This window comes from Janthinobacterium sp. SUN118 (assembly GCF_030397695.1).
Classification (GTDB): Bacteria; Pseudomonadota; Gammaproteobacteria; order Burkholderiales; family Burkholderiaceae_D; genus Janthinobacterium.
In genome coordinates, this window is sequence record NZ_JAPUBV010000003.1 from 286992 (window position 1) to 397847 (window position 110856).

At 64.0% G+C, this 110856-nt stretch carries 113 protein-coding genes and 1 other RNA gene (2 of these 114 running past the window's edge); 67 read left to right on the top strand and 47 right to left on the bottom strand.

Annotation, left to right across the window (positions count from 1 at the left end):
* A protein-coding gene (locus tag O0880_RS20355; protein ID WP_289888433.1) for a glutamine--tRNA ligase/YqeY domain fusion protein crosses the window boundary here: on the bottom strand, nt 1-604 show its start. The gene continues 1169 nt to the left of window position 1, outside the view; only the first 604 of its 1773 coding nucleotides appear in the window; the start codon lies at nt 602-604; its stop codon lies off the left edge, out of view.
* A 183-nt stretch (nt 605-787) separates the two neighbouring features.
* On the opposite strand from O0880_RS20355, the gene O0880_RS20360 reads away from it, so the two are divergent.
* The 4 genes from O0880_RS20360 (at nt 788) to O0880_RS20375 (ending at nt 3371) form a co-directional block, all read left to right on the top strand.
* Complete coding sequence (locus tag O0880_RS20360; RefSeq protein WP_071325010.1) at nt 788-1081, top strand: DnaJ domain-containing protein; 294 nt, start codon at nt 788-790, stop codon at nt 1079-1081.
* A 95-nt stretch (nt 1082-1176) separates the two neighbouring features.
* The gene (locus O0880_RS20365; protein WP_071326651.1) at nt 1177-1689 is read left to right on the top strand and encodes a hypothetical protein; all 513 of its coding nucleotides are present in this window, start codon (nt 1177-1179) and stop codon (nt 1687-1689) included.
* Complete coding sequence (locus O0880_RS20370) at nt 1679-2479, top strand: hypothetical protein (RefSeq protein ID WP_034781755.1); 801 nt, start codon at nt 1679-1681, stop codon at nt 2477-2479. The genes O0880_RS20365 and O0880_RS20370 overlap by 11 nt, the downstream gene beginning before the upstream one ends.
* A gap of 19 nt (nt 2480-2498) precedes the next feature.
* On the top strand, nt 2499-3371 hold the full coding sequence (locus O0880_RS20375; RefSeq protein WP_289888439.1) for a hypothetical protein: 873 nt from the start codon (nt 2499-2501) through the stop codon (nt 3369-3371).
* Nucleotides 3372-3401: 30 nt separating this feature from the next.
* Here O0880_RS20375 and O0880_RS20380 read toward each other — a convergent pair whose 3' ends face one another.
* Entirely contained in the window at nt 3402-4304 is a 903-nt protein-coding gene (locus O0880_RS20380; protein ID WP_289888440.1) for a LysR family transcriptional regulator, read from the bottom strand.
* Between the two features lie 116 nt (nt 4305-4420).
* Between O0880_RS20380 and O0880_RS20385 the strand changes: the two genes are divergently transcribed.
* Entirely contained in the window at nt 4421-5701 is a 1281-nt protein-coding gene (locus O0880_RS20385; protein WP_071325007.1) for an MFS transporter, read from the top strand.
* Between the two features lie 5 nt (nt 5702-5706).
* Here O0880_RS20385 and O0880_RS20390 read toward each other — a convergent pair whose 3' ends face one another.
* Nucleotides 5707-6360, bottom strand: coding sequence for a hypothetical protein (locus O0880_RS20390; RefSeq protein WP_289888441.1), 654 nt, complete (start codon nt 6358-6360; stop codon nt 5707-5709).
* A gap of 170 nt (nt 6361-6530) precedes the next feature.
* On the opposite strand from O0880_RS20390, the gene O0880_RS20395 reads away from it, so the two are divergent.
* Nucleotides 6531-6857 carry a hypothetical protein gene (locus O0880_RS20395; protein WP_071325005.1) on the top strand — a complete coding sequence of 109 codons (327 nt, stop codon included), beginning with the start codon at nt 6531-6533 and terminating at the stop codon, nt 6855-6857.
* Nucleotides 6858-7025: 168 nt separating this feature from the next.
* Here O0880_RS20395 and O0880_RS20400 read toward each other — a convergent pair whose 3' ends face one another.
* Together O0880_RS20400 and O0880_RS20405 are read right to left on the bottom strand one after the other, a co-directional pair.
* Nucleotides 7026-7937 carry a LytTR family DNA-binding domain-containing protein gene (locus O0880_RS20400; protein WP_289888442.1) on the bottom strand — a complete coding sequence of 304 codons (912 nt, stop codon included), beginning with the start codon at nt 7935-7937 and terminating at the stop codon, nt 7026-7028.
* Entirely contained in the window at nt 7934-9070 is a 1137-nt protein-coding gene (locus tag O0880_RS20405) for a histidine kinase (protein ID WP_289888443.1), read from the bottom strand. Before O0880_RS20405 ends, O0880_RS20400 begins: the two co-directional genes overlap by 4 nt.
* A gap of 213 nt (nt 9071-9283) precedes the next feature.
* On the opposite strand from O0880_RS20405, the gene ugpQ reads away from it, so the two are divergent.
* A complete protein-coding gene (gene ugpQ, locus O0880_RS20410; protein WP_289888444.1) occupies nt 9284-10027 on the top strand; it encodes a glycerophosphodiester phosphodiesterase in 744 nt (247 codons plus the stop codon).
* A gap of 122 nt (nt 10028-10149) precedes the next feature.
* On the opposite strand, the gene O0880_RS20415 is transcribed toward ugpQ, so the two are convergent.
* Nucleotides 10150-12219, bottom strand: coding sequence for a TonB-dependent receptor (locus O0880_RS20415; RefSeq protein ID WP_289888445.1), 2070 nt, complete (start codon nt 12217-12219; stop codon nt 10150-10152).
* A 160-nt stretch (nt 12220-12379) separates the two neighbouring features.
* On the opposite strand from O0880_RS20415, the gene O0880_RS20420 reads away from it, so the two are divergent.
* From O0880_RS20420 to O0880_RS20445, 6 genes are all read left to right on the top strand, one after another.
* Complete coding sequence (locus tag O0880_RS20420; RefSeq protein WP_289888446.1) at nt 12380-12841, top strand: transcriptional repressor; 462 nt, start codon at nt 12380-12382, stop codon at nt 12839-12841.
* A 120-nt stretch (nt 12842-12961) separates the two neighbouring features.
* Nucleotides 12962-15574, top strand: coding sequence for an alanine--tRNA ligase (gene alaS, locus O0880_RS20425; RefSeq protein WP_289888447.1), 2613 nt, complete (start codon nt 12962-12964; stop codon nt 15572-15574).
* 235 nt (nt 15575-15809) lie between these two features.
* Entirely contained in the window at nt 15810-16037 is a 228-nt protein-coding gene (locus O0880_RS20430; protein WP_010395510.1) for a sulfurtransferase TusA family protein, read from the top strand.
* A gap of 263 nt (nt 16038-16300) precedes the next feature.
* Nucleotides 16301-17050: an electron transfer flavoprotein subunit beta/FixA family protein gene (locus O0880_RS20435; protein WP_034759884.1), complete on the top strand. Its 750-nt coding sequence runs from the start codon at nt 16301-16303 to the stop codon at nt 17048-17050.
* Nucleotides 17051-17092: 42 nt separating this feature from the next.
* A complete protein-coding gene (locus O0880_RS20440; RefSeq protein WP_071324998.1) occupies nt 17093-18025 on the top strand; it encodes an FAD-binding protein in 933 nt (310 codons plus the stop codon).
* A 92-nt stretch (nt 18026-18117) separates the two neighbouring features.
* Complete coding sequence (locus O0880_RS20445) at nt 18118-19908, top strand: acyl-CoA dehydrogenase (RefSeq protein WP_289888454.1); 1791 nt, start codon at nt 18118-18120, stop codon at nt 19906-19908.
* A gap of 183 nt (nt 19909-20091) precedes the next feature.
* Here the strand turns inward: O0880_RS20445 and O0880_RS20450 are convergent, their stop codons facing one another.
* Both O0880_RS20450 and O0880_RS20455 read right to left on the bottom strand, forming a co-directional pair.
* Nucleotides 20092-20718, bottom strand: coding sequence for a glycine zipper 2TM domain-containing protein (locus O0880_RS20450; RefSeq protein ID WP_071324996.1), 627 nt, complete (start codon nt 20716-20718; stop codon nt 20092-20094).
* A 136-nt stretch (nt 20719-20854) separates the two neighbouring features.
* Nucleotides 20855-21289: a TM2 domain-containing protein gene (locus tag O0880_RS20455; RefSeq protein WP_289888455.1), complete on the bottom strand. Its 435-nt coding sequence runs from the start codon at nt 21287-21289 to the stop codon at nt 20855-20857.
* A 287-nt stretch (nt 21290-21576) separates the two neighbouring features.
* Here O0880_RS20455 and rpsP point away from each other — a divergent pair, with 287 nt between their 5' ends.
* The 10 genes from rpsP (at nt 21577) to O0880_RS20505 (ending at nt 29147) form a co-directional block, all read left to right on the top strand.
* Complete coding sequence (gene rpsP / locus O0880_RS20460) at nt 21577-21828, top strand: 30S ribosomal protein S16 (RefSeq protein WP_010395524.1); 252 nt, start codon at nt 21577-21579, stop codon at nt 21826-21828.
* 13 nt (nt 21829-21841) lie between these two features.
* Nucleotides 21842-22399 (top strand): ribosome maturation factor RimM, encoded by a 558-nt coding sequence (gene rimM / locus O0880_RS20465; protein WP_071324994.1) that lies wholly within the window; start codon nt 21842-21844, stop codon nt 22397-22399.
* Between the two features lie 50 nt (nt 22400-22449).
* Nucleotides 22450-23196, top strand: a complete 747-nt coding sequence (gene trmD / locus O0880_RS20470) for a tRNA (guanosine(37)-N1)-methyltransferase TrmD (RefSeq protein WP_289888456.1) — start codon at nt 22450-22452, stop codon at nt 23194-23196.
* Nucleotides 23197-23325: 129 nt separating this feature from the next.
* Nucleotides 23326-23709: a 50S ribosomal protein L19 gene (gene rplS / locus O0880_RS20475; RefSeq protein ID WP_010395528.1), complete on the top strand. Its 384-nt coding sequence runs from the start codon at nt 23326-23328 to the stop codon at nt 23707-23709.
* A 195-nt stretch (nt 23710-23904) separates the two neighbouring features.
* Nucleotides 23905-24564 (top strand): CoA pyrophosphatase, encoded by a 660-nt coding sequence (locus O0880_RS20480; protein ID WP_289888459.1) that lies wholly within the window; start codon nt 23905-23907, stop codon nt 24562-24564.
* Between the two features lie 97 nt (nt 24565-24661).
* The gene (locus tag O0880_RS20485; protein ID WP_071324991.1) at nt 24662-25621 is read left to right on the top strand and encodes a CobD/CbiB family protein; all 960 of its coding nucleotides are present in this window, start codon (nt 24662-24664) and stop codon (nt 25619-25621) included.
* Nucleotides 25622-25872: 251 nt separating this feature from the next.
* Entirely contained in the window at nt 25873-26202 is a 330-nt protein-coding gene (locus O0880_RS20490; protein WP_071324990.1) for a DUF3579 domain-containing protein, read from the top strand.
* Nucleotides 26203-26283: 81 nt separating this feature from the next.
* Nucleotides 26284-26733 carry a CBS domain-containing protein gene (locus O0880_RS20495; RefSeq protein WP_289888460.1) on the top strand — a complete coding sequence of 150 codons (450 nt, stop codon included), beginning with the start codon at nt 26284-26286 and terminating at the stop codon, nt 26731-26733.
* 90 nt (nt 26734-26823) lie between these two features.
* Complete coding sequence (locus tag O0880_RS20500) at nt 26824-27642, top strand: AraC family transcriptional regulator (protein WP_289888461.1); 819 nt, start codon at nt 26824-26826, stop codon at nt 27640-27642.
* Between the two features lie 2 nt (nt 27643-27644).
* Nucleotides 27645-29147 (top strand): nitrilase-related carbon-nitrogen hydrolase, encoded by a 1503-nt coding sequence (locus tag O0880_RS20505; RefSeq protein ID WP_289888462.1) that lies wholly within the window; start codon nt 27645-27647, stop codon nt 29145-29147.
* 174 nt (nt 29148-29321) lie between these two features.
* On the opposite strand, the gene O0880_RS20510 is transcribed toward O0880_RS20505, so the two are convergent.
* Nucleotides 29322-30062, bottom strand: coding sequence for a GntR family transcriptional regulator (locus O0880_RS20510; protein WP_289888464.1), 741 nt, complete (start codon nt 30060-30062; stop codon nt 29322-29324).
* Between the two features lie 389 nt (nt 30063-30451).
* Between O0880_RS20510 and O0880_RS20515 the strand changes: the two genes are divergently transcribed.
* The 3 genes from O0880_RS20515 to O0880_RS20525 all read left to right on the top strand — a co-directional run bounded on the left by O0880_RS20515 (nt 30452) and on the right by O0880_RS20525 (nt 37284).
* A complete protein-coding gene (locus O0880_RS20515) occupies nt 30452-33133 on the top strand; it encodes a TonB-dependent receptor (protein ID WP_289888465.1) in 2682 nt (893 codons plus the stop codon).
* Nucleotides 33134-33340: 207 nt separating this feature from the next.
* Nucleotides 33341-36052, top strand: a complete 2712-nt coding sequence (locus O0880_RS20520) for a TonB-dependent receptor (RefSeq protein ID WP_289888467.1) — start codon at nt 33341-33343, stop codon at nt 36050-36052.
* Between the two features lie 110 nt (nt 36053-36162).
* Nucleotides 36163-37284 carry a heparan-alpha-glucosaminide N-acetyltransferase domain-containing protein gene (locus O0880_RS20525; protein WP_289888468.1) on the top strand — a complete coding sequence of 374 codons (1122 nt, stop codon included), beginning with the start codon at nt 36163-36165 and terminating at the stop codon, nt 37282-37284.
* 2 nt (nt 37285-37286) lie between these two features.
* On the opposite strand, the gene O0880_RS20530 is transcribed toward O0880_RS20525, so the two are convergent.
* From O0880_RS20530 to O0880_RS20585, 12 genes are all read right to left on the bottom strand, one after another.
* Nucleotides 37287-38483: a DUF5009 domain-containing protein gene (locus O0880_RS20530; RefSeq protein WP_289888469.1), complete on the bottom strand. Its 1197-nt coding sequence runs from the start codon at nt 38481-38483 to the stop codon at nt 37287-37289.
* A gap of 81 nt (nt 38484-38564) precedes the next feature.
* The gene (locus tag O0880_RS20535; RefSeq protein ID WP_071324982.1) at nt 38565-39869 is read right to left on the bottom strand and encodes a hypothetical protein; all 1305 of its coding nucleotides are present in this window, start codon (nt 39867-39869) and stop codon (nt 38565-38567) included.
* Between the two features lie 159 nt (nt 39870-40028).
* Complete coding sequence (ugpC, locus tag O0880_RS20540) at nt 40029-41162, bottom strand: sn-glycerol-3-phosphate ABC transporter ATP-binding protein UgpC (RefSeq protein WP_289888470.1); 1134 nt, start codon at nt 41160-41162, stop codon at nt 40029-40031.
* A gap of 14 nt (nt 41163-41176) precedes the next feature.
* Complete coding sequence (locus O0880_RS20545) at nt 41177-42520, bottom strand: MFS transporter (protein WP_071324980.1); 1344 nt, start codon at nt 42518-42520, stop codon at nt 41177-41179.
* Nucleotides 42521-42553: 33 nt separating this feature from the next.
* Nucleotides 42554-43594 carry a glycoside hydrolase family 3 N-terminal domain-containing protein gene (locus O0880_RS20550; protein WP_289888474.1) on the bottom strand — a complete coding sequence of 347 codons (1041 nt, stop codon included), beginning with the start codon at nt 43592-43594 and terminating at the stop codon, nt 42554-42556.
* The gene (locus O0880_RS20555; RefSeq protein WP_289888476.1) at nt 43591-44427 is read right to left on the bottom strand and encodes a carbohydrate ABC transporter permease; all 837 of its coding nucleotides are present in this window, start codon (nt 44425-44427) and stop codon (nt 43591-43593) included. The genes O0880_RS20550 and O0880_RS20555 overlap by 4 nt, the downstream gene beginning before the upstream one ends.
* Before the next feature lie 13 nt (nt 44428-44440).
* Nucleotides 44441-45310, bottom strand: coding sequence for a sugar ABC transporter permease (locus tag O0880_RS20560; protein WP_071324977.1), 870 nt, complete (start codon nt 45308-45310; stop codon nt 44441-44443).
* A gap of 7 nt (nt 45311-45317) precedes the next feature.
* Nucleotides 45318-46577 (bottom strand): extracellular solute-binding protein, encoded by a 1260-nt coding sequence (locus O0880_RS20565; protein WP_289888477.1) that lies wholly within the window; start codon nt 46575-46577, stop codon nt 45318-45320.
* A gap of 129 nt (nt 46578-46706) precedes the next feature.
* Nucleotides 46707-47720 (bottom strand): SIS domain-containing protein, encoded by a 1014-nt coding sequence (locus O0880_RS20570; protein ID WP_035825448.1) that lies wholly within the window; start codon nt 47718-47720, stop codon nt 46707-46709.
* Nucleotides 47710-48822, bottom strand: coding sequence for an N-acetylglucosamine-6-phosphate deacetylase (gene nagA / locus O0880_RS20575; RefSeq protein ID WP_289888479.1), 1113 nt, complete (start codon nt 48820-48822; stop codon nt 47710-47712). The genes O0880_RS20570 and nagA overlap by 11 nt, the downstream gene beginning before the upstream one ends.
* Entirely contained in the window at nt 48819-49553 is a 735-nt protein-coding gene (locus O0880_RS20580; RefSeq protein ID WP_070282815.1) for a GntR family transcriptional regulator, read from the bottom strand. Before O0880_RS20580 ends, nagA begins: the two co-directional genes overlap by 4 nt.
* A 1-nt stretch (nt 49554) precedes the next feature.
* On the bottom strand, nt 49555-50427 hold the full coding sequence (locus O0880_RS20585; RefSeq protein ID WP_289888481.1) for a BadF/BadG/BcrA/BcrD ATPase family protein: 873 nt from the start codon (nt 50425-50427) through the stop codon (nt 49555-49557).
* Between the two features lie 348 nt (nt 50428-50775).
* Here O0880_RS20585 and O0880_RS20590 point away from each other — a divergent pair, with 348 nt between their 5' ends.
* Nucleotides 50776-51063 (top strand): hypothetical protein, encoded by a 288-nt coding sequence (locus O0880_RS20590; protein WP_071324973.1) that lies wholly within the window; start codon nt 50776-50778, stop codon nt 51061-51063.
* Nucleotides 51064-51115: 52 nt separating this feature from the next.
* Here the strand turns inward: O0880_RS20590 and O0880_RS20595 are convergent, their stop codons facing one another.
* Nucleotides 51116-51394, bottom strand: a complete 279-nt coding sequence (locus tag O0880_RS20595) for a hypothetical protein (RefSeq protein WP_289888484.1) — start codon at nt 51392-51394, stop codon at nt 51116-51118.
* A 415-nt stretch (nt 51395-51809) separates the two neighbouring features.
* Between O0880_RS20595 and O0880_RS20600 the strand changes: the two genes are divergently transcribed.
* From O0880_RS20600 to O0880_RS20635, 8 genes are all read left to right on the top strand, one after another.
* Nucleotides 51810-52334: a hypothetical protein gene (locus O0880_RS20600; RefSeq protein ID WP_071324971.1), complete on the top strand. Its 525-nt coding sequence runs from the start codon at nt 51810-51812 to the stop codon at nt 52332-52334.
* Nucleotides 52335-52397: 63 nt separating this feature from the next.
* The gene (locus O0880_RS20605; protein ID WP_289888486.1) at nt 52398-54047 is read left to right on the top strand and encodes an ExeA family protein; all 1650 of its coding nucleotides are present in this window, start codon (nt 52398-52400) and stop codon (nt 54045-54047) included.
* 1 nt (nt 54048) lies between these two features.
* Complete coding sequence (locus O0880_RS20610; RefSeq protein ID WP_289888487.1) at nt 54049-54777, top strand: general secretion pathway protein GspB; 729 nt, start codon at nt 54049-54051, stop codon at nt 54775-54777.
* 122 nt (nt 54778-54899) lie between these two features.
* A complete protein-coding gene (locus tag O0880_RS20615) occupies nt 54900-56396 on the top strand; it encodes an alkaline phosphatase family protein (protein WP_289888488.1) in 1497 nt (498 codons plus the stop codon).
* Nucleotides 56397-56598: 202 nt separating this feature from the next.
* Nucleotides 56599-57123, top strand: coding sequence for a molybdopterin-guanine dinucleotide biosynthesis protein B (gene mobB, locus O0880_RS20620; protein ID WP_289888489.1), 525 nt, complete (start codon nt 56599-56601; stop codon nt 57121-57123).
* Between the two features lie 69 nt (nt 57124-57192).
* The gene (locus O0880_RS20625; RefSeq protein ID WP_071324966.1) at nt 57193-57393 is read left to right on the top strand and encodes a YjfB family protein; all 201 of its coding nucleotides are present in this window, start codon (nt 57193-57195) and stop codon (nt 57391-57393) included.
* Between the two features lie 274 nt (nt 57394-57667).
* Nucleotides 57668-57973, top strand: a complete 306-nt coding sequence (locus O0880_RS20630) for a DUF2282 domain-containing protein (RefSeq protein ID WP_071324965.1) — start codon at nt 57668-57670, stop codon at nt 57971-57973.
* A gap of 20 nt (nt 57974-57993) precedes the next feature.
* Nucleotides 57994-59649 (top strand): DUF692 family multinuclear iron-containing protein, encoded by a 1656-nt coding sequence (locus O0880_RS20635; protein WP_289888491.1) that lies wholly within the window; start codon nt 57994-57996, stop codon nt 59647-59649.
* On the opposite strand, the gene O0880_RS20640 is transcribed toward O0880_RS20635, so the two are convergent.
* The 3 genes from O0880_RS20640 to fumC form a co-directional block, all read right to left on the bottom strand.
* On the bottom strand, nt 59650-59934 hold the full coding sequence (locus O0880_RS20640; RefSeq protein WP_071324963.1) for a hypothetical protein: 285 nt from the start codon (nt 59932-59934) through the stop codon (nt 59650-59652).
* Between the two features lie 117 nt (nt 59935-60051).
* Nucleotides 60052-60273, bottom strand: a complete 222-nt coding sequence (locus tag O0880_RS20645; protein ID WP_071324962.1) for an RNA-binding S4 domain-containing protein — start codon at nt 60271-60273, stop codon at nt 60052-60054.
* A gap of 96 nt (nt 60274-60369) precedes the next feature.
* Complete coding sequence (gene fumC / locus O0880_RS20650) at nt 60370-61764, bottom strand: class II fumarate hydratase (RefSeq protein ID WP_289888492.1); 1395 nt, start codon at nt 61762-61764, stop codon at nt 60370-60372.
* Nucleotides 61765-61944: 180 nt separating this feature from the next.
* Between fumC and O0880_RS20655 the strand changes: the two genes are divergently transcribed.
* Complete coding sequence (locus O0880_RS20655; RefSeq protein ID WP_289888493.1) at nt 61945-63072, top strand: hypothetical protein; 1128 nt, start codon at nt 61945-61947, stop codon at nt 63070-63072.
* 458 nt (nt 63073-63530) lie between these two features.
* On the opposite strand, the gene O0880_RS20660 is transcribed toward O0880_RS20655, so the two are convergent.
* Nucleotides 63531-63827 carry a flagellar protein FliT gene (locus O0880_RS20660; RefSeq protein ID WP_289888494.1) on the bottom strand — a complete coding sequence of 99 codons (297 nt, stop codon included), beginning with the start codon at nt 63825-63827 and terminating at the stop codon, nt 63531-63533.
* Between the two features lie 244 nt (nt 63828-64071).
* Here O0880_RS20660 and O0880_RS20665 point away from each other — a divergent pair, with 244 nt between their 5' ends.
* The 3 genes from O0880_RS20665 (at nt 64072) to O0880_RS20675 (ending at nt 67238) form a co-directional block, all read left to right on the top strand.
* Nucleotides 64072-66156: a M13 family metallopeptidase gene (locus tag O0880_RS20665; protein WP_289888498.1), complete on the top strand. Its 2085-nt coding sequence runs from the start codon at nt 64072-64074 to the stop codon at nt 66154-66156.
* A gap of 69 nt (nt 66157-66225) precedes the next feature.
* A complete protein-coding gene (locus O0880_RS20670) occupies nt 66226-66867 on the top strand; it encodes a class I SAM-dependent methyltransferase (RefSeq protein WP_289888500.1) in 642 nt (213 codons plus the stop codon).
* 185 nt (nt 66868-67052) lie between these two features.
* Entirely contained in the window at nt 67053-67238 is a 186-nt protein-coding gene (locus O0880_RS20675; RefSeq protein WP_071324957.1) for a CsbD family protein, read from the top strand.
* A gap of 72 nt (nt 67239-67310) precedes the next feature.
* Here the strand turns inward: O0880_RS20675 and O0880_RS20680 are convergent, their stop codons facing one another.
* The 3 genes from O0880_RS20680 to O0880_RS20690 form a co-directional block, all read right to left on the bottom strand.
* Entirely contained in the window at nt 67311-69521 is a 2211-nt protein-coding gene (locus O0880_RS20680; RefSeq protein WP_289888502.1) for a S9 family peptidase, read from the bottom strand.
* A 193-nt stretch (nt 69522-69714) separates the two neighbouring features.
* Nucleotides 69715-70554: a PhzF family phenazine biosynthesis protein gene (locus O0880_RS20685; protein WP_289888503.1), complete on the bottom strand. Its 840-nt coding sequence runs from the start codon at nt 70552-70554 to the stop codon at nt 69715-69717.
* A gap of 21 nt (nt 70555-70575) precedes the next feature.
* Nucleotides 70576-71967: an MATE family efflux transporter gene (locus O0880_RS20690; protein ID WP_289888505.1), complete on the bottom strand. Its 1392-nt coding sequence runs from the start codon at nt 71965-71967 to the stop codon at nt 70576-70578.
* A 201-nt stretch (nt 71968-72168) separates the two neighbouring features.
* Here O0880_RS20690 and O0880_RS20695 point away from each other — a divergent pair, with 201 nt between their 5' ends.
* The 6 genes from O0880_RS20695 to O0880_RS20720 all read left to right on the top strand — a co-directional run bounded on the left by O0880_RS20695 (nt 72169) and on the right by O0880_RS20720 (nt 76591).
* Nucleotides 72169-72840, top strand: coding sequence for a beta/gamma crystallin family protein (locus O0880_RS20695; protein WP_289888506.1), 672 nt, complete (start codon nt 72169-72171; stop codon nt 72838-72840).
* 181 nt (nt 72841-73021) lie between these two features.
* The gene (locus tag O0880_RS20700; RefSeq protein ID WP_289888507.1) at nt 73022-73333 is read left to right on the top strand and encodes a beta/gamma crystallin-related protein; all 312 of its coding nucleotides are present in this window, start codon (nt 73022-73024) and stop codon (nt 73331-73333) included.
* Between the two features lie 47 nt (nt 73334-73380).
* Nucleotides 73381-74373, top strand: a complete 993-nt coding sequence (locus tag O0880_RS20705) for a beta/gamma crystallin-related protein (protein ID WP_289888508.1) — start codon at nt 73381-73383, stop codon at nt 74371-74373.
* A 160-nt stretch (nt 74374-74533) separates the two neighbouring features.
* Complete coding sequence (locus tag O0880_RS20710; protein WP_289888509.1) at nt 74534-75217, top strand: beta/gamma crystallin-related protein; 684 nt, start codon at nt 74534-74536, stop codon at nt 75215-75217.
* A 132-nt stretch (nt 75218-75349) separates the two neighbouring features.
* On the top strand, nt 75350-76270 hold the full coding sequence (locus O0880_RS20715) for a DnaJ C-terminal domain-containing protein (protein WP_071324949.1): 921 nt from the start codon (nt 75350-75352) through the stop codon (nt 76268-76270).
* Nucleotides 76271-76273: 3 nt separating this feature from the next.
* A complete protein-coding gene (locus tag O0880_RS20720) occupies nt 76274-76591 on the top strand; it encodes a MerR family transcriptional regulator (RefSeq protein WP_071324948.1) in 318 nt (105 codons plus the stop codon).
* Nucleotides 76592-76610: 19 nt separating this feature from the next.
* Here the strand turns inward: O0880_RS20720 and O0880_RS20725 are convergent, their stop codons facing one another.
* Together O0880_RS20725 and O0880_RS20730 are read right to left on the bottom strand one after the other, a co-directional pair.
* A complete protein-coding gene (locus tag O0880_RS20725) occupies nt 76611-76838 on the bottom strand; it encodes a hypothetical protein (protein WP_289888510.1) in 228 nt (75 codons plus the stop codon).
* Nucleotides 76839-76888: 50 nt separating this feature from the next.
* The gene (locus O0880_RS20730) at nt 76889-77803 is read right to left on the bottom strand and encodes a LysR family transcriptional regulator (RefSeq protein ID WP_071324946.1); all 915 of its coding nucleotides are present in this window, start codon (nt 77801-77803) and stop codon (nt 76889-76891) included.
* 131 nt (nt 77804-77934) lie between these two features.
* On the opposite strand from O0880_RS20730, the gene O0880_RS20735 reads away from it, so the two are divergent.
* Together O0880_RS20735 and O0880_RS20740 are read left to right on the top strand one after the other, a co-directional pair.
* A complete protein-coding gene (locus O0880_RS20735; protein ID WP_071324945.1) occupies nt 77935-78540 on the top strand; it encodes an FMN-dependent NADH-azoreductase in 606 nt (201 codons plus the stop codon).
* A gap of 130 nt (nt 78541-78670) precedes the next feature.
* Nucleotides 78671-79219 (top strand): nuclear transport factor 2 family protein, encoded by a 549-nt coding sequence (locus tag O0880_RS20740; RefSeq protein ID WP_071324944.1) that lies wholly within the window; start codon nt 78671-78673, stop codon nt 79217-79219.
* Between the two features lie 16 nt (nt 79220-79235).
* Here O0880_RS20740 and O0880_RS20745 read toward each other — a convergent pair whose 3' ends face one another.
* Nucleotides 79236-79535 carry a hypothetical protein gene (locus O0880_RS20745; RefSeq protein WP_071324943.1) on the bottom strand — a complete coding sequence of 100 codons (300 nt, stop codon included), beginning with the start codon at nt 79533-79535 and terminating at the stop codon, nt 79236-79238.
* A gap of 142 nt (nt 79536-79677) precedes the next feature.
* Here O0880_RS20745 and O0880_RS20750 point away from each other — a divergent pair, with 142 nt between their 5' ends.
* From O0880_RS20750 to pncB, 3 genes are all read left to right on the top strand, one after another.
* Nucleotides 79678-79932 carry a hypothetical protein gene (locus O0880_RS20750; RefSeq protein ID WP_071324942.1) on the top strand — a complete coding sequence of 85 codons (255 nt, stop codon included), beginning with the start codon at nt 79678-79680 and terminating at the stop codon, nt 79930-79932.
* A gap of 126 nt (nt 79933-80058) precedes the next feature.
* Nucleotides 80059-80922, top strand: coding sequence for a cysteine hydrolase (locus O0880_RS20755; RefSeq protein ID WP_289888514.1), 864 nt, complete (start codon nt 80059-80061; stop codon nt 80920-80922).
* A 91-nt stretch (nt 80923-81013) separates the two neighbouring features.
* Nucleotides 81014-82204, top strand: a complete 1191-nt coding sequence (pncB, locus tag O0880_RS20760; RefSeq protein ID WP_071324940.1) for a nicotinate phosphoribosyltransferase — start codon at nt 81014-81016, stop codon at nt 82202-82204.
* Nucleotides 82205-82361: 157 nt separating this feature from the next.
* On the opposite strand, the gene O0880_RS20765 is transcribed toward pncB, so the two are convergent.
* Both O0880_RS20765 and O0880_RS20770 read right to left on the bottom strand, forming a co-directional pair.
* Complete coding sequence (locus O0880_RS20765; protein ID WP_071324939.1) at nt 82362-82661, bottom strand: antibiotic biosynthesis monooxygenase family protein; 300 nt, start codon at nt 82659-82661, stop codon at nt 82362-82364.
* Nucleotides 82662-82813: 152 nt separating this feature from the next.
* The gene (locus O0880_RS20770) at nt 82814-83149 is read right to left on the bottom strand and encodes a hypothetical protein (protein ID WP_071324938.1); all 336 of its coding nucleotides are present in this window, start codon (nt 83147-83149) and stop codon (nt 82814-82816) included.
* Between the two features lie 223 nt (nt 83150-83372).
* On the opposite strand from O0880_RS20770, the gene O0880_RS20775 reads away from it, so the two are divergent.
* The 4 genes from O0880_RS20775 to O0880_RS20790 all read left to right on the top strand — a co-directional run bounded on the left by O0880_RS20775 (nt 83373) and on the right by O0880_RS20790 (nt 86913).
* On the top strand, nt 83373-83954 hold the full coding sequence (locus tag O0880_RS20775) for a DJ-1/PfpI family protein (RefSeq protein WP_071324937.1): 582 nt from the start codon (nt 83373-83375) through the stop codon (nt 83952-83954).
* 65 nt (nt 83955-84019) lie between these two features.
* Nucleotides 84020-85252 (top strand): GAF domain-containing protein, encoded by a 1233-nt coding sequence (locus tag O0880_RS20780; protein ID WP_071324936.1) that lies wholly within the window; start codon nt 84020-84022, stop codon nt 85250-85252.
* Between the two features lie 38 nt (nt 85253-85290).
* On the top strand, nt 85291-85938 hold the full coding sequence (locus O0880_RS20785) for a response regulator (RefSeq protein WP_289888516.1): 648 nt from the start codon (nt 85291-85293) through the stop codon (nt 85936-85938).
* 279 nt (nt 85939-86217) lie between these two features.
* The gene (locus O0880_RS20790) at nt 86218-86913 is read left to right on the top strand and encodes a Crp/Fnr family transcriptional regulator (RefSeq protein ID WP_071324934.1); all 696 of its coding nucleotides are present in this window, start codon (nt 86218-86220) and stop codon (nt 86911-86913) included.
* Here the strand turns inward: O0880_RS20790 and O0880_RS20795 are convergent.
* Nucleotides 86910-88100, bottom strand: a complete 1191-nt coding sequence (locus tag O0880_RS20795) for an MFS transporter (RefSeq protein WP_289888521.1) — start codon at nt 88098-88100, stop codon at nt 86910-86912. The genes O0880_RS20790 and O0880_RS20795 overlap by 4 nt on opposite strands.
* Nucleotides 88101-88192: 92 nt before the next feature.
* Between O0880_RS20795 and O0880_RS20800 the strand changes: the two genes are divergently transcribed.
* The 4 genes from O0880_RS20800 to O0880_RS20815 all read left to right on the top strand — a co-directional run bounded on the left by O0880_RS20800 (nt 88193) and on the right by O0880_RS20815 (nt 91672).
* Nucleotides 88193-88660 carry a helix-turn-helix domain-containing protein gene (locus O0880_RS20800; protein WP_289888522.1) on the top strand — a complete coding sequence of 156 codons (468 nt, stop codon included), beginning with the start codon at nt 88193-88195 and terminating at the stop codon, nt 88658-88660.
* Entirely contained in the window at nt 88657-89865 is a 1209-nt protein-coding gene (locus O0880_RS20805) for a D-amino acid dehydrogenase (protein WP_289888525.1), read from the top strand. Before O0880_RS20800 ends, O0880_RS20805 begins: the two co-directional genes overlap by 4 nt.
* A 3-nt stretch (nt 89866-89868) precedes the next feature.
* Nucleotides 89869-90837, top strand: coding sequence for a DJ-1/PfpI family protein (locus O0880_RS20810; RefSeq protein WP_289888527.1), 969 nt, complete (start codon nt 89869-89871; stop codon nt 90835-90837).
* A 133-nt stretch (nt 90838-90970) separates the two neighbouring features.
* Nucleotides 90971-91672 (top strand): M24 family metallopeptidase, encoded by a 702-nt coding sequence (locus tag O0880_RS20815; protein ID WP_156894925.1) that lies wholly within the window; start codon nt 90971-90973, stop codon nt 91670-91672.
* An 8-nt stretch (nt 91673-91680) separates the two neighbouring features.
* On the opposite strand, the gene O0880_RS20820 is transcribed toward O0880_RS20815, so the two are convergent.
* The 3 genes from O0880_RS20820 to O0880_RS20830 form a co-directional block, all read right to left on the bottom strand.
* On the bottom strand, nt 91681-92760 hold the full coding sequence (locus tag O0880_RS20820; protein WP_289888529.1) for a hypothetical protein: 1080 nt from the start codon (nt 92758-92760) through the stop codon (nt 91681-91683).
* 69 nt (nt 92761-92829) lie between these two features.
* Nucleotides 92830-93861, bottom strand: a complete 1032-nt coding sequence (locus tag O0880_RS20825; protein ID WP_289888530.1) for a MerR family transcriptional regulator — start codon at nt 93859-93861, stop codon at nt 92830-92832.
* Nucleotides 93862-93930: 69 nt separating this feature from the next.
* Nucleotides 93931-94842, bottom strand: coding sequence for a LysR family transcriptional regulator (locus O0880_RS20830; protein ID WP_289888531.1), 912 nt, complete (start codon nt 94840-94842; stop codon nt 93931-93933).
* Nucleotides 94843-94939: 97 nt separating this feature from the next.
* On the opposite strand from O0880_RS20830, the gene O0880_RS20835 reads away from it, so the two are divergent.
* Nucleotides 94940-96007 carry an SDR family oxidoreductase gene (locus tag O0880_RS20835; protein WP_289888532.1) on the top strand — a complete coding sequence of 356 codons (1068 nt, stop codon included), beginning with the start codon at nt 94940-94942 and terminating at the stop codon, nt 96005-96007.
* Here the strand turns inward: O0880_RS20835 and O0880_RS20840 are convergent.
* The 3 genes from O0880_RS20840 to O0880_RS20850 all read right to left on the bottom strand — a co-directional run bounded on the left by O0880_RS20840 (nt 95994) and on the right by O0880_RS20850 (nt 98096).
* Nucleotides 95994-96992, bottom strand: a complete 999-nt coding sequence (locus O0880_RS20840) for an SMP-30/gluconolactonase/LRE family protein (RefSeq protein ID WP_289888725.1) — start codon at nt 96990-96992, stop codon at nt 95994-95996. The genes O0880_RS20835 and O0880_RS20840 overlap by 14 nt on opposite strands.
* A gap of 76 nt (nt 96993-97068) precedes the next feature.
* Complete coding sequence (locus tag O0880_RS20845) at nt 97069-97311, bottom strand: hypothetical protein (protein ID WP_289888533.1); 243 nt, start codon at nt 97309-97311, stop codon at nt 97069-97071.
* The gene (locus tag O0880_RS20850; RefSeq protein ID WP_289888534.1) at nt 97308-98096 is read right to left on the bottom strand and encodes a hypothetical protein; all 789 of its coding nucleotides are present in this window, start codon (nt 98094-98096) and stop codon (nt 97308-97310) included. Before O0880_RS20850 ends, O0880_RS20845 begins: the two co-directional genes overlap by 4 nt.
* 180 nt (nt 98097-98276) lie before the next feature.
* Here O0880_RS20850 and O0880_RS20855 point away from each other — a divergent pair, with 180 nt between their 5' ends.
* Nucleotides 98277-98519 (top strand): hypothetical protein, encoded by a 243-nt coding sequence (locus O0880_RS20855; protein ID WP_071324923.1) that lies wholly within the window; start codon nt 98277-98279, stop codon nt 98517-98519.
* 90 nt (nt 98520-98609) lie between these two features.
* Nucleotides 98610-98918, top strand: a complete 309-nt coding sequence (locus O0880_RS20860; protein ID WP_289888535.1) for a hypothetical protein — start codon at nt 98610-98612, stop codon at nt 98916-98918.
* 111 nt (nt 98919-99029) lie between these two features.
* Here O0880_RS20860 and O0880_RS20865 read toward each other — a convergent pair whose 3' ends face one another.
* Nucleotides 99030-99380: a hypothetical protein gene (locus O0880_RS20865; RefSeq protein ID WP_289888536.1), complete on the bottom strand. Its 351-nt coding sequence runs from the start codon at nt 99378-99380 to the stop codon at nt 99030-99032.
* 553 nt (nt 99381-99933) lie between these two features.
* On the opposite strand from O0880_RS20865, the gene O0880_RS20870 reads away from it, so the two are divergent.
* Nucleotides 99934-100296, top strand: coding sequence for a hypothetical protein (locus tag O0880_RS20870; RefSeq protein ID WP_289888537.1), 363 nt, complete (start codon nt 99934-99936; stop codon nt 100294-100296).
* Between the two features lie 470 nt (nt 100297-100766).
* The gene (locus O0880_RS20875; protein ID WP_289888538.1) at nt 100767-101186 is read left to right on the top strand and encodes a hypothetical protein; all 420 of its coding nucleotides are present in this window, start codon (nt 100767-100769) and stop codon (nt 101184-101186) included.
* A gap of 11 nt (nt 101187-101197) precedes the next feature.
* On the opposite strand, the gene O0880_RS20880 is transcribed toward O0880_RS20875, so the two are convergent.
* The 5 genes from O0880_RS20880 to ompA all read right to left on the bottom strand — a co-directional run bounded on the left by O0880_RS20880 (nt 101198) and on the right by ompA (nt 104635).
* Nucleotides 101198-101500 (bottom strand): HNH endonuclease, encoded by a 303-nt coding sequence (locus tag O0880_RS20880; RefSeq protein WP_289888539.1) that lies wholly within the window; start codon nt 101498-101500, stop codon nt 101198-101200.
* A 374-nt stretch (nt 101501-101874) separates the two neighbouring features.
* Nucleotides 101875-102235: a transfer-messenger RNA gene (gene ssrA / locus O0880_RS20885) on the bottom strand.
* Nucleotides 102236-102318: 83 nt separating this feature from the next.
* Entirely contained in the window at nt 102319-103023 is a 705-nt protein-coding gene (locus tag O0880_RS20890; protein ID WP_071324922.1) for an HAD-IA family hydrolase, read from the bottom strand.
* A gap of 71 nt (nt 103024-103094) precedes the next feature.
* A complete protein-coding gene (gene ubiG, locus O0880_RS20895; protein ID WP_289888541.1) occupies nt 103095-103790 on the bottom strand; it encodes a bifunctional 2-polyprenyl-6-hydroxyphenol methylase/3-demethylubiquinol 3-O-methyltransferase UbiG in 696 nt (231 codons plus the stop codon).
* A gap of 134 nt (nt 103791-103924) precedes the next feature.
* On the bottom strand, nt 103925-104635 hold the full coding sequence (gene ompA, locus O0880_RS20900) for an outer membrane protein OmpA (RefSeq protein ID WP_034782001.1): 711 nt from the start codon (nt 104633-104635) through the stop codon (nt 103925-103927).
* Between the two features lie 649 nt (nt 104636-105284).
* Here ompA and gyrA point away from each other — a divergent pair.
* From gyrA to pheA, 4 genes are all read left to right on the top strand, one after another.
* The gene (gene gyrA, locus O0880_RS20905) at nt 105285-107957 is read left to right on the top strand and encodes a DNA gyrase subunit A (RefSeq protein WP_071324920.1); all 2673 of its coding nucleotides are present in this window, start codon (nt 105285-105287) and stop codon (nt 107955-107957) included.
* A gap of 105 nt (nt 107958-108062) precedes the next feature.
* The gene (locus O0880_RS20910) at nt 108063-108647 is read left to right on the top strand and encodes a DUF2059 domain-containing protein (protein ID WP_071324919.1); all 585 of its coding nucleotides are present in this window, start codon (nt 108063-108065) and stop codon (nt 108645-108647) included.
* 23 nt (nt 108648-108670) lie between these two features.
* Nucleotides 108671-109762 carry a 3-phosphoserine/phosphohydroxythreonine transaminase gene (serC, locus tag O0880_RS20915; protein WP_289888548.1) on the top strand — a complete coding sequence of 364 codons (1092 nt, stop codon included), beginning with the start codon at nt 108671-108673 and terminating at the stop codon, nt 109760-109762.
* 83 nt (nt 109763-109845) lie between these two features.
* Nucleotides 109846-110856, top strand: the 5' portion of a protein-coding gene (gene pheA, locus O0880_RS20920) for a prephenate dehydratase (RefSeq protein ID WP_071324917.1). 60 nt of this gene lie beyond the right edge of the window; 1011 of the gene's 1071 nt are visible here — the first part of the coding sequence; the start codon lies at nt 109846-109848; its stop codon lies beyond the right edge, outside the window.

Below are 110856 nucleotides of genomic sequence, written 5' to 3' on the forward strand. Positions count from 1 at the left end.
TGGCATCTTCGCTCATCTTCGCGCGCAGGATGTGCTCGCCATCCTTGAACTGGCCCGCCTTCATGGCGCGGAACAGGGCCAGCGATTCGTCGCGCGGACGGTCGCGGAACGGCGAATTCTTGCCGGCCTGGCCGAAATTGCCGCGGTTGGCGGCCATGTCTTCGGCGCTCTGGCTGTCGACATAGGCGAAGCCGGCCGTGATCAGGTATTCGGCCATCGCGTACAGCTGGTCGAAATAGTCGCTCGCGTAGTGCAGGTGGCTCTGGCCGTCGCCATTCTTCGGTTCCCAGTCAAAGCCCAGCCATTTCACGCTGTCCATGATGGTGTCGACGTATTCCTGCTCTTCCTTGGCCGGATTGGTGTCGTCGAAGCGCAGGTTGCACTGGCCGGCGTAGTCGCGCGCCAGGCCGAAGTTGACGCAGATCGACTTGGCGTGGCCCACGTGCAGGTAGCCGTTCGGCTCCGGCGGGAAACGCGTGATCACCTGGGGCAGGCCGGGACGCACATGGGTGCCGGCAGCCAGGTCGGCTTCGATGATGTTACGCAAGAAATTGGGCGCCAGCGCCGGAGCGGCGGCAGCGGTACTATGTTTATCGTTGCTCATTGATCAATGCGGAAGAGTGACAGTAAAGAGCATTTTACCGTACCGCAAGCGCTTGGATACGACCAATTCGCTGCCAATTCACCGGTATTTGCCCGCATATTCAGCCATGCAAGCGACGCCGGCGCCGTTCTATAGGATAATTCGCCTTTAATTAGCAAAGAAAACGTGACCCCGGAGCCTCATATGGAAAATTTATATAACGTCCTCGGTGTCGCGCCCAATGCCAGCGACGATGAAATCAAGAAGGTTTACCGCTCGCTGGCCATGCGCTTTCACCCCGACCGCAACCAGGCCCCCGGCGCCGAGGCGCGCTTCAAGAGCGTCACCAAGGCTTACGAGATCCTGGCCGACCCGGCCAAGCGGGCCGAATACGACCAGAGCGTGAACCACCGCATCATCATCGACCCGGAAGCGGAAGCGTACGCCTTGTGGTGCGGCGTGTTCCGCCTGCATGGCACCGCGCTTCCGGCTGATTGAAGGCGCTGGCGGCCGCCTGGCCAGCCTGAATAATTTGAAAAATAACAATGGCGCTTATCTATGACAGCGCCGCGTATTACATTGGAAAGCACAGCATGAGAAGAGTACACCCTGAATTCGCGTACCAGTCGCGCGAGCTGGAAGGCCAGATCGAAGGCATCCTCGGCGACCCGCCGAACCGCAAGAACTATAAAAGCATGGTCGACGCGCTGGTCGGCGAGTACGCGAGCGGCGGCGGTATCGAAGACGTGAACATGCTGGCCTTCGCGCTGGTCGACCACATCACGTTCAGCGACCCGAAAGGCTTGCTGGCCGAAAGCGAAGACTACGAGTTCGGCGACCCGGCCCGCGTGTTCTCCATGGCGAGCTGCGCCGCGCCCGAGGCGGCGAAGATGTACGCCGCCATCGAAGAGAGCTTCCCGGACCTGGCGCGCCAGGCCATCATCACCGCCTTCCTGCACAAGAATCCGCGCCTGTGGGACGACGACGACCAGTCGCTCGACCAGCTGGCCGCCAATGACGACGGCGACGACGAGCACGACGAAGACGAAGCGACCGACGATTTCGCCCAGATGTTTGACCAGGATGGAGATGACCATGGCAGATAATGACAAGCAAAATGCGGATCAAAAGAGCAATCTTCCCGCGCTGACGAAACAGGTCACGGAATTGGTATTGTCCGGTTCGCTGGGCCACGCCGAGCAGGCGTTTGCCGACGCGGCCGACCAGTATGGCGACCTGGCCGTGGTGGAAGTGCTGAACGCCATCCCGCCGCAGGTGACGGCCCTGCACCTGGCCGGTTTCGACGGCGGCAAGATGTCGCTGGCAACCTTGCTGGTGCCGCCGAAGGCCTGGGCCGACAGCCTGGCCTTCATCGCCGCCACCTGGAGCGACGACCAGATCGAGGACGATCCGGAACGCATCGCCGAAGCGCTGTTCGCGCACATCCACGGCGTGGTGTTTTCCACCGACGACGCCGAGCGTCGCCGCGAGCTGCTGCTGGAAGCGTCGGCCACCGACTGGGGCGCGACGGCCTTCGCCATCCTGTTCTCGATGGCGCCGAAGGAAATCCTCGAAGTGGCGGGCGAAATCGTCATCAAGGGGCCGTACGTGACGGGCGTGACCTCGTCCGACAACGACGTCGTGCCGCTGGCCATCGAACTGGCGCAGGCGAATGAAGACGGCTGGGACCGTTCGCTGTTCGAGCTGTTCCCCGACTTCCGCCACAGCGCCGACCTGGCCGACGCCGAATATTCGGACGACCCGGACGAAGAACCGACCATGTTGCAGCGCAGTACCAAGGAATTGCTGTACCGCCTGCGCAAGCAAGTGCCGAGCACGCGCAGCGCGCCGCGCAGCAGTACGCGCCGCAGCCTGGGCACCGGCATTTTCTCGTGATGAAAGCAGGGAACGACTGATGCTGCCAGCAATTGTTGTAGAGAATCTTCCGCGCCTGGTGCGCGCCATCAAGCTGCTGCCGAACGACCCGCGCGAGGACGCGGCGCTGAACCTGGCCGACGAATTGACGGGCATCACGGCCATGGTGGCCGAGAAGTTCACCAATGAACGCACGGCCGACGGCATCCAGAAGGCGCTGTACCTGACCGTGGGCGGCGTGTCGCTGGGCCTGGAGCAGGCCGTCACGCATGAAGGCGACCAGGCCGCGCTCGACTTTCTCGTCGAGCACGGCGCCGAGCACGCGTTCCAGGTGGGCTTTCGCCTGATCAAGGAATTGTCGCAGCTGCCCGAAGACGCCCTCGTCGGCGAATACGACCAGGACCCCGTCTACCTGCAGCGCCGGCTGCGCGAGCTGTTCATCGATATTTGCCAGGCCGACCCGAACCAGAACTGGGCCGGCTATGAAAAATATGCGCTGCAGTTGCAACAGCGCAAGGAAGTGCAAGCCGTCGTGCGCCTGGCCAGCTGGCTGCGCCGCCACCATGACAACGGTCCCGTCAGCGACAGCGACTTGAATGCCGAGGGCGTCATCGCCCTGGCCATCATCTTCGCCATCGAGGGCGGCGGGCGCATCATCGCGCGCACGGGGCAGAAGGAGTTCGAGCGTTTCGTGCGTTCCGTGCGCAAGAACAAGCCGGACTTCGAGGAAGGCTGGGCCGCCCTGGTGGCCAAGGTGCCCGTCCAGCATCACCCGGTGCTGCTCGACCGCATCGCCTCCTACCGCCGCAGCTGCACCGTCGTGCATAAAATCCTCACGCGGGCCAGCATGAAGAGCCTGTTCGAGGACCTGGAGAATTACGCCGGTTCCGAACTGGACGCCGACTACTCGTAGCGCCGCTCACGCAGGCCGGCGCCTGCCGGCCTACGCTCCCACTTCCATGGCAGCCTCTGCCGCCAGCTTGACGAACGCCGCCACCAGCGGCGACGTCTCTTCTTCCCGTTGCGCCAGTAGCAGGCTGGTGGTCGCCTGCGGGTCGGCGATCGGGCGGTAGCACACGCCGTCCATGCGGATGCGGTCGAACGAGGCGGGCAGCACGGAAATGCCGCAGCCGGCCGCCACCAGGCCGATGATGGTCGACGCTTCGCCCGCTTCCTGCGCCACGTGGGGCACGAAGCCGGCCGCCTTGCACAGGCGGAAGATCTGCGGATAAATCCCCGTGCCCGCATCCTTGGGATACATGACAAACGCCTCGCCCGCCATGTCGGCGATGGCGATGCTGCGCTTGGCCGCCAGCGCATGGGCGACGGGCAGCACGAGGAACAGCGGGTCCTGGCGCAGTTCCGTCAGCTTGATATCGTCGGGGTAGGCCGTTTCCGGCGGGCGCACGAAGCCCAGGTCCATGGTACGGCCACTGATCGCTACCAGCTGATGCAGGGTCGCCATCTCGTGCAAGGTCAATGTGACGTGCGGGAATTGCTGGCGGTAGCGGTTGATGACGGTGGCGAAGTACGGCGTAAATGGCGTGGAAAAGGTAAAGCCGATGCGCAGCTCTCCCGCTTCGCCCCGCTGGGCCCGGCGCGCCGTGACGGCCGCCTGTTCCGACAGGGCCAGGATGCGCCGCGCATCGTCGAGGAAGAGGCGGCCGGCCTGCGTCAGCCGCACGGAGCGCTTGTTGCGTTCGAACAACTGCGCACCGAGTTCCGCTTCCAGCGCCTGGATTTGCTGGCTCAGCGGCGGCTGGCCGATGTGCAGGCGCTCGGCGGCGCGCGTGAAGTGCAGCTCCTCGGCGACGGCGACGAAGTAACGCAGGTGGCGCAATTCCATAGGATAGGTCGATCCAGTAATCGTTTTAAAGTATGAGTTGGGCCTTAAATATATATTGGACGATATGAGTTGGCAATCCTAACATGGAGACTCGCTTCCTCTTCCGAAACACGGCCATGTCTGATTCATCGCTTGCCTTTGCTCCCGCCGCCCCATCCGCCATTCCGGTTTCCGCTCCCGCTCCGGCGCCCCGCACGGCCATCGCCAAGGGATCCATCGAATTCAAGCGCAGCAACCGCGCGCTGTTCTTCGGCGGCTTTTCGACCTTCAGCCTGCTGTATTGCATCCAGCCCCTGTTCCCGCTGCTGTCGCAGCAGTTTCATCTGACGCCGGCGCAAAGCAGCTGGTCGCTGTCCGTGTCGAGCGGCTTGCTGGCCATTTCGCTGGTGCTGCTCAGCGCCGTGTCGGACCGGGTCGGGCGCAAGCCGCTGATGGTGGCGTCGATGTTTGCTGCCGCCATCCTGACGGTGCTGTCCGCGTTCGCGCAGGATTACGCGCAGCTGCTGGCCATCCGCGCCGCGCTGGGCGTGGCACTGGGCGGCATGCCGGCCGTGGCCATGGCCTATCTGGGCGAGGAAATCGAGGGGCCGTCGCTGGGCCTGTCGATGGGCCTGTACATCGCCGGCAGCGCGTTTGGCGGCATGTCGGGGCGGCTGGTGGCGTCCATGCTCAGCGATTTCCTCTCGTGGCGCTGGGCCCTGGGCGTGCTGGGCGTGGCCGGCGTGCTGGCGGCAGCCGAGTTCTGGCGCAGCCTGCCGGCGTCGAAAAACTTCGTGCCCAGCACCAAGGGCTGGAATGCCTTGCCGCACGCCATCGGGCAGCATTTTTCCGACCGTGGCTTGCCGTGGCTGTTCTGCCTGGCCTTCGTGCTGATGGGCTGTTTCGTCAGCCTGTACAACTACATCGGCTACCGCCTGCTGGCCGCGCCGTTCAGTCTGCGCCAGAGCACGGTCGGCTTGCTGGCCTTCTTGTATCTGATCGGCATCTTCAGCTCCGTCTGGGCGGGCCGCCTGGTGGACCGCCTGGGGCGCCGGGGCGTGCTGTGGATCATGCTGTCGGTGATGCTTTCCGGTATTTTGCTGACCCTGTTCGACTCGCTGCCGCTGATCGTCGGCGGCATGGCGCTGGCCACGTTCGGCTTCTTTGCCTCGCACTCGATCGCCAGCAGCTGGGTCAGCCGCCGCGCCCGCGCGCCGCAGGCGCTGGCCTCGGCCTTCTACCTGCTGTTCTATTACCTGGGCTCGAGCCTGATCGGTTCCGCCTCGGGCATGATGTGGGGCTTCGACGGCTGGACGGGCGTGGTCGCCATGCTGGGTGTATGCCTGGGCGGCGGCGTGCTGATCGCCCTGCGCCTGCGCCACCTGCAGCCGCTGGGCGCGCGCGAAGCGGTGGGCTGAGGCGGCTATTTCGGGCACATGCCGATCATCGTTTCCCCATTCTTGCCCGCGCGCGTGGTCACGCACAAGGTGCCCAGCGCGCTGGTGATCTTGTAGGTGCGGCTGCCCTTGGCCGCATTCGCGCCCACCTCCTCGATTTTCGACGCCTCGTACCATTTCGGCGGCACGGCCGCGTAGGCCTCGGCAAAGCCTTGCTGCATGCGCTTGAAGCCCGTGTCCTCGAATTTCTCCCCGCCCCGCTGCGGGAATTCCTTGCGCAGCTCCCTGTCGATCTTGCCCACGTCGCGTTTGGCTTGCGCGAGGATATCGGCCGCGCTCGGTGGCGTGGCGAGCGTGACCGCTTCCGGCGTTGCAGGCGCCGGCGGCGGGGCCTGCTCGACGGTTGGGGCGGGCAGGGGGCGGCTGATGGGTGCCGGCACCGGCCTGCGCGGCAGGTTCGCGGCCACTGGTTTTGCGCTGGGCGACGGTACCGGCTTCGGGGGCGCAGCGGGCGTGTGGCGCAGCCAGGCGATGGCCGGACCCCGCGGCAGATCCCCGTCAGTGGCAACGCGGGGCCGCGACTGCAGGAAGATATAGGTCAGGCCCACGTGCAGCAGGACGATCAGCAGCAGGCCGGGAGCGCGGCGGGGCAGGGATGGCAACGAGGTCATGGAGGACATGGTGGTTCAGGTACGCCAATGTATCTGAGGTATTTGATAATTATCTAAAATGTCACAAGCGCTTACAAAAAAGTTCCTCTTGGCAATTTCAACGCCAGGGCGGCCGCCAGGGAACCCTGCGCCAGCCGGATGATCCAATCAGGAAGACATCACGCGAAGAGGAGATCACCATGTTGCAGGCAAAGGAAGTGGCGCGGCGCTTTGGTTCCATCGAGCAAGCGATCGGCGAGGCGGCGCAGCTGTGCGGCAAGCAGCAGGGCATGCCGATGGACTTGAAGGATTGCCTCAATCAGATGGACCAGCAAAAGAGCGCCGTGCGGCAAGCCATCGAGACGCATGACGATGCGCGCATCCGCCAGGCCGTCGACCAGATGGAATCGCTGGGCGACCGCGCCAAGCGGGCGTGCGGCACGGCGGCCGGCCTGACGCCGGAAATGCAGCGCGCCGTGCTGAAGGTCCACAACGAATTATCGGACTTGAAGCACCAGCTGCATTGAACGCCTGTCAAAACCTGCTGCGCGTCGTGGGGCGCGGCCTGCGATGCTCACCGGCCCGGCGTCCCCGTGCATTCGCGCAGCCGTGTTTCTCTGGCCAACGGGGCGCCGAGCTTCACACCCGCTCGCCAGGGTTTTGTCAGCACGGTTTTGTCAGGCGTCGTAACGGTTTTACATCTGGCGGAACAGATGGGCATACAAGGGGCTGACGCGCAGTTGCGCCGGGTGCTGGCGCAGGGTCAGCGACAGCTTGCCTGCTTCATCGCGCACGGCGCTGGCGATGGCGCTGGCATTGACGATGGTACCCCGGTGGATTTGCCAGAATTGTTGTGGATCAAGCTGGGGCAGCAGTTCCTTCAGGCTCGTGCGTATCAGCGCTTCGCTGTCGCGGCACACGACATTGATGTATTTGTCGAGCGCTTCGAAATACAAGATGTCGGCCAGCGCGATCATGCGCACGCTGTTGCCGACGGCCGCCCGTATCATTTGCAGGCGCGGGGCGGGCGGCACCATCGCCTGCAGCTGGGCCAACAGATGGGCCAGCCTGGCGTCGCTGGCGGCCTCGCTGTTGACGTTGGCATTGGCATTGGCATTGGCGCTGGCCTCGCCGGTGACCGTGGGTGCCGGCGAGGCTGGCGCGATTGAATCTGTTGAACCTGTTGCTGCCCTTGCCGCGGCCTGGCTGTCCTGCCAGCGCTGCTGCAGGCGTTCCACCGTCTTGCCCAGGCGCGTGTCGTTGACGGGCTTTAACACGTAGTCGGCGGCCGCATGCTCGAAGGCGGCCAGCGCGTACTCGTCATAGGCGGTGACAAAGACGATGTGCGGGAATGGCGCGCCGTCCGGCCATTGCTCGGCCAGCTCCTCGGCCGCTTCCAGGCCTGTCTTGCCCGGCATCTTGATGTCGAGAAAGAGTATGTCGGGTTGCAGCGCCAGGCCTTGCCGCACGGCGTCGACGCCATTCGGGCAGGTGGCCACGATGTCGAGTTCGGGCCATAGCCGTTGCAAGGCATGCGCGAGGGCGGCGGCGAGTATCGGTTCATCTTCGGCGATCAGGGCGCGCGCGGCGGTCGTGTGGTCGGTCATGGAAGGGCGCTCGTAGTGGTGGTAGTGGTGGTGGTGGAGGAAAGGGGCAGGGCCAGGCGCGCGACGACGCCGGCCGGCGTGCTGGCGTCCAGCGACAGGCTGGCGGCGGCGCCGTACATGACGTGCAGGCGTGCGCGGATGTTCGATACGCCCAGCTGCGTGCCCTTGGTCTGGCCCGGATGATCGAGTCCCAGGCCGTCGTCGGCGACGGTCAGGGTCAGCAGGCCGCCGGCCATGGCCGCCTGTACGTGGATGTGGCCGCCTTCGATCTTCGGTTCCAGTCCGTGCTGGATGGCATTTTCCACCAGCGGCTGCAGCAGCATGGGCGGCACCTTGATGTCGCGCAAGGCGTTAGGCAAGTCCAGCGTAAAGCGCAGGCGCGCGCCCATGCGGACGGTCATCAGGCCCAGGTAGGCTTGCATCAGCGTAAATTCCTGGCCCAGCGTGGTGGATGCGGCGCGCGAGGAAGTCAGGGTGGCGCGCAGATACTGGATCAGCTGGTCGAGCAGGAGCTGGGCGCGGTCGGGGTCGAAGCCGATCAAGCCTTGCAGGTTGGCCAGGGTGTTGAACAGCATGTGCGGTTCGATCTGCGCCTGCAGCAGTTGCAGCTGGGCCTGCATGGCCTGGCGCGCCACGGATTCGGCGCGGGCCTTTTCCTCGGCTGCCGCCATTTGCAGGCGTGCAATCTTTTCGCGGCTGGAGAAAAACAGCACGGCGCCGCCCGTGACCAGCAGGGTGAAGACCAGCGTGCCCATCATCCTGGTGGGAATCAGGTTTTCCATGCCGCCCACCTCCACGCCCGTCAGCCAGCCGAACAGGAGCAGGCCCAGCACTTGTGCCACGGGCACGGAGAACGCGATGATCAGCAGGAAAGGCAGGAACTTCGGCCGCTGGCCATCGCCCCACAGGGTCAGGCGGATGCCGTCGATCAGCAGGAAGGCGATCGTGCCGATGCACATCGAGGCGACCATGTTCTGTCCAAGATGGCTGCCGGGATTGAGGATGTAGGTGATGACGAGTGCGCAGATCGCGTTCAGCGCCAGCGCATAGCGCGCATCGGGCAGCATGCGGTAGTAGGGTGAGCGGGCCTTGGAGGGGGCTGGAGCGTCAGCGGTGCGGGCGTCGGATTTCATGCGCGTGTCTGGTGGTGGCAAGGAGCGTTGAGCGATGGGGCATTGTCTGCCAGCGTTGCCGGCGGCGCAACAGGGCTGCGACGAAACGGTACCGGCACGGCGCCAGAAGCGCCATGGCGGCGCCAAGCGGCCCCGCTTTACTTTTTGCTCCCTGCGCGCAATAGTACGGCAAGACAGTCTTGAACCAGCAGTTTCGCGAAAAAGGAAATCCCCATGTGGCCCTATCCACGCATCCTGGCGCACCGCGGCGGCGGCACCCTGGCGCCTGAAAACACCTTGGCCGCCCTGCGCTGCGGCCTCGCCTACGGCTACCGCGCCGTGGAATTTGACGTCATGCTGGCAGCCGACGGCGTGCCCGTCGTCGTGCACGACCCCGAGCTGGGGCGCACGGTGGCCGGCAGCGGCGCCGTCAGCGATTACACGGCGGCGCAGCTGGGGGCGATGGAGGCGGGCGCCTGGTTCGGCCCCGCATTCGCGGGCGAGGGCGTGCCCACGTTTGAGGCCGTGGCGGCGTATTGCAAGGCGCAGCGCATCTGGATGAATATCGAGATCAAGCCGGCGCCCGGCCATGACGCGCAGACGGGCGAAGCGGTGGCGCGTGCCGCGCGCGATTACTTTGCGCAAGAGATCGCCGTCGGGGAATTATTACCCTTGCTGTCGTCGTTCAGCACCGCAGCCTTGCAGGCGGCGCGCCAGGCGGCGCCGGAACTGGCGCGCGGCTGGCTGGTCGAACAGATACCGCCCGATTGGGCACGGCAGGCAAGGGAACTGGACGTGGTGGCGCTCCATTGCGACCACCAGCAGCTGACGCATGCGCTGGCGCTGGCAATCAAGGAAGCAGGGTTGGGATTGTTCTGCTATACCGTCAACACGCCCGAACGGGCCAGCGAATTGCTGGCTTGGGGCGTGGACGGTTTTTGCACGGACCGGATCGATCTGATTCCATCCATGGAGTAGGGCGGATTAGCGGGGCAAGGCCCCGCGTAATCCGACGACAGCGTTGGCACAGCCGGTGGCGATGTCCGGTTACGCGCCTTGCGCTAACCCGACCTACAGCCTAACCCGACCGACAGCCGTCCTTAGAACGTCACGCGCATGCCGACCGTGATATTGCGCCCCGTCAAAGGCGCCGCGTTCTTGATGAACGAGGTGTGGCTGTACGCCAGTTCGTTCGTCAGGTTGTTGGCCTTGATGTAGAACTGGGCCGGCGTGGTGCCGATGCGCGTGTCGTAGTTGGCCGAGAGGTTCAGCATGTTGTAGCCCGGCGTTTCCGTTTCGAACGCCGCCACTTTATCCTGCTTGCCCACGCGGTAGAACTCGGCCACACCGCTCCACGCCTGCCAGTTGGCGTCGAATTTCACGCCAAAACGCTGGGCCGGGATGCGCGGCAGGTTGCCGCCGTCGTTGGCCAGCTTGGCCCGCACATAGTCGCCGAACACGCTGGCGCCGAACATGGGGTTGAGCTGCTGGCGGATCTGTCCTTCGACGCCCGTAAACGTGGCGTCGCGCTGGGCGTACTGGATCAGCTGGAAGCCTTCGTGGCTGTCCAGCGTGGAGCCGAAGATGTAGTTGTCGACCTTGTTGCGGTAGGCGCTGGCCGAGAACGTCGTGGCGCCCGCATATTTGCGCAAGGTCAAGTCGATATTGTTCGACGTTTCCTTGCCCAGGTTTTCCTTGCCCAGCTCATACGTGGCCGTGGCCATGTGCACGCCATGTGCATACAGCTCTTCGGCGCTGGGCAGGCGGTGCGTGCGCGAAATGGTCGAACCGAGCGAATACTGGGGCGCGAATTTCCACACGGCGCCCAGCGACACGGACGTGCCCTTGGCGCTGCGGTCTTGCAGGGTGGGGCTGTCGACCGTGATGTCTTGCCATTCGTGGCGCAGGCCCGCCTCGAAGCGCCATTGGTCGAGCTTGTATTCCTCGACCAGGAAGGCCGCGTGTTTCTTGGTCACCGTCGGCGCCACGTACGCTTCCTCGCCCAGGGCCGAGAAGTCGCGCTTCGACGTTTGCAGGCCGACCACGCCGCGCCAGCCGAAGAGGGGATGGTGTTCCATTTCCAGGCGCGCGTCGTGGCCCTTGTTTTTAAAGGTGGTGGCGATTTCCGTGCCTTCGATTTCGTCGTGCTTGTAATCGGTGAACGCGGCGCGCAGGCGCAGCTTGGCGAAGCCGGGCACGGGGTCGCGCAATTCGCCGCGCACATCCCAGCGCTCGCTCTTCAGCTTCACGTACGGCACGCTGCCGTGTTCGTGGTCATGGTCGTGCTCCTCTTCATCGCCGTGGTCGTGGCCTTCATGGCCGCCGCAGTGCAGATGCGTGCCGTGCGGGTGGCAGCTCTCGAATTCATGGTTGTGGCCAGGCAAGCCGTATTCCGCGTGCTGGCTGGTGAAGGCCAGGCCCAGGAAGCCGCGCGCTCCCACCCACGACACGCCCACGCTGCCCGTGTCCGTCTCGTTGTAGCTGCCGGCCACTTTCGAGCCGCCTTGCCAGCCGCTGCCGACCTTGTATTCCTTGGCGTCGCGCTTGACGCCTTCCGCGTGGAAGGCGATGTTGCCGGAGCCGCCAGTCACTTCAAAGGCGCCGGCCTTTTCGCGCGCGGCCGAGTTGGCGCGCACTTCCGCGCTGCCTTCGAAACCCTTGGCCGGCACGCGCGTGGGGATTTTCTTGTCGATCACGTTGACGACGCCGCCCACGGCGCCGCCGCCATACGCGAGTGCGGACGGGCCGCGCAGCACTTCGATCTGTTCCGACAGCATCGGCTCGGCCGCGACAGCATGGTCGGGACTGATGGTCGAGGCATCCTGCACTTCGGCGCCGTCGGACAGCACCTTGACGCGCGGGCCATCCATGCCGCGGATGATGGGGCGGCTGGCGCCGGCGCCGAAATGGCTGGACGTGATGCCGGGCTGGCCGGCCAGGGTTTCGCCCAGGGTCGCTTCGCGGGCGCGCACCAGTTCCTCGCCTTCGAGCACGGTGACGGGCGTGCTCATGTCGTCGCTGCCCAGCGCCAGGGCGCTGGCCGAGACGGTGACGGCGGGCAAGGTGGCTGCCTGCTGCGCCCATGCGCTGGCGGGCGCGGCAAAGGCCAGCATGAGGGCGATGGCGAGCGGGGTCGGTCGGGCGTGGGAAGCGTGCAGTGGTGCGGACATGGGCGAGAATTCCTTTATCGGCTATCGGTGTTGGCAGGGTTTGGGCAGGTCATTGCCGGATGGGGTGACTGCCTGAAGATGATAATGATAACCCATTATCATTATTGTGTGACAGTTTTTCCGGGCGGTGGAAAAAGGCGGATGGTGTATTCTGTCGGCTATGGAACGCACAACACGCCAAAAAACCGCCATTCAAGCCGCCATCGAGTCGGCCCAGCGCCCGCTGTCGGCGCAGGAAATCCTCGAACAGGCCAGCCTGCAGGTGACGCAGCTGGGCATCGCCACCGTTTACCGTAATTTGAAATCGCTGGTGCTGGAAGAAAAAGTGCATGTGGTGACCTTGCCGGGCGAAAACCCGCGCTACGAATCGAACACGGCCGCCAATCACCACCACCACCATTTTCAGTGCACCACATGCCAGCGCGTGTTCGACGTGCATGATTGCCCGGGCGACTTGAAGCGCATGGCGCCGCAAGGCTTTGTCGTCGAGCGCCACGAACTGACCCTGTACGGCCGCTGCGCCGATTGCAATGCGGCCGCCGGCGTCGCGGGCTCCGCCGCGGCCGGGGCCGGGGCTGCCGGCACCGCGCACGCCTGCGCAAGCCAGCACGACCCGGCCTGAGCGGGCAGGCTGCCGATGTTGGCACGGGCGCAACAATGCCCTTGCCAGCCGTCATTGCCGCCCCCCCATATCACGTATAATCTCCCCTTTAAAGCTGCCGCCACTCTTTGCCAAAAAAACATGAAATCATCTGAAATCCGCGACAAGTTCCTCAAATTTTTCGAGTCCAAGGGCCATTCCATCGTCCGTTCCAGCTCCCTGGTGCCAGGCAACGATCCGACCTTGCTGTTGACGAACAGCGGCATGGTGCAATTCAAGGATGTGTTTACGGGCACGGACAGCCGCCCGTACACGCGCGCCACGTCCGTGCAGCGCTGCGTGCGCGCCGGCGGCAAGCACAACGACCTGGAAAACGTCGGCTACACGGCGCGCCATCACACTTTCTTTGAAATGCTGGGCAACTTCAGCTTCGGCGACTATTTCAAGCGCGACGCGATTCAGTACGCGTGGGAACTGCTGACCAAGGTGTATGGCTTGCCGGCTGAAAAGCTGACGGTCACCGTGTACATCGAAGATGACGAAGCGTACGACATCTGGGCGAAAGAAATCGGCGTGCCTACCGAGCGCATCATCCGCATCGGCGACAACAAGGGTTCGCGCTACGCGTCGGACAATTTCTGGCAGATGGCGGACACGGGGCCGTGCGGTCCGTGCACTGAAATCTTTTACGACCACGGCGCCGACATTCCTGGCGGCCCGCCGGGCTCGCCTGACGAAGACGGCGACCGTTTCATTGAAATCTGGAACCTGGTGTTCATGCAGTTCAACCGCGACGAAGCGGGCGTCATGCACAAGCTGCCGAAGCCGTGCGTCGACACGGGCATGGGCATGGAGCGCCTGGCCGCCGTGCTGCAGCACGTGCATTCGAACTACGAGATCGACCTGTTCCAGCACCTGATCAAGGCTGCCGCGCGCGAAACGGGCGCCACCGACCTGGAAAACAAGTCGCTGCGCGTGATCGCCGACCACATCCGCGCCGCCGCCTTCATGATCGTCGACGGCATCATTCCGGGCAGCGAAGGCCGCGCCTATGTCCTGCGCCGCATCATCCGCCGCGCCTTGCGCCATGGCCACAAGCTGGGCCAGACGAAACCGTTCTTCTACAAGCTGGTGGCCGACCTGGCCATCGAGATGGGCGGCGCCTATCCGGAGCTGGAAGAAGCGAAGGACAACGTCGCCAACATGCTGAAGGCCGAGGAAGAGCGTTTCGGCGAAACCCTGGAAACGGGCATGAAAGTGCTGGAAGCGCAGCTGGCCAAGGATGCCACGGGCATCGACGGCGCCACCGCCTTCACGCTGTACGAAACCTACGGCTTCCCGCCAGACTTGACGGCCGACATCTGCCGCGAACGCGGCATCACGTTCGACCAGGCCGGCTACGACGCGGCCCTGAAGGAAAGCCAGGAGCTGTCGCGCAAGGGCGGCAAGACGCACAAGGACAGCAAGGTCGAGTACACGGGCGAGAAAAATACCTTCGTCGGCTACGATCAATTGACGTTCAGCAGCAAGGTCGTGGCGCTGTACGCGGCCGGCACGCAGGTAGCTGAACTGAAGGCCGGTGAAGCGGGCATCGTCGTGCTCGACACCACGCCGTTCTACGCGGAATCGGGCGGCCAGGTGGGCGACCAGGGCGTGATCGCCTCGGGCGCCGGCCGCTTTGCCGTCAGCGACACCTTGAAAATCCAGGCCGACGTGTTTGGCCATCACGGCGTGCTCGAGTCGGGCGTGCTGAAGGTGGGCGACGCCGTCTCGGCCGAAGTCGACACGGCCAAGCGCGCGCGCACCATCCGCAACCACTCGGCCACGCACTTGATGCACAAGGCCTTGCGCGAAGTGCTGGGCAGCCACGTGGCGCAAAAGGGCTCGCTCGTCGATCCGGACAAGACCCGTTTCGACTTCAGCCACAATGCGCCGATGACGGCGGAACAGATCGCCGCCGTGGAAACCATCGTCAACAAGGAGATCCTGGAAAACCGCGCCACGCAGGCGCACCTGATGTCGTTTGACGATGCCGTCAAGCATGGCGCGATGGCCCTGTTCGGCGAGAAATACGGCGACGAAGTGCGCGTGCTCGACATCGGCAGCTCGAAAGAGCTGTGCGGCGGCGTCCACGTGCAGCGCACGGGCGACATCGGCCTGTTCAAGATCATCGGCGAAAGCGGCGTGGCCGCGGGCATCCGCCGCGTCGAGGCAGTGACTGGCGAGGGCGCGCTGGCGCTGGTGCAAACCATCAACCGCCGCCTGGCCGAAGCGGCCAATGCGCTGAAGGCGCAGCCGGAAGAGCTGACGGCCCGCATCGTCCAGGTGCAGGACCACGTGAAGGCGCTGGAGAAGGAGCTGGCCGCGCTGAAATCGAAGCTGGCGTCGGGCCAGGGCGATGAGCTGGTCACGCAAGCCGTCGACGTCAACGGCATCAAGGTGCTCGCGGCCGTGCTGGACGGCGCCGACGTGGCCCGTTTGCGCGAGACCATGGACAAGCTGAAGGACAAGCTGAAGACGGCCGCCATCGTGCTGGCCAGCGTCGCGGATGGCAAGGTCAGCCTGATCGCCGGCGTGACGGCGGACGCGACTTCTAGGGTCAAGGCGGGCGAGCTGGTGAACTTCGTTGCACAGCAAGTGGGCGGAAAAGGCGGCGGACGCCCCGATATGGCGCAGGCCGGCGGCACGGATCCGAGCGGCCTGACGCAGGCCCTGGCCGGCGTGCCGGCCTGGGTCGGCGAACGCGCGAAATAAAGCGTAAGCTAGCAGGCATGCGGGGTTTTCGCCCCACAGCCTCTTGAAAACGGCCCGCAGACGGTGTGTGCGGGCCGTTATTTATTTTTGAATCCCGTTGTGACCCCACAACAGCCGATGAACTATTTTGGTGCAGCGCGTCAATGCCCCTGATTTAGAGTAGTATGTCGAAAATCAGTACAACAAAAATGGTGGGATATTGATGATGAGCGACACACTACTTGATACCGAGATTATGGAATTTCACAAAGAACTCGATGCGCGGGGCTTGAACTGCCCCTTGCCGATTCTGAAGGCGAAGAAGGCTTTGTCAGAGCTGCAAAGTGGCGAAGTGCTGCGCATCATGGCAACCGATCCCGGTTCCGTGCGCGACTTCCAGGCCTTTGCCAAGCAAACGGGCAATGCCCTGCTGTCGCATGTGCAGACGGGCACCGAGTTCGTCTTCCTGATGCAACGCAAATAATTCTGTCAGCCGGGGCCGCCGTGGCGCGGCCTGGCTTTCTCCTTGCCGTGCCGTTTTTGCGTCACTTTCTGGCCCTTTTGCTGCCCTGCAGCGTAGCGGCCGAGCCCCCTGAAATCATCAAAGCTGGACAGTTTAGATGGATTGCTCTAACAAAAAATCGCACGATCGTGCTTAAATTCGGTTCAAGATTCAAATTTCTCTTATAATCGAACGCACAATCAGCACTTGATCCGTCATTTTTATAATTTCCCAAAGGCATAGCTATGAAAGTCTTGGTACCCGTCAAACGCGTGGTCGACTACAACGTCAAAGTCCGCGTCAAGAGTGACGGCACTGGCGTCGATACCGCCAACGTCAAAATGTCGATGAACCCTTTCGATGAGATCGCACTGGAAGAAGCGATGCGCCTGAAGGAAGCCGGCAAGGTCACTGAAGTGGTCGCCATCTCCTGCGGCGTGACGCAATGCCAGGAAACCCTGCGCACGGCCATGGCCATCGGCGCCGACCGCGGCATCCTGGTGGAAACGACGACCGAACTGGAACCGCTGGCCGTGGCCAAGCTGGTGAAATCCCTGGCCGAGAAAGAGCAGCCGCAACTGATCATCCTGGGCAAGCAAGCGATCGATGACGACAGCAACCAGACCGGCCAGATGCTGGCAGCCCTGCTGGGTTGGCCACAAGCCACGTTCGCCTCGAAAGTCGTGCTGGAAGACGGCAAGGTCACCGTCACGCGCGAAGTCGACGGCGGCCTGGAAACCCTGGCATTGACCTTGCCAGCGATCATCACCACCGATTTGCGTTTGAACGAGCCACGCTATGTGACCTTGCCGAACATCATGAAGGCGAAGAAAAAGCCGCTCGAGACCGTCAAGCCGGAAGACCTGGGCGTCGATGTCGCGCCACGCCTGAAAACCTTGAAAGTCGTCGAGCCAGCCAAGCGCTCGGCCGGCATCAAGGTACCGGACGTGGCCACCCTGGTCGCCAAGCTGCGTACCGAAGCCAAAGTCATCTAAGCGCGGCCCCGCCGTTTATCCAGAACAATTACAGGACACATCATGGTCGCATTAGTTATTGCTGAACACGACAACGCTACCTTAAAGGGTAGCACCCACCACACCGTGACCGCGGCTGCCCAGTGCGGCGGCGACGTGCACGTGCTGGTCGCAGGCTCGAACGCGGCTGCCGCCGCCGCTGCCGCCGCGCAAATCGCCGGCGTGACGAAAGTCATCGTGGCCGACGCGCCATACTTCGCCGACGGCCTGGCCGAAAACGTGGCCGAGCAAGTGCTGGCCATCGCCGGCAACTACAGCCACATCCTGGCCCCGGCCACCGCCTACGGCAAGAACATCCTGCCGCGCGTTGCCGCCAAGCTGGACGTGGCGCAAATCTCGGAAATCACCAAGGTCGACTCGCCCGACACCTTCGAGCGCCCGATCTACGCCGGTAACGCCATTGCCACCGTGCAATCTGGCGACAAGGTCAAGGTCATCACCGTGCGCACCACCGGTTTCGATGCGGCTGCCGCCACCGGCGGTTCGGCTGCCACCGAAACCATCGCCGCCGTCGCCGACAACGGCAAGTCGGCCTTCGTGGGCCGCGAACTGGCCAAGTCCGACCGCCCTGAGCTGACCGCCGCGAAAATCATCGTGTCCGGCGGCCGTGGCATGGGTTCGGCGGAAAACTTCCACATCCTGGAACCGCTGGCCGACAAGCTGGGCGCCGCCATGGGCGCCTCGCGCGCCGCCGTCGACGCCGGCTTCGTGCCGAACGACTGGCAAGTGGGCCAGACGGGCAAGATCGTCGCGCCATCGCTGTACATCGCCGTCGGTATCTCGGGCGCGATCCAGCATCTGGCCGGCATGAAGGATTCGAAGACCATCGTTGCCATCAACAAGGATCCGGAAGCGCCGATCTTTGCCGTGGCCGACTACGGCATCGTCGGCGATCTGTTCGAGATCGTGCCGCAACTGGTGAAAGAACTGGGTTAATTTAAACCCGATCCGGTTTTGTATATTACGAAGCCACGCCGGCCCGCCCCACACGGCGAGCCGCGCGTGGCTTTTTTCTTGGAGAGAAGAAGATGAGCTATCAAGCCCCGCTGAAAGACATGTTGTTCGTCATGAACGAACTGGCCGGCCTGGCCGAAATCCACACCTTGCCCGGCTGCGAGGACGCCACGCCCGACACGGCCGAAGCCGTGCTGGAAGAGAACGCCAAGTTCTGCGGCGGCGTGGTGGCCCCCTTGAACGGTCCCAGCGACAAGGAACCGAGCTTCTGGCACGATGGCCAGGTGACGACGTCGAAAGGCTTCAAGGAGGCGTTCAAGGCGTATGGCGAAGCGGGCTGGCAGGGCGTGCAGCATCCGACCGAGTTCGGCGGCCAGGGCTTGCCCAAGCTGCTGGCGACGCCCTGCATCGAAATGCTCAACTCGGCCAGCATCTCGTTTGCCCTGGTGGCCCTGCTGTCGGATGGCGCCATCGAAGCGCTGTTGACGGCCGGCAGCGATGAACAGAAGGCCACGTACCTGGAAAACCTGGTGTCGGGCAAGTGGACGGGCACCATGAACCTGACGGAGCCGCAAGCGGGGTCCGACCTGGCCGCCGTGCGCACGCGCGCCGTGCCGCAGGGCGACGGCACGTATAAAGTCTTCGGCACGAAGATTTTCATCACCTATGGCGAGCATGACATGGCGGAAAACATCGTCCACCTGGTGCTGGCCCGCACGCCGGACGCGCCGCCGGGCGTGAAAGGCATTTCCCTGTTCATCGTGCCGAAATTCCTCGTCAACGCGGACGGCAGCCTGGGCGCGCGCAACGACGCCCACTGCGTCTCCATCGAACACAAGCTGGGCATCAAGGCCAGCCCGACGGCGGTATTGCAGTTCGGCGACCATGGCGGCGCCATCGGCACCCTGGTGGGCGAGGAAAACCGCGGTCTCGAATACATGTTCATCATGATGAACGCGGCCCGCTTCGGCGTCGGCCTGCAAGGCATCGGCCTGGCCGAGCGCGCCTACCAGCAGGCGGTGGCGTTCGCCAAGGACCGCGTGCAGTCGCGCGACCTGGCCGGGTCTCCCGGTCCGGTGTCCATCATCCACCACCCGGACGTGCGCCGCATGCTGATGTCGATGCGTTCGCAGACGGAGGCGGCGCGCGCGCTGGCCTACGTGGGCGCGGCCATCAGCGACGTGGCGCACCACCATCCGGACGCGGAAGTGCGCGCGGAAAGCCTGGCCACGTATGAGTACCTGGTGCCCGTGATCAAGGGCTGGTCGACGGAAATGTCGCAGGATGTCACGCGCGACGGCGTGCAGGTGCATGGCGGCATGGGTTTCATTGAGGAAACAGGCGCCGCCCAGCATTACCGCGACGCCAAGATTTTGACCATCTACGAAGGCACGACGGCCATCCAGGCCAACGACCTCGTGGGCCGCAAGACGGTGCGTGACGGCGGCGCCGTGGCGAAAGCCATCATCGCCCAGGTGCGCGCCACGGAAGCCCAGCTGGGCGAACTCTCCGGCGCCGACTTCCAGGCCATGCAGCGCCACCTGGCCGAAGGCAGCGCCGCGCTGGAAGCCGTGGTCGAGTATGTGGTGGCGAACATGAAGACGGACATCAAGGCCGTGTTTGCTGGCAGCGTGCCCTACCTGAAGCTGGCCGGCATCGTGCTGGGCGGCTGGCAAATGGCGCGCGCGGCCGTGGCGGCGCAGCAAAAGCTGGGCGAGGGCAGCGGTGATGCCTCGTTCTACAACGCAAAAATCGCCACGGCGCGCTTCTTCGCCGACCACATCCTGTCGCAAGCGCCAGGCTTGCGCGCCACCATCATCGACGGCAGCGCCGGCGTGATGGCGTTGTCGGAAGAGCAGTTTTAAGTTGAAGCAAGGCCGGCGCAAGCTGGCTGCATGTTAAAAAAGCGCTGGAGAGTGATCTCCAGCGCTTTTTTTATTTCTATCAAGAATGCCTGGGCTAGCGTTCAGGGCAAGGCGCCTTGTCGCCGGCAGCACGCTAGTGCCACAATGCAATGCAACGCCGCCATGGACGCTGTGCCTGCGTTCTTAGCGGCGGGCGATGCCGTTGCCGGAATTGCGTACCAGGTCGCCGGCAGCCAGGCCAGGGTCCTGGTCGAACGCGAAGTCGGCCTTGGCGCCCGTTTCATATTGCACGGTGACGGTCCACACCTTGCTGTTTTTCATGTGGCCCTCGACTTGCTTGCCCGCGAAAGCGCCGCCGGCGGCGCCGGCCAGGGTAGCGAGGTCCTTGCCGCGTCCGCCGCCGACCTGGCGACCCAGCAGGGCGCCGGCCACGCCGCCGCCGATCATGCCCAGGGCGCCGCCTTCGCCGGCTTTTTCACTGACGTTGACCGCCAGCACCTTGCCGCAATCGGCGCAGATTTGCTGCTGGGCTGGCTTGCTGTTCTGGCCCGCATACGAATTGCCGGCCTTTTGCGCCGCCTTGGCGTTGATGATGGCCTGGTCGTATTCGCTCTTGGCGTCGCGCAGGCATTGCATGCGGGCTTTCGAATTGGTTTCTTCTGCACACAATTTCTTGTCGTCCGCATAGCGCGTGTTGGCTTGCTTCGTGTCGTAGGCGTATTGCGCCTTGGGCGACAGGTTCTGTGCGAAGGCGGAAGTGCTGAACAGGGCCGTGATGGCCACTGCGAGGATGAAAGGGCGACGAATCATGATCTTCTCCAGTTGGGTGTTGAATGTGCCAGTAATGCCGGCATTGTGAATGCAGTATAGAGGAAAATCATGATTGCTTACCAACACTTACATGTGCGTGTGGCGCCAGCGATTTGATGTAATTTCCATATGGAAATTAACCGTAGGCGCCGCCTGTGTACAGCAAGTCGAACAGGCGCGCCATGGTGGCGATCAGCACGCCCGCGCCTAGCATCAAGGTAGCGACCAGCACGACGGCCAGCGGCCAGCCCGTGTCCGACTGGCGTCCGGAAGCGGTATTGTAGCGCGCGTCCCACTTGTCGTCCGGCATCAAGCCCAGCACCAGCGCTTCCAGGAAGCCGGCCAGTGCGGACAGGGTCAGGGGCAATATCTGGTAAAACCAGTCCGCGTCGGGAAAGAGCTGGCGCAGCAGCAAGGTGGCGGGCAGGGCGGCCAGGTGCAGCCAGCCCCAGGCATCCTTCGTGCCGTGCAGATAGAAGCGGTGCGCGCCGAGGCTGCCCAGCAGGAAGGCCAGCAGCGAGGTAAATGCCTTGTTCTTGTGCGAATGTTGCAAAATGGTCGTGGTGGTCATGGGGCTCCAGAGTTGCTCATCGATAAAGATGTTCAGTATTGCGCATTGTCGGGCGCAGCGGTAGCACTTTCGTCTGTCCTTGCGTGACGATCGCGCCTGATTTTCAGGCTTGGCCGTGGCATTGCCGGCACGATAGGTGCACGCGCCTATTGCGTCTTCGGCGCTGACTGGTCATAATGTTTGATTAGCCCAAATTACACGCCCGTCATCATAACGCTTGCTGCCTGGCGGTAAAGCGCGCTATAATTTGCGGCTTTTTCCGCCTCAGCACACTTTTTGGAAATATTATGGTCGTTATTCGTTTAGCTCGTGGAGGCGCCAAGAAGCGCCCGTTCTTCAACATCGTCGCTACTGATTCGCGCAATCGCCGCGATGGTCGCTTCATTGAGCGTATCGGTTTTTACAACCCGATGGCGCAAGGTGGCGAAGTTCCACTGCGTATCACCGCAGACCGTCTGGCCTACTGGCAAGGCGTTGGCGCACAATTGTCGCCAACCGTTGCTCGCCTGGTAGCTAGCAACAACAAAGCAGCAGCTTAATTAGATCACTGGTTTGACGGTCAAGACTGCATCCGGGGTGAAAGTCCCCGATGACCTGGTACAGGTAGGCTATGTCTCCGGTGCCTATGGCATTGCTGGCGGGGTCAGGATCACTCCTTTCTCCGACGACGCGGATGCATTATTAAGCGTCAAAACCTGGTGGTTTGATAAACCGACCTTGCATGATGTTCAAGTCAGGCAAGCGAAGTTACACGGCGGCGACGTCGTGGCCCAGCTGGTGGGTGTGGTCGGGCGGGATGCCGCAGAAGCGCTGAAGGGCGTCTCTGTGCAAATTCCGCGTAGCCATTTCCCGACGCTGTCGGCCGATGAATTTTATTGGTCCGATCTGATCGGACTGACAGTTGAGAATTTGCAAGGCGAGTGCCTCGGCACAGTGCACGACATGATGAGCAATGGTCCGCAATCGATCTTGCGCGTCACGCCGGTCGCCACTGCCGATGAGACCGTTGAAAAGGCGCCTGAGCGCCTGATCCCGTTTGTTGGCCAGTTTGTCATTAACGTTGACAAGGCCGCCAAGAAGATCACGGTCGACTGGGGCCTCGATTATTAAACCGCCTGCGCTTAATTTTGCGCTGGGCAATATTTGCGGGATGGCGAGCGATGCAATTTGATGTCGTGACCCTGTTCCCGGAAATGTTTGCCGCGCTGACGCAGTCGGGTGTGACCCGGCGTGCCTTCGAACAGAATAAATGTGGCTTGTCCTTGTGGAATCCCCGTGATTTCACGAGCGACAATCACCGTACCGTGGATGACCGCCCCTATGGCGGCGGCCCCGGCATGGTGATGATGGCCCGTCCGCTCGAAGCGACAATTACGGCCGCGAAGCAGCGCCAGCTTGACCTCGGTCTGGCCGCGCCGCGCGTGGTGTTCATGTCGCCGCAAGGCCGTCCGCTGACGCACGAGCGCGTCACGCAGCTGAAAGCCGAGCCTGGTCTCGTGATCCTGTGTGGCCGCTATGAAGCCGTGGACCAGCGTTTGCTGGACCGTTGCGTCGACGAGGAAATCAGCGTTGGCGACTTCGTCCTGTCGGGCGGTGAATTGCCTGCCATGGCGCTGATGGATGCGGTGATCCGCCTGTTGCCGGGTGTCTTGAACACCGAGGCATCGGCCATCGAGGACAGCTTCGTCAATGGCTTGCTCGATTCGCCGCACTACACGCGGCCGGAAACATATGAAGGCATGGCCGTGCCGCCCGTCCTGATGGGTGGCAATCATGCCGAAATAGGCAAGTGGCGCCGCCAGCGCATGCTGGAAGCGACCGCGAAAAAGCGTCCTGATCTGTTGACCAGTGCGCGCGCCGCCGGCTTGCTCAGCAAGGCCGATGAAAAATTCTTGGCCAGCCTGTAAGCTTTCCCTGGAAGGCTTGCAGGGTGGTTGTAGTGCCGGGCATGTTGCCCATATGTAATACCCATCCTCTACCGGGCGGATACTTGCTATCCACAGTGCGCCGGCATGATGGTTTTCGGAGTTATAAAAATGGACTTGATTCAACAATTAGAGCAGGAAGAAATTGCTCGTCTGGGTAAAACCATTCCTGAATTCGCACCAGGCGATACCGTTATCGTCAGCGTCAACGTAGTCGAAGGTACGCGCAAGCGCGCCCAGGCTTACGAAGGCGTCGTTATCTCGCGTCGTAACCGTGGCCTGAACTCGAACTTCATCGTTCGTAAGATCTCGTCCGGCGAAGGCGTTGAGCGTACGTTCCAACTGTACTCGCCGCTGATCGCTTCGATCGAAGTGAAACGCCGTGGTGATGTTCGCCGCGCCAAGCTGTACTATCTGCGTGAGCGTTCGGGTAAATCGGCGCGTATCAAAGAAAAATTGCCAAATCGCCGCGTTGTGGCGAAAGCAAGCGCGTAATATCAGCGTCTGCGTTGGGAAAAGGGGTGCCTCACGGTGCCCCTTTTTTTATGGCGATACCTGGCTTAAGCTGCTGCGCGTCGGCATAGGTAGCCTGCATGCTCACCGTACCAGAGTATGGTTGCGCGTTTCGGCCACCTCGTCCTTCCGCTCGCGACGTTTTTGCCAGGTGATTTTAATCATGAGGGAGGGGCAATGGCCACTATCGCATTTGATCCCAAGCAACTTGCCATCGATTCGATCGCGGGCGAGGCGGCGCTGGACGCCGCGCGCCTGACGCCGGACTGGCTGCGCCGGCGCCTGCGCGAACAGCCTGACTGGCAGCCCGAGATCACCCAGGATTTCCTGTCCGCCCGCGCCGAACCGGTGCCGGCCGCCGTGCTGATCCCCCTCGTGCAACGCCCGCAGGGCCTGACCATCCTCCTGACCATGCGCACCGACCACCTGAGCAGCCATGCGGGGCAGGTCAGCTTCCCTGGCGGGCGCAGCGAACCGTACGACGCTACGCCCATCGCCACGGCGCTGCGCGAAACGGAGGAAGAGGTGGGCCTGTCGCGCCAGCATATCGAAGTGCTGGGCCGCCTGCCCGACTACCTGACGGGCACCGGTTACCGGGTCACGCCCGTGGTGGGCCTCGTCACGCCGCCATTTACCTTGCAGGCCGACCCGTCGGAAGTGGCGGAAATCTTCGAAGTGCCGCTGGCCTTCCTCATGGATGGCGTGAATCACCAGCGCCTGTCGGTGGAACTGCCGGGCGGACGCCGTTCGTTTTATGCCATGCCGTATGAGCGCTTTTACATTTGGGGCGCCACGGCTGGCATGCTGCGCAACCTGTTTCACCTCTTGCGCGCGTAAAATGGCGCCCCGCACGTAATAAGTTTGATTCCAGCACTGCACTGCGCTATCGTAGCGGGCATTGCGGTATTGCTGAAAAAGACAAAAAGGACGTTTGATGACATTTCTCTCCATACTTTGCGCATTACTGATCGAGCAGCTCAAACCTTTGCGCGCGGACAATCCGATCTACGCCGAGATCAAGAGCCTGGCGATGCGCATGGAGACCTGGTTCAATGCCGGCCACGCCAGCCATGGCCGCATGGGCTGGTTCCTCATGATCGGCGCGCTGATGGTGCCGACGGCAGGCATCTACTGGATCTTGCTGTATTACAAACTGACCCTGGTGGCCTTCGCCTGGAATATCCTCATCGTCTACCTGACCCTGGGCTTCCGCCACTACAGCCATTACTTCACCTCGATCCAGCTGGCCCTGAGCGCCGGCGACGAAGCATCCGCGCGCACCTTGCTGGCCGAGTGGACCAAGCTTGACACGGTGGGCATGGAGGCGAGCGAGATCGCCCGCATCGCCGTGGAAAAAGCCCTGATCACCACGCATCGCAATGTATTTGGCGTCTTCTTCTGGTTCCTCATGCCGCTGGGACCGGCCTGCGCCGTGATGTACCGCGTGGCCGAATACCTGGCGCGCGCCTGGAACGAGCCCGAGCACATGCGCAATGAGGCATTCGGTCAGTTCGCCGCCCGCGCCTTCTACTGGATCGACTGGATACCCGTGCGCCTGACGGCCGTGGCCTTTGCCGTGGTCGGCAATTTTGAAGACGCCATCTATGCCTGGCGCAATTTCGCCCAGCGCTGGCAGGATGAGGCGATCGGCATCATCCTGACGGCCGGCGGCGGCGCCATGGGCGTGCGCCTGGGCACGCCGGCGGAAACGGCGGCCCGCGTGGTCGTCACGCCGGACATGGCCGTCGATGACAGCGACAGCGAAAGCGATATCCTGCCCGGCGAGGAGCCTGGCGCGCGCGCGTTGCAGAGCACGGTGGGCCTCGTATGGCGCGCCTTGCTGCTGTGGATGCTGCTGTTGCTGCTGCTGTCGGGAGCTGTCTGGCTCGGCTGATGCCGGCAGCTGCTCAGGCGCACAGCGCCTGTCCATGCGCCTTGCGCGCGGAACACGGGTAAAATAGGGGGCTGGCGCGGTATCCGCGGCGGCCCCTGTTTGCATCGGCACGGCAGATCGAGGTAGAACCCAAGTCTTCTATAAGATATAATACTGGCTTACCGCAGCAAACGCAGTGCAGTGATACAACTGAACTACCAGCCCGGCTTACCCGCCGGGGCCATTCACGCAATCCAGTCCCGACAAGCCACATGGCCGAGTTATCTCAAAACGAACTCTCTGACGAGTTCTTCATCCTTGGTCTCACCAGCAATGGCAAGCAATTCCGACCCAGCGATTGGGCCGAGCGCCTTTGCGGAGTGATGTCCTGTTTCAATCCCGAAGGCGGCGGGCGCAACGCGCACCTCCAGTATTCGCCCTACGTGCGCCCGACCGTGGTCAACGGCGTCAAGTCCGTCGTCGTCAACACCAAGCTGCGCGAAATCGAGCCGATGGCGTTTCACTTCGTGCGCGAGTTTGCCAAGGATAACGACCTGCAGATCGTCGAGGCGTGTTTTCTGCCTCCGCCTGAAGAGAAGTAATCCCTGTTCCATTGATCTGCCTCAAGCCCGCCACGGCGGGCTGGCGTAACGTTGACGCTCTGAAAACAAGGGAGCGGCGACATGCGTATCGGCGAAATCTGCACCCTGCACGCCATCCATTGCCAGCGTGACACGAGCGTGCAGCAAGCGGCGCTGATGATGCGCCAGCATCACGTGGGCGACCTGGTGGTGGCCGAGCAGCCGAACGGCGAGCGCGTCCCCGTCGGCATCCTCACCGACCGCGACATCGTCATTTCCGTCATCGCCCTGGGCCTCGACCCTGCCAGCCTGCTGGTGGGCGACATCATGAGCGCACAGCTGCTCACGGCCAGCGAAGACGAAGACGCCTATGACATCATCGAGCGCATGCGCGCCAACGGCATCCGCCGCCTGCCCGTGGTCAGCAGCCTGGGCGGCCTCTGCGGCATCGTCAGCATCGACGACTTGCTGGCCTTCCTGGCCCAGGAGATGGCGGAGCTGGCGCGCGTCAGCAGCGGCCAGCTGGCGCACGAAAAGCTGGCGCGCAAATAGCTGCGGCGGCAGGCGGATATTGCGCAATGCCGATCAAATCCCCCTCGCCTGAAAATGCTACAGTCGCTGCTCGTTCAACGGGAAGCGTTCATGAGCTATCTGGCCAAGGCACTCTGGTATATCGAATCGCATTATGCGGACAATATCTCGCTCGATGACATCGCGCAGGTGGGCGGCGCCTCGCGCTGCCACCTGACGCGCGCGTTCGGCCTGGCCACGGGCCACTCCGTGATGCGCTATGTGCGCGCGCGCCGTCTCAGCGAGGCGGCGCGCGCGCTGGCTCTGGGCGCGCAGGATATCCTCGCCGTCGCGCTCGAAGCCGGCTACGGTTCCCACGAAGCCTTTACCCGCGCCTTTCGCGAACAATTCGATGTCACGCCAGAAATGGTGCGGGCGCAGCGCCATGTCGACAACCTGGCGCTGGTGGCGGCCATCAGGATGGATAAAACGCTGAGCGTGGCGCTGGAAGCGCCCCGTTTCGAACATGCCCCGGCCCTGCTGCTGGCGGGCCTGGTCGAACGCTATCGGGCGGAAACCAGTGCCGGCATCCCCGCCTTGTGGCAGCGCTTCCTGCCCCATGTGGCGCCGGCATCGGTGGTGTATGGCGTGTGCTGCAACAATGACGATGCGGGCAATTTCGATTATCTGTGCGCCAGCGAGGTGGCCGACTTTTCCAGCGTGCCTGACGGCTGGACGCGGCTGCGCATCGCGCCCCGGCGTTACGCCGTCTTTCGCCACCGCGGCCATATTTCCACGATACGCGCCACCTGGCATACGCTGTGGAACGCGTGGCTGCCGCAGTCGGGCCTGGAAGCGGCCGACGCGCCCGATTTCGAACGCTACGGCCCGCAGTTCGATCCCGCCAGCGGCGTTGGCGGCGTGGAAATCTGGCTTCCCTTGAAGGAATGATCATGTTACCTGGTTTGTCTGAGCCGGCCCTGTTCGCCGGCAGTTCCCCGCTGCGCCGGCGCCTGCTGCAACTGGCTGCCGCCCTGGGGGCCGGCCTGCCCCTGTACTGGGTGCTGGGGCCGCAGCCGGCGGGCTGGCTGGCGTGGCTGGCGCCGCTGCCCGTGCTGCTGCTGGCCCTGCGCTCGGCGCGCCGCGATGCCGCCTGGATGACCTTGCTTGCCGCCGTGGTGGGCCTGTCATCCAACGTCGCCTATTTCCGCCTGCTCATGCCCCTGCCGGCCGTGCTGGCCGTGATCGCCGCCAAGGCATTGCTGTGGCTGCTGGTGGTGCTGGCCACGCGGCGCCTCGTGCTGCGCTACCGGACGGGCTGGACGGTGCTGGCTTACCCGCTGCTGTGGGTGGCCATCGATACCCTGATGGCGGCCTTGCTGCAGGATGGCAACTGGGGCAGCCTCGCGTACTCGCAGGCCGATTATGTGCCCGTGCTGCAGGTAGCCGCGCTGGCGGGCGTGCCGGGCCTGTTGTTCTTGCTGTGCCTGCTGCCCTCCGCGCTGGCACTGCTGCTGGCCGGCGGCCGCGCGTATGCACCGGCTGCGGCGGCCAGCCTGCTGCTGGCGGTGACGGCATTGGCTGCTGGCGCGTGGCGCGTGCAGGATGCGCGGGCGCCGGACGGGCCGCTGGCGGGGCTGGTCGCCATCGATGATTTTATTGGCCCGGCAACGCCGCCGGCGCAGGCGCTAGCCGTATGGGACCAGTATGCGCGCCACGTGGCGCAGCTGGCCGGGCAGGGCGCCCGGCTGGTGCTGTTGCCGGAAAAGATAGCCGTGCTGGCGCCGGCGCAGGCCGCTGCGGTGCAGCAGCGCTTCCAGGCGCTGGCGCGCAGCACGGGCGTGTGGCTTACCCTGGGTGTCGGCGTGCAAGACGCTGCCGGCCGGCGCAACCTGGCCTGGCTGTTCGCGCCCGATGGCGGCGCCCCCGTCAGTTACCAGAAACATCATCTGGCGCCGCCCGAGCGCGACTTCCTGGCCGGCAACGCTTATGCCGTGCTGCCGGTGGCGGGGCGGGCCATGGGCCTGGCCATCTGCAAGGACATGCATTTTGCTGCTCTGGGCCAGGCATACGGCGCGGCCGGGGCCGGCGTGATGCTGGTGCCGGCCTGGGATTTCCAGCGCGACGCCTGGATGGGGGCGCGCATGACCGTGGTGCGTGGCGTGGAGAATGGCTATGCCGTGCTGCGCGCGGCGCGCGAAGGTTTGCTGACGGTCAGCGATGCGCATGGCCGCGTACTGGCGGAACGGGCCAGCAGCGCCATGCCGGGCACCACCTTGCTGGCGCCGTTGCCGGCGAGCGTGTCGGTCGCGCCCTGGGCCGGCTGGCTGGGGCCGCTTTTCGGCTGGCTCTGCGTGGCGCTGGGCCTGCCCCTGCTGTTCATGGGGCGGCAGCGTCCGGGCCGCGATGCTGCACCGCACAGCGCCGGCGGGCAGGCGGCGCCCGTATCCCGTTGAATGGCCGGCGCCAGGGCAGGTAAAGCCTGCCCGTTTCATATTATCTTCTATTGCGCCAGATAATCAGCGCATATTATTTCACCAGCATGGTGCATATATAGCCGCGTTGCGCGATTATATATTGCACTGCAATAAGTGGTTTCAGCTGGTATTGCCAAAATCGTGCATCCGGTATTAATTGGTACTTAATTCGGCCACGAAGTCATACATATCGCCGCGGAAGTAGGAGCGGCAAAATTCCACGGCGCGGCCATCGCGCAAAAAGCCCAGCCTTTCCACCGACAGGCCCGCATCGCCTTCCTCCGCCTGCAGCAGGCTGGCCTGCTCGCCCGTCAGCAACAGCGCGCTCAGGCGCTGCAACGCGCGCACGGGCCGGTTGCCCGCCTGTTCCAGCGCGTCATACATGGAAATGTCGACGGCGTCGAGGCCCGGCAGGCAGCTGGCCACGATGGTGGCGTACTCGAGGCACATCGGCACCTCGTCCGCATAGCGGATGCGGTGGAAGCGGTAGACGGGCGCGCCCGGCGACAGCCGCAGGCGCAAGGCTTCTTCCGGCGTCACCGTCCCTTCCGAGCGCTTGAGCCAGACGCTGCGCGGCGTGCGCCCGCGGGCGCGCATGTCCTCGGAAAACGAGGTCAGCTTGGCGAAGTTCTTTTCGATGCGCGTATTGATGAAATTGCCCGAACCGGGGCGGCGCACCAGCAATCCCTCATTCACGAGGCCATCGATGGCCTTGCGCACGGTGATGCGCGAGACGGCCAGGTCGCTGGCCAGCTGGCGTTCGGCCGGCAGCGCTTCGTCGGGGCCGAGTATGCGCTTGTCGATCGCTTCGCGCAGCGCGCGCTGCAATTGCTGGTACAGGGGCAGGCTACTCGTCTGCCCCAGGCCTTGCATGATGTGAGCCAGGGTTGTCATTCGCTGAGGGTCTCCGTTACGGCGCGTTGCAGACGCGCTCTGTATCTGTTTTGTGTCGCTGGATAATACCAAAAAAGACCGTTGTAAAACCAATTTGAATTATCAAGCCAGCAATTTCGAATGGCTCGCCGCTGGTATTTAAGCGCGCCATACGGGCTACGGAATGATTATGGAGAAGTGGTCTGTGTGATTCAAACAACGTTATAAAAAAAAAGTTGCAACTGGTAGTGTTCTGGTATTGGTTAGTAGTATATTGGCGTTGAATTGGTTTTGTAAGTGGTTGTACCGAAGGGTCTGCAGCATGCCGGCGAGAGTGGGCGGGCTGGAAAGAAGACCTACGTTAAAAATGAAAAGGTTCCAATCCTGGAGCCTAAATCAAGGGGGAGTACATGAAACGCAATTTGACACCTGCAGCTGCCGTCGTGAAGTCCGGATCGCGTAGTCGTACGCCGATCGCCGCGGCCGTTGCCGTGATGGTCGCTGGCCTGGCTTTTTCGGCGCAGGCGCAAGAAGCACCGGCCGAGGACGTGGCTACCGTCACGGTGACGGGCGTGCGCGCATCGCTGGAAAAGTCGCTGAAGCAAAAACGCAATGCCGATTCCGTGGTGGAAGTGGTGACCGCCGAAGATATCGGCAAGATGCCAGACCGTAACGTGGCTGACGCGATCCAGCGCCTGCCAGGTGTGAATACCCAATCGTCGGCCGGTGGTGAAGGCGGCTTCGGCGAGAACGACCGCGTCAGCTTGCGCGGCACCAGCCCGAGCTTCCAGCAAACCCTGTTCAATGGCCATGCCATCAGCACCGGCGACTGGTTCGTGCTGAACCAATTCGGCGGCAACGTCGGCCGCAGCAGCAGCTTCTCCTTGCTGCCATCGGAACTGGTGAGCTCCGTTGTCGTGCACAAGAGTGCCACGGCCGACCTGCCTGAAGGCGGCGTCTCGGGCGTGATCGACGTGATCACCCGCCGTCCGCTGGAATTCAAGAACAAGATCACGGCCGAAGGTTCGATCCAGGGTTTCTACAACGATCTGGCCGGCAAGACCGACCCGCAGTTCTCCGGTCTGGTCAACTGGAAAAACGATGCGAATACCCTGGGCATCATGGTGCAGGGTTTCTCGCAAAAATCGACCGTGCGCCGCGATGGCCAGGAGATCCTCGGCTACACGCCGATCTCCGCTACCAGCAATGCGGCCAAGGCCCATCCTGAACTGGCCGGCGTGAAAGTGCCGACCTTTATCGGCGCCAGCCTGTTCGAGCAAAAGAAAACCCGCGAAGGCGGCGCATTCGACATCGAATTCAAGCCCAGCAAGGACCTGACCCTGGATGTGAACGGCTTCTATTCGCAACTGAAGGCCCCGCATCAAAACACCAACTGGCTGGCAGCGCCTGCCAACTCGGTTAACAGCACGGACGACAAGGGTGTGTCGACCGGCCAGGTGCCGACCAACTACACGGTCAAGAATGGCACGCTGACGGGCGCCACTTTCGCCAAAAACGCGGGCGAAGTCGACAACATCTACCGTCCTGATGCCGGCGGCGAATCGTATTACCTCGATTTCAACTTCAAATACCGCGCCACCAAGGACCTGACCCTGACCGGCAAGCTGGGCAAGACCCATGGCGTGGGCTATGACCGCGACGATGTCTACTACCAGAACAATGTCGATGGCGGCATGGTGTATCAATTGAACGGCATGAGCCCGGCCAACGTTTCCTATCCGGGCGGCACCACCACCAAGCCAGGCTCGACGGCATGGGCCGGCGGCGGCGAATCGCGTTCCGTCGACCAGGAAAAATATGCCCAGATCGATGCGGAGCTGCGCCTGTCGTCCGGCATCTGGGATTCCGTCAAGTTCGGTGGCCGTTTGACCGATCACAAGCGCGATGCCGAGCATCCGTTTGAAACCCGTCCAGGCGACCTGGGGTTCAGCAACCCTGGCCCGGTATGGAATGGCACGATGTATCCTAGCGATTTCGCCAAGGATCTCGGCGGCAACCTGTCGAGCAACTACTTCAAGTACAACGGCTCGGCGCTGGGCGCCTGGGGCGCGGCGCCTGGCAACCGCCTGTTTGACTACGTGCGTCGCCATAACTGGACTGACGAATTCAAACTGAAGGAAAAAACCTCGGCAATCTATGCCATGGCCAACCTGACGGGCGACAACTGGAGCGGTAACTTCGGCCTGCGCGCCGTCCACACCAAACAGTCGACGCTGGTCAACCAGGCCGGCGGCCCGATCACCGGTTCCGATTGGGGCGCGTACTCGCAGCGTTTGTACGAGCGCAGCTACAACGACTACCTGCCTAGCGCCAACATCAAGTTCGATGTGCGCAATGACCTGGTCGTCCGCGGCGCCATTGCCCGCACCATCGCTCGTCCTGACTACAGCGCGCTCGGTGGTTCCGTATCGCTGAACGACGATGCACTCAGCGGCAGCGGCGGTAACGTCAACCTGAACCCGGTGAAGTCGGATAACGCCGAAGTCAGCGCCGAATGGTATTTCGCACCGAAGTCGGCCTTCTCGGTGGGCCTGTTCTACATGGACCTGAAATCGGTCGTGTCGAACGGTACCGTCAACGCTACCTACTTCAACAGCAAGCGCAATGCCAATGCCGTGTACCAGATCACGTCGCCATTCAATACCAGCGGCAAGAACAAAGGCGCGGAATTCAGCTACCAGCAACCGCTGTTCGGCGACTTCGGCATCCTGGCCAATTACACCTATGCCGACGGCAAGCTGGACAACGGTGATGAGCTGGTCAATGCATCGCGCAGCACGTATAACCTGACGGCCTTCTATGAAGCCAATGCCCTCAGCGCGCGCCTGGCCTACAACTACCGTTCGGCCTACAAGGCGGGCGTGGACCGTGGCGCCAGCCAGCACGTTGCCGGCGCCGGCGGCCTGGCCGGTTCGCTCAACTACAAGATCAACGAACACTTCACGATCACGTTCGATGCGCTTAACTTGACGAACACGACCATCAAGATGTACGCGGAAAACAAGGATCAGCCACGCGCTTTCTATAGCAACGGCCGTACCTTCTACCTGGGCCTGCGCGCCAAGCTGTAATCAAGACGATCGGGCCTGGCGCACGCGCGCCGGGTCCGGTCTTCCTCGGTCTTTCAAGGCAAGTCCCTGCATCAGGGGGCTTGCCTTTTTTTTTCGGCGCCCTTGGGCGTTCTTCCCGGTTCTTTGTCCCCGCAAGTCGTTTGCCGTCTGTACTCATCTAAAAACCGTCCCGCCCCTATGGCGGGCATATGCATAATCGAGGAGTCTATGAACAGTCGTTTGCATCCCGTATTACACCCGATCGCCGCTGCCGTCGCTTTGTTGTCGGTCAATGTCGCCGCCCAGGCGCAGCAAGCCGCACCGCCGGCAGCCATGCAGGAAGTGGTGGTCACCGGCATCCGCGCCTCGCTCGAGCAGTCGCTGAGCCAGAAGCGCAACAGCGATTCCGTGATCGACGTCGTCAGCGCGGAAGACATCGGCAAGTTGCCGGACAAGAATGTGGCAGACGCCGTGCAGCGCGTGCCGGGCGTGAATATTTCCTCGTCGGCAGGCGGCGAGGGCGGTTTTTCGGAAAACGACCGCGTCAGCATCCGAGGCACCAGTCCCAGCCTGACGCAAACCCTGATCAATGGCCATGCCGTCGGCACTGGCGACTGGTTCGTCACCGACCAGGTGGGCACCGTGGGGCGCAGCGTCAGCTTCGCCTTGCTGCCCTCGGAAATCGTCAGCCGGGTCACCGTGCAAAAGAGTTCGCAGGCGGACCTGGTGGAGGGCGGCGTGGCCGGCTCCATCAATATCGAGACGCGCAAGCCCCTCAGTTTCAAGAACCCGTTCACGGCCGAGCTGGCCGTGCAGGCGATCTACGCCGACTTGCCGGGCAAGACCGATCCGCAAATGAATGCCTTGTTCAACTGGAAGAATGAGGCCAAGACCATGGGCGTGCTGTTTCAGGTGTTTTCCGAAAAACGCCATGAGCGCCGCGATGGCCAAGAATTTTTCGGCTATGGCGCCATCGACGCCAACAGCCCGGCCGCGCAGAAATATCCGCAACTGGCCGGCGTGCTGGCGCCGCTGGGCATCAATTCGGCCCTGTTCGAGCAGGTGCGCAAGCGCCAGGGCGGCAGTATCGACCTGCAATTCAAGCCGACTCCGGATTTGATGCTCGACGTCAACGGCTTCTATTCCAAGCTGGACGCGGCCAATTACAACCGCAGCTTTTATAACCAGCCGGGCGCCAACCTGAACGCCGTCGACAATGACGGCAAGCATGTTGGCGTGATTCCCAGCATGTTTACGGTGAAGAACAATACCCTGGTGGCGGCCGACTTTCCCGCTTCGCAATTTCCTGCCGCCAACGCCACCACGCCCTACAACGGGCAATTGTACCCGGCGCTGGTCGACCAGATCTACCGGCCCGGCTCGAACTCGTCGACCGCGTATGTCGACTTCAACGGCAGTTACCGCGCCAGCGAGCGCCTGCGTATCACGGGCAGCCTCGGTTATACGCGCGGCATCGGCGAGACGCCCGTCGACCTCGGCTACGAGGCGGGCTTGACGGGCGTGGGCGTGTCGTACCAGCTGAATGGCCTGTCGCCGGCCAAGCTGAACTTTCCTGGCCTCGATATCTCCAAATTTTCCAATGTGGTGACGGCGTCGGCCTGGGGCTCCCACGTGGAAACCCTGGATACGGAAAAATACGGCCAGGCCGACGGCGAGCTGAGCATGGATTACGGCGTGCTGGAATCGCTGAAGTTCGGCGCCCGCTACGCGGAACACCACCGCAATGTGTCCTGGCCGGAAAACCGCAGCTGCGCCGTGTGCGATGGCACGACGAATGCGCCCTTGCCGAAGTGGAATGGCGGCACTTACCCGGGCGACTATGGCAAGGGGCTTGGTGGCAATGCACAGGGCCGCTACTGGCAGCTCGATCCGGCCGACCTGGTGGCCTGGGCGAATAAATACGACAATTCGGGCGGCCCGAATTCACGCAACTGGCCCGCCGAGCTGGACGTGAAGGAAAAGGATAGCGCGGCCTATATCATGGCCAATCTGGCGGGCAACAAGTGGCGCGGCAATGTGGGCGTGCGCGTCGTGCGTACCCAGCAGACGACGGTGACGAACGTGCCAGGCGGCGAGAACCCGATCGGCCAGGAGAATATCTTCGGCACCTACACGCCGACCATCGTCAAGCACAGCTATACGGACGTGCTGCCTAGCGCCAACTTCAAGTTTGACCTGAGCAAGGACCTGGTGGCCCGCGCGGCCGTGGCGAAAACCATGGCGCGCGCCGATTACAGCGCGCTGGTCGGCGCCGTCAACCTGAATGACCAATTGCTGACAGGCACGGGCGGCAACCCGGACTTGAAACCGATCCGCTCGACCAACTACGACGCCACCCTGGAATGGTATTTCGCTCCGAAGGCCATGCTGTCCGTCGGCGCCTTTTACATGGACATGAAATCGTACGTGACGTTTGGTACGGCGCCCGTGACCTACTACAATAATACCTTCAAGAAATTCAACACCTATGTGATCCAGTCGCCGACGAATATCGGCGCGAAGAACAAGGGTGTGGAACTCAGCTACCAGCAAGGCCTGTGGGGCGGTTTCGGCGTGGTGGGCAATTACACCTACACGGATGGCAAGGCCGACGATGGCGCCGCCGTGGTCGGCAGTTCGCGCGGCACCTACAACCTGGAAGGCTATTACGAAGACGAGCGCCTGAGCGCGCGCCTGGCGTACACCTACCGTTCCAGCTTCCTGGCCGGCCTGTTCAGCAGCTCGCCCCAGTACGTGCACGGCGTGGGCAACCTGGCCGCGTCGATCAACTACAAGATCAACGAGCGCTATTCGCTGACCTTCGACGTGCTGAACCTGAATAATCCGGTGCTCAAGTACTATGGCGCCAACCAGGACCAGCCGACGGCCCTGTACTCGAACGGCCGTCAATATTATTTTGGCTTGCGCGCCAAGCTGTAGTTGATAACGCCTGACGAAACCTGCTGCGCGACGGTTCGTCAGGCGTCGTCATTTTTCAGGCTTTCCGCCACAAGCGGTGGGCCTGCTTTTTTATTTGGAACTGTTTGACCATGACTATTGCACCACAACGCTATCTCGCCCTCGACGTCCTGCGCGGCCTGACCGTCGCCCTGATGATCGTCGTCAATACGCCTGGCGACTGGGGCAGCGTGTATGCCCCTTTCCTGCATGCCGAATGGCATGGATTTACGCTGACGGACCTGGTGTTTCCCAGCTTTTTGTTTGTCGTCGGCAATGCGCTGGCCTTTGCGCTGGGCAAGTATGAACACCTGGGCCATGGCGCCGTGCTGGCCAAGCTGTGCAAGCGCAGCGCGCTGATCTTCGGGCTGGGCTTTTTGCTGTACTGGTTCCCCTTCTTCAAGATCGACGATGCGGGCCAGTTTGCCTGGTCGCCGTTGTCGCACACGCGCATTCCCGGCGTGCTGCAGCGCATCGCCGTGTGCTACCTGGCCGCCGCCCTGATCCTCCATTACTGGAAGACGCGCGGTGCGTTGCTCTTCAGCGCTGCCGCCTTGCTCGGCTACTGGGCCATCCTGGCCACCTGGGGCGATTACAGCCTGCACGGCAATGCGCCGGCCAAGCTGGATTTATTGCTGCTGGGGGACAGCCACCTGTACCACGGCGAAGGCATCGCCTTCGATCCCGAAGGTATCCTTGGCACCCTGCCATCGATCGTCAACGTCATCGCCGGCTACCTCGCGGGCAGTTTCCTGCGCCAGGCGGCGCCGGCGCAATTGCGTTCCAGCCTGCTGCAGCTGGCCGTGGCTGGCGTCATTTGCGTGGCCGTGGCCCTGTGCTGGAATCAGGTGTTTCCGATTAACAAGAAGCTGTGGACCAGCTCTTACGTCATGCTGGGCATCGGCCTGGACTTGCTGCTGCTGGCGCTGTTGATGTTCATCATTGACGTGCGTCAAATGACGGGCTGGACCTACTTCTTTGAAGTGTTCGGCAAGAACACGCTGTTCATCTACCTGCTGTCGGAAGTGCTGGTGATCATCGCGTTTACCGTGCGCATCGGCGGCGGCAACCTGTACCAGTGGCTGTACCAGCACGGGTTTACGGGCTGGGCGCCGGCACGCCTGGGGTCGCTGCTGTTTGCCGTCAGCTTCATGCTGCTGTGCTGGCTGATCGCCTACGGCATGGACAAGCGCAAGATCTACATCAAGGTCTAGCGCTAGAACTTCAGCTTCAGGCCGTAACGGCTGGCCAGGGCCGTGAAGAGCAGCATCAGGGCGGTGACGGCGGCGGCATTCCACAGGCCGGCCGCGCCGCCCGCCTCCAGGTAGGGCCACCAGAAGCGCGGCAGGTGCAGCACGGCCGCCAGCTGCTGCCACAGGTCGGGCACGATGTAGGCGAACAGGGCATTGGTGCCGGCGGGCAGCAGCACGACCGCCCAGGCGCGCCAGCGCCACACGTCGATGACGACATAAAACACGAGGAACAGGGCCAGGATGAGGGCGCTGCACACGAGCGTGTAGGACTCCGTCGCCGCGATCTTGTTGATGTGGTGATATGGCCGCAGCAGCATGCCGGCGGCAAACAGTCCCAGCGCGAACCACGCCATGAAACGTATCCTCTGTGCATGGCTCAAGGGGGAGCCGCGCAGGAACAGCTGGCCCACGAGGGTGCCGGCCAGCACATTGGCGGCCGTCGAACCGAGCACCTGCGGCACGTTGACGATGGCGTTGATACTGGCCGGCAAGAAAGCGAGGCTGCCGGCCGTGCCGCCCATGTACAGCGCGATCAGCAGGGCCAACACGCCCATCAGCGCCGTGTCGCTGCCCCGGCACGCCAGGTACAGCAAGCTGCACAGCAGATACGCCCAGCCTATCATGCCGAGGATGCCCCACCACGACGGTTGCAGCCAGGTGCTGGAAAACTCGCTGTTCAATTCTCCCCGGAACGTTGCCAGCAGGAACAGCATGAGTGCGCCGCCCGCCGCCAGCTCCAGCTTGCCCGCGCCCTGGCGCCACAGCAGTATCATGGCCGCATAGAACAGCAGGAAATACATGGCCTGCGGCAGCAGCGCCGCCCGCGCATCGTAGCGGTAGGCGTTCGCCAGCACCACGCCAGCCAGCATCAGGCTGCCTGAGCGCCACAGCAGGCGTCCCAGCAGGGCTGGCGTGACGTGGCCGCAATGGCGCTGCAAGGCCAGCGGGATCGCCATGCCCACCATAAACAGGAAGCCGGGGAAGACCAGGTCCGGCATGGTGATGCCGTCGGCGCGCGGTCCCGCGTGTTCGAGCCAGTGGGCGATGCCGGGCATGCCGGCCAGGTAGTTGACCCAGATCATGGCGACGATCACGAAGCCGCGGAAGGCGTCCAGGCTGATCAGGCGTTCGGTGGCGGTGGCTGCGGTGGCTGGCGGCATGGAGGAGGCGAAAGAGGTCAAAAAAAAAGCGGCCCCGGCGCTGACCGGGAACCGCTCTTGCAGAAATTATTCTGGCAAGATTTACTGTGCCGCTGCTGCCGGCGCCGCCGCTGCCGTGGCAGGACGGTTCAGCCACAGGATCCAGTAGCGGGCCAGGTCGCCGACGCCATCGCCGCCCTTGACCGTATCGAGCACCTTGATCGCTTCCTCTTTCTTGCCAGCCATGGCTAAGGAGTAGCCGAGGCGCAGCTTGGCGTCGTCAGGACGCTTCAGACCGCCCTTGGCGATGCCCTTTTCGATCAGGTCGATGCCTTTGTCGAACTGGTCCATCGTCACATAGGCGTAGCCGAGGTTGATCAAGCCCGTGCCATCCTTGCTCTTCATGGCCGACGCTTCGCCGCTGGCGATGTTCTTCACGTCGTCGGCGGCAGCCTTGTTGGCCTGGTCGCGCAGTTTCTTGTGCTTGGCGGCATTCGCGCCCGTGCCCAGCACGCCCTTGGCGTAGCCGGCGTCGAGGACTTTTTTCGCTTCCGTCGGGAAGGCGTTCTGCAGGGCGATTTCCGCCATGTCGCTATAGTCTTGCGGCGGCATGGTGCCCACGGCCTTGAATTGCAGGCGCAGGATATCGAGCGCGAAACGGTCGGAATAGCCAGCCTTGCTCTGTACGCGGCCCAGCAGGTCGGTCCAGTAGTCATCCGACGGGTAGTAGCGCACCAGGTTTTCCATGGCGATCAGGTAGGTGGCCGGGTCCTTGCTTTTCGAGCCCGTGTTGGCCAGCAATTGCAGCTCTTCGATCGTCGGCGTCTTGCCCGCCTGCTGCTTGGCGGTCACGTCGGCCAGCAATTCCTGCTTGGCGCGCGCGAAGTCATTGCTGAAGTAGTAGGCGCGGATGATGTAAGGGCGCACGGTGGCCACGTCACCTGTTTCCGTTTGGTAACGGGTGAACCACTTGATGGCGTTCGGGTAATCCTTGGCGTTGTAATGGTAGTTGGCCAGCGCCTGGATGAAATCGCCCTGCACATTCTTTTCCAGCTTGCCCGATTCGATCACCGCTTCGAGTGCCGTCATGGCCATGGGCGCATTGTTGGTGGCCGAGGCCAGCGCCACGCGCAGGCGGTTCAGCACGAACGTCTCGTACGGCGTCAGGGCCGGGATGGCGGCAGCCTGGTCGATGCGGCTTTGCACGTCGGCGTAGTTTTTCGCATCCATCGACACCTTGACGACAGCCGGGTCGAGCAGCTTGAAGATTTCAGGACGCACGCTGTCGGCCGGGGCGGCTGCAGCGGCTGCAGGCTTGGTATCCTGCGCGTGCGACAGGGCTGGCAGGGCGTTCAGGCCGATGGCGGCCAGGATCAGGCTAAGACGGGCAAGACGGAATTGGGACATGGTCAATCCTTCAATCAATAACAAAAATACGCTCCGGCACTGGCTGCCGCAGCATCGCGCGGCGGCATCGCAAAGGGGCAGGGAATCTTAAAAAACGCACATTCTGCCATTCCGCCCGCATAAGGCCAAGGGCGGCGGCATGATAAACAGCGGCTATTGTCACATAAACGGCTGGGCTGGTGCGGCAAACGTGCGCGCCAGGGCTTGCCCTGCGGCATCGAACAGCAGGCAGCGCTGCGGCGGCAGGTGCAGGCGCATGGCGTCGCCCGCCTGGCGCAAGCCATCCTCGGCCGGCAGCTTGACGGCCAGCATCTCGGCCACGCCCGGCATGCTGGCGTAGACGATGGCCACGTCGCCCAGGTATTCGACGTGGCTGACGGCCGCATCGACCACGTTGTCGCCCGCATTGCCATTGCTGCGCAGGCTGACATGCTCGGCGCGCACGCCCAGGGTCAGCGGGTCGCCCGGCGCCACGGCCTCGCCGCTAGCCTCGACCTCGATTACGGCGCCGCCGGGCAGGCGCACGGCCACCGTGCCGGGACCGCTGGCGACGGCTACGCAGGCGATGAAGTTCATCTTCGGTGCGCCGAGGAAGCCGGCCACGAACAGGTTGCCGGGATTGTTGTACAGCGCGTGCGGGCTGCCCACCTGCTCGATGCGCCCGCCATTGAAGACGACGATGCGCTCGCCCAGGGTCATCGCCTCGACCTGGTCATGCGTGACATAGATCATGGTGGTCTTCAGCTCCTGGTGCAGGCGCGAGATTTCCACGCGCATCTGCACGCGCAGCGAGGCGTCCAGGTTCGACAGCGGCTCGTCGAACAGGAACACTTGCGGCTTGCGCACGATGGCGCGGCCGATGGCCACGCGCTGGCGCTGGCCGCCCGACAGGTCCTTGGGCTTGCGCTTGAGCAGAGGCGTGATCTGCAGGATGTCGGCCGCGCGTTCGACGGCGGCGCGCACGTCCGCTTTCTTGTGGCCGGCCAGGCTCAGGGCGAACGCCATGTTCTCGAACACGGTCATGTGCGGATACAGGGCGTAGCTCTGGAAGACCATGGCCAGGCCCCGCTCGGCCGGCGCGATATCGTTGGCCAGCTTGCCGCCGATGTGCAGCTCGCCGTCCGTGATGTCTTCCAGGCCGGCGATCATGCGCAGCAGGGTGGACTTGCCGCAACCGGACGGCCCCACGAAGACGACGAATTCGCCGTCGCGGATATCGAGGTCGATGCCGTGGATGACGGGGTGCTTGTCGTCGTACAGCTTGACGATATTCTTTAAAACGATATGTGCCATGAAGTGGTTCTATCCTAGCTGGCGTTGGCCGGTGCCGGCGGGGAATCGGCCTTGCTCAGGTCGGGCTGGTCGGCGGGGTCTTTCGGACCGATGCGCATGAAGCGCGACAGGATCAGGACCGGCACGGCCGACACCAGCACCCACAGGAAAAAGGTCTTGTAGCCGAGCGCCGTCTGGATGTCGCCGCTGATCATCTTGAACAGCACGAAGCCCAGCTGCATCACGCCGGTGGCGAACGCATAGTGGGCCGTCTGGTATTTGCCCACGGAGACCACCTGCATCATGAACAGGATCAGGCCGACGAAGCCGAAGCCATAGCCGAACATCTCCACGCTGAGGGCGGCCGTGATCAGCGCCAGGTCGGTCGGCATGCTGTGGCTCAGGTAATAGAACACCAGATTCGGCAGGTTCATGGCCAGGATCAGGAACAGCATGGCGCGTTTCAGTCCCAGCCAGGAAGTAAAGTAGCCGCCGCCGATGCTGCCCAGCAGGAAGGCGACGGTGCCGGCCGTGCCGTACACGGCGCCCACTTCCGTCGTCGACAGGCCCAGGCCGCCCAGTTCGCGCGCTTCGCGCAGGAACAGCGGGCCGATGGTCTGCACTTGCGCCTCGCCGGCGCGGAACAGGATGATGAAGGCGATCATGCCCCAGATGCCCGGCTTTTTCAGGAAGTCCACCAGCACGTCCCACAAGGTGCGGCTGATGCCGGCCACGCTCTTGTCGGCCACGGCCACGTTGCGCACCTGCGGCAGCGACCACAGATGGTAGGCGGCCAGCGACAGCATCATGGCGCCGATGATGAGGAAGATCACCGACCAGGCGGGCTTGACGCCGATATTTTTTTCCAGGTAGCCGGCCAGGATCACCAGGCCGCCCAGCGAGATGAACTTGCCCGCATTGAAGAAGGCGCCCTGCCAGCCCGCGTAGGCGGCCTGCTGCTTGTCGGACAGGCTGGCGATGTACAGGCCGTCGCAGACGATGTCGTGCGTCGAGGACGCCAGCGCGGCGACGAACAGCACGGCCACGCAGGCGGCGAACCACAGCGGCGTTTGCAGGGCCAGCGCGATCAGGCCCAGGCTCAGGCCGCCGAGGAACTGGAACAGCACCACCATGGCCTTCTTGCTCGACGCCAGTTCGAGGAAGGGGCTCCACAGCGACTTGAAGACCCAGGCAAAGCCGATCAGGCCCGTCCAGCGGGCGATCTGGTCGTTCGGCACGCCCAGGCTCTTGAACATCAGGCCGGCCACCAGGGCCACCGCGTAAAACGGCAGGCCCTGGGCGAAGTACAGCGTGGGAACCCAGGAAATCGGGCTGCGGGCGCCGCTGCTGCTGATGCTGTTGCTGCTCTTGTCGTTCATGGATGCTTCCTCGGGTCGTCTTGAAAGTGCGGTTTAATTCGGTGGCAAGGGCGCCGTGCTCTGGCAGCAGCGTCTGGCCTCGGCCATGACGATGCGGTCGGCCGCCTCCTGCGCATACAGTCCGGCGCCGGCCGGATAGCGTTCGGCCATGGCCGCCAGGCGCTGCAGGCGCACGCCGGCCGACTGCAGCGGCAGCGCGCCGGACGCCAGCGCGGCGCCGACGGCGTCGAGGGCGGCCGGCAGGCGCGCCGCATCGGGCAGCAGGGCCATGTCGGCGCCGGCGGCCAGCGCGCGCGCACTGACGTCGATGCCGTGCGCGTCGATGCCGGGCGTGATCAGCACCCCGCCGTAGCCCCACTGCTTGCGCAGCAGGCCGTGCATCACCGCGTGCGACAGGCTGACGGGCAGCTGCGCATCGAGGGCGGGGTAGGACACGTGCGCGCTCATCATCGAGGCCGCATGCGCGGCAGCCTGGCGGAAGGGCACGAAGTCGTGCTCCTCCAGTTGCGAGCGGGTCTTGTCGACGCTGGGCAGGGCCGCGCCGGCCGCCTGCTGCGGCAGGTACAGCCTGGCGCAGCAGGCGACGCCCTCGGACTGGCAGCCGGCCATCCAGGCCAGGGTCATGGCCGTGGCTTGCGCCGGGTCGCCGCCAAATGCGTGCGCCGCCGCCGGCGCGTCGTTGCCGGCCGCGTCCAGCTTGAGCAGGGGCGCGAAGAGCCAGTTGACGCCGAGCGCGCGCAGGCCGCGCGCCGTCGCCGCACCCGTGCCGTTGGCCAGTTCCGCATCGCCAACGGCGCTCAGGGCCATGGCGCTCGGGGGCTGGGGCAACCAGGCCGGATAGGCTGCCGTGTCGATGGCGATCAGGGCCCGCGGTCCCAGCACGCGCCGCAAGTCCGTCGTCAGGCGCGCCAGCTGCGCCTTGTCGACGATGTTGTCCGCGCGCAGGCAGACGGCGCGCAAGCCGTTCTGCTGCAGCCACTGCGCCGTGGCCGCGTCGAGCTCGCTGCCGGCGATGCCCGTCATCAGCAGCTGCCCGGCGAGCAGGCGCAGGTCGGTGGCGATGGCGGCGCTCATTTGACGGCGCCGTCCATGCCGCGCATGAAGAAGCGCTGGGTAAACAGGAATGCCAGCAGGGTCGGCACGATGGTGATCAGGGTGCCGGCCGCGATCACGCGCGTGCTGCTGCCGAAGGTGCCGCGCAAATACAGCACGCCGACCGACAGCGGGAATTCATCGGGCTTGCTCATGACGATGGACGGCCAGATGTATTCGTTCCACGATTCGACGGCCGTCAGGATGCCGACGGTGGCCAGCCACGGCGTGATCAGGGGCAGCATGATGCGGCTGAAGATGACCCATTCGGAGGCACCATCCACGCGTGCCGCGTCGATCAGGTCCTGCGGCACTTCCTCGAACGCCTGCTTGAGCAGCAAAATGGCCACGGCCGTCACCACGTTGGGCAGGATCACGCCCGTGTAGGTATCGACCAGGCTCATTTGCGTGATGGTGATGAAGTTGACGAGGAAGTTCACTTCCGACGGCAGCACCAGGGTGGCGAGGATCAGGCCGAACACGAGCTTGCGGCCGCGGAATTTCAGGCGCGCCAGCGGATACGCGGCCAATGAGCACAGCAGCAGTTTCCAGAACACGGTCAACACGGCGATCAGCACCGAGTTCTTGAAGAACGACCAGATGGGAATCGCGTTGAACACTTCGACGAAGTTCTCCAGCGATGGCGCCTTCGGCCAGAAGGTGGGCGGGAAGGCGAAGATATTGCCTTCCGTGGAGACGGCCGTCACCAGCGTCCACCAGAACGGGAAGACGCAGACGACGGCGATCGCGCACAGCACGGCATAGTGGCCCAGTATTTGCAGGCGGGTTTTCAGGGGGCGGGAACGGGTTTTCATGGTCAGTCCCCTGTCAGCGGTGCTTCGGTTTGAGGTAGCGCAGGCACAGCAGGGCGATGCCGATGCAAAATAGCGAGACGATGAAGCTGGCCGCCAGCGCGCGCGGCAGTTTCAAGTGTTTCAGGCCCTGGTCGTAGGCGTAGTACAGCGCCGTGAAGGTGGAATTCATCGGACCGCCCTGGGTCAGCACGTCGACTTCCTGGTACGCCTTCAGGGCCGCCAGCACGGACAGGATGGAGCACAGCATGATGGTCGGGCGCAGCATCGGCACGGTGATCTTCCAGAAGCGCTGCCAGCGGCTGGCGCCATCGAGCATGGCCGCTTCCTGCATGTCCGACGGGATCGACTGCAGGGCCGCCAGGTACATCACCATGTACCAGCCCAGGCCGCGCCACAGGGTGACGAACATCACGGCAAACAGGGCCAGGCTGTCGTTCGACAGCCAGCCCACGGGCGCGTTCACCAGCCTTAGCGTCATCATCACGTAGTTCAGCGCGCCCTGTTCGTGGAACATGAAGCCCCACATGATGCCGACCACGGAAACGGTGGTCACCACCGGCACGTAGAAGGCGGCGCGGAACAGGCGGATGCCGGGCAGGCGGTTGTTGACCAGCACGGCCAGCGTGATGGCGCCCACCTGCACGAAGGGCACCATCAGCAGGAACATCAGCGAATTCTTCAGGCCGGAGACGAACATCTCGTTGTTGAAAATGTAGCGGAAATTATCGAGGCCGACGAAGCGCGTCTCGCGTATCAGGCTGTAGTCGGTGAACGCCAGCACGGAGCCGTAGCCGACGGGCCAGAAGGAAAAGGCGGCCAGCAGCAGCAGGGCCGGGGCGAGGAACAGCCAGGCTTGCAGGGTGTGGCGGTGGGCGAGTTTCATGGTGTCCTTAGTGGCGCGGCAGGGTGGCCAGCTTGCGGTTCCAGATGGCGACGGCCTGGTCCAGCGCCTGCTTCACATCCTGCTTGCCCGTCACGCCCGCCTCGACGGCTTTCACCAGCGAGCGGCGCAATTCGTCGTAGTCGTCGATGCCGGCCACGTACAGGGTGCGCGAATGGTTCATCGACATGGCGCCGGCGGCCACCGCCTTTTCGGCGGCGCCCGCGTTCTGCGGCGTGGCGAGGAAGAACGGATCGGCGGCCGCCCTGACGGTGGTGGGAAAGACGCTGGCCTGGCGCGCGAAGGCCAGCTGGTTGTCGTCGTTCGTCAGGAAGCGCGCGAACTTGCCCACCGAGGGCAGCAGGCGCGCCGGCACGCCTTTCGGAATGGCGAAGTGCACCAGCCAGCCGCCGTCGGCGATACCGGTGGGCCCCAGCGGCGCCGGCGCCACGTCGGTGATGGCGTAGATGTCTTTCGCGTCGCCGCGGATGCGCTGCATGGCCGTGGGCGGCGCCAGCAGCATGCCCAGGCGCCCGCCCTTGTAGGCGTCGATGACGGCCGGGAAATTGTCTTCGGCGAACAGGCTTTCCTTCAGCAGGCCGCCCACCTTGTAGGTGTCGGCCAGCTTCTGCACCAGCGCCACGTGCTGCGGCGAATTGAAGACGGCGCGGTTGTCGGTGATGACGGCCAGGCCCTGCTGCATGAACAGGCCGTCGATCTTCGACAGCGCCGGGGCGATGCCGGCCTTACCCGTGCGCTGCGCGATCTGGCGCGCGAACGCCAGCTGCTCGTCGAGGCTGGCGGGGCCGCGCGTGAGGCCGGCCTGTTTGAAGATGGCGGTATTGAAGGCGATCACCGCGACATTGCTGTACATGGGGAAGCCGTAGGTGCGGCCCTTGAAGCGCAAGTCTGCCAGGGCGCTGGGAATGTAGCTGGCGCGCGCCTCGCCGAGCAGCGCGTCGACGGGCGTGAGCAGGCCGTCGCGCGCATATTCATCGGCCCAGGGCACGTTCAGGCTGACCAGCGCGGGCGGCGTGCCGGCCACGATGCGCGTGACCAGCTTGGTCTGGATCACGTCCCACGGGAAGTCGATCCATTCGATCTTGACGTCGGGATTCTGCGCCTCATAGCGCGCCACCACCGCATTGAAATACGGCGTGAACTTGGGCTTCATGCTGAAGGTCCAGAATTCGATTTTCTCGACAGCCCATGCCTGCGGCGCGAGCAGGCCCGCACAGGCAACAACCGCCAACAGTCTCTTGATCGTCATGTTTATCCTGGAGCGCAAGGCTCCAATGTCTATGAGTCCGCGGCGCGGGTACGTGCCCTTGCCGTCGCTTATATTCGTGCTGCTGCCGGCGGCCGCCCCGTGCCGGGGGCCGCTGCCGGGTACTGCCTGTTAGTTCGTCTTGGTGACCTTGCTCAGGTGACGCGGCGCGTCCGGGTCCATGCCGCGCGCGGCCGACAGTTTCGCCGCCATCACGTAGAAGGACTGGATGGCGACGATCGGGTCGAGATCCGGCGTGGCCGCCACGGGCAGGGTCAGGTCGCGTTCGGCGACGTCGGCCGGCGCCGCCAGCAGGACCTTGGCGCCGCGGCCGCGCATTTCCGTGGCCAGTTGCAGCAGGCCGGCTTGCGTCGGGCCGCGCGTGGCGAAAATCAGCAGCGGATAGCCGTCTTCGATCAGGGCCATCGGACCGTGCTTGATCTCGGCGCCGCTGAAGGCTTCCGCCTGCAGGGCCGAGGTTTCCTTGAATTTCAGCGCCGCTTCCAGCGCCACGGGGAAGCTGATGCCGCGTCCCACGACCATGATGTTGCGCGCCGGCGCCAGCACGTCGATGGCGGGCGACCAGTCGACGCGGGTCGCCTCGAGCAGCGCTTCGGGCAGCGCTTCCAGGCCCGCCTGCAGTTCAGGGTCGTTCTGCCATTGCGCGACCATGCGCGCGCCGGCTACCAGGCTGGTGATGAAGCTTTTCGTCGCGGCGACGCTCTGTTCCTTGCCGGCGCGCAGGGGCATGGCCCATTCGGCGGCGTGCGCCAGCGGCGACTCGATATCGTTGACCAGGGCCACGGTGGTGGCGCCGCCGTCGCGGAAGTAGCGGATCGGTTCGACCACGTCCGGGCTCTGGCCCGATTGCGAGATCGAGATGGCCAGCGTGTCGCGCGTCACCAGCGGCGACTTGTTCAGGGTTACCAGCGACATCGGCAGGGACGCGACGACGCGGCCCAGGCGCGCCATGATCAGGTAGGCGACGTAGTTGCAGGCGTGGTCGGAGCTGCCGCGCGCGATGGTCAGCGCGGTCGAGAACGAGGTGCTCCTCAATTTGCGGCCCAGTTCCGCGTAGCGTTCCGTGTCGCTGGCCAGTTGCAGGGCGACGCATTCGGCGGCGGAAATGGCTTCTTTAAGCATCATTGAGGTCACAGATTTCTCCTTCTATATACACAGCTTTGAGTTTGAGATCGCGATCGAGTACCACCAGATCGGCGTAAGTACCGGGGGCCAGCCGGCCGCGTTCTTCCAGGCCCAGGTAATCGGCGGCGTTGGTCGACACGCGCTTGGACGCGTCGGCCAGGTCCAGCCCCAGTCCCACCAGGTTGCGCAGCGCCTGGTCCAGGGTCAGGGTGCTGCCCGCCAGCGTGCCGTCGGGCAGGCGCACGCCGCCCATGCATTTCTGCACGGCGTGGCGGCCCAGCATGTATTCGCCGTCCGGCATGCCGGTGGCGGCGGTCGAATCGGTGACGCAGTACAGGCGCGGGATGGCGCGCAGGGCCACCTTGATGGCGCCTGGATGCACGTGCAGCAGGTCGGGGATCAGTTCGGCGTATTCGGCGTGCGCCAGGGCGGCGCCGACCATGCCCGGCTCGCGGTGGTGCAGGCCGCTCATGGCGTTGAACAGGTGCGTGAAGCCCACGGCGCCGTGTTCCAGCGCGGCCACGCCGTCTTCATAGGAGCCAAGCGTGTGGCCGATCTGCACGCGCACGCCGGCGTCGGCCAGCGCGCGCACCAGTTCCAGGTGGCCGGCGATTTCCGGCGCAACGGTGATGACGCGCAGCTTGGCCAGCGTTTGCAGGCGCTCGATTTCGGCCAGCGTGGCGGCGCGCGCGTAGTTCGGCTGCGCGCCGAGCTTGCCGGAATTGATGTACGGGCCTTCCAGGTGGGCGCCCAGCACGCGCGCCGTGTTCGGGCGGCGGTCCTTGGCGGCGGCGCCGATGGCCGTCAGCGCCATGTCGATGTCTTCCGGCGGCGCCGTCATGGTGGTGGCCAGCAGGCTGGTGGTGCCGTGGCGCGCATGGATGGCCGCGATGGTGTAGACGGCTTCGCCGCCTTCCATGATGTCCTTGCCGGCGCCGCCATGCACGTGCAGGTCGATGAAGCCGGGCAGGATGTAGTCGTCGCTGTTCTGCGACGGGTGGATGGAACTGCCTTCGATACTGTCCACGCGCTCGCCGAAGGCGATGGCGCCGTGGATCCAGCCGCCTGGGGTAAGGATATTGCCTTTGATAGTGCTGCTCATCTGCGCGACTCCGCTACGAATTCATAATAATCACTGCGGCAATACGAGTGGGTCAGTTCCACCGCTGCGCCGTTGTCGAGATAACTGACACGGGTGATGTGCAGCATGGCTTCACCCGTCTTGATATTGGCCAGCTTGGCCTGTTCCGCCGTGGCGTTGACGGCGCGGATATGCTGCAGCGCGCGCATCGGGATGGTGCCGCGCGACTCCAGGTAGCCGTACAGCGAATCGGTCACCTGCTGCGGGTCCGGCATGTACAGCGCGGGGATGGTGGTCGTTTCGATCGCCATCACCACTTCGTCGGCCGTGCGCAAGCGGCGCAGGCGCGCCACCGGCATGTGCGGCGACAGGCCCAGCGACAGCAGTTCCAGCGGCGCCGCCGCGCCGATGTCGCGCTGCAGCCAGCGCGAGCCGGCCGTAAACCCGCGCTGGCGCAATTCTTCGGAAAAGCTGGTCAGGCGCGACAGCGGCTGCTCCAGCTTGGGCGTGATGTAGGTACCTGAACCGCGCTTGCGCGTCAGCATGCCCCGGTCGCACAGCATGTCGATGGCCTTGCGCGCCGTGACGCGCGAGATTTCGAGGATGTCCGACAGCACGCGCTCGGAGGGCAGGGCCTGGTTGGCGCGCCAGTCGCCGCTGGCGATGCCGTCCGACAGCATGTTCGCCAGCTGCATGTAGAGCGGCGTGTCGCTGGCCGGATTGGGTTTGAAGGCCGACAGTTTGGCTAGCATGTCATTGCTCCCGCAAGTGCGTGCGTATCAGGCGCAGGCCGCCTGCGGCCGAGTCGCCCTGTGCCGGCACGACCAGTTTCAACAGTTCCGCCGGCAGGTAGGCCGACAGGGGCGCCGCCAGGCCGCCGCACAGGGCCACCGGCAAGGTGCCGGCCGGATCGAGCGCCCTGGCGATGAGGGCGATCTGCCGGCCCGCGTCGACCAGGATGCCATGGGCCACGGCATTGCTGGCCGCGTGTTCGAGCACCAGGCGCGCCAGCTGCGCGAAGGTGGTCTGGCTGGCGGCCGCCAGCCACACCTGCATGGCGTCGCGCTGGCCGCCGCAGGCGTCGATGATGGCCGTGGCGAAGGCGCTGCCGGGCACGCGGCCATCGACCACCTGCTGCGCGTGGTTGATGGCGCGCATGCCGATCCAGGCGCCGCCCGCCTCGTCGCCCGAGGGGAAGCCCCAGCCGCCCACTTCATGGCGGCTGCCGTCCGCGTGCAGCACTTCGCCCACGCTGCCGGTGCCGATGGCGACGATGGCGCCAGGCTGGCCCGCATGTGCGCCCAGCAGGGTGGTCAAGGCGTCCGATTCGAGCGCCACGGCGGCATAGCCGGGATTGTGGTCGACGAAGCTGGCGGCCCACTGCTTGTTGTGCACGCCGGCCAGGCCCAGGCCGATGGCCATGCGTTGCAAGGAGGGCTGTTCCAGGCCGGCGGCGCGGAAGGCCAGGGTGACGGCGTGCGCCACGGAGGTCCAGGCGCGGTCGATGCCCAGTCCCAGGCCGGAAGGGCCGCTTTGTCCCTGCGCCAGTTCCTGGCCGTCCAGGCGCGCCAGGCGTACACGGGTACCGCTGCCCCCGCCGTCGACGCCGATTATGTATTCGATCATGTGTATGCAGTCCGGCTTATGGTTGATGACGCCTGTCTCGTTTTTTTATTTGTCGGGCGGCGAAAAAGCTGAAGGCACTATATTGTTGCCTCGATGGCTTGTCAACAGGTATTTAAGTGGTATTAATAAATGCTGTGAGGAATGCCACAGCATGCCTGGGATGCCATTGCCAAGTCATTGTTAATACAGGATTTTTTGTGTGTTGCGAATGGTATTGAAATTGGCCTTGTTTAATGCCAATTTTCTCCCGCTGGTCTGCGTCCGGCCCGGTTATATTGCTTGCGCGCATGCTTGGCAAGGGCCGCCATCAAGAGTAGAGTCCGCCTTTTACACCTGAGTTGGAAGAGCATGATGAACGACAAGGCAGCAAAGAGCGCGTATTGGGACGACTGGCAGCAAGAGGCGCTGGCCGCTGGCGTGTCGGCGCCGCTGGCCGCGCTGGGCATGGAAATGATGCGCACGCACCGCAAGAACCGCTGGCCGAAGGATTTCCTGGGACGCGAAAGCGACGGCCCGGTGATGCTGGAGATGTGCCTGGAAGATGAGGCGGAAACGGAATTGTTCTTTATCGAGAACCTGTATCCGTACGATGCGGCGCTGATCGAAAAGACGCGCCGCCGTCTGTGCCTGCACTAAGCAAGAGACAAGCGCCTGCACTTGCCGGATCAGCCGCCTTGCGCGGCTGTTTTTACGTCAGCGGCTGGAACTTTTCGTTGCGCGTGCGCGCCTGCATGCGCAAGCCCAGCAGCCCGATGGCGACCAGCAGCAGCGAATGCGTGCTCGGTTCATACGGGGTGGGCACGCGCAGATCCGCGTGCGGCTGGAAATAGGCCAGGCGCGCGGTCAGCGCGGCCGGTATCGCCGGGTAGGCGGCGTAGCGGCCTGGCGGCGGCGCATCCGCCGCATGCGCGTTGCCAGCGGCCCATAGCGACAGGGCTGCGCCCAGCACGATCATTGTTCTCATCATATTGTGTATTTCTGCCGAGGGCTGTGCGTTGAACCTCACGGGCGCGCCGCATGCCGGCCCATGTCCTGTCCCCAGTTTGTATGCTTGCCTCCGGTGCCGCTCGTACCGCACCGAAATGATATCTTTTTATAAATTGCGTGTATTAAAACATAATAAAATGAAAATGCCTACGTCTTTTTGCAAATAAGCGCATGCAGTGCGCGCGCTTGCCGGAGCCGGTCTATTGCATGGGGGAAATGACGTGGCATTTTCATGGGGCGGTGTCATAATGGTTGCGGCATCCCCGCCCAGGCATGGAGTAGATAATGAGCAAGGCACAGGACAGCAAGAAAGAAAGCAAGAAGGAACCGGCCAAGAGCATGAAAGAGAAGAAGGAAGCCAAGAAGGTCAAGAAAGAAGAGCGCAAGCGTTAAGCATGCGCGCGCGCCGTTTGCCGTCGCGTCCATGGCGCTGGCCAGCCCTGCTGGCGGCGTGCGCCGTGCTGGCCGTTGGCGCGCCCGCGTCCCGCGTGCTGGCGCAGCAGAAACCGCCGCCGTCCACGTTCGGCCAGGTGGTGGGCAATGCCGTGCTGTGCATCGACCAGATCGACAACAAGGCTTTCTATGCGTATCTGCTGACGGCCTTCGGTCCCGCCTACAAGCATGAAGGGGGCGCCTACTGGTTCCGCACGGACGCCAGCCTGTGGGGCGCGCCCATTACCGACGTGATCGTCAGCGACGACACCAGCCCCCTCGTCTTCATGGGCGTGGTGGCGGACACGACGCCGGAAAAGCTGGAGCCGGCCATCCGCGGCGCGTCGGGCTTGCGTTTTAATAAACTCGATAATTCCGCATTTCCCGTCCGCGGCTCCGTGCCTGGCAGTAAAATCGTGTACTTCCGCAGCAAGGCAAAAGTCTATTGCGCCAAATACAAGCCATTGCCGCCCGCGCACACCCGGTGAGCGTCGCCGCTTGCCGCGCTTGCTTGCCGTACGCATATTGATCGTTCCATCCGCAGGGTCTCCATGTACACGCATTATTTCCAGCTCAAGCAGTCACCGTTTTCGATCGCTCCCGATCCCCGCTACCTGTTCATGAGCGAACGCCACCGCGAGGCGCTCGCGCACCTGCTGTACGGCGTCGGCAGCGGCGGCGGCTTCGTGCTGCTGACGGGCGAAATCGGCGCCGGCAAGACCACCGTCTGCCGCTGCTTCATGGAGCAGATCCCCGACAATTGCCAGCTCGCCTACATCTTCAATCCAAAGCTGTCCGTCGAGGAATTGCTGCACTCGATCTGCGAGGAATTCCGCATCGCCCTGGCGCCTGGCGTGTCCAGCGTGAAAGGCTATGTCGACGCCATCAATGCGCATCTGCTGGCCAGCCATGCGCAGGGCAAGAACAATGTGCTGATCATTGACGAAGCGCAAAACCTGTCCGCCGCCGTGCTCGAGCAACTGCGTCTGCTGACGAACCTGGAAACGAGCGAGCGCAAGCTGCTGCAGATCATCCTCATCGGCCAGCCGGAATTGCGCGCCATGCTGGCCCGGCCCGAGCTCGAGCAACTGGCCCAGCGCGTGATCGCCCGCTACCACCTCGGCTCGCTGACGGCCGGCGAGACGGCCAGCTATATCCACCACCGCCTGGCCGTGGCCGGCAACACGGCGCAGACGCCGTTCGCGCCGCGCCTGATGGCGCAGATCCATGCCTTGAGCCACGGCGTGCCGCGCCGCATCAACCTGCTGTGCGACCGCGCGCTGCTGGGCGCCTACGTGGAAAACCAGCCGCAAGTGACGCGCCAGATCCTGCGCCGCGCCGCCGATGAAGTGTTTGCCGAAGCGGCTGCCGGCGCGCCGGCGCGTCCGGCCGGCTTGCGCTGGCCGCAGGTGGCGGGCGGCGTGCTGGCCGGTGCGCTGGTGACGGCCGCGCTGGCCTGGCATTTCATGCCGCGCGCCGGCGTGCCCGTTCCCGCCGCCGCCGCACCGGCCGTGGCTGCAGCTCCGCCGGTTGCGTCCGCCGTGACGGTTGCATCCGCGCCCACGCCCGCGCCTGCCAGCGTGCCTGACCGCAATGCCGTGCTGCGCCAGCTGGCCGCCCTGTGGGGCGAGCACTTGCCGGCCGGCGACGCCTGTCAGGCGGGCGCCAGGGCCGGCTTGCGCTGCCTGCACAGCCGGGGCGGCATTGCCGAACTGCGCGTGCTGGACCGTCCCGCCATGCTGGCGCTGCGCGATGCCGTCGGCGTGGAGCAACTGGCGCTGCTGACCCAGCTGCGCGGCGAGACGGCAACCGTGTCGCTCGACGGCAAGCAGCAGAGCCTGCCGCTGACCCAGCTGGCGCAGCGCAGCGACGGCAGCTTCACGACGTTCTGGCGCGCCCCGCGCAACTGGCGCGACGAAGTGCCGATGGGCGCCCGCGGCGCCGACGTGGACTGGCTGGCGCAACGCCTGGCGCAATTGCACGGCTTGCCCGCGCCGGCCGCCAGCGTGCCGCTCGACACCGAGATGCAGCGCCTGCTGCGCGACTTCCAGCAAAGCCAGAACCTGAAGGCCGATGGCCTGGCGGGACCGAAAACTTTCATGCGCCTGATGCAACTGGGCGACAACTCGGAGCCGCGCCTGTCCGCCGCGGCTCCTGCCGTGGCAGCGCCTGCCGCGACGGCGATGGTGGCGGGAAAATAAGATGTCCTACATACTCGAAGCACTGAAAAAATCGCAAGCCGAGCGCCAGCTGGGCGAGTTGCCCACGATCCACGCACCGCAAGTGCAGCTGCAGGCCGCCGCGGCAGGTGTGCGTTCCCGGCGCCTGCCCGCCTGGCTGGCGCTGGGCGGCGTGATGGTGGCCGTGGCTGCCGCACTGCTGTGGTGGCGGCCGTGGCAGGCAGTCGCGCCGACACCGGCGCCAGCCGTTGCCACCGCGCCTGCGCCGCTTGCGGCGCCGCTGTCCGTCGCGGCCGCGGCGCCCGTTGCCGCCCCCGCGCCTGTGGCCGTATCCGAACCGGTGCCCGCGCCCGCCGCTGCCGCGCCGCTGCCGCGTGCTGCTGTCGTGGCCGCACCCATGGCCGAGCCGAAGCGGGAAGCGCCGGCCAGGGCCGAGGCGCCGCCTGCACCCATCGCTGCGGCAGCGCCACCTCCCGTCGCGGCGCCGGCGCCTGTGGCCACGCCAGCGCCTGCATCGGACGAGGCCGTGCCTGGCATGCGCGACTTGCCCGAGCCGATACAGCGGCAGATTCCCGCCATCGCCATCGGCGGCTATATCTACTCGAAGAATCCGGCCGACCGCTTGTTGCTGATCGACAAGGTACTGCGCCACGAGGGCGAGGAGCTGGCGCCTGGCCTGGTGCTGGAAAAGCTGCAGCCCAAGGCGGCCATCTTCAGCTTCAAGGGCTACCGCTACCGCGTACCGTATTGATCGCCACGCATTTCTTGTTGTAGATCAAACGCAGGCATCGCTGGCCGAACCCTGCCGGCCGGGGCCGGTCGAACCAGAGTCGCCGCGCCTGTGTGCGTGGCCGGGGAGTTCCGGGAGTTTCGATGAGTGCTGCTGCTGTTGATGACGGTGCTGACGGTGCTGACGATGGTGGCGTCCATCCGCTGGGAAACCTGGCGCGCATCGAACATATCGTCGTGCTGATGATGGAAAACCGTTCCTTCGACCACATGCTCGGCTACCTGAGCCTGGAAGGCGGGCGCGACGATATCGACGGCTTGCGGGCCAGCCATGCGAATGTGCACGCGGGCGTCACGTATCGCGTGCACCGCCTGCGGCGCACGGCTTTCGATGCATCGCAGGACCCGTCGCACACGGGCATGTCGGTGGCGCAGCAATTGCAGAACAATAACGGCGGCTTCGTCGACGACTATGCGCACACGCATCCGGGCGACCCCGACATCGACCTGGTGATGGGCTACTACAACGGGGCCGACCTGCCCATGTACGACTTCCTCGCGCGCCAGTTTTGCGTCTGCGACCGCTGCTATAGCTCGGTGCCGGGCGCGACCTGGCCCAACCGCCTGTATGCCGTCAGCGGCAGGGCGGCCGGCAGCAAGGACAGCAAGCGCGTGCCCCTGTATGCGAACAAATCGTTCGTGCGCCACCTCGAGCGCGCCCTCGTCAGCTGGAAGTTTTACTCGGCCTGGAAGCCGTGGAGCCTGGCCCTGACGGACGACCATTACCGTTCGTCCGAATTTTACGAACCGTTCGGCTCCAGCCAGCGCCGCTATGGCTTCATCGGCGATGCGCTGGCGGGCGCCTTGCCGGCCGTCAGCTGGATCGACCCGCATTTCTTTGCCAACGACGACCATCCGCCGGCCGACATCCGCGCCGGCCAGGCGCTGGTGGCGCAGGTGTACCAGGCGCTTGCGCACGGGCCCGCCTGGGCGCGTACCTTGCTGATCCTCAGTTACGACGAGCACGGCGGCTTCTTCGACCATGTACCGCCGCCCGTCGCCGTCGACGACGATCCCGCGTTTCGCCAGTATGGCGTGCGCGTACCCATGCTGTTGGTGTCGCCGCTGATCGCGCCCGGCAGCGTCTGCCACCAGGTGTTCGACCACACGTCCATCATCAAGACCATCCTGCAGCGCTTTTGCCGCAGCGACGCTGGCGGCTTGCCCGACATGGGCGCGCGCGTGGCGGCCGCCAGCGGCCTGGGAGAAGTGCTGGGCCTGGCGCAGGCGCGGCCGCCGCCCGCCGTGCCGGCCACGGTGCTGGCGCAGCGCGCGCAATGGGAAGACGACGTGCGGCGGCAGGATTTCGCCGCGCCCGCACCGGCAGGCCGGCCCGCGGCGAATGGGGCGGGAGGCGCGGCTTCTGCCGGCCCCGCCGGTTCCGCCGCGCCGCTCCTGTCCGATACGGAGGCGGGGGCGATTGCTGTCCATCGGCAATTGGCGCGCACGGCCAGGAATGCGCTGGCGGCGCATGGCAAGCCGGCGACGCAGGCGGCGGGCCGGCGCAGGCGGCAGGGCGCCGATGGCGGCACGCCGCAGGGGGCATCGTTTGGCAAGCAGGGTGGCGGGCGGCGCGGCTAGGCGCGGCCCGCGCCGGCACGGGGCCGGTGACGGGGCTGGCGCCTGAACGGGGAGGAAGAAGAGCTGATTGATTGAGTAATTGACTGAGTAATTGATTGGGCAATACGGCTTTGCTTGACCTGTGCGATGCCTGGCGCCGATGCCGGACCATCGCGCCGGTGGCGCTGCGTATAATGAGCCATACTCAATCAAGGACACCCCCATGCACGATGCGATGCCCGCGCACCCGGTACTCGGTGTGATCGGCCGTTCCGGTAGCGGCAAGACGACCCTGCTGGAATTTGTGGTGAAGGAAATGGCGGCGCGCGGCTTGCGCGTCAATCTGGTCAAGCACAGCCACCACGACCTGGCGCTGGAACCGCCGCAAAAGGACAGCGCCCGCCTGCGCATGGCGGGCGCGGCGGAAGTGCTGGTGGCGTCGCCATACCGCTTTGCCATCGTGCATGAGTTGCGCGGCGCGCCTGAGCCGAGCCTGGCGCAGCAGCTGGCCCGCATGGGACCGGCAGACCTGACCCTGGTGGAAGGCTTCAAGACGGACCCGATCGCCAAGCTGGAGATATTCCGCCCGGAAGTGGGGCAGGCGCCCCTGTATCCGCATGACACGCATGTGATCGCCGTGGCGTCGGACAGCCCCGCGCCGGCCGACTTGCGCGCCGGCGTGCAGTGGCTGGACTTGAATGCGCGCGAACTGGTGCTCGCGTGGATATTGCAGCGGCTGCAAAAATAAGGTTCACGATCAGCTAAAGGTTTCCCATCGCTATCCGTTAATACTGGTAGAACCTCATTGGAGAAACGTATGGACGTCGGAAGCATTGCTCAACTGTCAACCACGATGGCGGAGACCGGTACGCGCCAAGCCGTCGGCCTGACTGTCCTGAAAAAAGCCCAGGATATTCAAAGCTCGACCGCGACTGCCTTGCTGCAAGCCTTGCCGCCAGTGCAATCGGCAGCGAACTTGCCAGCGCACCTCGGTAACCGCATCAATACGACGGCCTGAGCGTCGTCCCGGCGCCATCGCGGCGCCCGTCATGCCCACGCTACCGTTGCCGACGGTGGCGCGTGGGCGTTGTCATGTGTTTTTTTGATGTAAACACCATCCTTCCTTGTTTTTCCTCCCTGCTGGCCTCATCTTCCATTGATAAAATTGCCATTGTTCGCCATGGCGCGGCCGATTCAGTAAAATGACGTGCATAGCCTCCGCGTTGCCGATTGCGCAGCCTGGGGCGTGTCCTGACTTTTCGATTACTTTGACCCACGCAAGAGGATTCTCCATGAATACACGTCAAGCCCTCATCGCCGCCGCCCTGGCAGGCATCTGCGCCGGCACCACCGCCAGCGTGGCCGCGCATGATGCGCCCGCCACCAGTGGCGACAAGGAAAAATGCTACGGCGTGGCAAAGGCGGGGCAGAATGACTGCGCCTCTTCCGATGGCGCGCACTCGTGCGCAGGCCAGGCCCCGGCCGATAACCTGCCCACGGAATGGGCCTATGTTGCCAAGGGCACGTGCGAACAGGCGGGCGGCTCGATGAAGCCGATCAAGGCAGTGAAGCCGGCCGCGCCCGCCGAGCAGTCATAAGTTTTCCAGGCAGCAGCGCGATGACGCAGCCCGCCCATGCGCTTGCCGGCGTGGGCGTCGGCTTGCGCGCTGCCCACTACCGCGACTTCCTCGAGCGCCGGCCCCGCGTCGGCTGGCTGGAAGTGCATACCGAAAATTATCTGCAGCCGTCGGGTTGGGATAGTCATGTGCTGCATGCCTTGCGCCAGGACTACGCCGTCAGCCTGCATGGCGTGGGCCTGGGCCTCGGTTCGGCGCGCGGCTTTTCTGAAGCGCATCTGCAGCGCGTGCGTGCCGTGGTGGAACGCATCGAGCCGGCCCTCGTGTCGGAACACCTGTGCTGGGGCGCCGTGGCGCAGCAGCAACTCAATGACCTGCTGCCGCTGGCCTTGAACAAGGCGGCCCTGGACTTGCTGTGCGAGCGGGTAGGGCGCGTGCAGGATGTGCTGAAAAGGCCGATCCTGCTGGAGAATGTCTCGACGTATGTGCGTTTTCGCGACGATGCCATGAGCGAGGCGCAATTCCTGGCCGCACTGGCGCGCCGCACTGGCTGCGGCTTGCTGCTCGATATCAATAACCTGTATGTGAACCAGTGCAACCACGGCGAAAATGCCTTGATGGCCATGCAGGCGATCGCGCCGGGCAGCGTGGGCGAGCTGCATCTGGCCGGCCACCTGGTGACGCCGCAAGCCGTGATCGACCACCATGGCGCGCCCGTTGCCGGGCCGGTCTGGGATTTGTATGCGGCCGCCTTGCTGCGCTTCGGCGCCGTGCCGACCTTGATCGAATGGGACACGGACCTGCCCGCGCTCGAAGTCCTGCTGGGCGAGGCGGCCAAGGCCGAAGCCATGCTGGCGCGGCAGCGGCCGCCGGCGCCATGGCAAGGACAGGCGCCGGCGTCACCGCTGGCGCCCGTTTCGCCGGACGCGCTGGCCGGCAGCCAGCAAGCGTTTGCCGCGGCCCTGTTCGATGCGGCGCGCAGTCCGGCCATATTGCAGCAATGCCAGGGCGAGGCAGCGGCAGGGCGTTTGGCCTTGTACCGTGGCAATCTCACTACCACCTGGCGCCGCGCCCTGGGTCATGCATATCCCGTCGTGCTGGCGCTGGTGGGCGACGAGTTCTTTGGCGGCCTGGCGCGCGCCTATGGCAGGCAACATCCATCCGACAGTCCCGATCTGCACCAGTTTGGCGCCCGTTTCGCGGACTTCCTTGCCAGCTTCCCCCATGTGGCCCACTTGCCTTACCTGCCGGACATGGCGCGCCTCGAGTGGGCGCTGCACCTGGCCCATTACGCGCCGGACGCGCAGGGCGTGCCGGCGCAGGCGCTGGCGGACCTGGGGCCGGAACAGCTGGAGTCGCGCCGTTTTGCCCTGCATCCGGCCTGCACCTTGCTGGCATCGCGCTGGCAAGTGCCGGCCCTGTGGCAGGCGCATCAGGCAGGAGAGGGGGAAGGCGTGTTCCCGCAGGAAATGCAGATGGCCAGCCATGCGCTCGTCTGCCGTCCACGCTGGAAGGCGCAGGTGCTGGCGCTGGATGGGGCCGCGCATGCGGCCTTGTTGGTATTGCAGCAGGGGCAGACGTTCGGCGCCGCGCTCGACGCCGCCTTCGAACTGGACGAGGCGTTCGACCTGGGCGCGCAGCTGCGTCTGTGGCTGGCGCATGCGGTGCTGACGGACATGGCGCCCGCCTGGCGCTGATTAATCGAAGGCGCGCAGCAGGCGCGCTTCGCCCGTCTGGTCACGGTACAGGGCGTTCGCGGCCAGGGTGGCATCCATCATGCGCGTCACTTGCTCTTCCTCGAAACGGGCAAGTTCGGCAGTGGCAGCCACGAGAGCCAATTCCAGCTTGGCGCGCGCGTTCTGGTACAGGCTGCTTGTATATTTGTCTGTATTGCGCAGCAATTCTTCCGCGTTCTCGATGACCTGGCGCAAGTCGCCGATCAGGCGTTCCTGGCTGCGCGTGCCTTGTTCGGGATGGTCCATGGCGCTCCCCTTCCGCAATCGATAAAGATATGGCAATAGCGAAGTTGCAGCTTGATATAGGCAGCCGGGCAGGCGTAGGCAGGAAGCATGGGGCCGCTCGCGCGCCCCATGCCGGGATCAGGCAGGGCCGACGACCGTGATGCGGATATCGCCCACGCTGACGACCTGGCCGCTGCGGATCTTGGCAGTCTTGCGCAATTCCTTCTTGCCATCGACCTTCACCACGCCGCTATCGACCATGACCTTGCCTGCGCCACCGCTGTCGCACAGGCCGACCAGCTTGAGCAGCTGGTTCAGCTCGACGAACTCGGATGTTAAATCAAAGCTTACTTTTTGCATTGTATCCCTTATTGCAATGATGTGTTTTAAACACTTGATGACAACCTCAACTAATCCATAGTTTACCTGAAGCCGTCAGCAATGCAGGGCTGGGCCTCAGCTTTTGTTGGGGCGCGTCATGGCCAAGGGCACGATCCACTCGCTGAATTGCTCCTCGGTCACGAAACCGAGGGCCAGCGCCGCTTCCTTCAAGGTCGTGCCTTCATGCTGGGCCTGTTTAGCGATTTGCGCCGCCTTGTCGTAGCCGATGTGCGGCGCCAGCGCCGTGACCAGCATCAATGAACGCTCCATCAGCTCGGCGATGCGCTCGCGGTTCGGCGCGATGCCGTGCGCGCAATGCTCGTCGAAGCTGCGCATGCCGTCGCCCAGCAGGCGCGCGCTTTGCAGGAAGTTGTGCGCGATCAAGGGCTTGAAGACATTCAGCTCGAAATTGCCCGAGGCGCCGCCCACCGTGATGGCGACGTCGTTGCCGAACACCTGGCAGCACAGCATGGTGAGCGCCTCGCACTGGGTCGGGTTGACCTTGCCCGGCATGATGGAGCTGCCCGGCTCGTTTTCGGGTATCGTGATCTCGCCCAGGCCCGAGCGGGGGCCGGAGGCCATCCAGCGCACATCGTTGGCGATCTTCATCAGGGCCGTGGCCAGGGTTTTCAGCGCGCCATGGGCGGCGACCAGGGCATCGTGGGCGGCCAGCGCGGCAAACTTGTTGTCGGCCGTGGCAAACGGCTGGCCCGTCAAGCGCGCCAGTTCCGCGGCGATGCGGCCGGCAAATTCCACGTGGGCATTCAAGCCCGTGCCCACGGCCGTGCCGCCGGCGGCCAGCTGCAGCAGCGGCGGCAGCGAGGCCGTGATGATGTGTTCGGCAAAGTCCAGCTGCGCCACATAGCCCGAGAATTCCTGTCCCAGGGTTAACGGCGTCGCATCCTGCAAATGGGTGCGGCCGATCTTGACGATGTCGGCAAATTCCGTCGCCTTGGCGTCCAGCGTGGCGCGCAGCTGGCGCAGCGGCGGCAAGACGGTGTGGGCGACGGCCAGCGCGGCGGCCACATGGATGGCGGTGGGGAAGATGTCGTTCGAGGACTGGCCCAGGTTGACGTCGTCATTCGGGTGCAGCAGGCGCTCGGCGCCGCGCAAGCCGCCGATCAGCTCGGAGCCGCGGTTGGCCAGCACTTCATTCATGTTCATATTGCTTTGCGTGCCAGACCCTGTCTGCCAGACGGCCAGCGGGAACTCGGCGTCATGCTTGCCGGCCAGCACTTCATCGGCCGCCTGCGTGATGGCGACGGCTTTCTTGCCGTCCAATAGCCCCAAGTCCAGGTTGACGTGGGCGGCCGCGCGCTTGACGGTGGCCAGGGCGGCGATCAGTTCGGGCGGCATCTTTTCCGTGGAGATATGGAAGTGTTCGAGCGAGCGCTGCGTTTGCGCTCCCCAAAGCCGGTCGGCGGGTACGTCGATCGGGCCGAAACTGTCGCGTTCGATTCTGCTACTCATGGCATCCCTTTCATCGATGGAGGTGGATCGAGTGTACTCCAGATGCCAAAAAGGCACAGGATGATGCTGTATTGCATCATTTTGCTCGCGCCCGTCTATATTTTTGCGATTTCCTGCCGTTAAAGATGGGCGAGTTCCGTTTATTTATCCTGTTATTCCTGTTATCAAAGCGATCAGTCCATGCAAAGCAGCATCCTTCCCCGTTGGTCCCTGATCGCATGCGCTGCCGCCAGCCTGGTCTTGCCGCCTGTCATGGCGGCCGAACTGGGCGAGATGGCGGTGCTGTCGCACGTGGGCCAGCCGCTGCTGGCCGAGATCGAACTGACGGCACTGGCGCCCGATGAAGCGCAGGGCGTGGCCGTGCGCCTGGCCTCGCCTGATGTGTACCGGGGCGGCGGCATCGGCATGGATGCTGCCCTGCAGGGTTTGACCATCAATCCCTTCGAGCGGGGCGGGCGCCGCTATGTGCGCGTCACTACAGCGAAGGCGATCCAGGCCGGGCATCTGCACCTGTATCTGTTGCTGGGCAATGGCGGCGGCGCCATCGTGCGCCTGGCAACGCTGTGGCTGACGCCGGCGCCGCCCGTCGCCAGCGCGCCGGCCAGGATGGCCGCGCCGCCGGAAGCCATGCCGGCGGCGCCCATGCCGCTGCCGCGTGCCATGCCGGGCACGCCGCCCGATGCCGCCGCGCTGGCGGCGCGCGCGCGTGCCGAAGGCATGCTGCGTCCCACCACGGTCTTCGTTGCGCCGCCCGCCGCACCGAGGAAAGCGGTGGAGGCGCCAGCCGTGCGCGCCGCTGCTGCCGTGCGGCCGCCGCCGTTGCGCCATCCTGTCGCGCCCGTGGCCGCCTGCGCGCCGCAGGCCGATGCGGGGCGGACCGAAGCGTGCGTGGCGCTGGACGAGAAGAATACGGCCCTCAATGCCAGGCTGGGCGAGCTCGAGGGCAAGATCGGCGCGCTGCAGCAGGCGCTGGCCCAGCCTGGTGTCGCCGTAGCGGCCGCTGCTCCCGCCGCGCCTGTTGTTGCGCACGCCAAGCCCAAACCGCTGGCGGCGCCCGTGGCCGAGAAGCAGGCGGGTGGCCATGGCTTGCTGTGGCTGGGCCTGGGGACGCTGGCCTTCCTGCTGCTGACGGCCGTCATCGTGTATGTCGTGCGCAAGCGCAAGCAAGCGGCGGGGCCGGGGATGCCATCGAAATACTGGGTCTTGCTGCGCAAGCCATTCGGCCGCAAGAAGGCGGCGCCCGTCCTGACGGAGGCCGTGGATGAGGCGCAGGCGGCCGAGCCGGAGCCGGAACCATTTTCCCGCTAGGCGCCACGCCGGATTGCCCCGAATGGCACGCTCAAACTTGATATAAAAAAAGATATTTAAAAAAGACATGCAAACGCATGCCAATCGCGTTGCTTATTTTTCAAAGATGGCGATATAATTAATTCAGTGGACTTGCTCTACGACAAAACAGTCCCAGCCTGGCGCAGCCACCAACGATAGTGTGGCGCGACAAACAGGTGTAGCGTTGCATAAACGCCTGGGCCTGGAAGCGGTCTGCGATGCCAACGATGTGCTCGCGGACGCCGGATGCAACCGGCAGCGAGGCGACGCCAGGAGATACCTGGGGTTCGCCTTCCATATTCCCCTCCCCTGTATTTCCCCCGCCTTGGCGCGGCCGCGACAGTAGCGCGGCGCGCCAGCGACCATGTCGCCCATGCGTACGGACGTAAAAAAAGCACCCGCAGGTGCTTTTTCGATATCGGGATGTCGCTCCTGCCTTACATGTGCGCGCGCGATGCCGGCATCACGCTGGCCAGCTGCGTCATCCATGGTTCCGTGATGGTGCGGATTTCGCGGTCGTTGGCCAGGATTTGCTTCAGCAAGTCGATCTTGCGCATGCGCGAAGTGCCGGCGAGGGCGGGCACGCCGCCCGTCATGGCCGTGCTGGCTGCGCTGGCGCACTGGTTTTCCAGGGTATTCAAGCCATCCCAGTCGCTCGAACGTGCGGCCACGACCATTTGATTGGTCAGACCTGCAATATTTTCATACATCGAGAGAACGTCGTTGGAGGTCATGAGCACACCCGTAACTAGTGAATGGATTACCGCTTGTCTAGATTAACGGCGGCCTGAACGGGAACTTGAGGGTTTTTTTGAAAAAAAGTGAAAATAATTTCCAAAGAGGGCAGGGGGGAGGCCGCCATCGCCCGCCAGGCCGCATGCCTGCTGGCGTCGCGGTGACAGGGCAGGGTGTTCTGGCGCGTCGAAACGCGTTATGATTTTGCACACTACTGTCGTCACTTTGCCTGAAAGGATCACCATGCGCGTTGTCACTGCTGCCGTTCCCTCTTTTCCCGGTTCCTGGCGCAAGCGCGCCATGGCGCTGGCCCTGTCCGGCATGGCCCTGGCTGGCGGCGCCGTCCACGCGCATGGACAGGAGGCGGCCGCCAGTCCCGCCGCTGCGAAGGCGGCGCCCACGGCCGTCTTGCCCGGCGACGACTTTTATGACTACGTCAATGGCGACTGGATGCGCGCCACGGCCATTCCGGACGACCGCGCCAGCTGGGGCTCGTTCGCCATCCTCGCCGATGAAACCAACCAGCGCATCATCGCCCTCGTCGAAGGCTTGCAGGCACGCCAGGGCGGCAGCGCGGAAGCGCGCCAGGTCAGCGATTTCTACCGCTCCTATATGGACGAGGCCGCCATCGAGGCGAAAGGCTGGGCGCCGCTCAAGCCGCTGCTGAAAAAGATCGACGCCGTGCGCGACCAGGCGGGCCTGGCGCGGGCGCTGGGCGAGAGCTTGCGTGCCGATGTCGACCCGCTCAATTCCACCAATTTTTATACGGAAAACCTGTTCGGCCTGTGGGTGGCGCAAGACTTGAACGACCCGACGCGCAACGTGGCTTACCTGCTGCAAGGGGGCCTGGGCATGCCCGACCGCGCCTATTATGCGACCGACAGCGCGCGCATGCAGGGCTTGCGCGGCAGCTACCAGGCGCATATCGCCGCCATGCTGCAACTGGCAGGCTACGGCGATGCGCAGGGTCGCGCGGCGCGCGTGTTTGCGCTGGAACAACAAATTGCCGCGAGTCACGCCAGCCGCGAAGAGTCGGCCGACGTTGCCAAGGGCAACAATGCCTGGCGCGCCGGGGATTTCGCCAGCAAGGCGCCGGGACTGGACTGGAAAGCCTTCTTCCAGGCGGCCGGCCTGGGGGCGCAGAAGGACTTCATCGTCTGGCACCCTTCGGCCATGACGGGCAGCGCCGCGCTGGTGGCGAGCGTGCCGCTGGCCACTTGGAAGGACTTCCTTGCCTTCCACGCGATCAACCACTTTGGCGCGACCTTGCCCAAGGCCGCCGCCGACCAGCGTTTCGCCTTTTATGGCAGTGCGCTGAGCGGCACGCCGCAGCAGTCGCCGCGCAGCAAGCGCGCGCTGGCCGCGACGAACGGCGCCCTCAGCGACGCCGTCGGCAAGCTGTACGTGGAGCGCTATTTCCCGCCCGAATCGAAGGCGCGCGTGCAAGACATGGTGGCCAATATCGTCGCCGCCTTCTCGCGCCGCATCGACAAGCTGGACTGGATGGCGCCGGAAACCAGGGCGCAGGCGCAGGAAAAGCTCAAGACCCTGTATGTGGGCGTCGGCTACCCGGAGCGCTGGGCCAGCTATGCGGGCTTGCGCGTCGTGCGCGGCGATGCGCTGGGCAATGCGCAGCGCGCGGAACAGTTCCATTACCAGCAGCAATTGGCCAAGCTGGGCCAGCCCGTCGACCGCAAGGCCTGGGCCATGCCGGCGCAGCTGGTCAATGCCGTCAACCTGCCGCTGCAAAATGCGCTGAACTTCCCGGCCGCCATCCTGCAGCCGCCGTTCTTCGATCCGCAGGCGTCCGATGCGGCCAACTACGGCGGCATCGGCGCCACCATCGGCCACGAGATCAGCCACAGCTTCGACGACCAGGGCGCGCAGTTCGATGCCCAGGGCAAGTTGCGCGACTGGTGGACGCCGGCCGACCTCGCGCATTTCAAGACGGCTGCCGGACAGCTGGCGGCGCAGTTCTCGGCTTACCGGCCATTTCCCGACCTGGCCGTGAATGGCCAGCTGACCCTCAGCGAAAACCTGGCCGACCTAGCCGGCGTGGCGGCCGCCTATGACGCGTTCACCCTGTCGCAGCAGGGCAAGGCGGCGCAGCCGGGAGCGGAACGGGCGTTCTTCACGGGCTATGGCGTCAGCTGGCGCAGCAAGGCGCGCGAGGCGGCGGCGCGCCAGCAAATCCTCACCGATGGCCACGCGCCGGCGCAATACCGCGCCGCCACCGTGCGCAACCTCGACGCCTGGTATCCGGTCTTCGACGTGCAGCCGGGGCAGCAGCTGTACCTGGCGCCCGAGCAGCGCGTGCGCGTCTGGTAAGTGGGCTGGCGCTGCCGGCCGGCGAAGCGGCCGGCAGCGTAAAATGCGCCCATCGATGACAGGAGCGCCATGAAGCCGACCCCGCAAGAGCAGCCAGACCCTATTCACGCCATCACCGGCCGTACCCTGGCCCATTACGACGCCAGCGCCGAGCAGTTTTTCGAAGGCACGCGCGACCACGACGTCAGCCAGAACATCCATGCGCTGCTGGACGCCATCGGCCAGCCCGCGCCTCTGGCGATTCTCGACCTCGGCTGCGGCCCTGGCCGAGACCTGAAGGCGTTCACGGCCCTGGGGCACCATGCCACGGGCGTCGATGGCTGCCCCCGCTTCGTCGAGATGGCGCGCGCCTACAGCGGCTGCACCGTGTGGCAGCAGGATTTCGTCGACCTCGACCTGCCGGCCGCGCACTTCGACGGCGTGTTCGCCAATGCCGTGCTGTTCCACGTGCCCAGCGCCGCCTTGCCTGGCGTGCTGCGCGCCCTGCATGCGTGCCTGAAACCGGGGGGCGTGCTGTTCAGCTCGAATCCGCGCGGGCAAAACCAGGAGGGCTGGAATGGCGCCCGCTATGGCAGCTACCATGACGAAGAGGCGTGGGCAGCGTATGTGCAGGCGGCCGGTTTCAGCCTGGTCGAGCAGTACTACCGTCCGCCGGGCTTGCCGCGCGCGCAGCAGCCGTGGCTGGCCACCGTGTGGCGCAAAGCGGACTGATTTCGCTCAATTGACTGATTTTGGGCATGTGTTAGGAACCGTACATAGTTTTTGCAACCTCGAGGGTAGTATGGACACATCGACACGCAGCAAGCAGCGCAAGCCGCTTCCAGCAGCGTGTGAGCCGCAGTACCGGCGCCTCGGGCGCCGGACCACAGAGGTACCAACTACAGTGAGGATCCATCATGAACAAAGATCAAGTCGAAGGTAAACTGAAGGAAGTCGGCGGTAAAATCCAGGAAGCCGCTGGCAAGGTCGTCGGCAGCGAAGAACAGCAAGCCAAGGGCCTGGCAAACCAGGTCGAAGGCAAAGTGCAGAAGAAGGTGGGCGATGTGAAAGAGGCGGTGGAAACCGTCACGCGCAAACCGTAATCTGTCGCACGTATAAAAAAACCGCCGCCTGTCGCGAGACAGGCGGCGGTTTTTATTTGCTGCGGCTGAAACCTATTGCGCCGGATTGGCCAGGTTTTGCTTGAAGAAGGTTTCGATCTTCTTGTACACGTGGCGCTGGCCGGCGCGCGACGAGATGCCGTGCTTGGCGCCCGGATACGTCATCAGGTCGAACTGCACGCCGCGGTTCACCAGCGCGTCGATCAGGCGCGTGCTGTTCGAGAACAGCACGTTGTCGTCGGCCATGCCGTGTACCAGCAGCAGCGGCGACTTCAGGCCATCGAGGTGGGCAAACACGGTGCTCTTCTTGTAGCCATCCACGTTTTCCTTCGGCATGCCGAGGAATTGTTCCGTGTAGTGGGTGTCATACAGGGCCCAGTCGGTGACGGGCGCCACCGAGACGCCCATGGCGATCTTGTCGGAGGCGGCCGACAGCAGGCGCAGGGTCATGAAACCGCCATAGCTCCAGCCGAACACGCCGATGCGTTTCGGGTCGACGAAGCTTTGCTTGCCCAGCCAGTCGATGCCGACCAGCTGGTCCGCCACTTCCGCTTCGCCCAGGTTGTGATAAATGGCGTCCGTGAACGCGCGTTCGCGGCGCGACGAGCCGCGGTTATCGAGACGGAAGACGACAAAGCCCTGCTGCGCCATGTACTGGTCGAAGTTGTTGCCCCAGCGGCGCGCCACGTGCTGCGAGTGCGGGCCGCCATACGTCGACAGGAAGACCGGGTAGCGTTTCGTGGCGTCGAAGTTCGATGGCTTGAGCAGCGAGTAGTACAGGGTCTGGCCATCGTTGGCTTTCAGGGTGCCGTATTCGGTCGGCAGGTGGTCGGCCTTGTATTTCGCGTACGGGTGGCTGGCGTTGAGCGCATTTTCTTCCAGCCAGCCCACCATGGCGCCGTCCGGGCGGCGGATGCTCACCTGCGGCGGCGTGGCCGGATCGGAATAGGTGTCGACGAAGACTTCGCCATTGTGCGAGAACTTCGTGTCGTGCCAGCCGTCCGCTTTCGTCACGCGCTGCGGCTTGTCGGCCGTGCTGCCGTCCAGGGCCAGCGCGTAGGTCTGCTTGTCGATCACCGCGTCGCGGTTCGACGACACATAGACTTTGCCGGTTTTTTCATTCACGGCCAGCACGCTGTCGATGCCCCATTCGCCCGAGGTGACCGGGTGCAGCAGCTTGCCGCTCATGTCGTACAGGTACAGGTGATTGCGGCCCGTGCGCTCGGACGACCACAGGAATTTGCCGTTGTCCAGGAAGTGCAGGTCGTCATGGATGCTGACCCAGGTCTTCGCCGTTTCCGTCAGCAGGGTGCGCTGCGCCAGGGTGGCCGCGTCGACGGCGACCAGGTCCAGCGTCTTCTGGTCGCGCGACTGGCGCTGGTATACGAGCGACTTGCTGTCCGCGCTCCAGTCGGCGCGCACCAGGTAGATGTCCGGGTTCGTGCCCAGATTCACCTGGCGCTGCACGCCCGTTTCCGGCGAGACGATCAGCAGCTGCACCAGCACGTTCGGGTCGCCGGCGGCAGGGTAGCGCTGCTCGACGACGTCGGTGCGGTCGGCGAAGATTTCGAAGCGGCGCACCACGGGCACGGGCGCTTCGTCATAGCGTTTGTAGGCGATGGCGGAATCGTCGGGGGCCCAGTAGTAGCCGGTGCGCTGGCCCATTTCTTCCTGCGCCACGAATTCGGCTTCGCCATTGCGGATCGTGCCCTTGCCGTCGGTCGTCAGCTGGCGTTCCTTGCCGGACTTCAGGTCGATGACATAGATGTTCTGGTCGCGCACGAACGACACATAGCGGCCTTTCGGCGAGATTTTGGGGTCGAGCACATTGCCCTTGGCGACCAGGCGCGCTTTCTCGGGATGGGCCGCGTCGACCAGGTACAGATTGCCTGCCAGCGGCACCAGCAGCTGCTTGCCATCGGGCGACCAGCTGTAGCTGAGAATGCCGTTCAGGCTGGCCGTGCGTTCGCGCTCGCGGCGCGCCTGCTCTTCGGGCGAGATGGTTTCATTCGGCACCAGCGCCTTGGAATCGACCAGGCGGTGCGTGCTCTTGTCTTTCAGCTTGAATTCCCACAGGTCGAGCTGGAACTGGTTGTCTGCGCGGCCGCGCAGGAACGTGACGCGCTCGCCGTCGGGCGAGACCTTCAGGTTGCGCACGCCGGGGCCGGCCAGCGCCGGGTCGGCGTGGATGCGTTCCAGGGTCAGCTTGTCTGCCGATGCGGGAACGCTGGCCATCGCGGCCAGAAAACAAAGAATAAAACGCATGGATGTCTCGGTAGTTGGAGGAATGAATGGCACTGCATGCAAACAGGCGCGCGTGAGCGTTGCCTAAGCGTAAGACGATACCAGAGCGTGCCTGTTTATGCGATAGCACTGGCCACGGAATATGGGCGTGCTGGCCGTATTTCCTTCGCTGGAAATATCCGATAGCCGCCCATTCGATGGCGCTTTGCCTGGTTCAGGCCAATATCGACCCTGCGACCACGGTCAGGCAGGCGCCGCCTATCCACGCCTGGCCATCGCGGAAACGGACGGACACGCGGCCGTCGCGTTGCAGGCAGGTGCCCTGGCGCACGGTGTAGTCGGCGCCTGCCAGCAGCTGCGCGATGCAGGCGTTGGCGCTGCCCGTGACGGGGTCTTCCACCAGCGCGCCGTGTTCGCTGAGCAGCGCGCGCACTTCGTAATCGGCCGCTCCGCCCGCGTCGTGCGGGCCGTACAGCGCCAGGCCGTCGGCCCGGGAGGCGGCCAGCAATGCCGTCAGTGCCGTGATGTCGGCGCGTACGGCCAGGCAGGCGGCGGCGCTGGCCAGCGGCACGCACAGCCAGCGGATGCCCATCTCGGCGACGCAGCCGGAAGGAGCCGGGGCGCCGTCCAGCGCCGCCTGCAGTAGCGGCAGCAGCGTGGGGTCGAGCGCGCGCATGGCGCATGGCGGTGCCTGGAACGCCAGCACGCCGCCGGCGCCGCGCTCCACCTGCACCAGGCCGACGCCGCATTCCTGCACGATGCGCGCGCCCTTGGGCTGCAGGCCCGCATCGAGCAGGGCGTGCGCCGTGCCCAGGGTCGGATGGCCGGCGAACGGGAACTCCGTCTCGGGCGAAAAGATCCGCACGCGGTAATCGGCGGCGGGATCGCGCGGCGCCAGCACGAAGGTGGTTTCCGACAGGCCCGTCCAGCGCGCGATGGCCTGCATCTGCGCGTCGTCCAGGCCATTCGCGTCGAGCACCACCGCCAGCGGATTGCCCATGAACGGCACGCTGCTGAAGACATCGACTTGCCTGAAGGGGCGTTGTTGCGGCATGGCGGCTTCCTCGTCGGGGTGTCAGGCTTCGCGCAGGCGGCGCAGCGACAGGCGGTTCAAGTACCAGGTCAGCAGCACGGCGGCCACCGTCAGGCCCGTGACGAGGCCGATCCAGAAGCCGGCGGCGGCCATCGGCTCGGCCGGCGACCAGATGAAGCCGGCCGGCGCCAGTCCCAGCACGTAGCCGATCGGCAGCGAGAAGCCCCAGAAGGCCAGCAGCTGGATCAGCATCGGCTGGCGCGTCACCTTGTAGCCGCGGATCGCGCACGAGGTGGCCACCTGCGTGGCGTCGGACAGCTGGAACAGGGCGGCGAACAGCAGCAGCTGCGCGCACAGCGCCTGCACCTGCGGGTCGGACGTGTAGGCTTGCGCGATCTGGTGGCGGAAGATGGTGATGACCGATGCCGAAACGATGGCCGCCGTCAGCGACATGGCCACGCCCACCCACGAAATGAAGCGGGCCTTGCGCAGATTGGCTTCGCCCACGGCGTGGCCCACGCGCGTCACCAGCGCGATGCCGAAGGTGAGCGGCACCATGAAGACGACGGACGAGAAATTGAGGGCGATCTGGTGCGCCGACACCTGGATCACGCCGAAGCGCGCCACCAGCAGGCTGATGACGCCAAACGCGCTCACCTCGGCAAAGTAGGTCACGCCGATGGGCAGGCCCAGGCGCAGCATGGGACCGATCGACGACAGCTGCGGCCATTCCCAGTGCGTGAACGGATACGTGGCGCGGTAGGCGGGCGCGATCTTGATCCAGGCCAGCATGGCCAGCAGCATCATCCACACGCAGCACGTGGTGGCCACTGCGCAGCCGACGCCGCCCATCTTCGGCATGCCCCAGTGGCCGTAGATCAGCAGGTAGTTGACGAGGATGTTCAGCCCCAGCGCGGCCAGCGCGATGACCATCACGGGCTTGGTCTGGTTGATGCTGGTGCTGTAGCCGTACAGCGCGCGGTAGGCGGCGAACGGCGGCAGCGCGCAGCTGATGATGTGCACGAACAGCTTGGCCTTGGCCGCCACGGCCGGTTCCAGCATCAGGTGGTCGAACACCAGCGCCGCCATGTTCGTCAGCAAACAGGCCACCAGGCCGACGAGCAGCGCCTTCCACAGCGACTGGCGCACGATGTGCGGCACCCTGTCGTGGCGCGCGGCGCCGATTTCATGCGCCACCAGCGTATTGATCGCCATCATGATGCCGCTCACCGTCACCAGCACGATGGACCAGATGGCCGCGCCCAGCGAGACGGCTGCCAGCTCCTCGGGATTCGTGTGGCCCGTCATGGCGACGTCGGCCGCGCCCATGCCGACGGTGGCCAGCTGGCCGATCAGGATGGGCCAGGCCAGCTTCCACAGCGACGAGACTTCGGTACGGACGGCGGGCAGGGTGAACGAGGTAGTGTGGGGCATGGGGACGCGAGCTTGACTAAACACAAGATTCTACTGAAGTTCGCCGCGCTTGTCCTTTTGCCACGCGGCCGGCGGGGAAGGGCGCGCCGCGCGGTAATCATTTGTTACAGCTAAGACGGCCAGTCGCGGCTAGACTGCGTGCTCTATTTGGCAAGATGACCAAATAGTCAAACCGCATCACCCTGACTATGGAGCATGACCATGTTGAAGAACACCCTGAGGTGCGCCCTGCTGCTGGGCGCCGCCATGACGGCAGAATTCGCCGGCGCCGCCGAACTGACCCTGTATTCGCGCGACGACTTCCACGGCCGCTCGCAGACCGTGCGCGACGCCGTCGCCGACCTGGAAGACGTCCGTTTCAACGATACGACGCAAAGCATCCGCGTGCGCTCGGGCCGCTGGGAAGCGTGCGAGGAAGCCGATTTCCGCGGCGCGTGCTTTTTGCTCGAGGCGGGCGAGTATCCGTCGCTCGATGGCCGCGCCAACAAGATCACGTCGCTGCGCGAAGTGCGCGGCGGCTGGGATGGCCATCCGGGGCGCGACCGGGATCGTGACTGGGATCGGGACCGCCGCTGGGACCGCGACCGGGACCGCGAGCACGGCCATCTGCCGGGACGGGCCCTGGGCGGCGAACTGACCTTCTATACGCGCGACGATTTCGCCGGCCGCAGCCTGACCGTGCGCAATGGCTCGGCCGATTTGCGCGAGCGCGATTTCAACGACACCGTGCAAAGCGTGCGCGTGCGCTCGGGCTATTGGGAAGTGTGCGAGGACGCCGGTTTCCGTGGCCGCTGCCGCACGCTCGCGCCCGGCGAGTATGCAAGCCTGGAACGCCTGAGCAACCGCATTTCCTCGGTGCGCGAAGTGCGCTGAATCACGTCCCGGTAACGGAAATGCGCAATAACCGGCCCTGCGGAGGCCGGTTATTGCTTTTGGTAACAAATTATTGTGCTTTTCGCATACTTTGTTACACCGTTTTTCCTGTGGGTGGCTACACTGGCATCAGTTGTCATGTCGATCACTGATTGACTTTTGCCCATGCTGGAGACCGCCCATGAATCGTCCCTTGAACCCTGCCCCCCTGTGCGCCAGTGCGCTGCCTGCGCCGGTGTCGGCGCGCGCCGCCGGCATCCGTCTGTACGCCGACGACAATTTCAGGGGCCGCATGCTGCTCTTGCGCGACACGGTGGACGATCTGTCGCGCATGCCTTCCAATGACGCGGTGACGAGCATCAAGGCCGCTTCGGTCCGCTGGCAGGGGCGCGCCGACGCGCATGACGGCAGCCGCTGCGGGACTCTCGAGCCGGGTATCGACACGCTCGATGCGCTCGACGACCGCATTGCCTCGCTGCGCCGCCTGCGTTGACACGGCGCCGCAATGCATGAAGAATAACGATTGATTAAATGGAGTTGATGATGATATCCCCTAGCCTGAAACTGGCGCTGTTTTCCAGCGTCGTCCTATTTGCCCACCTGGGCGCCCATGCGGGCGAAATCACCCTGTTTGAGGACGATAATTTCCGTGGCCGCGCCGTGACCCTGCGCGAAACGACGGACAACCTGTCGCCCCTGGGCTTCAACGACAAGGCGTCCAGCATCATGGTGCGCTCGGGCACGTGGGATGTGTGCACGGACTCCGGTTTTCGCGGCAATTGCCGCAGCCTGGGGCCAGGCGAATACCGTTCGCTGCCGGGCATGAACGACGCCATCACCTCGGTGCGCGAATCGGGGCGCGGCAATGACTACAATCCGGGGCGCCCGGGACGCGATCCCGATCGTGGCAATGGCGGACATGGCGGCTATGGCCGCGGCTCGACCCTGGAAGTGTATTCGGGCGCGGGCCAGAATGGCGGCTCGGCGCGCCTGAACCGCGACACCGACGATTTCGTCGACATCGGCTTCAATGACCGCACCAGCAGCATCGTCATCTACAACGGCTACTGGCAGTTGTGCAGCGATTCGAACTACAACGGCACCTGCCGCGTGTTCGGCCCTGGCCGCCACGACGACCTGGGACGCGGGCTCGATGGAAGAGTGTCGTCGGCGCGCATGGTCGACGAGCGCGAAGCTCGTCGCCAGCAGCAGTACGAGAATCCGTACCAGCGGCCGCAGTACGAGCCGCCATATTCGCAGTACCCGCAGCAGCAGTACCCGCAGCGCGGCGCCATCCTGCTGTTCCCCGATGCGGGCATGCGCGGCGAACCGCTGGCGCTGGACCGCAGCGCGGAAGACCTGGTGCGCTACAACTTCAACGACCGCGCCGGTTCCATCGTCGTCAACGACGGCCAGTGGGAAGTGTGCAGCGACTCCAACTTCCGCGGCCGCTGCGAAGTCATCGGGCCGGGCGAGTATGGCGGGCTCAATGCGCTGGACAACAAGATATCGTCGCTGCGCCGCGTGCGCTAGGCGCGATTGCGCGGCGTAGGCCCGAACCGCCTGCCGGAAGCATTCCGCCAGGCGGTTTTTACATTCCCAGCCGTGTGCTGACATTTGCTTGCCCTTTGTTACACTCGCCGCCTGCCGCCTGGTCTACACTGGCGAAAATGTAATCTGTATTGGAGTTGTCATGGTTCGATCTATCCGCCCCGCACTGTTGTGCGCCGCCACTTTCCTTGCCCCGCTGGCCGCATCGGCGGGCGAAATCACCCTGTTCGAGGATGCCGGTTTCCGTGGCCGCCCCGTCACCCTGCGTTCCGACGCGGGCGACCTGTCGCGCATGGGCTTTAACGACAAGACTTCCAGCATCATCGTGCGCTCGGGTACCTGGGAAGTGTGCAAGGACGCCAATTACCGCGGCAACTGCCGCACCCTGGGACCGGGCCGCTACAGCAGCATGCCCGGCATGAACGACGCCATCTCCTCGGTGCGCGAAGCGGGCCGCCCGGGCCACGGCGGCGGCGACCACCGTCCGTATCCACCGCGGCCGAACCGCCCGTATCCGGAGCCGGAACGCCCGTACCCTGGTCACGGCCATGGCGGCGGCCACCGTCCCGAGGCGAATGGCGCCGTGCTGCTGTTTCCCGATGCCGGCATGCGCGGCCGGCCCGTGCGGCTGGACCGCGAGGTGTACGACTTGAGCCGCTATGGCTTCAATGACCGCGCCGAATCGATCGTCGTCAATTACGGCCGCTGGGAATTCTGCGTCGACGCCAACTTCCGCGGCCGCTGCGTGGTGATGGGGCCGGGCAGCTACGGCCGCCTGCACGGTGGCCTCGACCGCCGCATTTCCTCGCTGCGCCGCGTGCGCTAGGCGTCCGCAGTCTTCGCTTGCAGCGCCCGCGCGACCCAGGTCCCGCGGGCGCTGTTGTATTGTGCGCACGCTGTCTTGCGGCCAATTCGTGTACTCTTCCCACAGGCGGTTCAACCATGGGGAGCAGGCACGGTGGAATACAAGGACTACTACAAGGAGCTTGGCGTCGAGAAGACGGCGACCGAGGCCGACATCAAGAAGGCGTACCGCAAGCTGGTGCGCAAATATCATCCCGACGTCAGCAAGGAGCCCGATGCCGACCAGCGCACCAAGGCCCTGAACGAAGCGTACGGCGTGCTGGGCGACGCGGAAAAGCGCGCCGCCTACGATGAGTTGGGCCGTAACCAGGGCGCGCAGGGCCAGCCTTTCCGGCCACCGCCGGACTGGGGCTCGGGCTACGAATCGTCAGGCGCCGATGACAGCGACTTCTTTGCCGACCTGTTCGCCCACGTGGGCGGGCGGCGCCGCGCCAACAGCACCTTCCAGATGCAGGGCGAGGACAGCCACGCCGCCATCACCATCGATTTGCAGGACAGCTACCAGGGCGCCAAGCGCCACATCGTCATGCGCGTGCCCGAGGCGGATGCCCAGGGCCACGTGGTGACGCGCGAGCGCACCCTGGAAGTGACGATACCGAAAGGCGTCACGGAAGGCCAGCAGCTGCGCATGAAGGGCCAGGGCCATCCTGGCAGCGGCGGCGCGCCGGCCGGCGACCTGTACCTGGAGATCCGCTTCCAGCCCGACGCCCGCTACAAGGTGGAGGGGCGCGACGTGTTCGAAACGGTGCCCGTCACGCCATGGGAGGCGGCGCTGGGCGGCGAAATTGCCGTGCCCACGCCGTCCGGCACGGTGGCCGTCACCGTGCCGCCCAATTCGCAGACCGGGCGCAAGCTGCGCCTGAAGGGGCGCGGCATTCCCGCCGCCCAGCCGGGCGATCTGTACCTGCTGCTGGAAGTGGTGCTGCCGCCGGCGAACGACGACAAGGCGCGCGAACTGTATGCAACCATGGCGCGCGAGATGGCTTTCAATCCGCGCCAGAAGCTGGGAGGGTAAATCATGGCAAACAATGTAATTGGCGAGCTGCTCGAAGACCGCGCTCTGAGCCTGGAAGAACTGGCGCGCGCCTGCGCCGTGGAGCCGGACTGGGTGGTGCAGCATGTGCAGACGGGCGTGCTGCTGCAAAATGGCCCGCCGCCGGGGCAGCTGACGGCCTGGCGCTTCACCAGCCTGGATCTGGTGCGCGCACGCCGCCTGCACGAAATCGAATCCGTGTTCGACGCGAATGCGGAACTGGCCGCGCTGGTGGTCGATCTGTCGGAGGAAGTGGCGCGTTTGCGGCGCCGCCTGCATGTGCTGGGCGCCGACCAGGCCTGAGCCATGTCCTGTCCAGCGCTTATTCAGGATCGGCGTGGCGCGCCACGGTGATCCTGGAGATGTAGAACTGCCCATCGATGACGACGCGGTGCGGGATGCCGGCGACGTCGAAACCGGGGCCGCCATCCTCCATCCATTCCTGCGCCACGCTGTCGAACTGCTGCGGCGTCATGCGCAGCATCTGCGCCGTGATGACGAAACGCGCGCCAGGTTGTTGTTTGTTGACGAAGTCGTCGATGCCGGCCATGGTGAGTCCTTGTGTATGTATGGGGGCATGATACCCGTCCCTGCGCGCTTCTAAAAGACCTGCTCCAGCAGCGGCAACTGTTCCGCAAAGCGCTCCGTGAGCCACTTGCCGGCCTGGCCCGGCGGCGTGTCGGCGCGCTGGATCAGGTAAATCGGATAATTCTCGCCCTTGTCGACGGCCAGCGCCAGATGCACCAGGCGCCCGGCTGCCAGGTCTTCGCGCACCATCGCTTCGGGCATGTTGCCCCAGCCCAGGCCCGCGCGCAGCAGCGCGTGCTTGGAACCGAGGTCACCCAGGCGCCAGTTGCGCAGTCCCAGCACGCCGAAATCCTGGCCTTCCGTCAGCGCGCTGCGGTCGCTGAGCACCAGCTGCACATGCTCGCGCGCCACGGCGGAAGGAATCGGACCTTCCAGCTGCGCCAGCGCGTGGCTGGGCGCGGCCACGGGGATCAGGCGCACATGGCCCACGGCCAGGCGCTCAAAGACGCTGGCCGTTGCCGTCATCCAGCCGCCCAGGCCCAGGTGGCAGCTGCCATCCATCACCAGCTGCGCCACGGCGCCCATGGCCTCGATGCGCAGGCGCAGGGCGACCGTGGGGAACTGCGCCTGGAACGCTTCGAGCACGCGCACCAGCACGCAGGTGGGGAACATCACGTCGACCACCACCGACACTTCCGCTTCCAGGCCGCCGGCCAGGGCCTTGGCGCGCGCGCGCATGGCGTCGACCTTCAGCGCCACGGCGCGCGCGTCGGCCAGCAGGGCCTTGCCCGCGTCCGTCAGGGTGGGCTTGCGCTTGCCGCGGTCGAGCAGCACCACATTCAGCTGTTCCTCCAGGTTGGCGATGGTGTAGCTGACCACCGATTGCGTACGGTGCAGCTGGCGCGCCGCATGGGCGAAGCCGCCCGCGTCGATGACGGCGACAAACACGCGCAACTGGTCGAGCGAAGGCTGGCCCGGTTCTCTCATGGTGACTCCATATCTAAAAATTCGATGCTAATCATTTATATTTACACGGTTTTATCGATGGTAGACCCGAACTATGATGTAGGCAAGCGCCGCGATGCGGCATTCATTATCCGTTTTCGAAGGAGCGATTCATGGCCAAGGTATTACACATCAATAGCAGCGTGCGCAGCAGCGGTTCCCTGTCGCGTCAATTGTCGGGCGAATTCGTCGCGCAACTGGCCGCGCAGGGCAATGCCATCGTCGAGCGCGACCTGGCCGCGCAACCGGTGCCGCACCTGACGGAAGAGATGATGGGCGCCTTCTTCACGCCGCCCGAGCAGCGCAGCGCGCAGGCGGCGGCCACCGTGCAAGTGTCCGACATCCTGGTCGACGAATTGCTGGCCGCCGACGTGCTGGTGCTGGCCGCGCCCATGTACAATTTTTCCGTGCCATCGACCCTGAAGGCATGGATCGACCACGTGGCGCGCGCGGGCCGCACCTTCCAGTACACGGCGACGGGGCCGGTCGGCCTGGCCACGGGCAAGAAGGCGGTGATCTTCACGTCCAGCGGCGGCGTCTACAGCGAAGGCCCTGGCGCCGCGTATGACTACCTGAGTACCTATCTGCGCACGGCGCTGGGCTTCATCGGCATCACCGATATCGAGTTCGTGCAAGCCGAAGGCGTGGCCATGGGCGAGCAAGCCGTCGCCAGCGCGATCGCCAAGAGCCGCGCCTCGATCGCCGCCCTGGCCGCCTGAGGCAGGCCGCATGCACTAGGCCGCATGCACTAGGTCGCCAGGGGGATTGCCAATTTGCCATGCTTGGCATAAGCTTGCCGGCGGCGCGCCCCGTGCCAGCCCGGCGAGCGGTTCGCCATGAAAGTTCCCCATGCACAAATTGGCAAGTGCAGTACTGTTCGGATGTTCCCTGCTGCTGGCGGGGTTTGCGCAGGCGCAAGCTGCGCCTGCGGCAGCGCCGCCCCACGTTGGGCGCGTCGCTTCCACCCCCGAGGATATCCGCGCCATCGAAAAAGTCATCGCCGACTTCCAGGCCGCGCTGATCGCCAAGGATGTCAAGCTGCTGTCGTCGCTGATGCTGCATACGAACATCCTGTTCGCCTCGCCGGCCGACGACGGTTTCATCAAGAAAATGCGCGACACGACGGATGTCCACTTCGACGGCGTCGGGGCGGCCGGCTACGTTGCTTTCGCCAATTTCATCAAGCGCGAACCGCTGCGCACGGAAGAAAAATTCTACAACGTCAAGATCACCCAGGACCGCCATGTGGCGTGGGTCAACTTCGACTATGAATTCCTCGTCGGCGATAAATTGTCCAACTATGGCGTCGAAGCGTGGCAAATGGTCAAGCGCGACGGCCAGTGGAAAATCCTCAGCGTCGTCTGGTCCATGCATGCCGCCGCCGAGGCAGGGAAGTAGGGGCAGCCATGCCGCGTCAGTCGCGCGGCAGTTCGCGGATTTCCACCGTGCCACCCCCGTTCAGTACGGGGTTGCCCACCAATAATTTTTTTGCATCGTCTATACTTTCAGCTTGCACACGTATATAGCCTGACAAGTGTGGCGTGACCGCTCTGGCCTGGCCCGAGCGGTGCACGCAGACACCGGCCCCGATGGAGCTGCCGCCGCAGAAACGGCCGCTGGCCCTGAGCATGGCGAAGTAATCTTCCCAGGCGGACGTGGCCACGTCCATCGGTGCTTCCGTGTCGTCATGCATGAAGATGATGTAGTCGTTCATTCATTTTCTCCTGTGCCGCGTGATAAAAACAGGGAGCCGCATCGGGTATCCCGAGCAGGCGCGAGCGCATGGTTTCCACTTTTTTACCGTGTCAGTCCGTAGAGACAAGCTGTCCGGCCATGTCATTTTTGGAGCGTACATCGTGCCGATAAAGTATGTTGATTTTTATGAGGTGAATTACACGGCGGAACCCTTGCGGGGCTGCAAGCTATGGGGCGCCTACGTCGCCATCTATGCCCCTTCGCGCAACCCCATGCACCGGGTGAACCTGGTGAAAAAGCGCAGGGTGTCGGCCGACCACCAGTTTACAACGGAAGCGGACGCCGTGGCCGAAGCGGGAGAAGTGGCGATCAAGCTGGTCGAGCGGCGCCGGCGCCGCTATGTCTTCCATCCCTGACCATCCCTGAGTAGGCTTGTCCAGGCGCACGTTATGGCGCATGGGCAGCATCCTGACGCCGGCGGGGCAGGCGCGCCGGCGCGGTTGCCCGTATCATGCGAGATATCATCACGCCAGAGGACCGCCATGAAACGCCAGCTGCACCTGCTTGTCATTGACCCGCAAAACGATTTTTGCGACTTGCCCGCCGCCTGGCTGCCGCAGGACGCCGCACCGGCGCTGGCCGTGCCCGGCGCCCATGCGGACATGCTGCGCGTGGCACAGCTGATCCGCGAGGGCGGGGCGGGCTTGACGCAGATCAGCATCACCCTCGATGCCCACCACCGCTACGACATCGCCCACCCCGCGTTCTGGCGCACGGGCGATGGCGGCCCGGTCGCGCCATTTACGCAGATCAGCGCGCAGCAGGTGCGCGACCGCCTGTTCCTGCCGGCCGCCAGCGACGCCTTGCCGCGCGCGCTGGCCTACCTCGATGCGCTGGAGCAGGCGGGGCGCTATCAATTGATGGTGTGGCCCGTGCACTGCGAGATCGGCAGCTGGGGGCAGAATGTCCATGCGGCCGTGCGCGCCGCCTACAACGCGTGGGAAGTGGATCACCTGCAGGTGGTCGCCAAGTTGAGCAAGGGCTCGAATCCGTGGACCGAGCATTACTCGGCCGTCATGGCGGAGGTGCCCGACGCGCAGGATGCGGCCACCCAGCTCAACCGGGCCTTCCTCGACACCCTGCTGCCGGCGCAGCAACTTTATATAGTCGGCGAGGCGGGCAGCCATTGCGTGAAAGCCAGCACCGAGCACATCGCCGACTACCTGGAGGCACAGCAGGGCCGGCCGGCACTGGCGCGGCTGGCGCTGCTGACCGATTGCATGAGTCCCGTCACGGGCTTTGAAACGCAGCAGCGCGACTTCCTTGCCGCCATGCGCGAGCGCGGCGCGCGGCTGGCCACGGCGGCCGAGGTCTTGCCTGAACTGCTGGCCAATGCGGGCGCTTGAGCGCGGATTCGCATCCGTTTCCTCAGCGCACGCTGCCGAAATGCCGGCGGTGGCGTACTATTCTGGCTTCAGGAAGTTGGAGAAAACACACATGACCCCGATAGTGCGCAGTTTGCTGGAAACCGATCTGTATAAATTTACAATGTGGCAAGCCTTGCTGCACGGTCATCCGAATACCCATACCGAATACGAATTTGTCTGCCGCAATCACACGGCCTTCCCGCTGGCCGAGCTGAAGGGCGAACTGGAAGAGCAGCTAGACCACCTGTGCTCGATGTCGTTTGCCGATGACGAACTGGCCTATTTGCGCACCCTGCGCTTCATGAAGAGCGATTTCGTCGACTTTTTGACCGTGTTCCGCTTCCAGCGCAAGTTCATCGAGGTGAGCACCGATGGCGACACCCTGCTCGTGCATGCGGCCGGGCCGCAGGTGCATGTGATGGGCTTTGAGATTTTCGTGCTGTACATCGTCAACGAGTTGTATTTCCGCCGCTTCGACCTCGACGCCGCCATGCGCGAAGGGCGCCACCGCCTGGGCTTGAAAGTGGCGGCCGTGAAGGAATTCGGCAAGCTGCCACGGCGCAAGCATCCCTTCGAGTTTTCCGATTTCGGCGTGCGCCGGCGTTTTTCCGGCGCCTGGCACGACGAAGTGGTGCAGCGCCTGGCGCGCGAAGTGCCCGAGTATTTCAAGGGCACGTCGAATGTGTACCTGGCGAAAAAGCTCGGCATCGTGCCGATCGGCACCATGGCGCATGAATACATGCAGTCGTTCCAGTCGTTCGGCGTGCGCCTGCGCGACTTTCAAAAAGCGGCGCTCGAGGACTGGGTGCAGGAATACCGGGGCGACCTCGGCATCGCGCTGACCGACGTGGTCGGCATGGATGCGTTTTTGGCCGACTTCGACCTGTATTTCGCCAAGCTTTTCGACGGCTTGCGCCACGATTCGGGCGACCCCGTCGAGTGGGGCGAAAAGGCGCTGGCCCATTACGCGGCCCTGCGCATCGACGCCAATACCAAGCGCCTCGTGTTTTCCGACGGCCTGGACCTGGACAAGGCCTTCGCCCTGTACCAGCACTTCGCCGACCGCATCATGACGGGGTTTGGCATCGGCACCAATCTCACCAACGACGTCGGCTTGACGCCGCTCAACATCGTCATGAAACTGGTGCGTTGCAACGGCCAGTCCGTGGCGAAACTGTCGGATTCGCCGGGCAAGACCCTGTGCAAGGATGAAACCTTCCTCGCGTATCTGCGGCAAGTGTTTCACCATCCTGCCGTGTAAGCGCCTGGCATCAGCCAGCGCTGCTCGCACGGCCGTTTGCGATGTCCTTCCGTGCCCTGCCTTGGCGGCCCCGTGCGTGAGCCGGGGCCGTTTTTCGGCCGCCTGCCGTCCGCAACGCGGCTGTCAGGCGCCCGCCCGCCTTTTCAGGGGCTAGCGACTAGAATCCCGTGACCACCGTGCTCATGTGCTCGACCTGCGGCGGGGCGGCGAAGAATTCGCCGACGAGCGCGCGCCAGGCCTGGAAGTCGTCGCTGCCGCGGAAATGCACGGTATGGTCTTCCAGGGTCGTCCAGCCCACCACCAGGCGGTAGGCATCGCCGTTTTCAATCGAGCGTTCCAGGCGCATCGATTCGCAGCCGCGCGCGCGCTGGAACAGGGGCACGGCCTTGGCGACAGCCGCCTCGAAGCCGTCATGCGTGGCCGATTTGATCTGGATGTGGGCAATTTCAAAAATCATGGCAAGTTCCGCTGTAGTGATGAAGGAAGCCGATCTTGCCATATTTTGGCCGTGCCGGGGGCGGGCGGCGCGGCGCGCTGCCGTTTGCCCGCCGTCATCGCCGCTGTTCCCCGTCATCGCTGCTGTCGTCAGCCCCGCTGTGACCTCTGCTGTTACCTTTGCTGTTCCTCCGTCCTTTCGCTCTTGCCATCGCCGGCCCGCCGGCGTCCCGCATGGCTGGCCGTGCGCTGTTCGATGTCGCTGCCGCCCCACGGCTGCACGATGGCGTGCGCCCGCTGCCTTTCCTCCGCATGGCGCACGGTGACGACGAGGCGGAACATGCCGCTCCACGCGGCCTTGCCCTGGACGGTGCCCGCTTCGTCGCCGACCGTATCCAGCTGCACCGCGTGCGTGGGGAAGCCGTTTGCCAGCAGGGCACTGTAGGCTTGCTGCGCATCGGCGAAATGGTCGTAGATGCGGATCAGCGTGGTCGGGTGGATGGCGTTCATGCCGGGCTTTCAACGGGAGTCGTCTGATTTTGACACGCGAGCCTGTAAATAATTCTTGCTGAGCCTATAAAATCTTCGATCAAGGCGCAAAAGTTTGATAAATATCCAGTATGGCTGCCAAGTCGCGCTAAGATACGTGTTGCGGTGCAATGTATCCGGACGTATCGACACCCCGTGCGGCGCACCAGCGGGACGCGCGATCAATCTTTCATAGGAGAACTAAATGGCAGCGAAGAAAATTCTGTTTTTGACCGGCGATTTTGCAGAAGATTATGAAACGATGGTGCCGTTCCAGGCCCTGCTGATGCTGGGCCATACCGTGCATGCCGTCTGTCCCGGCAAGAAGAGCGGCGAGACCATCAAGACGGCCATCCACGATTTCGAGGGCGACCAGACCTACACGGAAAAGCCGGGCCACCTGTTCACCCTGAATGCCAGCTTCGACGAGATCGACCCGGCCCACTATGACGCCGTGATGATCGCCGGCGGCCGCGCGCCCGAATACCTGCGCCTGAACGAGAAAGTCATCGCCGCCGTGCGCCATTTCGCCGACGCTGGCAAGCCGGTCGCCGCCGTCTGCCACGGCGCGCAATTGCTGGCCGCCGCCGACGTCATCCGCGGCAAGCGCATCTCCGCCTATCCCGCCTGCGCGCCGGAAGTGAAGCTGGCGGGCGGCACGTACGCCGACATCGCCGTCACCGACGCCGTCACGGATGGCCAGTTCGTCACGGCCCCCGCCTGGCCCGCGCATCCGGCCTGGCTGGCGCAGTTCGTCAAGCTGCTGGGCACCGAGATCCATTTGTAACCTTTTGGCCCGGCGTGCCGCAGTCGCGCCTGCCGGGCGTTTCACTTTTCAGATTCGAGTTTTTCATGCAAGCGCCGCGCAGTCATTCTTCCCGTAAACAACTTCCCGCCTCACGCTGGCGCCAGCGCCGCCTGGCGCAAGCCGCATCGGGCCTGAGCGCCGCGCAGGAACGCCAGCTGGCCACCCTGCACGAAATTTCCACCCTGCTGGCGGGCCAGCATGCCATCGATGCGCTGTGCCGTGGCTTCCTGCGCCACGTGATGCAGTTCGCGCAGGCCGAAGGCGGCACCGTGCGCATCCTCGATCCGCAACAGGACACCGTGCACATCATCGTGCATGAGGGCATTTCCGAGGCCATGGTGGAAGAGGAGCACTGCATCCGCAACAACGATTGCCTGTGCGGCGCGGCCGTGGCGCAGGGCGTGATCCAGATCCGCGATTTCCGCCAGGTCGATGCCCTGCAGCGCTACCGTTGCCAGGAAGAAGGCTTCATCGCCATCGCCGTCTTCCCCATCCTCGCGCGCGAGCAGGTGGTGGGCAGTTTTTCGCTGCACTTTGCGCGGCCGCAAGCGGTCCATGCGCAGCAGCAGGGCTGGCTGGAGACCCTGGGCCAGAGCCTGGGCATCGCCATCGAAAACCAGCGCCTGATCGCGCGCGAAAAGGAATTCGCCGTGGCGCGCGAACGCAGCCTGCTGGCCGAAGGCTTGCACGACAGCATCGCGCAAAGCCTCAATTTCATCAGCCTGCAAGTGCAGATGCTCGACGATTCCGTGCGCCGCGGCCAGCTCGATGAGGCGGCAGAAGTGCTGCCGCTGATGCGCATGGGGGTCGAGCAAAGCTACCAGGATGTGCGCGAATTGCTCGTCAACTTCCGCACGCGCTGGCATGGCAGCGACCTCGAAGGCAAGCTCACGGAAGTGCTGGCCAAGTTCGAGCTGCAGACGGGTGTCGCCGGCACGCTGGACATGCGCGGCAATGGCGCGCCGCTGGCCCCCGAGCAGCAGCTGCAGATCCTGTTCATCGTGCAGGAAGCGCTGTCGAATATACGCAAGCATGCGCAAGCCCGCCACGTGACGCTGGGCGTCGACAACGGGCGCGATTTCACGCTGCAGGTGCGCGACGATGGCGAAGGCTTCGCGGCCCACCTGCGCGACAAGAAAACGGAATTGCAGATCGGCTTGCGTATCATGCAGGAAAGGGCGGAGCGGCTCGGGGCGCAATTTGCCATCGACAGCACGCCCGGCGGTGGCACGACGATCTCGCTGGCGCTGCCGGCAGCCCGGCGCCAGGCCGCGTAACAGATGAATCATCCCTCTCAGGCAAAAGAAACAAACACGTGAACGCTCCAATCAAAATCCTGCTGGTCGACGACCATACCTTGCTGCGCAGCGGCGTCAAGCTGCTGCTGCAGCGCAATCCTCAATTCCAGGTGGTGGGCGAGGCATCGAACGGGCTCGACGGCGTGCGCCTGACGGCCGAGCTGCGGCCTGACGTGGTGCTGATGGACTTGAACATGCCCGGCGTGTCCGGCGTGGAAGCGCTGCAGCTGATCTTGCAGGAATTGCCGCAGATGGTGGTGCTGATGCTGACCGTGTCGGAAAATGCGGCCGACCTGGGCGCGGCCCTGCGCGCGGGCGCGCGCGGCTACCTGCTGAAAAATATCGAAGCCGAGCAGCTGGGACTGGCCATCCTGCGCGCCGCGGCCGGCGAATCCGTGATCGCCGACGCCATGACGGCCAAGCTCGTGTCGCAGTTCCGCGCCGGGCAGAATGCGCCCGAAGCCGACTATGACAAATTGACGCCGCGCGAGCGCGAAGCCATGGCTTGCCTGGCGCGCGGCCAGAGCAACAAGGAAATCGCGCGCCAGCTGGACGTGGCGGAAAGCACGGTGAAAATCCACGTGCAAAACATCCTCAAGAAGCTTAAGCTCAGCAGCCGCGTGCAGATCGCCGTGTATGCGGTCGAGCGCGAACTGGGTAAATAAGAGTACCCGCATAAGCTGCCGCGCGTGGCGATTTGCGGCCTCCGATGCTCACTGTGCCCAAGCACCGTTCCGCGTCTCTGTCGCAACTCGCTGCCGCTCGCTACGGTTCTGCCAGGTACTCTAAAAATCAAAAAATGCGCAAATAGTGCACAAGGAATGCGCGATTGTTTGACCTGCATGGCGTTCCTGCCTAGACAACCCTAGTTCCTTTGACGTATGGCCTTGACCGTGCCAGCGCATTACACTCTTAGTCATTCGCTAATCTAATAAGAGAGTGTCATGCATAAGGTCAACGTCGATGGCTTGCTATCGAGCCAGGCTCTGTTCCGTCATATTTCCCCTTCACAGCTCGAGCAATTGCGCCAGGATGTGGTGCGCGTGGAAGTGGAAAAAGGCAAAGTTTTGTTCCGCAAGGGCGAAGTGGCCGAAGGCGCCTACGTGGTGGTCTTCGGGCTCGTCAAGCTGAGCGTGTTTTCGCTGGAAGGCACGGACAAGGTGCTGGAACTGATCCGTCCCGGCCAGAGCTTCGGCGAAGCCATGATCTTCCTCGACGAGCCGTATCCATTCTGCGCCGAGGCGCTCGAGCACTGCCTGCTGCTGCGCATCCCGCCGCACGCGCTGCTGCGCCTGCTGGACCAGTCGCCGCGCATCGCGCGCCAGATGATGAACAGCCTGTCGCATCACCTGATGGGCTTTATCCGCAACGTGGAGCGCTGCTCCGTGCAGAACGCCACCCAGCGCGTCGTCGAATACCTGTTGCAGGCGTCGGACCAGCAGCGTTCGAACGAGGTCAAGCTGGACTTGAAGAAGAGTTTATTGGCATCGTTCCTGAACCTGGCGCCGGCCACGCTGTCGCGCGTGCTGCACCAGTTGACGGACTTGCACCTGATTAAAGTCAGCGGTTCGCTGATCCAGATCCAGCCCGATGCGCTGAAGACGTATCGCCATGGCGCCGCCACGGCGCTGCTGAACTAAACTGCTTCACCAGGCAAGGTCAGCCGCCAGAACAGCAGGGCGAGCAGGCTGACCGCCGCGCCCAGCGCGGACACGCCATGCCAGCCCGCCAGCGCATACACGCTGGTGGCGGCAATCGCCCCCACCCCGCTTCCCACCGCATAGAACAGCATGTAGCACGCCACCAGGCGGCTGTGCGCGTCGCTGTCGTCCTTGAAGATCAGGCTCTGGTTCGTCACGTGGATGGCCTGGCCCGCCAGGTCCAGCGCGATGATGCCGACGACCAGGGGCCACAGGGCCGCGCCGGCAAAGCTCAGCGGCAGCCACGCCGCCAGCAGCAACAGCAGGGCCGCGCCCGTCGTCCACTGCGCGCGCCCGCGGTCGGCCAGCGCTCCCGCCCGCGCCGCGCCCAGCGCGCCGATCACGCCGACCAGGCCGAAGGCGCCGATGGCCGCATGCGTATAGCCCTGGGCCGTCAGGGGCAGCACCAGCGCGCTCCAGAAAATATTGAACACGGCAAACATCAGCATGGCCAGCATGCCGCGCACGCGCAATACCTTGTTGTGCATCAACATGCCCAGCATCGAGGCGAGCAGGGCGCCATACGCCAGCTTCCTGCCTTGCGGCGTGGGCGGCGGCAGCATGCGCCACAGCAGCAACAGCAGGGCGCACGCGATGCCTGCCGAGACGAGGTACACGGCGCGCCAGTCGGCGATATCGGCCACCACGCCGGACAGGGTGCGCGCCAGCAGCAAGCCGATCACCACGCCGCCCTGCGCCATGCCGACGACGCGGCCCCGCTCGTGGCTGGCCGCGGCGCTGGCCGCATAGGCGATCAAGCCCTGCGTCATGGCCGTGCCCAGCAAGCCGACCAGCAGCATGCCGCCCAGCAAGGCGGCCGTGGAGCGGGCGCAAGCCAGCGCCGCCAGGGTGAGGGCCAGCAAGCCCAGCTGGACCAGGGTCAGGCGGCGCCGGTTCAGCATGTCGCCCAGCGGCACGAGCAGCAGCAGGGCCAGCGCGCAGCCGGCCTGCGTGGCCGTGATGACCATGCCGCTGGCGGCATCCGTCATGCCGAACTCGCGCGCCAGGGTGGCCAGCAAGGGCTGGGCGTAATACACATTGGCCACGCTGAGGCCGGCCGCGCAGGCAAACAGCCAGACGAGGGAGGGGGCAAGGGTGGCGGTGGGGAGGGTGGTCGTGTCGCGCATGGTGTCTTTATTTAAAGTGGTTGCAAATTAAAACTAGTTGGAGTCTAGGCCAGGAAGTTTTAAAATGCAACCACTGATTACCGGAGACGATTGTGGCCAAGCGCAAAAGCCTGAAAACCGACCCCTGTCCCGTGGCGCGCGCGCTCGACGTGATCGGCGAGCGCTGGTCGCTGCTGATCGTGCGCGACGCCTTCGACGGCATGCGCAGGTTTGGCGAATTCCAGAAAAGCCTGGGGGTGGCGAAGAACATCCTGGCCGACCGCCTGCATACGCTGGTGGAAGAGGGCATCTTTACGGTCGCGCCCGCCTCGGACGGCACGGCGTACCAGGAATATGTGCTCACGCCCAAGGGACTGGCCCTGTTTCCCGTCGTGGTCGGTTTGCGCCAGTGGAGCGAGGCGCAACTGTTCGACGCGGGCGAAGCCCATTCCACCCTGCTGCTGCGCGACTCCGGTTTGCCCGTGCGCAAGCTGGAAGTGCTGGCGCCGGACGGCCGCGCGCTGCAGGCGGGCGACACCGTCGTGCACAAGGTGGCGCCTGCCATCGAGCCGCAGCCATGACGCGCGTGGCCGTCATCGGCGGGGGGATTACCGGCGTGACGACGGCCTATGCGCTGGCCAGGCGCGGCGTGGCCGTGACCCTGTTCGAGCGGCACCGTTACGCGGCCATGGAAACGTCGTTCGCGAATGGCGGGCAATTGTCCGCCTCGCATGCGGAAGTGTGGAACCACAAGGCGACCGTGCTGAACGCCCTGAAATGGATGGCGCGACGCGACGCTCCCCTGCTGCTCAGCCCGATGCCCGGCTGGCACAAGCTGAGCTGGTTTGCGGAGTTTCTTGCCGCCATGCCTTCCTATGAGCGCAACACCATCGCCACGGCGCGCATGGCGATTGCCGCGCGCGCCCACCTGTTTGCCTGGGCGGAAACAGAAAACATTGATTTCGATCATCGCCGCGCCGGCATCCTGCATGTCTACCGCGAGCGTGCCGGCTTCGAGCGGGCGGCCGGCGTGTCGCGCCTGCTGGCGCAGGGCGGCTTGCAGCGGCGCGCCGTCACCCCGCACGAGATGCGCGCCATCGAACCGGCCCTCGCCGGCGACTTTTACGGCGGCTACTACACGGACAGCGATTCCACGGGCGACATCCACAAATTCACCAGCGGCCTGGCCGACGCCTGCGCGCGCCTGGGCGTGGCTTGCCGCTACGGCGCCGATGTGACGGCAGTGGCGCGCGAGCACGGCAAGGTGCGCGTCACGGCCGGCGAGGACAGCACGCTGTTCGATGCCGTCGTCATCTGCGCGGGCGTGGCCAGCCGCGCCCTGGCGGCAATGCTGGGCGACCATGTGAATGTGTATCCCGTGAAAGGTTATTCCATCACCGTGCAGCTCGACGACGGCGCCAGCCGCGCGGCGGCGCCATGCGTCAGCCTGCTCGACGATGCGACCAAGCTGGTCAGCAGCCGCCTGGGCGAGGATCGGCTGAGAGTGGCGGGCACGGCCGAGTTCAACGGCGCCAATTACGACATCCGCGCTGACCGCATCCGCCCTTTGCTGCAATGGGTGGAGCAGTGCTTCCCTGGCGTCAATACCCGCAAGGTGGTGCCGTGGGCGGGCCTGCGCCCCATGCTGCCGGACATGCTGCCGAAAGTGGGGCCAGGCAAGGCGCCGGGCGTGTACTACAACACGGGCCACGGCCACCTGGGCTGGACCCTGGCGGCCGCCACGGCCGAGCTGGTGGCCGAAGCGGTGAACAGGGCGCGGGACTGAGCTATGCCCAGCATCGCCATCCTGATCTTTCCCGGCGTACAGGCGCTCGACGTCAGCGGCCCCATGGACGTGTTTGCCGAAGCGAACAGTTTCCTGCCGGCGCAGCGGCATTACGCGATCGACGTGCTGGGCACGCAGGACGGTGTGCTGCGCTGCTCGAACGGTTTATGTCTGGCCGCGCACCGCTATTACGCGCAGGCGCAGGACGCCTACGATTTGCTGCTGGTGGCGGGCGGCCCCGGCTTGCCCGCGCAGCCGCGCGACGCGGCCCTGAGCGCCTGGCTGGCGCAGGCGGCCGGCAGGGCGGGGCGCCATGGCTCCATCTGCAATGGCGCATTCCTGCTCGGCCACGCGGGCTTGCTGGACGGCAAAAAAGTCGCCACGCACTGGAACGATGCGGCAGCCCTGGCCGCCGCTTTCCCGCTGGCGCGCGTCGATGCGGACAGCATCTATTTACATGACGGCAATCTGGTCAGCTCGGCCGGCGTGACGGCCGGCATCGACCTGTCGCTGTCGCTGCTGGCCGGCGATGGCGGCGCGCAGCTGGCGCTGCAGGTGGCGCGGCGCCTGGTGGTTTACACGCAGCGCCAGGGCGGGCAGTCGCAGTTCAGTCCGTACCTGACGCCCGCCGTGGATGCGGCCTCGCCCGTGGCGCAGGCGCAGCAATACGTGCTCGCGCACCTGGCAGAGGAACTGGGCGTGGACACGCTGGCCCAGCTGGTGGCCATGAGCCCGCGCAACTTCGCCAGGGTCTTCGTGCGCGAGCTGGGCGTGACGCCGGCCCAGTTCGTTGAAAGCGCCCGGCTCGATGCGGCGCGGGCCTTGCTCGAAGCGGGCGATGCGCCGCTGAAAACCGTCGCCTGGCGCTGCGGTTTCGGCACGGCCGACCAGCTGCGCACGGTGTTCCTGCGGCGCCTCGGTGTCTCTGCCAAACAATACCGGCAAAACTTTTCCAGCCGCCCCCGGGGGTAAGACAGCAGGTGGCAGGAATGCCCGCCACCCTGTCCGAAAAGCGCGGCAGCCAACGCCCCTGCCGCCGGGCCCGCAACCCTATACTTTTCCTGCTGGTGCGCCATTCCGGCCGCACCCTTGAGGAAAGTCAAACATGCAAGCGATGCTACACACTAGGCTGGATGCAGAGCGGGTCGGTCCCGCCTACACGGAAGACGGCATGCTGCTGGCGCGGCGCAAGACGCGCGAGGCGATTGTCGCCATCGCCGCGCGCATCCGTCCCGGCATGCTGGAAGAAGACGCCGTGGCGATGGCGAAGCAAGTGCTGCTGGACATGGGCCTGGCGCTGAGCTGGCACCCCACGCGCGTGCGCTTCGGCCGCAACACGCTCAAACCGATGAAGCGCGCGTCCGAGCCGGGCGTGGTCTTGCAGGAGCACGATATCTTTTTCCTCGATATCGCGCCCCGTGTCGAGGCATGGGAAGGCGATGGCGGCGCCACGTTCACCGTGGGCGCCAGCGCGCAGCAGGCGGAGTATGCCCGCTGCGCGCGCGATGCCGAATGCCTGTTCCACCAGGTGCGCGCCGTGTGGCGGCGCGAAGGGCTGACGGGGCAGGCACTGTATGCGTATGCGGAAATCGAGGCGCGCAAGCTGGGCTGGGAACTCAACTTCGACCTGGGCGGCCATCGCGTGTCGGACTTCCCGCACGCCACGATACACGCGGGCGCGCTGGCCGATGCCGATTTTTCGCCGTCGCCCATGCGCTGGATCCTGGAAATCCATTTGCGCCATCCGACCCTGCCGTATGGCGCGTTCTTCGAGGACATGCTGCTCGATGACAGCTACTATGCTTAAAGCAGCGCCTAGTTCTTCGGTAATAAATCGCTGAGGGCGGCGCGGCCCTTGGCGGTGAGGAAGGGGCCGACCTTGCTGTAAGGCAGCAGGAAGTCGTTTTCGCAGCCGCTGCCGTTGGAGTCTTCCCAGAAGGACACGCCTTCGGGTTTCAATGACAGGTGGAAGCGGCCTCGGCCGTCGTAATCCGTGCCCTTGCATTCGGCGTCGATCTTGACGTCCTTGAACAGGGCCTGGCGCAAACGGTCCGGCAGTTCGGCCTTGTCGTCACCATCGCTGGCGCTGGCGCCAAACCAGTTCCATACGTCCGTTTCCTGGCCCGTTTTCACGTCCCACGTGCGGAACTTGATGGAAATGCCGCGGGCGCCATAGCCGGCGGGCCAGCGGTAGAATTTGATCGTCACCCAGCGCGGCGACCAGTAGGTCGGCTCCGCATACACTTCGTCTTCCGTCGTGAAACCGTTGCGGCCCAGGTATTCGCGGCGCGTGGCATAGAAGTCGGTCAGGTCCTGCTTGCTCTTCGCCAGCACGGCGCGCAGCTGCGCATTGATTTTCGCCACGCCATCGCCGGCGGCGATCAGTTCCACGGTGATGGTATCGCCGACTTGCAGGTTGCGGTATTGCTTGCCTTCGAAGGCGATGGGCTTGCTCACCTTGGTGGCGGGAAAGGTCTCCAGCGCCAGGTTGTAGGCATCGCTGGCGCACGAGGGATGTTCGCGGTCGCCCGCCGCTTCCAGCAGGGTCAAGTCCAGCGGCAGGGTCTTGCCGCTTTTCGGATCGGACCAGGTGCCGGTGACCCTGCCGCCCTGCGGCGCATTCAATGACCAGGTGCCCGTCGTGTCGCCCTTGGCGTCGAGTTCCTGCCACAGCACCTTGCCGTTGGGCTTGGCCAGCATGATCGGCGTCTTGTAGCGCGTGTAGTAATAATTGCCGCTGCGGTCAGCTCCTTGCGTGGGGCTGGGCTGGTTGAAGCAGGCCACGATCTTGGCCTTGCCCAGGGTGCCCTGCCACACCCCTTGCACGGGCGGCTCGGCCGCCATGGCGATATTCAGGGCGGGCAGGGACAGACATACAAACAAGAAGCGGCGCATCGGGTTTTCCTGTGATTGGCGATGGCCGATTCTACATGGCCCGGCCGAGGAAATACCGCACGCCAACTTTTACGCTGGCTTTTCCTGCGCCACCACGGCCATCGCCGCGCCCAGGTATTGCAGCATGGCCCCGTCGACGAAGCTGCCTTCCATCAGGCGCGGTTCCTGCTGGTGCGCCTGGCGGAATTTCAGCTGCGTGGCCGGATCCGTGCCCGCGTACGAGCGGAACAGGTCCAGCCACTGCCGCGCCAGCTGCAGCACGGCCGGGTCGGTGGGCGGCGTGCGCGCATCGATGGCGGCGCGCACGGCGGCGATCAGCGCCGGCCACTCGCCCGAGCGCTTGCCATAGTTGGCGGCCAGGTGCGCGTATTCCTGCTCGTCGAGGAAAGGGCGATACAGCGCAATGCGCGAGGCATTGAAGGCGGCGATGATGAACTGCATCAGGTCCGCATCGATGCTGGTCGTGTGCTGCATGGCCGGCTCCTGCGCATGCATGTCGTTCAGGCGCGCGAACAGTCCCGGATGGGCGCCCGTGTCGCGCACCAGCTTGACCATCCATTCCGTGGCCAGGGCCTGCGCCCGCGCATCTGCGGGGGCGGCGCCAGCGTTCCGGGCGGCGCGCACGCGCGTCACCAGTGCCTTCCATTCCTGTTCCACGGCCGCATCGGACAGCAGCGGCATCTGTTGCAATTCTTCGGGGCTAAAGTATTTGTCGTACATGGTCATCAACTCCATAGTGGTGAGCCACTCGGCCAGTTCCGGCGCCTGCCCCTGCGCCAGTTGCGCCTGCAGGTCGCGCAGGCGTTCGCGCAGGGTGGACGCCTGCGCGATCTGGCGTTCCAGCATGGCGATCTGCTGCGCCACAATGGCGCTCAAGGGCAGGTCCGGGCCGGCGAGTGCTGTTGCGATATCGGCCAGCGGCAGTCCGAACTTGCGCAGCGCCATGATCCGGTGCAAGCGGTCCATGTCGCCGTGCTGGTACAGACGGTAGCCAGCCTGCGTGCGCGCCGAAGGCGAGAGCAGGCCGATGCTGTCGTAATGGTGCAGGGTGCGCACGGTCAAGCCCGTCAGCCTGGCCAGTTCACCGATTTTCAACAGCATCTTTTCCTCCTTACTTGGTGCGTACACACAGGATCGGGCCTGACGTCGCGTCAGGGTCAAGCACTATTATCAGCTGATCGTCAGGCGCTGGCGCAGTTCCTGCAGCAGGGCCCCCGTCTTCGGCGTCAGCTGGCGCGCCAGCGGCCAGGCCAGGTACAGCGGCAAGCCTGGCGTGGCAAATGCCGGCAGCACTTCCACGATGGCGCCCGTGGCCAGGTGCTCTTCCACCAGCCAGGTGGCCAGCTGCGCCACGCCCAGGCCCGCCAGCACGGCGGCCGTGCGCGCCTCGGCGTCGCCCACCGTCATGCGCGGCGCCGCCACGCGGTATTCCAGCTGGCCGCCATGCTCGTCCGCATACAGCCACGGCATGGGCGAGCCGTCGCCGCGGCCATAGGCGATGCAGTCGTGCCGCTCGAGGTCCGCGATGGACATGGGCCTGCCGTGCCGCGCCAGGTAGGCGGGTGCCGCGCAAAAGATCAGGCGCTCGTCGCCTAGGTGCATCTGGCCCAGCGCGGCAGGCCAGTGCGATGGCGCGCCGATGCGCACGGCGATATCGATGCGCTCCTCGAACAGGTCGACGAAGCGGTCGCTGAAGGCGATCGACGGCTGCAGCCGCGGATACTGCGCGCACAGCTGCAGCAGGGCCGGCATCACGCGCAGGCGGCCGTACGAGGCGGGCACGCCGAGGCGCACCTTGCCGGCCAGTTCCGTCGCATGCTCGGCCAGCACGTCTTCCGCATCAGCCAGTTCCTGCAGCACGCGCTTGCAGGTGGCGTAGTAGGCGCGGCCCGCGTCGCTCAGTTTCAAGCGGCGCGTGCTGCGCTCGAACAGCATCACGCCCAGCCGCTCTTCCAGCCGCGCCACGCTCTTGCTGACGGCAGAGCTGCTCAGGTGCAGGCGTTCGGCCGCCTTGGTAAAGCTGCCCGCGTCGGCCGTGGCCAGGAAGGGCGTGATGCCTTTCAAGTGTTCCGATGAAAACATGATTCGGGAATTTTATTCATGAATAGGGTGAAATAGTATCGTAGATAAGAATTCATGTCGCGGATATGATGGTTTTTTTCTTTTGGAGGCTTATCCCATGCAAAAACATGCCCTCATCATCGGCGCCAGCGGCGTCATCGGCAGCAAGCTGGCCGCGCATCTGCTGGGCGCAGGCTGGCGCGTTACGGGCGTCTCGCGCGGCCGCACGCCCGTGCCGGCCGGCTGCGCCTCGCTGCAATTCGATGCGACGGATGGCGCGGCGGTCAGCGCCGCCCTGGCCGGCATGGATGCCAGCCACGTCTTTTTCACGGCCTGGGCGCGCCAGGCCAGCGAGCAGGAAAACATCCGCGTCAACGGCGCCATGGTGGCCAATGTGCTGGCCGCGCTGGGGCCAGGCGGCCAGCTGCGCCATGCGGCGCTGGTGACGGGCCTCAAGCATTACCTGGGACCGTTCGACGCGTATGGACAAGGCGCCGTGCCCGTCACGCCGTTTCGCGAAGAGCAGGGCCGCCAGAGCGTCGATAATTTCTACTATGAGCAGGAAGACCGCTTGTTCGCGGCGGCCGCGCAGTATGGCTTCACGTGGAGCGTGCACCGCCCGCACACCATCATCGGCTACGCGCTGGGCAATGCCATGAACATGGGCCTGACCCTGGCCGTGTATGCGCACCTGTGCAAGGCCAGCGGCCAGCCCTTCGTCTTTCCCGGTTCGCCCGCGCAGTGGCATGGCCTGTCCGACATGACGGACGCGGGCCAGATCGCGCGCCAGCTGGCGTGGGCGGCCGACAGCCCGGCCGCGCGCAACGAGGACTTCAATATCGTCAATGGCGACGTGTTCCGCTGGAAGTGGCTGTGGCCGCGCCTGGCCGCGTATTTCGGCGTCGCGGCGGCCGATCTGCCCGCGACGATGGCGCCGCTGGCCGGCCGCATGCAGGATGCGCCCGCGCAGTGGCGCGCCATCGCGCAGCAGCATGGCCTGGCGGAGCCCGATATCGGCCGCCTCGCCTCCTGGTGGCATACGGATGCGGACCTGGGACGGCCGATGGAAGTGATGACGGACATGGGCAAGAGCCGCAAGGCGGGCTTCCTCGACTACCAGGATACCCAGGATGCCTTTTTCAATCTGTTCGAGCGCCTGAAGGCGGAGCGCATCATTCCGCGCTGACGTTTTCCACGGCGGCCGGCGGCGGCGTTGCTGCCGCTGCCGCCGCATTGGCCTTGTGCTGCTGCGCGCGCTGCCATTCGAGTCCCGGGCGGTCGACGCGGAACTGCAGCAGGCGACCCTGCACCACTTCCGTCACGTAGGCCGTGCGTCCATCGGGCCCGCCAAAGGTGATGTTGCTGGGCTTGGCGCCAGGCACGCTGATCTCGCGCAGGATGCGTCCCTGCGGCGACAGTTTGACCACCGTGCCCTTGCCGTAGCGCGTCACGTACAGGTTGCCGTCGACGTCCACGCGCATGCCGTCCATGCCGAAATCGTCGAACTTGATCAGCAGGCGTTTACCCGTCAGGCCGCCGTCCGCAGCGATGTCATACCTCCAGATATTGCGCTGCACGCTTTCATTCACGTACAAAATCTTGCCGTCGGGGCTCACTTCGATGCCGTTGGCCGTGCCCATGGTGTCGAGCGCCAGCGTGACCGTGCCGTCCTGCGCGATGCACCACACGCGGCCCGTGTTTTCCTTCCAGTTCGGGTCGCTTGCATACAGCACGTCGTCCTGCGTGATGGCGATGTCGTTCGGCTGCGTCATGCGCGGCTCGCGCGCGTGGATGGACAGGGCGCGCGTGGCCGGGTCGACCAGGTAAATCGTGTGTTCCATGTAGTCGGCCAGGTACATCTGGCCGCGGCTGCCGAAGCGGATGCCGTTGGCGATGCTGGTGCCGGGCAGGGTCAGGTACACCTCGCCGCTGCCGTCCGGCCGCACCTTACCGATGGTTTGCTGCTTCGCAAAGTTGACGGCATAGATATTCCCATCCGCGTCCACGGCCGGCCCCTCGATACCCTTGGTGAACGAGTGCGCCGGGGTCAGCGTGGTGGCGAGGAACAGCGCTTCGTGCGCGGGCTGGCTGGCGCAGGCGGACAGGGTGGAGAGTGCTGTGGCCAACAGGGCGGCACGCAGCGACGGCAGGGCGTAGCGGGTAGGGGGCATCAAGTGTTCTCTGTAAATCAGCGGTGGCGTATGTTACCCGACGCGCGCAGGCCGGGGCGCCAGTCTATGTCTCATCCTAGGCCGCCACCACGACCAGGTCGGGAAAATCGTCCTGCCAGCCTGCCCATTGATCTTGCAGGTGGGCATGCATGCCGGCGCGCTCTTGCTCCTGGTCAAACTCGTCCGCGCTGGCCAGCAGAAAATGGGCGATGGCGCGCAGGGTGGCCGGGTCGGCGTGGATGGTCACGTCGGAGCAGGGCAGGGGCCGCTCGGCGGCCTCGTCCTGCAGATAGCAGTGCAGCGATAAATGGGTGGTCATGGGTGTCGGTGGTTGATATAGGCGCCCAGCATGGCGTGTGCGTTCAGCGCGGCGCGGGCCGCTTCCAGCTCCTCGGGTTGCAGGTACCAGATGGTGAGGCTGGCATGCTCTTCGCAGCGGCCATACGCCTGCATCGCGTCGCGCAGCGCTTGCCGGCGCTCGGGCGGCAGCGCATCGAGTCTGGCTTGCGTGAAACCGTTGATGGGATACACATCGCGCAGGTGCGAATCTTGCAGCCCGCGCCGCTGGATGGCGGACCAGTTATTTGCGGGACAAGGAACGCCAAAGGTCATCGGATGGGCCTCATCGAGCTGCCGGTAGCCGAGTGCGTAGCCGGTGCCATAGCCCTGCGTTTCAGCGTAGCAGTACACATATTCGCAATGCTCAAACAGGCCGGGTATGGCCCGTGCACCGTTGAACAATGGCGCCAGCGCAAGCTTGCTGGCGCGGATGGACAGAATCAGTGACGAGTCCGACGAATACATGGCATGCGCGTCGCAGTTGACGGCCTCGTAAGCTTCGTCGGGCGGCACGAGACGCGGCGAAAGCAGTCCGATGCTGTTGGTCTCTGGCGCGAACAGCATCTTTTCGTAATTTCGCTGTGAGTACTTGACGATCTTGCCGCGCTTGTTGCCGTAGCGCTCGACGGCTTCGCCGATGTGCGCGAACCAGGCGAACAGCTGGGCGCTGGCCGCGGCGGGATGAAAGGGGCTATTTTTCTTGAATTCGCCTACGAGGAAGTGATATTGGTCCATGTGTCGCAAGGGTGAATGGGCAACGCGCATGATGCCATGTAAGGGGCCACGCTGCCAGTTGCACGATTGGACGGCGCAATGGCCGGGTTGAGGCGTATGATGGACATGCAGATGTGCTTGGCATAAGGCGCTGCGCCCGGCACGGGCGTCTGGCAGGATTTTTTCGTGGTTTCGGCAGCACTTTGGCAGTACCAACGACGAGGAGATATTATGGACAAACCTGAATTTATCCTGGCCGCCAAGGCCATGGAAACCCTTGAGATGTATCAAACGTTTTACGGCAACTCCAGCGAATACCAGGCGCACCAGCAGGAAGTGCTGAAACTGCTGCGCCACAAGGGCGCGTCCTTGCTGGTCTCCGAACACGGACCGGCCAAGTTTCTATTGGCGTTTGCCGATGCGCTCGAGGTGGCGGGGCAGCCGGGCGAGTATGTGCCGTTGAGCAGGCGGTAAGGAGCGGGCTGCTGGTTTCGAGGACCTGGCGCCGTATAAAGGGCGCCAGGCAGCAGCTGCTGTCTGCTTTTCAGCGCCTATCTCCCCGTATTGAAAAACCACGGCGTTCGCGCAAGCTCGGGCAAGCGGCGGGTTTTTCAATTCCAGCGTGGGGCGATGCCGCCTTACGCTGAATTAACGCCATTGCTGCGGCAAGCTGCCGATCATGAACACGATCCGATCAGCGCACGGATCTTCGATTTTTCGCAATACCTTCGTGTATGCATAAGGGCAAAAATCATCGAATGCGCAGATCACTTGGCGACTTTGTCTGGAACAATGATCGAGGGTCAGTTTGCCCAATGGGCGAGCCAGCATGCAAGTCTGCTTATTACTGTACTGCTTGCGGCTGCCATGTGAGCAATATCGCTGCAATGATTCTTGCATGCGAAGGCTGTGTCTGAATGGCAGGCCTGCTACCGGCACCTTTGGAGACCGGCGTTCAAGGGGACTCCATCACCGATGCACGGCTTACTCTCCACCAAGCATGACTTCTGCCACCTTGCATGTGCTGTCACTGAAGTACAGTTTCACGGTGCCTCCGCTGAGATAAGCGGCCAGCAGACTGGCCTTGATGCGATTAATGCCAGGATGGTCGGGATAAATGGAGGCGAAACTGGCGCCATAGCCGCTATTCGAGACGCAGCCTGTCAGGGCAGGTGACAGTTCCACGTTGATGCCGCCATCCCTGGTCACTATGAGCTTTTTCACGACGGAGTTGCTGGACCAGCCTGGCCCCTCCGCCGCAACTGGCATTGAAAAGGCTAGTCCCGCAGCCAAAGCGAGCAGGTAGCCACGTACTGGCCGAAATTGTGAATGCATGTATTCCTTTTCTTGTTGATATATTTTTTGTCGCGGTCATGGACCATGGACAAGGCGTGTTAAAAGAGTTTTTTATTCAAGATGCAGCTTGCAAGTATGAGGGAGAAAAGAGCGCTTTTCCAAGCGCTTGTTCAAGCATGATATGGAACCGTCACTGCGGCAGGGGGCAGTTCCGCCATATGCTCGTGTCCTGAGCCGGTGATGTTGTAGTTAGAAAAACCGCTTGCGGCGCAAGAGTTCGCCAAAAGAAGCGGAGAGGGTTGCGCTTGCAGGCGCGGATACGCTGTCCGCGTTCTGCATGCATGGAATAAATAAAAGGGCCTCCCCGCCGAAACGGGAAAGCCCTTTTATTTATTCAGTGGTGGAGATGGCGGGAATCGCACCTACCGTGAACTTAGAACTTTTAGGCGTCTTGACGGTTTTGCTGGGAAATGCAGACAATCAACCCGCAACGGCGGCTATCGGCCAGAACCGGGTTTGGACACTCGCCAGTTCGTCTGGCCGTACAATTCGTAGTGCAGACTCAAGCCGGCGGCGTCGTTGCAGGCGATGATTGGCTGCTGCACTTAATTTTAATCCCCGGGCCTGCTGGCTCAGCTACAAGTTAGGTTGCGACATGGAGTATCCGTTTTCACGCTTGATCATTGCGGCCAGTTTGGCTTGTTTGGTCATGGGGGCGGCCGCTATTCAACAAATGCGCCTTAGTCGCCCCATCGCTAAAGTAAAATACTTTCTGCTTAAATTAGCGGTGGCAGTCTGGCTGGTGAGTGGATTATTTGTCGGGACACTCTACAGTCACGGAGTCGATGTGGCGTGGTACATTTTTGGTGTCGTCGTTAGTCTGGCCGGATGTGTCGTTGCAGGCATCGTGGTGTTTGCTTGGCAGCTTTTCACCAGGCGCAAGCAGGACGGTTAATGGACTTTATGACGTTGCATCACTTGCGAATCCAGTTATCGGCCGATATCGGCTTCCGGCCAGGAGCGGCTGGTGAATTTTGAAAGAAATGGATGAGTATGGATAGGCCCGAGGTCCAACTCATTGCGAATGCGCTGTCCGAGATACGCTCGCTATTAAGCTCCTGCCCAGATGCCGAACATGACGCGCCCTTGGCGGTGCGTCTGGCGGCTCATATAGCTTACGCTTTGCATAATGAGGCCGCGAGTTTAGCCGATGGGGACGGCTTTGACGTAAAGGCTGCTCTCCAAAAGGTGGCGGCGATCGATAACATCGTGCAGGGGCACGATGGCGGTCGACTTGCCGCGGCCTGGACGCCTGGAAATTGCACCGGATCTTGAGGTGGAAATCGGCCGAAAGCGGCCCTCATCTGCTCTAACATCGATGACGGATTGGCCTGTGCGCTGGACTGCAAACCTGTGATTCCTATAATGAGCCAAGATGGTCGATTCGCCTATTTTGTCGTCGTGCATGGAATTGATGTTCCGACCTTCGAACAAATGGCTGTTCACTTCGAATGTCGTCGTGGCGGCATGCGACCGACGGATGAAAGCAGATATATCACTATCCCAGTAACGCTTGACGCCATAGGGAGCACCCTTACTTGGGTCAAAGCCGAGTTGGACGGGTGCTACCGTGAGCTATATTTGATGGTGTCCGTCGAAGCGGAATTGTCTTGGAGCGAGGTTGTCATTCCCGCTGAGATAGCTTTGCTCGCTGGTCAATCTAAGGCGGCAATCAAGGTTCTGCTTGCCAATTCAAGCGAGCGTGATCTCATGGCTGGCGCCGTCCGCTTCGGGGTGGAAGCGGACGGCGCCGATTTGCGCTCTGAGTCGCCACCAGTCGCGTAAGGCCGCGATTCTCAGCGCGGGAATTTATACCGTACCAGCAGCGTAGGTCCTTTGCCGCCGGATGGCGTCAGCAGTATTTCGTCGCCCGGCTGCATCTCTTCATACATTACCGTGCAACAGGTCGGCATCGAGTGGCCGCGCGCCGGATAAACGCCAACGTCGGTGTGCAGGGTCGCGGCGCGTACGTCCACGCTGGACTTGCCGGCCTTTCCTTCTTCTTGCAGCAGCTTGCGCAATGCGGTGACGAAGTCCCCTTTGCTGAGTCTTGCAGGTGCTTGGGTGGCTGGCGGGCGAGCTGTTGCGTCGTTTTTCATGGTAGTTTCCTTCAGTGAATACATGGCCGCCACTATATCATTGGCCCCGAATGTTGCATGACAGTCAGCCGATGGATTTGATCGTCGAGCGGGCGAGCGCGGGCGAGGGGCAGGCCTGCCATTTGAACGCGGCCTGAGCGGTCGATGTTGTCATTAGGGAAAACCGCCTGCGGCGTAAAACCTGGCCAGAAGAATCGGAAAGGGTTGCGCTGGCAAGCGCAACCCGGTTTTGCGGCTATCGGACGAGCAGTGCTCGTCGCCCACAAACCCCCCGCGTCCGTACCGGACGCGGATTCGGCGCCCGCGCTCTGCGCGCATGGAATAAGTAAAAAGGGCCTCCCCGCCGAAACGGGGAAGCCCTTTTATTTATTCAGTGGTGGAGACGGCGGGAATCGAACCCGCGTCCGCAAGCACTCCACAGACAGTTCTACATACTTAGCACTATCATTTAATTTAACTCAGCCAGCACGGATGTGCACGTTATGGGCAAGCGAGTTACCTATTATTTAGTCGGACGCTAAGTAACCCAGCATACGACGAGTCCCTGTAAATGACTCTAGAGCTTTTGACGGCCCACCCCAGGGACGAGGTGTTCTAGAGCTAACAGCGATTAAGCTGCCAGTGCGTACGAGTTATCGTTTGCAGTTAAGTTTTTTCAGGTTGTATTTACGAGGTAGCCCGCCCTCGGTATGCCCTGCGCTGCTTTGCAACCCACGTCGAAACCAGGTCGTCCCCACAGAACCTTCATTGTAGCGCAATCTGTCCACTCTTGCATGATGCATTCGCGCCGATGCGCGCCGGCTCACGCGCCGGCAGCTTTATGCCGCCAGCTGGCGCGCCTGCGCCGCCTTCACCACCGCGCTGACCAGTTCCAGCAGCGCTTGCGGCGTGTCCAGCAGGTGGTCGGCATTCCAGTGCTGCGGTTCGACGGGGCCGCAATAGCCCCAGGCGCAGGCCACCGTGCGCATGCCGGCGGCGCGGCCGGCCTGGATGTCGCGCAGGTCGTCGCCCACGTACCAGCATTCTTCCGGCGCCAGTGCCAGGCGGCGCGCCGCTTCCAGCAGGGGGGCGGGGTGCGGTTTCGGGTGCGCCATGGTGTCGCCCGAGATGACGCAGCCGGCGGCGCCCAGGCCGATCTGGCCGACCAGCGGGTCGGTGAAGCGGGCCGCCTTGTTGGTGACGACGCCCCAGGCCAGGCCCAGCGCCTGCAAGCCGTCGAGCATGGCGGGGATGCCGTCGAACAGGCGGCTTTCCACGGCCAGCGCCGCTTCGTAGTTGTTCAGGAAGCCGTCTTTCAGGGCTTCATAGCCGCTTTCGCCGGGACCGATGCCATACGACGCGCCTATCATGCCGCGCGCGCCGGCCGAGGCCGTGGGGCGCAGGATGGCGTACGGGGTTGGTTCCAGGCCGGCGCGCGCGCGCAGCAGGTTGATGGCGGCCGCCAGGTCGGGGGCGGTGTCGGCCAGGGTGCCGTCGAGGTCGAACAGGATGGCGCGCGGGGCTGGCAAGTGGTCGGTGGTCATGGCGAGCGCAGTAATCAGGTGGATCGGGATGAAAAATGGCGGCCGCAGCCGCCTTGTGGTTGACGCGGAAATTACAGGGGCCGGGTGCAGGCCACCAGGTAATTGACGCTGGTATCACTATTAAGCGAGTAAATCTTGGTCAACGGATTGTAGCCCATGCCGCGCATGCTATTGACATCGAGGCCGGCGCTGCGTACATATTGCGACAATTCGGCCGGCGTGATGAATTTATCGTAGTCGTGCGTGCCTTTGGGCAGCAGGCGCAGCAGGTATTCGGCGCCGAGGATGGCAAACAGATAGGCTTTCGGATTGCGGTTCAGGGTCGACAGGAAGACGTGACCGCCCGGTTTGACCAGGGTGGCGCAGGCCTTCACGATGGCGGCCGGATCCGGCACGTGCTCGAGCATTTCCATGCAGGTGACGACGTCGTACTGGCCCGCCTCTGCGTCGGCCATGGCTTCGGCGGCGATCAGCTTGTAGCGCACCTTGGCGCCCGATTCCAGGCTGTGCAGGTCGGCCACTTTCAGGGCTTTCTCGGACAGGTCGATGCCCGTCACGTCGGCACCCTTGCGGGCCATCGATTCGGCCAGGATGCCGCCGCCGCAGCCGATGTCGATCACGCGCTTGCCGGCCAGCGGCACTTTCGCGTTGATCCATTCCAGGCGCAGGGGGTTAATTTCGTGCAGGGGACGAAACTCGGAAGTGGGGTCCCACCAGCGGTGGGCCAGCTCACTGAATTTTTGGATTTCAAGAGGGTCGGCATTCATAGGTCGAATAATAGCGGCAATTTTACAATTGGGCAGCCACGGACGAAAAAAAACCCCGCCGTGGCGGGGTTTTTTCATGCTGTCCTTGACTTGCGCGATGACTTGGAGCAAGTCCCAGGGTAGCGGTTCAGCGATTACTTGTTGCGGGTACCAACAACTTCGATTTCCACGCGACGGTTTTTCGCACGGCCTTCGGCAGTTTTGTTGTCAGCAACAGGTTGTTTTTCGCCTTTGCCTTCGGTGTACACGCGGTTGCTTTCAACGCCTTTGGTGACCAGGTAGGCTTTGACAGCATCAGCACGACGTACCGACAGTTTTTGGTTGTAAGCATCGGTGCCGACGGAGTCGGTGTGACCCACAGCGATGATGACTTCCAGGTTGATGCCGCCCAGTTGTGCGGACAGCTCGTCCAGCTTGGCTTTGCCTTCTGGCTTCAGCGTAGCTTTGTCGAAATCGAAGAATGCATCAGCAGCGAAGCTGACTTTTTCCGAGGTAGGAGCAACGACGACTGGCACTGGTACGACCACGACTGGTGCAGGAGCAGGTACTACTGGCGCTGGTGGGGCCACGCATTTGCCGTCTTGCAGGGTTTCTGGTTCTACGCACAGTGGCACGTCGCAACCTGGCACCGCGTCAGCAGGTGTCCAGTAGCCGGTACGCCAGCACAGACCGAATGGGTCACGCACGATAACGCCGCGAGCATCTTGCACGTAAGCGCTTTTTGGGCTTGGTGCTTTGATGTCAGTGGTAACTGGCGCGAACGGTGGGGAGGTTGGGGTTTGGGCCGAAGCCGAGCCAGCAATCACTGCGGATGCAGCGAAAAACAGCGTTACAAATTTATTCATTCTTTTTTCCTTTCGGGGGGTGATATCCGCAGAACAACACTGCGCTACTGGTGCTACGTGCCGAGATTTTATCATGTAGACCACATGCGCTCGTTTCAGATTGCGAAACTAGCAATTAACTTCCCAGTCATTTTGCCACACGCATCAGGGGCGCACGACCGTGGTTAAATCAAAGCTTGCCCGATTTTAGACCGCGCGTTGTTTTTGCGCAACGAAAATGCCCATTTGTAACGCGTCTGTAACAATTGATCGCTTTTTTGCCTCTTTTAAGGGCAGAGGACTTGAACTGGTATTGCCATTGTGCATTATCGACACCTGGACATGCACAGCGCCGGTGCGAAGCGGCAATCTTGCCGGTCTGGCCAATTTGTACAGGTAGCTGGGCGCGCATGCTAAAATCGTGCGCTTGACTGTTAAGAGTGTTGAGCAGAGGCGCAAGGCGGCGCTGCATGGCGGGACGTACCGAGGTACAGTCCGGACCGTGCCACCGCCGTCACTTTTTGCCAGACACTCTGCGACATGGAAGCCGGGCCGCGCCAGCAGCGCGCGGTGCGGCGTCCACGACGACAGCCGCCTAGGATATGCAGTATTGCGTCATACATTGCGTAGCAGATAAGTTAACCACAGCCTGAGATCAGTCGAACCGCCAATGGATCAATTCGCAAAAGAAACAATTCCTATTTCCCTCGAAGAAGAGATGCGCAAGAGCTACCTCGATTACGCCATGAGCGTGATCGTCGGGCGCGCCTTGCCGGATGCGCGCGATGGCTTGAAGCCAGTGCACCGCCGCGTCTTGTTCGCGATGCATGAAATGAACAACGTGTGGAACCGCCCTTACGTCAAGTGCGCCCGCGTGGTCGGCGAAACCATGGGTAAGTACCATCCCCACGGCGACGCCTCGATCTACGACACCTTGGTGCGCATGGCGCAAGATTTTTCGCTGCGCTACATGCTCATCGACGGCCAGGGTAACTTTGGCTCCGTCGACGGCGATGGCGCCGCGGCGATGCGTTACACCGAGTGCCGCCTGGACAAGATCGCCAGCGAATTGCTGGCCGATATCGATAAAGATACCGTCGACTTCCAGCCCAACTATGACGGCAAGGAAAAGGAACCGACGGTCTTGCCGACGCGTATCCCGAACCTGCTGATCAACGGTTCTTCCGGCATCGCGGTCGGCATGGCGACGAACATTCCGCCACACAATATTACCGAAGTCATCAACGGCGCCCTGCACGTGCTGCGCAACCCGGACTGCACGATCGATGAACTGATCGAACTGATCCCGGCGCCCGATTTCCCCACCGCCGGCATCATCTATGGCGTCTCGGGCGTGCGCGACGGCTACCGCACGGGCCGCGGCCGCGTGGTCATGCGCGCCAAGACGCACTTCGAGGAATACGGCAAGGACGGCGGCCGCATCGCCATCATCGTCGACGAGCTGCCATTCCAGGTCAACAAGAAGTCCTTGCTGGAACGCATCGCCGAAAACGTGCGCGACAAGAAGCTGGACGGCATTTCCGACATCCGCGACGAGTCCGACAAATCGGGCATGCGCGTGGTGATCGAGCTGAAACGCGGCGAAGTGCCGGAAGTGGTGCTGAACAATCTGTACAAGCAAACCCAGTTGCAAGACACCTTCGGCATGAACATGGTGGCCCTCGTCGATGGCCAGCCGAAGCTGCTGAACCTGAAGCAGATGCTGCAATGCTTCCTGTCGCACCGCCGCGAAGTGGTGACGCGCCGCACCGTGTTCGAACTGCGCAAGGCGCGCGAACGCGGCCACGTGCTCGAAGGCCTGGCTGTCGCGCTGGCCAATATCGATGACTTCATCGCCATCATCAAGGCCGCGCCGACGCCGCCGATCGCCAAGGTCGAGCTGATGGCGCGCCCGTGGGATTCGTCCGTCGTGCGCGAAATGCTGGCCCGTACGGGCGACGGCACGACGCCAGGCGGCGTCGATGCCTACCGTCCGGAAAACCTGCCGAAGCATTACGGCATGCAGGCCGATGGCCTGTACAAGCTGTCGGACGACCAGGCGCAGGAAATCCTGCAGATGCGTCTGCAGCGCCTGACCGGTCTGGAACAGGACAAGATCGTCAACGAGTACAAGGAAATCATGGCGCACATCGCCGACTTGCTCGACATCCTGGCCAAGCCGGAACGCGTCACCATCATCATCACCGATGAAATGACGCTGGCCATGAACGAATACGGCGCCGGCAACAAGGACGTGCGCCGCTCGCAGATCGAACTCAATGCCACCGACCTGGAAACGGAAGACCTGATCACGCCGCAGGACATGGTCGTGACCCTGTCGCACACCGGCTACATGAAGGCGCAGCCGATCACCGAATACCGCGCGCAAAAACGCGGCGGCCGCGGCAAGCAGGCGATGGCGACGAAAGAGGAAGACTGGATCGACCAGCTGTTCATCGCCAATACGCACGACTACATCCTGTGCTTCTCGGATCGTGGCCGCATGTACTGGCTGAAGGTGTGGGAAGTGCCGCAAGGCTCGCGCAATTCGCGCGGCAAGCCGATCGTCAACATGTTCCCGCTGCAGGACAACGAAAAGATCACCGTGATCCTGCCGCTGTCGGGCGAGAACCGCACGTTCCCCGAAGACCATTACGTGTTCATGTCGACCAGCCTGGGCACCGTCAAGAAAACGCCGCTGAAGGACTTCAGCAATCCACGCAAGGCCGGCATCATCGCGGTCGACCTGGACGACGGCGACTTCCTGATCGGCGCGGCGCTGACCGACGGCCAGCACGACGTGATGCTGTTCTCCGATTCGGGCAAGGCAGTGCGCTTCGACGAAAACGATGTGCGTCCGATGGGCCGCACGGCGCGCGGCGTGCGCGGCATGAACCTGGAAGAAGGCCAGCACGTGATCGCCCTGCTGGTGGCCGAGAACGAGCAGCAGTCGGTGCTGACGGCGACCGAAAACGGTTACGGCAAGCGTACGCCGATCACCGAGTACACGCGCCATGGCCGTGGCACGAAAGGCATGATCGCCATCCAGACCAGCGAGCGCAATGGCAAGGTGGTTGCCGCGACCCTGGTCGACACCACCGATGAAATCATGCTGATCACCACCGGTGGCGTCCTGATTCGTACCCGCGTGTCGGAAATCCGCGAGATGGGCCGCGCGACGCAGGGCGTGACCCTGATCGCCGTGGAGGATGGCACCAAGCTGTCCGGCCTGCAGCGCGTGGTGGAGACGGATATCGACGAAGTCGAGCTGACGACGGAGGCGGGCGTGGACGCCGCGGCCGCGCCGGCGGCTGAACCAGCCGATCCGGACCAGCCGGAGTAAGAAGATTGGGGCTCTTTCGGGAGCCCCAATTGCTGTTGGCGTGCCACTTTCGGCGCCAGCCAGCGTAACCACGTATGCCCCCGCTTTTGTAAAGTCCCGAATACCATGAGAAAAATCGTCGCCACCTTCTTCGCCGCGTTCTCGCTGGCATTCCTTGCGACCCTGCCGGTCCTGGCGCAGAATGCGCAAGCGACGCCCGCCCGCCAGGCCGCGCCCAGCCCCGCCATGACGGTGGCCGTGCGGCGCATGCTCGATGCGATGCAGTTCCCGCAACTGACGCGCAACATCTTCGACCAGATGCTGCAATCGGTGCCGGCCATGATCCGCCAGTCGGCCCTGCAGCAAATCGGCACGAACCCGAACCTGGACGAGAAGCGCAAGGCGCGCGCGCTGGCCAGCGCCGAGGAAGAAATCCCCCTTGCCGTCGCCACCCTGACGCAGGTGCTGGCCGATCCGACCCTGATCGATGAACTGAGCGCCGAGATGGTGCCCCTGTACGCGCGCTACTACACGGTGCCGGAAGTCGAGCAGCTGACGGCGTTCTACAAGACGCCGCTGGGCCGCAAGATGCTGGCGACCATGCCGCAGCTGTCGGCTGAATCGATGGCCATCAGCCAGCGCGTGCTGATCCCGCGCGTGAATGCAGTGCTCGACCAGGTCATACGGGCGGCCACGCAATCGCCCCAATAATCCCATTTACCAAGGACCGTATCGTGACCCATATCTACAATTTCTCCGCCGGACCGGCCGTGCTGCCCAAGGAAGTGCTGGCGCAAGCCGCCGCGGAAATGCAGGACTGGCATGGCAGCGGCATGTCGGTGATGGAAATGAGCCACCGTGGTCCCGAATTCATCTCCATCTACCAGCAAGCCGTCGCCGACCTGCGCGAATTGCTGGCCGTGCCCGATAACTACAAGATCCTGTTCCTGCAGGGCGGCGGCCTGGGCGAGAACGCCATCATCCCGATGAACCTGGTGGGCCATGGCGCCACGCAGCCGGCCACCGTCGACTTCGTGCATACGGGCTCCTGGTCGGGCAAGTCGGTCAAGGAGGCGGCGAAATACGCCACCGTCAACGTGGCCGCCTCGTCGCAGGCCGCCGGTTTCACGGGCGTGCCGCCAGTGGCCGAGTGGAAGCTGACGCCGGGCGCCGCCTACCTGCACATCTGCACCAATGAAACCATCGACGGCGTGGAATTCCAGCAGGCGCCGCAGGTGCCGGCTGGCACCACCATCGTGGCCGACATGTCCTCGCACATCCTGTCGCGCGTTATTGATGTATCGCAATATGGCGTGATCTTCGGCGGCGCGCAGAAAAATATCGGTCCGGCCGGCCTCACCGTGGTCATCGTGCGCGAAGACTTGCTGGGCAAGGCGCTGCCGATTTGCCCGTCGGCCTTCGACTGGTCCATCGTGGCCGAACATGAGTCGATGTACAACACCCCGCCCACCTACGGCATCTATATCGCCGGCCTGGTTTTCCAGTGGCTGAAACGGCAAGGTGGCGTTGCAGCCATGGAACAGCGTAATATTGAGAAAGCGGCGCTGCTGTACGCGGCGCTCGATGCGGACGACTTCTACCAGAACCGGGTCGCTCCCGCATACCGCTCGCGCATGACCATCCCGTTCTATCTGCGCGACGAGAGTATGAACGACGCATTCCTGGCCGGCGCGAAGCAGCGCGGCCTGCTGCAGCTGAAGGGCCACAAGTCCGTCGGCGGCATGCGTGCATCGATCTATAACGCGATGCCGATCGAGGGCGTGCAAGCCCTGGTCAACTATTTGAACGAGTTTGCCGGACGCTGAGTCGCATAACCGACCGCGCCGGCCCGCCGCCGGCGCAGGCCGCGCGGCAATGATTGAAGTACAGCTGACGAAACAAACCAACCATGACCGATAAATTGAAACCGCTGCGCGAACAGATCGATGCGATCGACGCGCAAATCCTCGAACTGCTGAACCGCCGCGCGCAGATCGCCCAGCAGGTGGGCCACGTGAAGGCCGAGACGCAGGCGCCTGTCTTCCGTCCCGAGCGCGAAGCGCAAGTGCTGCGCGGCGTTGCCGAGCGCAATCCCGGCCCCATGGGCGACCGCGAAGTGCAGACCATCTTCCGCGAAATCATGTCGTCCTGCCGCTCGCTGGAAAAGCGCGTCACCGTGGCGTATCTTGGCCCGGCCGGCACCTTCAGCGAGCAGGCCGTGTACCAGCAGTTCGGCAGCGCGGTCGAAGGCTTGCCATGCGCCTCCATCGACGAGGTATTCCGCTCCGCCGAAGCGGGGACGGCCGATTTCGGCGTGGTGCCGATCGAGAATTCCTCGGAAGGCGCCGTCAACCGCACGCTGGACATGATGCTGCAGACCAGCCTTATCATCAGCGGCGAAGTGGCGATTGCCGTGCACCACAGCCTGATGACGAAGAGCGGCAACATGGATGGCATCACTTCCATCTGCGCCCATTCGCAGGCGCTGGCCCAGTGCCAGGTGTGGCTGAACCAGAATTACCCGCACATCGCGCGCCATGCCGTGGCCTCGAACGCGGAAGCGGCGCGCATGGCCGGCGACGATCCGACGGTGGCGGCGATCGCCAGCGAACTGGCGGGCGCGCAGTACAAGCTGGGCGTGGTCAAGGGCCATATCCAGGACGACCCGCACAACCGCACGCGCTTTGCCGTCGTGGGGACGCTGCAGACGGCGCCGTCGGGCAAGGACCAGACCTCGCTGGTGCTGGCCGTGCCGAACAAGGCCGGCGCCGTGTACCAGCTGCTGGCGCCCCTGGCGAAGCACGGCGTGTCGATGACGCGCTTCGAGTCGCGTCCGGCGCGCATGGGCAGCTGGGAGTATTATTTCTATGTCGACGTGGAAGGTCACGTGCACGACGCGGCCGTGGCCCAGGCGCTGGCG

Excerpts from the sequence above, each read along its gene's own strand:
- O0880_RS20730 (WP_071324946.1), bottom strand. The coding sequence starts at position 77,803 with ATGAGAGAACCGGGCCAGCCTTCGCTCGACCAGTTGCGCGTGTTTGTC.
- O0880_RS20745 (WP_071324943.1), bottom strand. The coding sequence starts at position 79,535 with ATGAACGACTACATCATCTTCATGCATGACGACACGGAAGCACCGATG.
- O0880_RS20635 (WP_289888491.1), top strand. The coding sequence starts at position 57,994 with ATGACGCAGCCCGCCCATGCGCTTGCCGGCGTGGGCGTCGGCTTGCGC.
- O0880_RS20440 (WP_071324998.1), top strand. The coding sequence starts at position 17,093 with ATGGTCGCATTAGTTATTGCTGAACACGACAACGCTACCTTAAAGGGT.
- O0880_RS20395 (WP_071325005.1), top strand. The coding sequence starts at position 6,531 with ATGTTGCAGGCAAAGGAAGTGGCGCGGCGCTTTGGTTCCATCGAGCAA.
- O0880_RS20790 (WP_071324934.1), top strand. The coding sequence starts at position 86,218 with ATGCATAAGGTCAACGTCGATGGCTTGCTATCGAGCCAGGCTCTGTTC.
- trmD (WP_289888456.1), top strand. The coding sequence starts at position 22,450 with ATGCAATTTGATGTCGTGACCCTGTTCCCGGAAATGTTTGCCGCGCTG.
- O0880_RS20550 (WP_289888474.1), bottom strand. The coding sequence starts at position 43,594 with ATGAGCGCCGCCATCGCCACCGACCTGCGCCTGCTCGCCGGGCAGCTG.
- rplS (WP_010395528.1), top strand. The coding sequence starts at position 23,326 with ATGGACTTGATTCAACAATTAGAGCAGGAAGAAATTGCTCGTCTGGGT.
- O0880_RS20510 (WP_289888464.1), bottom strand. The coding sequence starts at position 30,062 with ATGACAACCCTGGCTCACATCATGCAAGGCCTGGGGCAGACGAGTAGC.
- O0880_RS20530 (WP_289888469.1), bottom strand. The coding sequence starts at position 38,483 with ATGCCGCCAGCCACCGCAGCCACCGCCACCGAACGCCTGATCAGCCTG.
- O0880_RS20365 (WP_071326651.1), top strand. The coding sequence starts at position 1,177 with ATGAGAAGAGTACACCCTGAATTCGCGTACCAGTCGCGCGAGCTGGAA.
- O0880_RS20570 (WP_035825448.1), bottom strand. The coding sequence starts at position 47,720 with ATGATGCTTAAAGAAGCCATTTCCGCCGCCGAATGCGTCGCCCTGCAA.
- O0880_RS20405 (WP_289888443.1), bottom strand. The coding sequence starts at position 9,070 with ATGAAATCCGACGCCCGCACCGCTGACGCTCCAGCCCCCTCCAAGGCC.
- O0880_RS20385 (WP_071325007.1), top strand. The coding sequence starts at position 4,421 with ATGTCTGATTCATCGCTTGCCTTTGCTCCCGCCGCCCCATCCGCCATT.
- O0880_RS20765 (WP_071324939.1), bottom strand. The coding sequence starts at position 82,661 with ATGATTTTTGAAATTGCCCACATCCAGATCAAATCGGCCACGCATGAC.
- O0880_RS20420 (WP_289888446.1), top strand. The coding sequence starts at position 12,380 with ATGGAACGCACAACACGCCAAAAAACCGCCATTCAAGCCGCCATCGAG.
- gyrA (WP_071324920.1), top strand. The coding sequence starts at position 105,285 with ATGGATCAATTCGCAAAAGAAACAATTCCTATTTCCCTCGAAGAAGAG.
- O0880_RS20590 (WP_071324973.1), top strand. The coding sequence starts at position 50,776 with ATGATGAACGACAAGGCAGCAAAGAGCGCGTATTGGGACGACTGGCAG.
- O0880_RS20615 (WP_289888488.1), top strand. The coding sequence starts at position 54,900 with ATGAGTGCTGCTGCTGTTGATGACGGTGCTGACGGTGCTGACGATGGT.
- O0880_RS20545 (WP_071324980.1), bottom strand. The coding sequence starts at position 42,520 with ATGAACGACAAGAGCAGCAACAGCATCAGCAGCAGCGGCGCCCGCAGC.
- O0880_RS20480 (WP_289888459.1), top strand. The coding sequence starts at position 23,905 with ATGGCCACTATCGCATTTGATCCCAAGCAACTTGCCATCGATTCGATC.
- O0880_RS20670 (WP_289888500.1), top strand. The coding sequence starts at position 66,226 with ATGAAGCCGACCCCGCAAGAGCAGCCAGACCCTATTCACGCCATCACC.
- O0880_RS20645 (WP_071324962.1), bottom strand. The coding sequence starts at position 60,273 with ATGCAAAAAGTAAGCTTTGATTTAACATCCGAGTTCGTCGAGCTGAAC.
- O0880_RS20585 (WP_289888481.1), bottom strand. The coding sequence starts at position 50,427 with ATGATCGAATACATAATCGGCGTCGACGGCGGGGGCAGCGGTACCCGT.
- O0880_RS20565 (WP_289888477.1), bottom strand. The coding sequence starts at position 46,577 with ATGACGATCAAGAGACTGTTGGCGGTTGTTGCCTGTGCGGGCCTGCTC.
- O0880_RS20400 (WP_289888442.1), bottom strand. The coding sequence starts at position 7,937 with ATGACCGACCACACGACCGCCGCGCGCGCCCTGATCGCCGAAGATGAA.
- O0880_RS20370 (WP_034781755.1), top strand. The coding sequence starts at position 1,679 with ATGGCAGATAATGACAAGCAAAATGCGGATCAAAAGAGCAATCTTCCC.
- O0880_RS20390 (WP_289888441.1), bottom strand. The coding sequence starts at position 6,360 with ATGTCCTCCATGACCTCGTTGCCATCCCTGCCCCGCCGCGCTCCCGGC.
- O0880_RS20455 (WP_289888455.1), bottom strand. The coding sequence starts at position 21,289 with ATGACCACCACGACCATTTTGCAACATTCGCACAAGAACAAGGCATTT.
- O0880_RS20655 (WP_289888493.1), top strand. The coding sequence starts at position 61,945 with ATGCAAAGCAGCATCCTTCCCCGTTGGTCCCTGATCGCATGCGCTGCC.
- O0880_RS20680 (WP_289888502.1), bottom strand. The coding sequence starts at position 69,521 with ATGCGTTTTATTCTTTGTTTTCTGGCCGCGATGGCCAGCGTTCCCGCA.
- O0880_RS20815 (WP_156894925.1), top strand. The coding sequence starts at position 90,971 with ATGCAAGCGATGCTACACACTAGGCTGGATGCAGAGCGGGTCGGTCCC.
- O0880_RS20625 (WP_071324966.1), top strand. The coding sequence starts at position 57,193 with ATGGACGTCGGAAGCATTGCTCAACTGTCAACCACGATGGCGGAGACC.
- O0880_RS20740 (WP_071324944.1), top strand. The coding sequence starts at position 78,671 with ATGCACAAATTGGCAAGTGCAGTACTGTTCGGATGTTCCCTGCTGCTG.
- O0880_RS20450 (WP_071324996.1), bottom strand. The coding sequence starts at position 20,718 with ATGATTCGTCGCCCTTTCATCCTCGCAGTGGCCATCACGGCCCTGTTC.
- nagA (WP_289888479.1), bottom strand. The coding sequence starts at position 48,822 with ATGAGCAGCACTATCAAAGGCAATATCCTTACCCCAGGCGGCTGGATC.
- O0880_RS20725 (WP_289888510.1), bottom strand. The coding sequence starts at position 76,838 with ATGGCCGGCATCGACGACTTCGTCAACAAACAACAACCTGGCGCGCGT.
- O0880_RS20490 (WP_071324990.1), top strand. The coding sequence starts at position 25,873 with ATGGCCGAGTTATCTCAAAACGAACTCTCTGACGAGTTCTTCATCCTT.
- O0880_RS20845 (WP_289888533.1), bottom strand. The coding sequence starts at position 97,311 with ATGACCACCCATTTATCGCTGCACTGCTATCTGCAGGACGAGGCCGCC.
- O0880_RS20605 (WP_289888486.1), top strand. The coding sequence starts at position 52,398 with ATGTACACGCATTATTTCCAGCTCAAGCAGTCACCGTTTTCGATCGCT.
- O0880_RS20825 (WP_289888530.1), bottom strand. The coding sequence starts at position 93,861 with ATGCTGTTGAAAATCGGTGAACTGGCCAGGCTGACGGGCTTGACCGTG.
- O0880_RS20660 (WP_289888494.1), bottom strand. The coding sequence starts at position 63,827 with ATGACCTCCAACGACGTTCTCTCGATGTATGAAAATATTGCAGGTCTG.
- O0880_RS20610 (WP_289888487.1), top strand. The coding sequence starts at position 54,049 with ATGTCCTACATACTCGAAGCACTGAAAAAATCGCAAGCCGAGCGCCAG.
- O0880_RS20810 (WP_289888527.1), top strand. The coding sequence starts at position 89,869 with ATGCCCAGCATCGCCATCCTGATCTTTCCCGGCGTACAGGCGCTCGAC.
- alaS (WP_289888447.1), top strand. The coding sequence starts at position 12,962 with ATGAAATCATCTGAAATCCGCGACAAGTTCCTCAAATTTTTCGAGTCC.
- O0880_RS20580 (WP_070282815.1), bottom strand. The coding sequence starts at position 49,553 with ATGCTAGCCAAACTGTCGGCCTTCAAACCCAATCCGGCCAGCGACACG.
- ugpQ (WP_289888444.1), top strand. The coding sequence starts at position 9,284 with ATGTGGCCCTATCCACGCATCCTGGCGCACCGCGGCGGCGGCACCCTG.
- O0880_RS20520 (WP_289888467.1), top strand. The coding sequence starts at position 33,341 with ATGAACAGTCGTTTGCATCCCGTATTACACCCGATCGCCGCTGCCGTC.
- O0880_RS20375 (WP_289888439.1), top strand. The coding sequence starts at position 2,499 with ATGCTGCCAGCAATTGTTGTAGAGAATCTTCCGCGCCTGGTGCGCGCC.
- O0880_RS20820 (WP_289888529.1), bottom strand. The coding sequence starts at position 92,760 with ATGCGCCGCTTCTTGTTTGTATGTCTGTCCCTGCCCGCCCTGAATATC.
- ubiG (WP_289888541.1), bottom strand. The coding sequence starts at position 103,790 with ATGAATGCCGACCCTCTTGAAATCCAAAAATTCAGTGAGCTGGCCCAC.
- O0880_RS20535 (WP_071324982.1), bottom strand. The coding sequence starts at position 39,869 with ATGTCCCAATTCCGTCTTGCCCGTCTTAGCCTGATCCTGGCCGCCATC.
- O0880_RS20805 (WP_289888525.1), top strand. The coding sequence starts at position 88,657 with ATGACGCGCGTGGCCGTCATCGGCGGGGGGATTACCGGCGTGACGACG.
- O0880_RS20640 (WP_071324963.1), bottom strand. The coding sequence starts at position 59,934 with ATGGACCATCCCGAACAAGGCACGCGCAGCCAGGAACGCCTGATCGGC.
- O0880_RS20735 (WP_071324945.1), top strand. The coding sequence starts at position 77,935 with ATGGCCAAGGTATTACACATCAATAGCAGCGTGCGCAGCAGCGGTTCC.
- O0880_RS20875 (WP_289888538.1), top strand. The coding sequence starts at position 100,767 with ATGAGCCAAGATGGTCGATTCGCCTATTTTGTCGTCGTGCATGGAATT.
- O0880_RS20880 (WP_289888539.1), bottom strand. The coding sequence starts at position 101,500 with ATGAAAAACGACGCAACAGCTCGCCCGCCAGCCACCCAAGCACCTGCA.
- O0880_RS20430 (WP_010395510.1), top strand. The coding sequence starts at position 15,810 with ATGGAATTTCACAAAGAACTCGATGCGCGGGGCTTGAACTGCCCCTTG.
- O0880_RS20830 (WP_289888531.1), bottom strand. The coding sequence starts at position 94,842 with ATGTTTTCATCGGAACACTTGAAAGGCATCACGCCCTTCCTGGCCACG.
- O0880_RS20705 (WP_289888508.1), top strand. The coding sequence starts at position 73,381 with ATGATGATATCCCCTAGCCTGAAACTGGCGCTGTTTTCCAGCGTCGTC.
- O0880_RS20600 (WP_071324971.1), top strand. The coding sequence starts at position 51,810 with ATGCGCGCGCGCCGTTTGCCGTCGCGTCCATGGCGCTGGCCAGCCCTG.
- O0880_RS20855 (WP_071324923.1), top strand. The coding sequence starts at position 98,277 with ATGGACAAACCTGAATTTATCCTGGCCGCCAAGGCCATGGAAACCCTT.
- mobB (WP_289888489.1), top strand. The coding sequence starts at position 56,599 with ATGCACGATGCGATGCCCGCGCACCCGGTACTCGGTGTGATCGGCCGT.
- O0880_RS20525 (WP_289888468.1), top strand. The coding sequence starts at position 36,163 with ATGACTATTGCACCACAACGCTATCTCGCCCTCGACGTCCTGCGCGGC.
- O0880_RS20665 (WP_289888498.1), top strand. The coding sequence starts at position 64,072 with ATGCGCGTTGTCACTGCTGCCGTTCCCTCTTTTCCCGGTTCCTGGCGC.
- O0880_RS20515 (WP_289888465.1), top strand. The coding sequence starts at position 30,452 with ATGAAACGCAATTTGACACCTGCAGCTGCCGTCGTGAAGTCCGGATCG.
- O0880_RS20700 (WP_289888507.1), top strand. The coding sequence starts at position 73,022 with ATGAATCGTCCCTTGAACCCTGCCCCCCTGTGCGCCAGTGCGCTGCCT.
- O0880_RS20840 (WP_289888725.1), bottom strand. The coding sequence starts at position 96,992 with ATGCCCCCTACCCGCTACGCCCTGCCGTCGCTGCGTGCCGCCCTGTTG.
- ompA (WP_034782001.1), bottom strand. The coding sequence starts at position 104,635 with ATGAATAAATTTGTAACGCTGTTTTTCGCTGCATCCGCAGTGATTGCT.
- O0880_RS20685 (WP_289888503.1), bottom strand. The coding sequence starts at position 70,554 with ATGCCGCAACAACGCCCCTTCAGGCAAGTCGATGTCTTCAGCAGCGTG.
- O0880_RS20795 (WP_289888521.1), bottom strand. The coding sequence starts at position 88,100 with ATGCGCGACACGACCACCCTCCCCACCGCCACCCTTGCCCCCTCCCTC.
- O0880_RS20435 (WP_034759884.1), top strand. The coding sequence starts at position 16,301 with ATGAAAGTCTTGGTACCCGTCAAACGCGTGGTCGACTACAACGTCAAA.
- O0880_RS20775 (WP_071324937.1), top strand. The coding sequence starts at position 83,373 with ATGGCAGCGAAGAAAATTCTGTTTTTGACCGGCGATTTTGCAGAAGAT.
- O0880_RS20485 (WP_071324991.1), top strand. The coding sequence starts at position 24,662 with ATGACATTTCTCTCCATACTTTGCGCATTACTGATCGAGCAGCTCAAA.
- O0880_RS20770 (WP_071324938.1), bottom strand. The coding sequence starts at position 83,149 with ATGAACGCCATCCACCCGACCACGCTGATCCGCATCTACGACCATTTC.
- rpsP (WP_010395524.1), top strand. The coding sequence starts at position 21,577 with ATGGTCGTTATTCGTTTAGCTCGTGGAGGCGCCAAGAAGCGCCCGTTC.
- O0880_RS20695 (WP_289888506.1), top strand. The coding sequence starts at position 72,169 with ATGTTGAAGAACACCCTGAGGTGCGCCCTGCTGCTGGGCGCCGCCATG.
- ugpC (WP_289888470.1), bottom strand. The coding sequence starts at position 41,162 with ATGGCACATATCGTTTTAAAGAATATCGTCAAGCTGTACGACGACAAG.
- O0880_RS20630 (WP_071324965.1), top strand. The coding sequence starts at position 57,668 with ATGAATACACGTCAAGCCCTCATCGCCGCCGCCCTGGCAGGCATCTGC.
- O0880_RS20555 (WP_289888476.1), bottom strand. The coding sequence starts at position 44,427 with ATGAAAACCCGTTCCCGCCCCCTGAAAACCCGCCTGCAAATACTGGGC.
- O0880_RS20865 (WP_289888536.1), bottom strand. The coding sequence starts at position 99,380 with ATGCATTCACAATTTCGGCCAGTACGTGGCTACCTGCTCGCTTTGGCT.
- O0880_RS20500 (WP_289888461.1), top strand. The coding sequence starts at position 26,824 with ATGAGCTATCTGGCCAAGGCACTCTGGTATATCGAATCGCATTATGCG.
- O0880_RS20380 (WP_289888440.1), bottom strand. The coding sequence starts at position 4,304 with ATGGAATTGCGCCACCTGCGTTACTTCGTCGCCGTCGCCGAGGAGCTG.
- O0880_RS20755 (WP_289888514.1), top strand. The coding sequence starts at position 80,059 with ATGAAACGCCAGCTGCACCTGCTTGTCATTGACCCGCAAAACGATTTT.
- pncB (WP_071324940.1), top strand. The coding sequence starts at position 81,014 with ATGACCCCGATAGTGCGCAGTTTGCTGGAAACCGATCTGTATAAATTT.
- O0880_RS20505 (WP_289888462.1), top strand. The coding sequence starts at position 27,645 with ATGTTACCTGGTTTGTCTGAGCCGGCCCTGTTCGCCGGCAGTTCCCCG.
- O0880_RS20910 (WP_071324919.1), top strand. The coding sequence starts at position 108,063 with ATGAGAAAAATCGTCGCCACCTTCTTCGCCGCGTTCTCGCTGGCATTC.
- O0880_RS20780 (WP_071324936.1), top strand. The coding sequence starts at position 84,020 with ATGCAAGCGCCGCGCAGTCATTCTTCCCGTAAACAACTTCCCGCCTCA.
- fumC (WP_289888492.1), bottom strand. The coding sequence starts at position 61,764 with ATGAGTAGCAGAATCGAACGCGACAGTTTCGGCCCGATCGACGTACCC.
- O0880_RS20850 (WP_289888534.1), bottom strand. The coding sequence starts at position 98,096 with ATGCGCGTTGCCCATTCACCCTTGCGACACATGGACCAATATCACTTC.
- O0880_RS20890 (WP_071324922.1), bottom strand. The coding sequence starts at position 103,023 with ATGACCACCGACCACTTGCCAGCCCCGCGCGCCATCCTGTTCGACCTC.
- O0880_RS20690 (WP_289888505.1), bottom strand. The coding sequence starts at position 71,967 with ATGCCCCACACTACCTCGTTCACCCTGCCCGCCGTCCGTACCGAAGTC.
- O0880_RS20710 (WP_289888509.1), top strand. The coding sequence starts at position 74,534 with ATGGTTCGATCTATCCGCCCCGCACTGTTGTGCGCCGCCACTTTCCTT.
- O0880_RS20560 (WP_071324977.1), bottom strand. The coding sequence starts at position 45,310 with ATGAAACTCGCCCACCGCCACACCCTGCAAGCCTGGCTGTTCCTCGCC.
- O0880_RS20595 (WP_289888484.1), bottom strand. The coding sequence starts at position 51,394 with ATGATGAGAACAATGATCGTGCTGGGCGCAGCCCTGTCGCTATGGGCC.
- O0880_RS20720 (WP_071324948.1), top strand. The coding sequence starts at position 76,274 with ATGGCAAACAATGTAATTGGCGAGCTGCTCGAAGACCGCGCTCTGAGC.
- O0880_RS20495 (WP_289888460.1), top strand. The coding sequence starts at position 26,284 with ATGCGTATCGGCGAAATCTGCACCCTGCACGCCATCCATTGCCAGCGT.
- O0880_RS20360 (WP_071325010.1), top strand. The coding sequence starts at position 788 with ATGGAAAATTTATATAACGTCCTCGGTGTCGCGCCCAATGCCAGCGAC.
- O0880_RS20445 (WP_289888454.1), top strand. The coding sequence starts at position 18,118 with ATGAGCTATCAAGCCCCGCTGAAAGACATGTTGTTCGTCATGAACGAA.
- O0880_RS20835 (WP_289888532.1), top strand. The coding sequence starts at position 94,940 with ATGCAAAAACATGCCCTCATCATCGGCGCCAGCGGCGTCATCGGCAGC.
- O0880_RS20415 (WP_289888445.1), bottom strand. The coding sequence starts at position 12,219 with ATGTCCGCACCACTGCACGCTTCCCACGCCCGACCGACCCCGCTCGCC.
- O0880_RS20675 (WP_071324957.1), top strand. The coding sequence starts at position 67,053 with ATGAACAAAGATCAAGTCGAAGGTAAACTGAAGGAAGTCGGCGGTAAA.